The 115,343-nt window shown below is 39.2% G+C and carries 84 protein-coding genes, 4 pseudogenes and 1 riboswitch (2 of these 89 running past the window's edge); of the genes and pseudogenes, 67 read left to right on the forward strand and 21 right to left on the reverse strand.

Going from position 1 to position 115,343, the window contains the following annotated elements:
* On the reverse strand, positions 1–112 hold the 5' portion of the coding sequence (locus CZ382_RS18515) for a hypothetical protein (protein WP_088052645.1). The gene continues 161 nt to the left of window position 1, outside the view; only the first 112 of its 273 coding nucleotides appear in the window; the start codon lies at positions 110–112; the stop codon falls past the left edge of the window.
* A 638-nt stretch (positions 113–750) separates the two neighbouring features.
* Between CZ382_RS18515 and ggt the strand changes: the two genes are divergently transcribed.
* From ggt to CZ382_RS24685, 6 genes are all read left to right on the forward strand, one after another.
* Positions 751–2,787: a gamma-glutamyltransferase gene (gene ggt, locus CZ382_RS18520; protein ID WP_088052646.1), complete on the forward strand. Its 2,037-nt coding sequence runs from the start codon at positions 751–753 to the stop codon at positions 2,785–2,787.
* A 187-nt stretch (positions 2,788–2,974) separates the two neighbouring features.
* The gene (locus CZ382_RS18525; protein WP_088052647.1) at positions 2,975–4,459 is read left to right on the forward strand and encodes a serine hydrolase domain-containing protein; all 1,485 of its coding nucleotides are present in this window, start codon (positions 2,975–2,977) and stop codon (positions 4,457–4,459) included.
* A 1,592-nt stretch (positions 4,460–6,051) separates the two neighbouring features.
* Positions 6,052–7,677: a peptide ABC transporter substrate-binding protein gene (locus tag CZ382_RS18540; protein WP_230856140.1), complete on the forward strand. Its 1,626-nt coding sequence runs from the start codon at positions 6,052–6,054 to the stop codon at positions 7,675–7,677.
* Between the two features lie 61 nt (positions 7,678–7,738).
* Positions 7,739–8,671 carry an ABC transporter permease gene (locus CZ382_RS18545; protein WP_088052649.1) on the forward strand — a complete coding sequence of 311 codons (933 nt, stop codon included), beginning with the start codon at positions 7,739–7,741 and terminating at the stop codon, positions 8,669–8,671.
* Positions 8,672–8,679: 8 nt separating this feature from the next.
* Positions 8,680–9,624 carry an ABC transporter permease gene (locus tag CZ382_RS18550; RefSeq protein ID WP_088052650.1) on the forward strand — a complete coding sequence of 315 codons (945 nt, stop codon included), beginning with the start codon at positions 8,680–8,682 and terminating at the stop codon, positions 9,622–9,624.
* A 44-nt stretch (positions 9,625–9,668) separates the two neighbouring features.
* The gene (locus tag CZ382_RS24685) at positions 9,669–11,654 is read left to right on the forward strand and encodes an ABC transporter ATP-binding protein (RefSeq protein WP_088052651.1); all 1,986 of its coding nucleotides are present in this window, start codon (positions 9,669–9,671) and stop codon (positions 11,652–11,654) included.
* 256 nt (positions 11,655–11,910) lie between these two features.
* Here the strand turns inward: CZ382_RS24685 and CZ382_RS18560 are convergent, their stop codons facing one another.
* The gene (locus CZ382_RS18560) at positions 11,911–12,300 is read right to left on the reverse strand and encodes a ribonuclease HI family protein (RefSeq protein ID WP_088052652.1); all 390 of its coding nucleotides are present in this window, start codon (positions 12,298–12,300) and stop codon (positions 11,911–11,913) included.
* Positions 12,301–13,352: 1,052 nt separating this feature from the next.
* Here CZ382_RS18560 and CZ382_RS18565 point away from each other — a divergent pair.
* A complete protein-coding gene (locus tag CZ382_RS18565) occupies positions 13,353–14,300 on the forward strand; it encodes an LCP family glycopolymer transferase (protein ID WP_088052653.1) in 948 nt (315 codons plus the stop codon).
* A 210-nt stretch (positions 14,301–14,510) separates the two neighbouring features.
* Positions 14,511–15,545 carry a tetratricopeptide repeat protein gene (locus tag CZ382_RS18570; protein ID WP_088052654.1) on the forward strand — a complete coding sequence of 345 codons (1,035 nt, stop codon included), beginning with the start codon at positions 14,511–14,513 and terminating at the stop codon, positions 15,543–15,545.
* A 112-nt stretch (positions 15,546–15,657) separates the two neighbouring features.
* On the opposite strand, the gene CZ382_RS18575 is transcribed toward CZ382_RS18570, so the two are convergent.
* Positions 15,658–16,542, reverse strand: a complete 885-nt coding sequence (locus CZ382_RS18575; RefSeq protein WP_088052655.1) for a LysR family transcriptional regulator — start codon at positions 16,540–16,542, stop codon at positions 15,658–15,660.
* 154 nt (positions 16,543–16,696) lie between these two features.
* Between CZ382_RS18575 and CZ382_RS18580 the strand changes: the two genes are divergently transcribed.
* The 7 genes from CZ382_RS18580 (at position 16,697) to CZ382_RS18610 (ending at position 26,253) form a co-directional block, all read left to right on the forward strand.
* Positions 16,697–18,871 (forward strand): malate synthase G, encoded by a 2,175-nt coding sequence (locus tag CZ382_RS18580; protein ID WP_088052656.1) that lies wholly within the window; start codon positions 16,697–16,699, stop codon positions 18,869–18,871.
* Between the two features lie 347 nt (positions 18,872–19,218).
* Positions 19,219–19,938 (forward strand): FadR/GntR family transcriptional regulator, encoded by a 720-nt coding sequence (locus CZ382_RS18590; RefSeq protein WP_088052658.1) that lies wholly within the window; start codon positions 19,219–19,221, stop codon positions 19,936–19,938.
* Positions 19,935–21,251, forward strand: a complete 1,317-nt coding sequence (locus tag CZ382_RS18595; protein WP_088052659.1) for an FAD-binding oxidoreductase — start codon at positions 19,935–19,937, stop codon at positions 21,249–21,251. The genes CZ382_RS18590 and CZ382_RS18595 overlap by 4 nt, the downstream gene beginning before the upstream one ends.
* 1 nt (position 21,252) lies before the next feature.
* On the forward strand, positions 21,253–22,629 hold the full coding sequence (locus tag CZ382_RS18600; RefSeq protein WP_088052660.1) for a (Fe-S)-binding protein: 1,377 nt from the start codon (positions 21,253–21,255) through the stop codon (positions 22,627–22,629).
* A gap of 16 nt (positions 22,630–22,645) precedes the next feature.
* On the forward strand, positions 22,646–24,097 hold the full coding sequence (locus CZ382_RS18605; protein ID WP_088052661.1) for an FAD-linked oxidase C-terminal domain-containing protein: 1,452 nt from the start codon (positions 22,646–22,648) through the stop codon (positions 24,095–24,097).
* 55 nt (positions 24,098–24,152) lie between these two features.
* The gene (locus CZ382_RS24395) at positions 24,153–24,377 is read left to right on the forward strand and encodes a hypothetical protein (RefSeq protein WP_140392753.1); all 225 of its coding nucleotides are present in this window, start codon (positions 24,153–24,155) and stop codon (positions 24,375–24,377) included.
* A 112-nt stretch (positions 24,378–24,489) separates the two neighbouring features.
* The gene (locus CZ382_RS18610) at positions 24,490–26,253 is read left to right on the forward strand and encodes an L-lactate permease (RefSeq protein WP_088052662.1); all 1,764 of its coding nucleotides are present in this window, start codon (positions 24,490–24,492) and stop codon (positions 26,251–26,253) included.
* A 119-nt stretch (positions 26,254–26,372) separates the two neighbouring features.
* Here CZ382_RS18610 and CZ382_RS18615 read toward each other — a convergent pair whose 3' ends face one another.
* The gene (locus tag CZ382_RS18615; protein WP_088052663.1) at positions 26,373–27,863 is read right to left on the reverse strand and encodes a glycine betaine uptake BCCT transporter; all 1,491 of its coding nucleotides are present in this window, start codon (positions 27,861–27,863) and stop codon (positions 26,373–26,375) included.
* A gap of 559 nt (positions 27,864–28,422) precedes the next feature.
* Here CZ382_RS18615 and CZ382_RS18620 point away from each other — a divergent pair.
* The 7 genes and pseudogenes from CZ382_RS18620 (at position 28,423) to CZ382_RS18650 (ending at position 33,188) form a co-directional block, all read left to right on the forward strand.
* On the forward strand, positions 28,423–29,124 hold the full coding sequence (locus CZ382_RS18620) for a DUF4176 domain-containing protein (RefSeq protein ID WP_159457835.1): 702 nt from the start codon (positions 28,423–28,425) through the stop codon (positions 29,122–29,124).
* Positions 29,124–29,348, forward strand: coding sequence for a hypothetical protein (locus CZ382_RS18625; RefSeq protein WP_088052665.1), 225 nt, complete (start codon positions 29,124–29,126; stop codon positions 29,346–29,348). Before CZ382_RS18620 ends, CZ382_RS18625 begins: the two co-directional genes overlap by 1 nt.
* 27 nt (positions 29,349–29,375) lie before the next feature.
* Entirely contained in the window at positions 29,376–29,684 is a 309-nt protein-coding gene (locus tag CZ382_RS18630; protein ID WP_088052666.1) for a hypothetical protein, read from the forward strand.
* The gene (locus CZ382_RS24400) at positions 29,681–31,510 is read left to right on the forward strand and encodes an HNH endonuclease (RefSeq protein WP_235000474.1); all 1,830 of its coding nucleotides are present in this window, start codon (positions 29,681–29,683) and stop codon (positions 31,508–31,510) included. Before CZ382_RS18630 ends, CZ382_RS24400 begins: the two co-directional genes overlap by 4 nt.
* Entirely contained in the window at positions 31,507–31,995 is a 489-nt protein-coding gene (locus CZ382_RS18640) for an SMI1/KNR4 family protein (protein WP_088052667.1), read from the forward strand. The genes CZ382_RS24400 and CZ382_RS18640 overlap by 4 nt, the downstream gene beginning before the upstream one ends.
* A 239-nt stretch (positions 31,996–32,234) precedes the next feature.
* Positions 32,235–32,724 (forward strand): annotated as a pseudogene (locus CZ382_RS18645) (HNH endonuclease); the annotation flags it as partial.
* On the forward strand, positions 32,721–33,188 hold the full coding sequence (locus CZ382_RS18650; RefSeq protein WP_088052668.1) for a DUF6985 domain-containing protein: 468 nt from the start codon (positions 32,721–32,723) through the stop codon (positions 33,186–33,188). The pseudogene CZ382_RS18645 and the gene CZ382_RS18650, both read left to right, overlap by 4 nt.
* Before the next feature lie 424 nt (positions 33,189–33,612).
* Here CZ382_RS18650 and CZ382_RS24995 read toward each other — a convergent pair.
* Positions 33,613–33,749, reverse strand: a pseudogene (locus tag CZ382_RS24995) (ISAzo13 family transposase); the annotation flags it as partial.
* A 14-nt stretch (positions 33,750–33,763) separates the two neighbouring features.
* On the opposite strand from CZ382_RS24995, the gene CZ382_RS24905 reads away from it, so the two are divergent.
* Both CZ382_RS24905 and CZ382_RS18660 read left to right on the forward strand, forming a co-directional pair.
* Positions 33,764–35,410 (forward strand): DNA/RNA non-specific endonuclease, encoded by a 1,647-nt coding sequence (locus CZ382_RS24905; RefSeq protein ID WP_407701308.1) that lies wholly within the window; start codon positions 33,764–33,766, stop codon positions 35,408–35,410.
* 11 nt (positions 35,411–35,421) lie between these two features.
* Positions 35,422–35,910, forward strand: coding sequence for an antitoxin YezG family protein (locus tag CZ382_RS18660; RefSeq protein WP_088053543.1), 489 nt, complete (start codon positions 35,422–35,424; stop codon positions 35,908–35,910).
* A gap of 530 nt (positions 35,911–36,440) precedes the next feature.
* On the opposite strand, the pseudogene CZ382_RS18665 reads toward CZ382_RS18660, so the two are convergent.
* A pseudogene (locus CZ382_RS18665) lies at positions 36,441–37,117 on the reverse strand (IS4 family transposase); the annotation flags it as partial.
* A 441-nt stretch (positions 37,118–37,558) separates the two neighbouring features.
* On the opposite strand from CZ382_RS18665, the gene CZ382_RS18670 reads away from it, so the two are divergent.
* Positions 37,559–37,738 (forward strand): DNA/RNA non-specific endonuclease, encoded by a 180-nt coding sequence (locus CZ382_RS18670; RefSeq protein WP_200809547.1) that lies wholly within the window; start codon positions 37,559–37,561, stop codon positions 37,736–37,738.
* Positions 37,738–38,229 (forward strand): immunity protein YezG family protein, encoded by a 492-nt coding sequence (locus tag CZ382_RS18675; protein WP_088052669.1) that lies wholly within the window; start codon positions 37,738–37,740, stop codon positions 38,227–38,229. The genes CZ382_RS18670 and CZ382_RS18675 overlap by 1 nt, the downstream gene beginning before the upstream one ends.
* A gap of 541 nt (positions 38,230–38,770) precedes the next feature.
* On the opposite strand, the gene CZ382_RS18680 is transcribed toward CZ382_RS18675, so the two are convergent.
* Positions 38,771–39,664, reverse strand: a complete 894-nt coding sequence (locus CZ382_RS18680) for a LysR family transcriptional regulator (RefSeq protein WP_088052670.1) — start codon at positions 39,662–39,664, stop codon at positions 38,771–38,773.
* Positions 39,665–39,786: 122 nt separating this feature from the next.
* Between CZ382_RS18680 and CZ382_RS18685 the strand changes: the two genes are divergently transcribed.
* Positions 39,787–40,806, forward strand: a complete 1,020-nt coding sequence (locus CZ382_RS18685; RefSeq protein WP_088052671.1) for an alpha/beta fold hydrolase — start codon at positions 39,787–39,789, stop codon at positions 40,804–40,806.
* 322 nt (positions 40,807–41,128) lie between these two features.
* On the opposite strand, the gene CZ382_RS24910 is transcribed toward CZ382_RS18685, so the two are convergent.
* The 3 genes from CZ382_RS24910 to CZ382_RS18700 form a co-directional block, all read right to left on the reverse strand.
* The gene (locus CZ382_RS24910; protein ID WP_407701309.1) at positions 41,129–43,516 is read right to left on the reverse strand and encodes a M28 family peptidase; all 2,388 of its coding nucleotides are present in this window, start codon (positions 43,514–43,516) and stop codon (positions 41,129–41,131) included.
* An 81-nt stretch (positions 43,517–43,597) separates the two neighbouring features.
* Complete coding sequence (locus tag CZ382_RS18695; protein WP_327366163.1) at positions 43,598–45,193, reverse strand: M4 family metallopeptidase; 1,596 nt, start codon at positions 45,191–45,193, stop codon at positions 43,598–43,600.
* A gap of 65 nt (positions 45,194–45,258) precedes the next feature.
* Entirely contained in the window at positions 45,259–45,849 is a 591-nt protein-coding gene (locus tag CZ382_RS18700) for a CalY family protein (protein ID WP_088052673.1), read from the reverse strand.
* A gap of 868 nt (positions 45,850–46,717) precedes the next feature.
* On the opposite strand from CZ382_RS18700, the gene CZ382_RS18705 reads away from it, so the two are divergent.
* The 9 genes from CZ382_RS18705 (at position 46,718) to CZ382_RS18745 (ending at position 63,204) form a co-directional block, all read left to right on the forward strand.
* The gene (locus CZ382_RS18705; protein WP_088052674.1) at positions 46,718–48,289 is read left to right on the forward strand and encodes a response regulator transcription factor; all 1,572 of its coding nucleotides are present in this window, start codon (positions 46,718–46,720) and stop codon (positions 48,287–48,289) included.
* Complete coding sequence (locus CZ382_RS18710; RefSeq protein WP_088052675.1) at positions 48,289–50,043, forward strand: sensor histidine kinase; 1,755 nt, start codon at positions 48,289–48,291, stop codon at positions 50,041–50,043. The genes CZ382_RS18705 and CZ382_RS18710 overlap by 1 nt, the downstream gene beginning before the upstream one ends.
* Before the next feature lie 230 nt (positions 50,044–50,273).
* Positions 50,274–51,563 (forward strand): ABC transporter substrate-binding protein, encoded by a 1,290-nt coding sequence (locus CZ382_RS18715; RefSeq protein WP_088052676.1) that lies wholly within the window; start codon positions 50,274–50,276, stop codon positions 51,561–51,563.
* A 179-nt stretch (positions 51,564–51,742) separates the two neighbouring features.
* Entirely contained in the window at positions 51,743–52,600 is an 858-nt protein-coding gene (locus CZ382_RS18720) for a carbohydrate ABC transporter permease (protein ID WP_407701333.1), read from the forward strand.
* Positions 52,587–53,411, forward strand: a complete 825-nt coding sequence (locus tag CZ382_RS18725) for a carbohydrate ABC transporter permease (protein ID WP_088052678.1) — start codon at positions 52,587–52,589, stop codon at positions 53,409–53,411. Before CZ382_RS18720 ends, CZ382_RS18725 begins: the two co-directional genes overlap by 14 nt.
* Before the next feature lie 35 nt (positions 53,412–53,446).
* Positions 53,447–56,485 carry a glycoside hydrolase family 2 TIM barrel-domain containing protein gene (locus CZ382_RS18730; RefSeq protein WP_088052679.1) on the forward strand — a complete coding sequence of 1,013 codons (3,039 nt, stop codon included), beginning with the start codon at positions 53,447–53,449 and terminating at the stop codon, positions 56,483–56,485.
* A gap of 44 nt (positions 56,486–56,529) precedes the next feature.
* Complete coding sequence (locus tag CZ382_RS18735) at positions 56,530–58,755, forward strand: alpha-galactosidase (RefSeq protein WP_088052680.1); 2,226 nt, start codon at positions 56,530–56,532, stop codon at positions 58,753–58,755.
* A 275-nt stretch (positions 58,756–59,030) separates the two neighbouring features.
* On the forward strand, positions 59,031–61,331 hold the full coding sequence (locus CZ382_RS18740) for a glycoside hydrolase (protein WP_159457836.1): 2,301 nt from the start codon (positions 59,031–59,033) through the stop codon (positions 61,329–61,331).
* A 469-nt stretch (positions 61,332–61,800) separates the two neighbouring features.
* Complete coding sequence (locus tag CZ382_RS18745) at positions 61,801–63,204, forward strand: IS4 family transposase (protein WP_230856030.1); 1,404 nt, start codon at positions 61,801–61,803, stop codon at positions 63,202–63,204.
* Positions 63,205–63,270: 66 nt separating this feature from the next.
* Here CZ382_RS18745 and CZ382_RS18750 read toward each other — a convergent pair whose 3' ends face one another.
* Positions 63,271–64,458, reverse strand: a complete 1,188-nt coding sequence (locus CZ382_RS18750; protein WP_088052682.1) for an LL-diaminopimelate aminotransferase — start codon at positions 64,456–64,458, stop codon at positions 63,271–63,273.
* A 373-nt stretch (positions 64,459–64,831) separates the two neighbouring features.
* Between CZ382_RS18750 and CZ382_RS18755 the strand changes: the two genes are divergently transcribed.
* From CZ382_RS18755 to CZ382_RS18790, 8 genes are all read left to right on the forward strand, one after another.
* Complete coding sequence (locus CZ382_RS18755) at positions 64,832–66,937, forward strand: BglG family transcription antiterminator (RefSeq protein WP_088052683.1); 2,106 nt, start codon at positions 64,832–64,834, stop codon at positions 66,935–66,937.
* Between the two features lie 30 nt (positions 66,938–66,967).
* Complete coding sequence (locus CZ382_RS18760) at positions 66,968–67,408, forward strand: PTS sugar transporter subunit IIA (RefSeq protein ID WP_088052684.1); 441 nt, start codon at positions 66,968–66,970, stop codon at positions 67,406–67,408.
* A gap of 6 nt (positions 67,409–67,414) precedes the next feature.
* A complete protein-coding gene (locus tag CZ382_RS18765) occupies positions 67,415–67,684 on the forward strand; it encodes a PTS sugar transporter subunit IIB (protein WP_088053545.1) in 270 nt (89 codons plus the stop codon).
* 27 nt (positions 67,685–67,711) lie between these two features.
* A complete protein-coding gene (locus tag CZ382_RS18770; RefSeq protein ID WP_088052685.1) occupies positions 67,712–69,007 on the forward strand; it encodes a PTS ascorbate transporter subunit IIC in 1,296 nt (431 codons plus the stop codon).
* A gap of 75 nt (positions 69,008–69,082) precedes the next feature.
* Complete coding sequence (locus CZ382_RS18775) at positions 69,083–70,075, forward strand: phosphotriesterase family protein (protein WP_088052686.1); 993 nt, start codon at positions 69,083–69,085, stop codon at positions 70,073–70,075.
* A gap of 35 nt (positions 70,076–70,110) precedes the next feature.
* Positions 70,111–70,824: a creatininase family protein gene (locus CZ382_RS18780; protein ID WP_088052687.1), complete on the forward strand. Its 714-nt coding sequence runs from the start codon at positions 70,111–70,113 to the stop codon at positions 70,822–70,824.
* A 50-nt stretch (positions 70,825–70,874) separates the two neighbouring features.
* Positions 70,875–71,594 (forward strand): KDGP aldolase, encoded by a 720-nt coding sequence (locus tag CZ382_RS18785; RefSeq protein WP_088052688.1) that lies wholly within the window; start codon positions 70,875–70,877, stop codon positions 71,592–71,594.
* Positions 71,591–72,319 (forward strand): SIS domain-containing protein, encoded by a 729-nt coding sequence (locus CZ382_RS18790; protein ID WP_088052689.1) that lies wholly within the window; start codon positions 71,591–71,593, stop codon positions 72,317–72,319. The genes CZ382_RS18785 and CZ382_RS18790 overlap by 4 nt, the downstream gene beginning before the upstream one ends.
* A 133-nt stretch (positions 72,320–72,452) precedes the next feature.
* Here the strand turns inward: CZ382_RS18790 and CZ382_RS18795 are convergent, their stop codons facing one another.
* On the reverse strand, positions 72,453–73,358 hold the full coding sequence (locus tag CZ382_RS18795) for a LysR family transcriptional regulator (RefSeq protein ID WP_088052690.1): 906 nt from the start codon (positions 73,356–73,358) through the stop codon (positions 72,453–72,455).
* A 129-nt stretch (positions 73,359–73,487) separates the two neighbouring features.
* On the opposite strand from CZ382_RS18795, the gene hutG reads away from it, so the two are divergent.
* The 6 genes from hutG (at position 73,488) to CZ382_RS18825 (ending at position 82,267) form a co-directional block, all read left to right on the forward strand.
* Positions 73,488–74,453, forward strand: a complete 966-nt coding sequence (gene hutG / locus CZ382_RS18800) for a formimidoylglutamase (protein ID WP_088052691.1) — start codon at positions 73,488–73,490, stop codon at positions 74,451–74,453.
* A 24-nt stretch (positions 74,454–74,477) separates the two neighbouring features.
* Positions 74,478–76,151: a urocanate hydratase gene (hutU, locus tag CZ382_RS18805; protein WP_088052692.1), complete on the forward strand. Its 1,674-nt coding sequence runs from the start codon at positions 74,478–74,480 to the stop codon at positions 76,149–76,151.
* Between the two features lie 5 nt (positions 76,152–76,156).
* A complete protein-coding gene (gene hutI, locus CZ382_RS18810) occupies positions 76,157–77,431 on the forward strand; it encodes an imidazolonepropionase (RefSeq protein ID WP_088052693.1) in 1,275 nt (424 codons plus the stop codon).
* Positions 77,432–77,462: 31 nt separating this feature from the next.
* On the forward strand, positions 77,463–79,052 hold the full coding sequence (locus CZ382_RS18815) for a BCCT family transporter (protein ID WP_088052694.1): 1,590 nt from the start codon (positions 77,463–77,465) through the stop codon (positions 79,050–79,052).
* 60 nt (positions 79,053–79,112) lie between these two features.
* The gene (gene hutH / locus CZ382_RS18820; protein WP_159457837.1) at positions 79,113–80,645 is read left to right on the forward strand and encodes a histidine ammonia-lyase; all 1,533 of its coding nucleotides are present in this window, start codon (positions 79,113–79,115) and stop codon (positions 80,643–80,645) included.
* A gap of 296 nt (positions 80,646–80,941) precedes the next feature.
* Positions 80,942–82,267 carry a YjiH family protein gene (locus CZ382_RS18825; RefSeq protein WP_088052696.1) on the forward strand — a complete coding sequence of 442 codons (1,326 nt, stop codon included), beginning with the start codon at positions 80,942–80,944 and terminating at the stop codon, positions 82,265–82,267.
* Between the two features lie 193 nt (positions 82,268–82,460).
* Here CZ382_RS18825 and CZ382_RS18830 read toward each other — a convergent pair whose 3' ends face one another.
* Entirely contained in the window at positions 82,461–84,257 is a 1,797-nt protein-coding gene (locus CZ382_RS18830; RefSeq protein ID WP_088052697.1) for a cation:proton antiporter, read from the reverse strand.
* A 240-nt stretch (positions 84,258–84,497) separates the two neighbouring features.
* Between CZ382_RS18830 and CZ382_RS18835 the strand changes: the two genes are divergently transcribed.
* The 11 genes from CZ382_RS18835 (at position 84,498) to CZ382_RS18885 (ending at position 98,866) form a co-directional block, all read left to right on the forward strand.
* On the forward strand, positions 84,498–85,172 hold the full coding sequence (locus CZ382_RS18835) for a uracil-DNA glycosylase (protein WP_088052698.1): 675 nt from the start codon (positions 84,498–84,500) through the stop codon (positions 85,170–85,172).
* Positions 85,173–85,246: 74 nt separating this feature from the next.
* Positions 85,247–85,447: riboswitch (cobalamin riboswitch) on the forward strand.
* A gap of 170 nt (positions 85,448–85,617) precedes the next feature.
* Complete coding sequence (locus CZ382_RS18840) at positions 85,618–87,801, forward strand: fibronectin type III domain-containing protein (protein WP_088052699.1); 2,184 nt, start codon at positions 85,618–85,620, stop codon at positions 87,799–87,801.
* A 37-nt stretch (positions 87,802–87,838) separates the two neighbouring features.
* The gene (locus CZ382_RS18845; protein WP_088052700.1) at positions 87,839–88,741 is read left to right on the forward strand and encodes a DUF4430 domain-containing protein; all 903 of its coding nucleotides are present in this window, start codon (positions 87,839–87,841) and stop codon (positions 88,739–88,741) included.
* A 92-nt stretch (positions 88,742–88,833) separates the two neighbouring features.
* Positions 88,834–89,712: an energy-coupling factor transporter transmembrane component T gene (locus CZ382_RS18850; RefSeq protein WP_088052701.1), complete on the forward strand. Its 879-nt coding sequence runs from the start codon at positions 88,834–88,836 to the stop codon at positions 89,710–89,712.
* A complete protein-coding gene (locus CZ382_RS18855) occupies positions 89,694–91,358 on the forward strand; it encodes an ABC transporter ATP-binding protein (protein ID WP_088052702.1) in 1,665 nt (554 codons plus the stop codon). The genes CZ382_RS18850 and CZ382_RS18855 overlap by 19 nt, the downstream gene beginning before the upstream one ends.
* Positions 91,334–92,050 carry an ECF transporter S component gene (locus tag CZ382_RS18860; RefSeq protein ID WP_088052703.1) on the forward strand — a complete coding sequence of 239 codons (717 nt, stop codon included), beginning with the start codon at positions 91,334–91,336 and terminating at the stop codon, positions 92,048–92,050. The genes CZ382_RS18855 and CZ382_RS18860 overlap by 25 nt, the downstream gene beginning before the upstream one ends.
* A gap of 410 nt (positions 92,051–92,460) precedes the next feature.
* Positions 92,461–93,783 (forward strand): ABC transporter substrate-binding protein, encoded by a 1,323-nt coding sequence (locus tag CZ382_RS18865; RefSeq protein WP_088052704.1) that lies wholly within the window; start codon positions 92,461–92,463, stop codon positions 93,781–93,783.
* Positions 93,784–93,853: 70 nt separating this feature from the next.
* Positions 93,854–94,762: a carbohydrate ABC transporter permease gene (locus CZ382_RS18870; protein WP_235000476.1), complete on the forward strand. Its 909-nt coding sequence runs from the start codon at positions 93,854–93,856 to the stop codon at positions 94,760–94,762.
* Between the two features lie 19 nt (positions 94,763–94,781).
* Entirely contained in the window at positions 94,782–95,606 is an 825-nt protein-coding gene (locus tag CZ382_RS18875; protein WP_088052705.1) for a carbohydrate ABC transporter permease, read from the forward strand.
* A 43-nt stretch (positions 95,607–95,649) separates the two neighbouring features.
* Positions 95,650–97,311 carry an ROK family protein gene (locus CZ382_RS18880; protein WP_088052706.1) on the forward strand — a complete coding sequence of 554 codons (1,662 nt, stop codon included), beginning with the start codon at positions 95,650–95,652 and terminating at the stop codon, positions 97,309–97,311.
* 37 nt (positions 97,312–97,348) lie between these two features.
* Positions 97,349–98,866 (forward strand): DUF4127 family protein, encoded by a 1,518-nt coding sequence (locus tag CZ382_RS18885; RefSeq protein WP_088052707.1) that lies wholly within the window; start codon positions 97,349–97,351, stop codon positions 98,864–98,866.
* Between the two features lie 202 nt (positions 98,867–99,068).
* Here the strand turns inward: CZ382_RS18885 and CZ382_RS18890 are convergent, their stop codons facing one another.
* The 4 genes from CZ382_RS18890 to CZ382_RS18905 form a co-directional block, all read right to left on the reverse strand.
* Entirely contained in the window at positions 99,069–99,953 is an 885-nt protein-coding gene (locus CZ382_RS18890) for an acetamidase/formamidase family protein (protein ID WP_088052708.1), read from the reverse strand.
* Between the two features lie 11 nt (positions 99,954–99,964).
* Entirely contained in the window at positions 99,965–101,212 is a 1,248-nt protein-coding gene (locus CZ382_RS18895; protein WP_088052709.1) for an aromatic amino acid transport family protein, read from the reverse strand.
* Positions 101,213–101,388: 176 nt separating this feature from the next.
* Entirely contained in the window at positions 101,389–102,879 is a 1,491-nt protein-coding gene (locus tag CZ382_RS18900; RefSeq protein WP_088052710.1) for a sodium:solute symporter family protein, read from the reverse strand.
* Between the two features lie 45 nt (positions 102,880–102,924).
* The gene (locus tag CZ382_RS18905) at positions 102,925–103,722 is read right to left on the reverse strand and encodes a carbon-nitrogen hydrolase family protein (RefSeq protein WP_088052711.1); all 798 of its coding nucleotides are present in this window, start codon (positions 103,720–103,722) and stop codon (positions 102,925–102,927) included.
* Between the two features lie 243 nt (positions 103,723–103,965).
* On the opposite strand from CZ382_RS18905, the gene CZ382_RS18910 reads away from it, so the two are divergent.
* From CZ382_RS18910 to CZ382_RS18920, 3 genes are all read left to right on the forward strand, one after another.
* Positions 103,966–104,667 (forward strand): FadR/GntR family transcriptional regulator, encoded by a 702-nt coding sequence (locus tag CZ382_RS18910; RefSeq protein WP_088052712.1) that lies wholly within the window; start codon positions 103,966–103,968, stop codon positions 104,665–104,667.
* Between the two features lie 74 nt (positions 104,668–104,741).
* Positions 104,742–105,950 carry an L-2-hydroxyglutarate oxidase gene (gene lhgO, locus CZ382_RS18915; protein ID WP_268811349.1) on the forward strand — a complete coding sequence of 403 codons (1,209 nt, stop codon included), beginning with the start codon at positions 104,742–104,744 and terminating at the stop codon, positions 105,948–105,950.
* A gap of 24 nt (positions 105,951–105,974) precedes the next feature.
* A complete protein-coding gene (locus CZ382_RS18920) occupies positions 105,975–107,387 on the forward strand; it encodes an amidase (protein ID WP_088052713.1) in 1,413 nt (470 codons plus the stop codon).
* A 571-nt stretch (positions 107,388–107,958) separates the two neighbouring features.
* On the opposite strand, the gene CZ382_RS18925 is transcribed toward CZ382_RS18920, so the two are convergent.
* Both CZ382_RS18925 and CZ382_RS18930 read right to left on the reverse strand, forming a co-directional pair.
* Positions 107,959–109,086: a M20 peptidase aminoacylase family protein gene (locus CZ382_RS18925; RefSeq protein ID WP_088052714.1), complete on the reverse strand. Its 1,128-nt coding sequence runs from the start codon at positions 109,084–109,086 to the stop codon at positions 107,959–107,961.
* Positions 109,086–109,913, reverse strand: coding sequence for a MurR/RpiR family transcriptional regulator (locus CZ382_RS18930; protein WP_088052715.1), 828 nt, complete (start codon positions 109,911–109,913; stop codon positions 109,086–109,088). The genes CZ382_RS18925 and CZ382_RS18930 overlap by 1 nt, the downstream gene beginning before the upstream one ends.
* A gap of 114 nt (positions 109,914–110,027) precedes the next feature.
* Between CZ382_RS18930 and CZ382_RS18935 the strand changes: the two genes are divergently transcribed.
* Together CZ382_RS18935 and menC are read left to right on the forward strand one after the other, a co-directional pair.
* Positions 110,028–111,446, forward strand: a complete 1,419-nt coding sequence (locus CZ382_RS18935; RefSeq protein ID WP_088052716.1) for a YfcC family protein — start codon at positions 110,028–110,030, stop codon at positions 111,444–111,446.
* Positions 111,447–111,464: 18 nt separating this feature from the next.
* Positions 111,465–112,571 (forward strand): o-succinylbenzoate synthase, encoded by a 1,107-nt coding sequence (menC, locus tag CZ382_RS18940; protein WP_088052717.1) that lies wholly within the window; start codon positions 111,465–111,467, stop codon positions 112,569–112,571.
* Positions 112,572–112,808: 237 nt separating this feature from the next.
* Here the strand turns inward: menC and CZ382_RS18945 are convergent.
* Together CZ382_RS18945 and CZ382_RS18950 are read right to left on the reverse strand one after the other, a co-directional pair.
* A pseudogene (locus CZ382_RS18945) lies at positions 112,809–113,153 on the reverse strand (SDR family oxidoreductase); the annotation flags it as partial.
* A gap of 37 nt (positions 113,154–113,190) precedes the next feature.
* Positions 113,191–113,964, reverse strand: coding sequence for a DeoR/GlpR family DNA-binding transcription regulator (locus CZ382_RS18950; RefSeq protein ID WP_088052718.1), 774 nt, complete (start codon positions 113,962–113,964; stop codon positions 113,191–113,193).
* A 323-nt stretch (positions 113,965–114,287) separates the two neighbouring features.
* Between CZ382_RS18950 and CZ382_RS18955 the strand changes: the two genes are divergently transcribed.
* Positions 114,288–115,343, forward strand: the 5' portion of a protein-coding gene (locus CZ382_RS18955; RefSeq protein ID WP_088053548.1) for an MDR/zinc-dependent alcohol dehydrogenase-like family protein. 27 nt of this gene lie beyond the right edge of the window; the window shows 1,056 of its 1,083 coding nt (coding positions 1–1,056); its start codon is at positions 114,288–114,290; its stop codon lies beyond the right edge, outside the window.

A 115,343-nucleotide genomic window follows, 5' to 3' on the forward strand; every position in this document is an offset into this window, starting at 1 on the left:
CCTCTTCTTCAAAATGGATGATCGGCTCATCTTTTTCGAGGTTGTTGAACAACTCAATAAATTCATCTAATGCTTTATCAAATCTTTTTGTTTCCAATTCATTTGCTTTCATTTTGAATCACCCAATTATAGGGTACCCAAAAATAGAGGAATGACACGGATTAAATGGACCCCTAGAGAAAAGTGACAAAGATGGTGACCAAGACATAATACTAAAAAAACTTAATGATATACCGATCAATTCAATTTACAGTAAATTTTTAAATCAATTTTACCTTATCCTATATTCAATCGAAGTTATGAACACATTTATACTCCGAATGTCCTTTCTATAGTACATTCTTCGTATTATCAACGAAATACCTATAAAAATTATATGCATCTCCTGGTTCAAACGAATCATTTTAACAATATTTAAAATAATGTGACATAAATCGACACTATTTATTATGTTAATCTATTATAATTGGATTAAATTTTCTAGAACTAATGAGTGATTTACGGCAGAGCGACGTTGATACTGCACTGGTCCGCGATATTGCGCAGTTTAATGTTGATACATCACAATTCATGTCGATATTCCGCGTTTTTACGTTGATATTTCACAAATTCACGTTGATATCCCGAAGTTATATGTTGATACTGCACAATTCACGTCGATATTATTCAATTTTACGTCGATACATGCGGTTATTTGCATCGGAATTCTGCCGTTTGATCCACACATTAAAACAATGGAGGGATGAACAGATGCACCGAAACAAAAAATGGCTGTCAATCGTTGTGGGACTGTTACTGTTTTTCAGTACGATCATGCAAGGTGGAACCGTGTATGGGGACAATACTGGGTATGAACCGGATAATCCCGGAATAAAAGATGAACAGACAGCTGAAGGCGATCTTGGAATGGTCGTTACGGCACATCCGCTGGCCTCGAAGGTTGGGACAGATGTGCTGAGAAATGGGGGTACTGCAATTGACGCAGCAGTTGCCATTCAATTTGCATTAAACGTGGCAGAGCCAATGATGTCTGGAATCGGTGGTGGCGGCTTTTTGATGTACTATGATGCGGAAACTGAGGATATATCAGTAATCAACAGCAGAGAGCGTGCACCTGCTGGGGCAACACCAGATATGTTCATAGATGAAGATACCGGTGAGGTCATGCCGTTTCAGGAACGAGTTAGAAGCGGAAAATCCGTTGGTGTTCCGGGCACATTAAAAGGTCTGGAAACGGCACTCGACAATTGGGGAACGATGCCGATGGATGAGCTTATCCAGCCTGCAATTGAAATGGCTGAAGGAGGAATCGAAGTAAACTGGGTTCTGGCCGACGCAATTGCCAGCAATGCAGCTAAACTGTCCCGCAGTGCAGCTGGTGACGTGTTTCTTCCGGAGGGCGAGCCGCTTGAAGAGGGCGATCTTCTTGTACAAAAAGACCTTGCCAAAACATTTAAATTGATCGCAGAAGAAGGATCAGACGCCTTTTACCAGGGTGAAATCGGTGAGGCACTTGCAGATGTTGTCCAGGATTTTGACGGTAGTATGACTGCTGCGGATTTAAGCAAGTACGATGTGACGGAAGATGAGCCGGTCTGGGGGGATTACTTGGGATATGATATTGCATCGATGCCGCCTCCAAGCTCTGGTGGATTGACGATGCTGCAGATGCTGGAGATGTTTGAAGAAATGGATTTAACCCAATATGATGTAAGGTCCCCGGAAAAATACCATCATATGGCGGAAGCGATGCATCTTGCCTATGCTGACAGGGCCGCCTATATGGGGGATCCGGAATATGTGGATGTACCGCGAGAAGGATTGTTGCACCCGGATTATATTAAGCAGCGTGTTGATTTAATTGACCCGGATAAGGCGAATCCGGATGTTCAGCCAGGCAACCCATGGGATTTTCAAGATGGCGAGTCGGGAGCCGTTGTGGAACAAGTGGACGACAAAGTAAATGGCGAAACAACGCATTTTACCGTTGCAGATCGTTGGGGAAATCTGGTTTCCTATACGACGACAATTGAACAGGTCTTTGGCTCAGGTATCATGGTGCCAGGCTATGGTGTTATGTTAAACAATGAATTGACCGATTTTGATGCCATTCCAGGTGGGGCGAACGAAATCCAGCCAAACAAACGGCCGTTGAGCAGCATGACGCCAACGATTGTTTTAAAGGATAACAAGCCGTTTATGACAGTAGGCTCACCTGGTGGAACAACGATTATTACATCGGTAACCCAAACGATTGTCAATACGATTGGCTATGGGATGGATTTGAAGGAGGCCATTGAAGAACCGCGAATTTACAGCAACCAATATCCGACGATTCGCTGGGAGTATGGCATTCAAGATGATGTGCGAAATCGACTAGAGCAAATGGGACATGCCTGGGAAACGAGTCCAACAGAAATCGGAAATGTAAACAGCCTGATGTTCGATATGGAAAAGGGTGTTTACGTTGGAGCGGCGGATTCGACAAGAGAAGGTATGGCGATTGGCGTGTCAACACCGAGTATCGATTATATGAAAGCGTTAATCGAACAGTTTAAACGGTTTGGAGATATTGACGATGCCAATGTTAGCCGCTTGCTGCTAACCCATTTGACTGCGGTTTCCCATTATAAAGATGCTGGAAAAATCAAAAAAGCGGTCAAACATATGGAAGGTTTTAACCAATTAGTGGAACAGCTGCATGAACAAAAACAGATTTCTGACCAGGCCTATCACGACCTGACAGCGAATGCTAATTATTTGCTTTATGAGTGGAGAGAAGGGTAAATTTCCTTTTTGGAATCAAGAGTACAGGTTAGAAAATAGCATCGAGGTAATGAATGTCAATATCTTTACTACCTGCTAATTTGTATATTTTCCAACTAAAATATTTGGGCAGTCCCTCAATGCTTTCTTGTGTAATAGCACTTGGGGACTGATCCCGCTTAAGACTATAGGGAAAGGGGAAACGAACATGAAAAAAAGAATGATACTAGTCCTTTATGCGTTTACACTATGGTTTAGCGTGCTAATGATTCAGCCGCAAGCGGGTTATGCAGCTGCGAACGAATTACCACCGGGAACGGCCGGCAGTGTGGAAATGCTGGAGCAGCCGCTTGCGGATTTGGATGAGGGAATCAATGATGCAATATCCGAACAGGTCATGCCAGGTGCTGTTGTTCTGATTGCCCGTAATGGTAAGGTCGTGAAACATGATGCATACGGTTATGCCGCCCGTTATACAGATGCTGATTTTACCGAAATGGACGAGCCGGTAAAAATGCAAGCGGACACGATTTTTGACATGGCATCGATTTCCAAGTTATTTACGGCTGTCGGGGTTATGCAGTTATGGGATCAGGGATTGTTCAAACTGGATGATCCAGTATCCGACTATCTTCCGGAGTACGACACCGATGAAAAAGGGGATATAACGATCAAACAATTGTTAACGCATACATCTGGTGAAAAACCAGGTCCTTCCGGGAATATATATGACATGGATGGTACTCGGGAGGAATTGCTGGAATATGTCATGCGTGAACCATTACAGTATGAACCAGGCGAAGAATACGTATACAGTGATATTAATTATATTACATTAGGTGTACTAATTGAGCGTTTAAGCGGAAATCGGCAGGATGTTTTTATACGGGAGAACATTTTGGAGCCGCTGCAGATGTCGGATACCATGTATAATCCGCCAGAAGAATTAAAACCGCGGATTGCAGCGACTGAATTTCAGCCATGGACAGATCGCGGTTTGGTGTGGGGCAGTGTGCACGATGAAAAAGCGTGGGCACTTGATGGTGTAGCTGGGCATGCTGGTGTATTCAGTTCAGCTGAAGATATGGCCATATTTGCACAAATGCTGCTTAACGAAGGCAGCTATCAAGGACAACAAATTGTTTCCGAAGGGACATTTGAACTGATGAATAAAAACTGGAATGAAGCGTATCCAGGGCAAAATCATGGACTTGGCTGGGATTTAAATCAGGATTGGTATATGGATGTATTGGCCGAGGAAAATACGCTTGGGCATACGGGATATACTGGAACGTCAATGGTTGTCAGTCCAAAGCTTAAGACAATTGCCATTCTGTTAACAAACCGGGTTCATCCGACACGTGATACCGTATCGACAAATCCGATCCGGAAAACGGTGGCAGAGAAGACAGCTAGCTCTATCTATGCATGGAATGCAGCCACAATGAAAGAACAGGTTGCAAGCCTAAAGGAAAAAGGAGATGTTTCAACGGATGCTGCAAGATCCTTGCGTCTTCACTTGACTGCGGTGAGCCATTATGAAGAAACGGGACAAGTGGAAAAGGTCCTAAAGCATTTGGAAGGCATGAAAACAATGCTGGAATTTCAAAGGATTAGTCAGCTGATTTCTGAGGAAGCTTATCATACTTTAACAAGTGATACGAAATATTTGATGGGGAAATGGCGTGAATAGGTAAAGGTGCGATGGATTAAAAAAGGAGACACCGTTCTTGGGTGAGCGGTGTTTTAACTATTTTTTATTTATTGACACTATCTCCTTATTGAACTAATAGCTCACCTGGCTAATTTATATGCAGATAGTGGTTGGATAAAGCGATAAAAGAGTTGTTGGAAACATGTTACGAATCTGTTTGTTGTTATCTTATGGGACGGACAAAGCTAAATCTGTGAACGGAAATGAGGGTTTTAACTATTACAAATTAATAGTCAAAATATCTCAACAAATGCCCATATCACTTTGGTGTAGCACGTGGTTTATTTTAAAAGATAAGAAACCAACATGGCTCCGCATTCGCGCAGCCACCATCTATGATGAAAAAGAATTTCTAGCCTGGATAGGAGGTATATCACATTCATTTATTGCCAATACAGTTTAATAACAATACAACAAGGCCGAAAATACTCTGGTGGATCCTGAAAGGGGATACCCTGTATAAGAAACGGGTTGTGACAGTATAGAAGTACCATCTATTGTGACTAGAACACGTATACAAAAGTTTTTCAATAATACTACTGTCATTTGTATTGTTATATTGGTAATGTGGTCATCCTCCATTAACTATAATATAAAGGAGACCCTAACCAAAATTGCTAAATTTGTTCAAAGAAAGGACATAGTATTTTATCTTTAGATCACAAATAAAGCCCGTAGATAATTTAACCCCTTCAAAAAATTGAATGATGAAGGGTCTAGCTTTGTATTGGCTTTTCTCGATAAGTGTTTTCATACAAAAGTATATAAATTTAGGCTCTATTCTGCTCTCAGCAGGGTAAGCCACGTCCGGCTCCAGCGCCCAGCGACTAGTGGACTTCCCTCACCTCCGTACGATAAGTCAACATCGGTTCGCTTTCAGCTCACCGTGTTTCCTTTATCTCCTACGGCTCAGTCCAGTCCATACGTCGCTAAACGGGCGCTTACGCCTTTGTTCTTGCATTTATTAAATGCCCCCTATTTGTATTAATTAAAAAGCAAGATATAAAGCTTCAAAAATATAAAGTAGGAATAGTATCACATTCTCGGAGCCCAATTCTCCTTATGTATTCAAAATACTATCATCAAATTGCTGTATTAACCAGAGATTACAGGAGGGACATAAATGGTAGAACCGCCCAACATCCCTATAGAAAAACTGATTTTGATATTGACATTTACTATTTTTAAGAATAAAATACAGAATAATATAATAATGAAAAAGATTATTATAATTTTTATTTACGATTTTCCTTCTATATTTATTTATAACTAGTTTTAATAAGCCTACACCATACGTAAACACTTCTAGATTAATTACTACATTACAATTACAGACATAATCTATAAAAATATTCTTCTTTACTTTTGTACATTATTTCCTATCCAATAAATTTCGTATATTCCGCTTGTGTACAGATTCTCATTACTTACTGAATTAGCCGAAATAGTTCCAAAAAAACATGAATTTTAGATTGAGAGGAGGCACGTATCCTTTAAGACAACAGTAACTGGGAATATACAGCGTTATTCATCTGAAATGGTACAAATTTAAATCTGGGGAGGAAAAGAAATTGAAAAAGAAACATCTATTTATTTTGATTACAATGGTTTTTGGACTCGTGTTCCTTTTAGCTGGTTGTGGTTTTTCAAAGGACAGTACTGGTAAAAGTGAGGAGAAGAAGATTGTTCATCTTAGCCTCGACAATGATATCCCCGACTTAAATCAGGTGTTGACAACGGATGGGATATCCTTTTCTATTTTAAACAATATTATGGAAGGTCTTTATCGTTTGGATGCGGATAACAATCCACAACCTGCAATGGCGGAAAGTGCTGATATTTCCGAGGATAAATTGACATACACGTTCCATTTACGGGATGGGATAAAATGGAGCAATGGTGATCCTGTAACGGCACAGGATTTTAAATATTCATGGCTGCGGGCGATGCACCCCGACACTTCGGGCTCCTATGCCAACATCCTTTATGATTATATAGTTGGTGGAGAGGAATTTAATGCAGGAGAAGCCGATGCGTCCGAGGTTGCTATTAAAGCAATAGATGATAAAACACTAGAAGTAAAATTGGTGACGCCCACTCCTTTCTTTCTCGGCTTAACCGCTTTTGCTACTTATTTTCCACTCAACGAGAAATTTATTAATGAAGTGGGCGAGGATGAATTTGCTTTAACCGCCGATACAATTCTGTATAATGGGCCGTTCGTTATGACGGAGTACGACCAAGCTGAAGGAGTAACATTGGAAAAAAATAAAGAATATTGGGATAAGGGAAATGTCAAAATTGATGGGGCTACCATGAAAGTAATTAAAGAACAAAGTACGGCACTGAATTTATATGAATCGGGAGAATTGGATCGGGTATATTTATCTTCATCAGATGTCAATTCGTATCGTGATAGTGATGAATTTGGCACAGAAACGCAATTTATATCTTGGTATTTACAATTCAATTTTCAGGAGAAACCATTTGATAATGTCAATATTCGTAAAGCGTTCCAGCTTGCATATGATCCACAAACACTCGCTGATACAGTTTTAAATAATGGATCTGCACCTGCATATGGCCTAGTTGCTTTAGGTGTTAACGGAAACAAAGATAAAACATTCCGAGAATTGGCAGGTGATGTCGTCAAGCCAGATTATGATAAGGCGAAGGAATATCTGGAAAAAGGATTGGACGAAATCGGGGATTTGCCAAAGCTAGAACTATTAACAGCTGATGACACGATCGCAAAGGATACAGCTACCTTCTTGCAAAGTGAATTCAAAAAGAACCTTGGTGTTGATGTCGATATAATTACAAAACCTTATAGTGGACGGCTGGACACAATGCGGGAAAGTGACTACCAAATGGGTATCTCCAAATGGGGTGCCGATTATAATGATCCCATGGATATATTAAGTCTGTGGAATGGTGATCCTTTAAGCGGATTAAGAGGGAATTTTTCCAATCCCAAATATAAGAAACTTATTGATAGCGCGCTGAAGGAGCCGGATGAAGATAAACGGCTTGATATGTTGATTGAGGCCGAAAGAATAGCACTAAAAGATGATGGAACATTGGGACCGCTTTACTTTGAGGGAAGGGCATTTTTGCAGAAGCCATACATGAAAAATCTGATTATCCACCCTTATGGCGCAAAGATTGAACTAAAAAACATCACAATTAAAAAATAAAAACGAAAGAGAGGTACTAGCCACACCTCTCTTTCCCATCATCAAGGAAAGAGGTGTACGCATGAAAAAGTTTATTTTATCCAGGATAGTTAATATTCTCATTACATTATTTATTATTGCCTCGATCACATTTTTTTTAATGAAAATGTTGCCGGGCTCCCCTTTTGATGAGGAAAAACTCGCAAAACTATCTGACGAAGATAGAATGGAGTTTTTATCTAAATATGGACTTGATCAGCCCGTAACGGTTCAATACATAAAATACTTGGGTAACCTTGTTCAAGGTGATTTGGGGATATCGTACTATTATAAGGGACAAACTGTAAATTCATTGATTATGGATCGTATTGGTCCTTCTGCGTTACTTGGAATACAAGCTGTTGTGTTAGGATTGTCGATTGGTATTATTCTGGGAATCATTGCTGCATATAGACAGAATACGATTTGGGATTATTTTACGATGATTGTAGCTGTCTTGGGGATCTCGATACCGAATTTTGTATTGGCAGCAATCCTGCAATTCTATTTAGGTTTGGAATGGGGTCTGTTCCCTGTTGCGTATTGGGAAGGCTATCTGAATTCCATCCTGCCGACAATTTCCTTGGCAGTAACGGTTATTGCCCTTATTGCCAGATTTACAAGAAATGAAATGCTGGACGTATTACAACAGGATTATATCACCACTGCACATGCGAAGGGATTAGGTGATCTTACCGTGCTTATCAAGCATTCCATTCGAAATGCACTCATTCCGGTTGTAACCATTTTAGGCCCTGTTTTTGTAAGTTTATTAACTGGTTCGTTAGTAATTGAAAACATATTCAGTATACCCGGAATAGGAAGTTTATTTGTAGATTCTATTAAAACAAATGATTATACAACAATAATGGGCTTGACTCTCTTTTATAGTTCCTTCTTTATTTTGACTATTTTGGTAGTAGATTTATTATATGGCATTATTGATCCACGAATAAGGATCCGTGGAAAGGAGTAAACCGATTCATGAATGAGACAAAACAATATCCGACTCATGACAATTATTCAGTTGAGAGATTTGAAATAGTTGGACGTAAAGATGAAAAAATGGAAGCAATCCATCGACCAATGATAAGTGGTTTTCAAGAGGGCTGGCTGCGTTTTAAAAAAAATAAAGGCACGGTGGCCAGTTTGGTAATCTTAATGATTATCATAGTCATGGCTATTATTGGACCACATTTGAACGAATATAGCTATCAACAAACGGATTATGATAACGTTTTTGCCAAACCCAATAGCGACCATTGGATAGGAACGGATAAATTTGGCCGTGATCAGTGGACCCGCTTATGGGAAGGGACTCGTATATCTTTATATATTGCATTGTTAGCTGCCTTATTAGATATCTGCGTCGGAATTACTTATGGATCTATTTCTGCTTTAAAAGGTGGAAAAGTAGATAATTTCATGCAACGGATTATTGAAATATTAGTAGGGGTCCCAAATTTAATCATTATTATTCTATTAATTATGATTATGCAACCGGGCATATTAACTATCACGATTGCCATGGTGATAACGGGCTGGGTGAATATGGCCAGGCTTGTCCGTGGGCAAATTTTTAAACTGAAGACGCAGGAATTCATACTTGCGTCCAGAGCGCTGGGAGCAAAAAATAAACATATTATTACGAGTCATATGCTGCCAAATACATTGGGGCTCATTATCGTAAATATGATGTTTACCATACCAAGTGCCATTTTTACAGAAGCTTTTTTAAGTTTTATAGGTTTAGGGCTTCAGGAACCACTTGCTTCCCTTGGAGTGCTGATTAATGATGGATTTCAATCGATGCGTAGCCATTTCTACTTACTGGCTTTCCCTTCCATAGTTATCGTGGGTCTGATGGTTAGTTTTAATTTGTTGGCTGATGGTTTACGTGATGCTTTGGATCCAAGAATGCGAAAATAGCTGTATGGTAAATTTATAAAACGTATATTGAGGAGATTTTTAATATGGAACCATTATTATCGATTAAAAATTTACACGTATCTTTTCAAACGTATGCTGGAAAAGTTAAGGCAGTAAGAGGTGCTGATATTTCTGTGAAAAAAGGGGAAACACTTGCGATTGTCGGTGAGTCCGGCTCAGGTAAATCCGTTACTGCCAAGGCGATAATGGGTCTGCTTCCTGTCCAGAATGCTTCGATAGACGATGGGCAAATAGAATTCTCTGGCAAGGACTTGCTGACTTTGAAAAAAAGAGAAATGCAAAAGGTACGTGGTTCGGAAATAGCCATGATATTCCAAGACCCAATGACAGCTTTAAACCCAACGATGAAAGTCGGTAAACAAGTGATTGAAAGTGCTATCAAGCACCGAAAACTTGGCAAGAAGGAATCAATCGAATTAGCTCTCGACCTGTTTCGGTTAGTAGGCTTACCTAATCCGGAAGCAAGGATTAACCAGTACCCGCATGAATTTTCAGGTGGGATGAGGCAAAGGGTTGTCATAGCTATGGCGCTTGCGTGCAACCCGAAGCTGTTAATAGCTGATGAACCTACTACAGCATTAGATGTCACGATTCAAGCACAAATTTTGGATTTGCTGAAAAGAATCCAAAAGAAAACGGGAACATCTATCATTTTTATTACCCATGACTTAGGAGTGGTTGCAAATGTTGCTGATTCCGTAGCGGTTATGTATGCTGGTAAAATAGTAGAAAAAGGGACAGCGGAAGAAATTTTTCATCACCCCTCTCACCCCTATAATTGGGGATTGTTAAAATCGATGCCAACCTTGAATACGAAGGGGGAATTATATTCGATTCCGGGAAGTCCGCCTGATATGATGGATCCTCCCAAGGGCGATGCTTTCGCTCCACGTAATGAATTTGCCTTGGCAATTGACTATGATGAAGAACCGCCGATGTTCCAAATAAGTGATACGCATACAGCCGCTTCTTGGTTACTTCATCCGCAGGCACCTAAGATTGAATTTAACCAGCATATCAATGAAATAATTACGGGTCAGACTACGGATCAAAAGAATGCAGCAAACAGACAGATACTCGTAAAAGTAAGGAATTTAAAGAAACATTTCCCTTTAAAATCAAAACAAATTTTAAAGGCTGTTGATGGGATTGACTTAGAAATAAAAAAGGGAGAAACGCTTGGCTTGGTGGGAGAGTCCGGATGTGGAAAGTCTACTGCTGGCAGGACGTTACTGGGACTTTATGAACCGACTGAAGGGGAGATAATATACGATAATGTACGACTTACACAAAAGAATAAAAAAAATTTCACACAAAAGATCCAAATGATTTTCCAAGACCCGTATGCCTCGCTGGATCCGCGAAAAAAAGTGGAAGACATTATAGCTGAAGGTCTCGACATCCATCAATTGATGGAAAGTAAGCAGGTAAGAAGAAAACGAGTTGAGGAACTTTTAAAAATTGTTGGCTTACAAGCAGATCATGCATCCAGATACCCACATGAATTTTCAGGTGGACAGCGGCAACGCATCGGGATTGCGCGTGCTCTTGCAGTTGAACCGGAGTTGATTATTGCGGATGAGCCTATTTCTGCTTTGGATGTTTCGATTCAAGCGCAGGTAGTTAATTTGCTTATGCAGTTGCAGAAAGAAAGAGATCTTACTTTTTTATTTATTGCCCATGATTTATCAATGGTGAAGTATATAAGCGACCGGATTGGTGTGATGTATCTTGGGGGAATCGTGGAATTAGCGGAAGCAGATGAACTAAATAATAATCCGCTGCATCCATATACGCAATCCTTATTGTCGGCAATCCCAATGCCTGATCCGGCAATTGAGAAAAAACGGGAACGAATTATTCTACAGGGAGATTTGCCAAGTCCTATTTCTCCGCCAACAGGTTGTCGTTTTCGTACCAGATGTCCATTGGCAACAGAACTGTGCATAGAAATGCCGGAGTGGAGAGAAGTAGAAGAGGAACACTGGGTTGCATGTCATTATGCATGAGTTTATACTATCATGCTTTTGACAGTGAAAATTTATAGTTTTATTGTGGATATCCTGATAATTTCAGCAGGTATAGAGGAATTTATCAAGTAAAAGTTATTTTTTTGGGGACTAACCATTGCGAAGATATCTAAATAGTCTAATCGCCACCCATTATTCTTAGCCATATAATCTGCTTAATATCTTTAATGTCCAATGCATTTTTTCAATGTGTCCAGGTAGAGCGGGTACATACCAATAAAGTAGGAACCCGCCCCTACTGCATCCGAATCCCCTTCCTGGCCAAGTGATCCGCATGACCATTTTGCTTCTCCGGTATCCATTTAATAAAAAAATAAGGAAAATGGCTTGCTTCTTTATTAATTTCTTCCAGTAAAGGGCGAAAGGATTGGTTTTTCGTAAAATCTTTTTCGATAGCATCTACTACCAGCCGGGAGTCAGAATGTAACGACAGTATTTCACCTGGAAAATGCTCCTTGCATATTTCTAAAGCTTTGATAACAGCTGCGAATTCAGCTTCATGGTTGGAGTACATTCCTAATGGAAAAGAATACTCATATATTTTTCCGCCGGCTTTAATATAAACCCCGGCCCCGCTCATTCCCGGATTACCACTTGATGCCCCATCTGTGTATACTTCAATCAATGCTTTGTCTCCTTCATTTAAGATTTTAGGTATTTGAACATAATGATAATTCAAGTTTAAATATAACAGATGTTGTATCGGTGTCACACTTTTTTGGCGCAAGACAAGATAATAAACGATATGAACCAGATTTAGAGGGTTTAGGGCATTTAGGAAAAGCATTCACCTGTCGCTACACCGCCATACACAATTAAGATAATTAGAAAGATAACACAAAAAATTTGAATTCGTACGTATAAGAACAAAAGGAAAGTTTGATTTGATGGGTATATTAATTTGATTAGTCATGTCTTTATTGTACGAATACAACTTCCGCACGATTTGTCATTTATAAGTAGAATAGCAAGGGGGGACAGGAAACAATCGAACTGAGCCCTAGGATCCGATGGGTTTACTAGCTAAGAATAAAGTAAAAAAACAAATAGAACACAGGCTAGGTTTTGATAGACCGTGGTTTTAATCAGTACTATGATGGATAATATTGGAAGTGACGGTTTTTTAAATAATCCCAGTAAAAGAGGTAGGAAAAATGAAGGCATATCAGATTAAGATCGAATTAAAATGGGACAACCCTGCTTGTTGATGGAGGTTATACAGCATATTGGTTTAAGTGAAAGGATATCCGGTAATGATCTAGGACTTGAGGAGAAGATGAGTGATGATGAGATATTGAGATCGGTCGTTTTGATTTTTAATGAATGATACTTGTATATCTTCTATAATTGGCTTCAGATAAGTATTTTGCCTTTACAAAGGGGGTTAGCATCCGTTGCCCTAACTTCATTTTAAACACCTCTTTTACTAAAAATTATAACACGTATTTGAGCAGTAGAATGTATTTTGAGATGTACAATAATTTTCATTACTATTAATAAATTGCGAAGAGCAGGATTTTTACATCGTACAAATCAATAGTTTCCAATAATTCGCAAAATGTCCTGTACTACTAAACTACAATTAGACAAAATCCTGTCAAATTTGCTATTATCATTGAATACTCGAGGGCAAATGGTATAATAGTCATAGAAATTTTTAAGGATTGAGGAATAATAATGGTAGAAAAACGATCAGATAGACGAAAAAAACCAAGACGTCGTTGGCTGAAAATTAGCTTGGCTGTGATTTTAATACTAGTGCTTGGTGTCGGTGCTTATGCATATTCGATTTATCATAATGCAAAGGAAACGGTCAATGAAAAAATGCACAAGCAGGTAACTTCGATTGACCCGGGTGCAAGCAAGAAAAAGATTGGCAAGCAGAAGCCGCTTAACATATTATTGCTTGGTGTCGATAAACGTAAGGGTGACAATGGCCGATCCGATGCGTTAATGGTTCTTTCGCTTGATCCAAAGGCGAATAAAATGCAATTAATTAGTATACCTAGGGACACGCGAACAGAAATCGTTGGCAAGGGATCAATGGATAAAATTAATCATGCCTATGCTTTTGGCGGTACCGATATGTCCGTCGCAACGGTTGAGAATTTCCTTGGTGTCGAATTGGACTATTATGTCGAAATGAACATGAAAGGTTTATCAGAAATGGTCGATGCTGTCGGCGGTATTACGTTAAATAACGAGCTGGATTGGTACGATGAAGGCTATTATAAAAAAGGATATCACTTTAGTAAAGGTGAGATTTCCCTAAACGGTCCACAGACAATGGGATACGTACGTATGCGTCATTTGGATCCGAATGGTGATTTTGGCCGCACAAAACGGCAGCGCAAGGTTATTGAAGCTATTGTTGATAAAGGTGCGAGTGTCGCATCCGTTACGAAGATTGATGACATGATCGATGTACTGGGCAACAACATGGAAACAAACCTGGATTTTGATGATATGAAAAGTTTACTGCTCCACTATAAAGATGTTAGACAAAATACCGTTAGTTACATGATGCAAGGTACTGGGCAGAAAATCGGTGGTGTTTACTACTTGATTGTTCCGGATGAAGAGGTTGCGAAGGTTCATGGGATGATTGCGGAGATTAAGTCATAGCGCAGATTATGCCAACGAAAGCCTGCACGAAACCGGGAAGGAAAGTGTGGGGTTTGTTTGTGAAATATTGGAAATAGGATTCCCTCACTTCAAAATCTTGTTTCTGGGGAGAAGGAGAGGAAATCCCTAGTAAGAAGCACGGGACAATTTTTTAAACAAACTTTGGATAGAATTTTAGCATATAAGAATTAAAACGAGGGGGTGGTTGGATTGCCTGGTGCACAAATTAATCCATTGTTGATTCAGCAGCTGACCGATAAAGAAATAACAGAAATCCAAAAGTTCCCAACCCTGTCATCGTTACCAGGAAAATATGCCAGACTGATCAATAGACAAAAAGAAAATATCCCAAAGCATTTTGAAGAAAATTCCTTCATGTTAACGTGTAAAAGCTGTGGGCGGAAAGGAAAGTACGATGTTGGGCTGATGGTTGTTAATGTTGATCGCGAAGAAGATGGGGAAGGTACTGAATATCCCATTCAAACAACGGGATATTTTCGCTGCAAGCATTGCAACGATGCGGGTAACTGGGAGATGCCAAGTCAATTTATAATAGCATCCATGGCTGGAATACTGGCTAAAGGATCTTTTGGAATGGAAAATCGATGTACAGTAGGGAAAAACTTGTTGTATGATGGGAGCTGGCATTTATTTAGTTCAGATGCCGAACTGCACCTCTTGCATCAATTGAAGGAGGATCCAGACAATTCGTTTGTTTGGAATCGGCTTGGTAATTTGTATGATAAGGGAAACCGTCCGGAGATTGCGGCATGTGTTTATGAATATTCTGTAGTTATTGATCCCGGTCAGATAGAATCTCACTATACATTGGGGCAATATTTTTTCCAAATAAAAGACTTGGAAAGAGCCGCCCATCATTATAAACAAATGCTGCTCGGTGCCAGTGAATATCAATTATTGGCTGCGGAAGACTTGCGACAAATGGTTGCTAGTGGATTAGCTAATTTATTTGATGTTTTTCAGGAATCGAATGGGAATATCCCGTTTTTGCCTACGAAAGAAGAGTTGGAGAGTGCTGGAAAATTAAAGGAAATGGAAAAGTACGTAGTCGATATGAAAGTTGATATTGTTGAGGGCGAACTGGAATCGTTTTATCCATTTGCGGAAATCTATATGGGGGCGCAAAGCAAGAAACTGCCAAATAGATTACGCACATTGAAAGTCCCGAAACCTGCAACCAAAAAGAAGAAAAAGTGGAAGAAGCGGAAGAAGAAACAGAGATAGGAATAAAGGAAGAAGGTTCAATTTTTAACATGACCTGAATAGGGTTGGCTTTGTTTTTTTAAAAAATTCGGGTGATGGGATTCCGCAAGCCTGGCAGGTAGTCTCACATGAACTAAACTGTAAACTCCCTGGCCATCGCAATAAACCGACGGACAGCATATGGCACGTATCGATCCTTTTTCCAGATCATGCCTAATTCCAAATTAACAATCGGTTTGGAAAAAGGAATGGCGACAATTTGTTTGTTATTAATCTGGTCGCAAATTTTGCTCGGTAATAAGGCGACACCCAATTTTGCTTCAACCATTTCAATCATAAAATCTTTCTGTGAGCTTTCACAGACGACATTTGGGTAGAAGCCATGTATACCGCAAGCTTCCATAATTCTGTCATGCAGGGAGAAATCGCGCCGATACATGATAAATGGTTCCTTTCTTATACCCGAAAATTCAATTATCTTCTTTTGCGCTAGAGGATTGTCTTTTTGCACAATCAGCATTAACGGATCTTTTAATAGTTTAATTGTTTCAAAGTTTTCTCTTTGAATGGGCAGGTTACATACTAAGCCAATGTCAATCTCACCTTCCGCAACACCCTGTTTAATTTTGTTGCTGCCAACCTCGGTTAATAGTATATCGATCGAAGGATAAGCTTCTTTGTATCTGCTTATTAACTTTGAAAAAAAAGCCGCACCGATAATCGGGGGAATTCCAATTTTAATTTCACCCTTTTTTAAATCAATCACTTCATCCAGTTCCGATGTTAAGTTTGCAAAAGCATCAAGCACATTTTGGGCATTAACCAGGAATGCCTTTCCTACATCGGTTAATTCCAGTTGTTTAGCCCCTCGATAGAAAAGCGGAATACCGAGCTCGGTCTCCAGATTTTTAATTGTCTTGCTTAATGACGGCTGGGAAATATGAAGCGTTGAAGCTGCTCTTGTAAAATTCAACTGTTTCGCAACTTCTGTAAAATATTCGATCTGCCTGACGTCCATTATCCACACCCCTTTCCAAACCGTAATAACCCAATTTTAGCCTATTATACTATAAGGTATAGCTTAAAGGAATAGTATTCATGCAAAACAGATATTTCTGTTTACGCCCTGATCATTTTAGAATAGTAGGTAAGATGAAAGGGAGGAATCATGAATGACATACATAAAAACTGGCAATTTGCTGGTTGCAAAAGAGCTATTCGATTTTGTTAATGCTGAAGCACTTCCGGGAACAGGTCTTGACAAGGAAAGTTTTTGGAGTGATTTCGGGCAACTTGTTGCTGATTTGGCTCCCAAGAATAAAACATTGTTGGAGGAACGTGATGAGCTTCAAAAACAAATTGATACGTGGCATGAAGAAAACGACGAATTTGATGGTAAAGCGTATAAAGCATTTTTGCAAGAAATTGGTTATCTGGAGCCTGAGGTCGCGGATTTTGCTATTTCAACGGCCAATGTTGATGATGTGATTACGCTTCAGGCAGGACCACAGCTCGTCGTACCGGTTGACAATGCACGCTATGCCATAAATGCTGCTAATGCACGCTGGGGATCACTATATGATGCATTATACGGAACAGACGTGATAAGTGAAGAGGGCGGCGCTGAGAAACAAGGTGCCTACAATCCTGTTCGCGGTAAAAAAGTCATTGCTTTCGCTAAAAACTTCCTTGATCAAAACGTACCGCTTGCGTCAGCATCACATACAGACGCGGTCAAATATGCCATTCATAATGGTAATTTAAAGGTAACGCTTAAAAACGATACAACTGCAGGACTGAAAGATACGGATAAACTTGTGGGCTACCGGGGACAAGCGGAAGAGCCAACAGCTATTTTGTTAAAAAACAACGGGTTACATGTTGAGATTCAAATCGATCGCCATCACCCAATTGGAAAAACGGATGCAGCGGGCGTGAAAGACGTTTATCTAGAGTCGGCAACCTCTACCATTATGGATTGTGAAGATTCAGTTGCCGCGGTAGATGCTGAGGATAAAACGCACGTTTACCGCAATTGGCTTGGCCTGATTAAAGGAGATTTAACATCGACATTCAGAAAAGATGGAAAGGAAATAACACGTACATTAAACCCTGACCGTATGTATACAGGCTTGAATGGGGAGAGAATTTCCCTTTCCGGCCGTGTGTTGATGTTTATCCGCAACGTTGGCCATTTAATGACTAACAACGCGATTCTTGATCAATCTGGACAAGAAATCCCTGAAGGTATCATGGATGGTGTGTTTACAAGCCTGATCGCTAAGCATGATCTCCTGGGAAATGGCCAATATCAAAATTCCGAGAAGGGTTCTGTTTATATTGTAAAACCGAAAATGCACGGTTCAAAGGAAGCTGCATTTGCGAATGAATTGTTTAACCGGATAGAAGATATGCTTGATATGAGACGTAATACGCTCAAGATCGGCTTAATGGACGAAGAACGCCGAACAAGTCTGAACTTAAAAAATTGTATTCATGCAGTAAAAGAGCGAATCGTTTTCATTAATACAGGCTTTCTGGACCGTACTGGTGATGAAATTCATACATCAATGGAAGCTGGCGCCATGATTCGCAAAAATGAAATGAAAACATCGATCTGGCTTGATGGCTATGAGAAAAATAATGTACGTGTTGGTTTAGATAGTGGTTTGAAAGGAAAAGCACAAATCGGTAAAGGAATGTGGGCCATGCCGGATTTAATGGCCGCTATGCTTGATCAAAAAATAGGCCATGTAAAAGCAGGCGGGAATACGGCTTGGGTCCCGTCACCGACAGCTGCAACGTTGCATGTACTTCATTACCATGAAGTTGATGTTAATCAGGTTCAAGAAGAGCTTGCGAAAAAAACCGATGATTATCGTGATGCGATTTTGCAAATCCCGCTTGCAATAAATATGAATTGGTCTGCCGAGGAAATGGAGGATGAGCTCAATAATAGTGCCCAATCATTGCTTGGTTATGTTGTCCGCTGGGTAGAGCAAGGTATCGGTTGTTCGAAGGTTCCAGACATTAATAATATTGGGCTGATGGAAGACCGTGCTACTTTGCGTATTTCCAGTCAAATGCTGGCTAACTGGCTGCATCACGGTATTTGTACAGAAGCGCAAATGCTTGATTCCCTGAGGCGCATGGCAGAGGTTGTTGACGAGCAAAATGCGGGTGATCCGCAATACCGTCCAATGGCATCTAATTTTGATGAGTCTGTTGCATTCCAGGCAGCTTGTGACCTTGTCTTCAAAGGAAAAGAGCAGCCAAGCGGCTACACCGAACCAATTCTGCATCGTCGTCGTCTGGAGGTAAAGGAAAAATATCATGTGAAGAATTAATTTATTGGCTGGAGTTCGTTGCGCGAGCGCGGGTGGTGAACGCGCAAAATGTGGATCGAGCGCGCAACCCCGGGCAGCGAACGCGCAATTCCGATAACTTGATCACCATCTGCTATTAAAAGAGGAGTTATACGTATTTGCATTTAGCTCCTCTTTCTATCTCCAAAACATTGCCTCGAAACATCACCTCTTTTGTCAAAAAAGGCAAATGGAAATCGTATTTAATGAATTTTTGTACTTTTGTAAAAATAGCCTTGACTTTGTTATAGTACACTGTTTTAATATTAATAAAGTGTTCAGATATGTGATAAGTGGAAGCCATTATGGAATAGACAGGGGGTGTCCACATGCTCCAAACGGAGAAGATACCAAGGAAAAAAGTATCGGAGATTGTTGTGGAACAAATCGAGGAATGGATCCGTACGGGCAAGGTTGCACCTGCAGAGAAGCTGCCTTCTGTTCGGGAATTATGTGATCTGTTTGGCGTTGGCCGCTCTTCCGTACGTGATGCTTTAACCACCCTAAAAGGGAAGGGAATTGTTCATGTAAAGCATGGCGAGGGGACGTTTGTCTGTCATACAGACACTACTACATTAATCCCGGATGTGCTGCTCTTAAGAGAGAATGATATTAACAAACTTTATCAGGTTCGTAAAATTTTGGAGGTCGGGATTGTTGAAATGGCTGCATTGAATAGGTCAGCAAGTCAACTTAAGGCAATGAAACTGGTGTTAGATAAATTAGTGAAGGCCACTACTGTAAAGGGATGGGAAGCGGATTACCAATTTCATCAGAAAATTGCGGATGCATGTGGTAATACAATACTAATCGATTTAATGAAAACGGTTTCAACATTAATGAAAAAAGGGATGATGGATTGCCATCGAATTATTTTGGCAGATCGAAAATTAGCGTCCGCTATTATCGAACAGCATGTTGCAATCTATCGTGCTGTAGAAGCAGGTGATGCAACGAAAGCGAGTGAAGCGATGTTTTGTCATCTTACATCTGTTGAAGAACTGCTTCATCGTCATGTAGAAGGGCAAAAAGGGGGTACGGCAACATGAATTCATTAGGGCTGGAAGGGATTTTGACGAGTGTTCAATTAATACATAACAATGAAGAAGGACATTTGCTTGGAAATGGCGGCGATACGATCGTTGAAGCTCATACTGAGGAGGATATTTCAAGCGTTCTTGCTTATGCAAATGAACATGACAAAACGGTTACTATTGTTTCCGGTGGAACGAAGCGAGGTTACGGCGGTCTGATGGAACAGGCAGACATTTTATTATCGCTTGCCAGTTTTAAGGGGATTGTGGAGCATTCTGTTGGTGATTTAACAATGACGGTGAGGCCTGGAACGACATTACAGGAAATTACCGATGAATTACATAAACATGGACAGCGGATTGCACTTGATACACCGTGGCCGGAAATGGCAACAATTGGCGGTATTGTTTCGGCAAATGACAGTGGTGCGAAAAGGCTGCTGTATGGATCAGCGAGGGATTTGGTCATTGGTATGAGAATCGGATATCCAGATGGAAGGGTCATCCGTACAGGCGGGAAAGTAGTGAAAAACGTAGCAGGTTATGATATGAATAAGCTTTTTATCGGGGCAATGGGAACACTTGGAGTGATCTCTGAAATCACGATTAAATTACGCCCACTCCCGAAATACGAAGGGCTGTCTCTTTTACATTTCCCAAAAGGCAGTAAGCCGGATATTCGTGCATTTTCGGTTCAACTTCTCGATTCGATGATGGAGCCAGTTTCCCTGGAAATGTTGAACGCTAAGCTTGCAGAAAAATTGACCGGCGAAAGAAACAATACGTTGGTAATTGCTTTTGAGGATCGGAAAAAGGCGGTTTTGGAACAAGAAAAATGGATAAGCAAGCATTTGCCGACCGGGGTCAAGCATACAGTGCTGCATGAGGGTAAAGCAAGCGAGTGGTGGGATAAGTTCCGACACCTCGGTCCGAATGGCTACAATGACAGCGAGATTGATGCAGACACTCTAGCAGCATTGAAAATTGGCAGCAATAATTTGGATGTTCTCATTAGCCTGGAAGCTGCTGATCAGCTAGCTGAAGCACATCATGTTGTGGTTGAAGCTCATGGTGGCTTAGGTCACGGTATTTCAAAAGTTTATGTAAAAGGCTTTCCCGAAGATATTGTTTCTTATATTAAAGCATTAAGGGCAAAGGTAGAAGAAAAACGCGGGGTTGTCATATGTACCCATTTACCGTTTAAATTAAGAAAGGCAGTTAGTGTGTGGGGGAAAAAGCCAAGTTATTTTTCATTACTAGAAGGAATAAAACAAACCAACGACCCGAAGAAAATCCTAAATCGCCAACGTTTTGTAGGAGGTATATAACATGAGCGTGGAAGAGAACAGATTGGCTAACATGCTGGACCCGGAAAAAAGTGAACCGCCTTGTCAAACAAAGACGCTAGGAAACTATCTTTGGGACGATCTTCCGGATGAAACAAAATGGGCGGACTGTGTTCACTGTGGCATGTGTCTGGAAGCTTGTCCAACGTATCAGGAAACTGGGGAAGAACAGAATTCGCCAAGGGGGCGTGTATATTTAATAAAAGCCGTTGCGGAAGGCAAAATTGACGTGAATGAAGCTTTTGCGAAACCGATTTTTGATTGCCTTGATTGCCGGGCCTGTGAAACGGCATGTCCGGCTGATGTGCAAGTTGGGGCTCTGATTGAGGAAGCACGCGGGCAAATTCGCCAGGCGATGCCATTAACCGGTTTTGCTGGTGCTTTAAATAAAACAGCATTGAAAGGCTTTTTTCCGCACCAAACACGTTTGAATAAACTTGGTGGCCTAATGCGGTTTTACCAAAAGAGCGGTTTACAATCTGTCACAAGAAAAACAGGTCTGCTCAATGTTATACCTAAACACTTAAAAGAGATGGAGTCGATTCTGCCGGAAGTTGGAAAACCTGTTCTTGGCCGGTATCCGGAAGTTATTCCACCTGAAGGGGAGACGAAGCAGCGGGTCGGAATGCTGACGGGATGCATTATGGATGTCATGTTTAGTGATGTAAATGAAGCGACTATTCGTGTTCTGACACATAATGGATTTGAAGTTGGACTTCCGAAAAATCAGGGCTGCTGCGGTGCACTCCATGTTCATGCTGGGGAAAGAGAGACAGGGAAGGAACTGGCGAAACGTAATGTTGAAGCGTTTAAAGATTACGATAAAGTGCTTGTCAATGCTGCCGGGTGCGGATGTGCACTGCAGGAATATCATGAACTTTTCCGGAACGATCCGGAAATGCTGCCCTTAGCAGAGGAATTTTCCGCTAAGGTGGAGGATGTTTCCAAGTTTTTGTACGATCATGACTTCGAACGTCCGAAAGCAGAAGTAAGGACAAAAGTTACATACCATGATGCGTGTCATTTAGCCCATGGGCAAGGTGTACGTTTTGAGCCTCGTCAGCTGTTAAAGGAAATCCCAGGGGTGGAAATGGTTGATATGCCAGATGCAGACAGATGCTGTGGCAGTGCCGGGATCTATAATCTTACACATCCCGAGATGGCGGGAGCACTTCTGGAACGCAAAATAGCGGATGTTCCCGACAACGTAGAAATGATTTCCATGGGGAATCCTGGCTGCATGCTGCAAATGGCCATGGGTGTAAAAAAATACGGGAGAAGTGAAAAAGTTGTCCATACGGTTCAATTGCTTGACTTGGCCTATGAGAAGGAAAAGGAAGAACTGGGAGTGAAATCGTAAGGGCGGTGAAGAGCTGATGGGAAAGCGTAAAAAACAACATCTCGATCGTGTTGTTCAACAATTAATAAACATTGTTGGTGAAAGGGAAGTTCTTTATCTAAAAGAGGATCTCATTGCGTATGAATGTGACGGCTATACGATGGCCAAAGGGATGCCAAGGGCAGTCGTTTTTGTAAAAAGTAAGGAACATGTCGTAGAGGTTGTAAAATGTCTAAACAAGGAAAAGATCCCTTATATCGCACGTGGGGCAGGAACAGGCTTAAGCGGCGGAGCGACTCCACTTGGAGGAGAAGTTATTATTAGTCTGGTTCGGATGAAAAGAATGCTGCATCTCGATTTGGAAAATCGAAAAGCGGTCGTGGAACCTGGCTATATTAATTTAAAGCTAACACAATCTATTTCCGATAAAGGTTATTATTATGCACCGGACCCTTCTAGTCAATATGCATGCACGATCGGTGGAAATGTTGCGGAAAATTCCGGTGGGGCACACTGTTTGAAATACGGGGTTACGACAAACCATATTTTAGGACTGGAGATTGTCCTGCCGAATGGAGAAATCATGGAAATCGGGGCAGATGGTATTCCGGATCAACCGGGCTATGATTTGCTTGGCCTTTTGACCGGTTCAGAGGGAACGCTTGGCATTGTCACGAAAATTACCGTGAAAATATTAAAAAATCCTCAAGGAAAGAAAACCGTGCTTGCTTATTATGATGATATAACGGACGCGAGCCAGGCAGTTTCCGATATTATTTCGGCTGGTATCATTCCAGCGGCACTAGAAATGATGGATGCAATCGCTATTGAAGGGGTGGAAGCGGCTGCCTATCCAGTTGGTCATCCACAAGACATTGCTGCATTCTTACTTATTGAGGTGGACGGAATCGCAGCTGGGATTGATGATCAAATCGATGAAATTCTTACCGTATGTAAACGGAACAATGTGCGTGAAGTAAAAGTGGCGAGAGATGAAGCGGAGCGTGCCCTTTGGTGGGCCAACCGGAAAATGGGCTTTGGCGCAATGGGGGCAATTTCTCCGGATTACCTTGTACAGGACGGCGTTATACCAAGAACACGCTTACCTGAAGTACTTGATCAAATTGCTGCGATTAGTAAAAGGTATGAACTAAGGATTGCAAATATTTTTCATGCGGGTGACGGAAATCTTCATCCACTTATATTATATGATGCAAGTGTTCCTGGTGAAAGTGAGCGTGCTGCCAAAGCGGGCTCTGAATGCTTAAAGGTTTGCGCGGACGTTGGTGGTTCCATTACGGGTGAGCATGGGGTTGGGATTGAAAAATCTGCTGAAATGCGCTTTATTTTCAGTGATGAAGAAATGGCTGCACAAACAGATATACGTACAGTATTTAACCCGGCAGACATATTGAATCCCGGAAAACTGTTCCCGCAGCCGGGGCGTTGTGTCGAGGTTAAGCAGGAGATGAAAAAGGTGGAAGTATAGTTTTTTTAGAAATTGGGTGCGTCTATATTTTGGTAGATTACGATTGAAATGGTGAATGAGACTCGATTGGAAATATAGGCATCTCGATCGAAAAAGTGCTTGCCTCGACCGGAAAAGTTTGGACATGATCGAAAAAGTTCATACCTTGATCGAAAACATAGGCACCACGAACGAAATTGTACATATCTCGATCGATAAAGCAGATATCTCGATCGAAACCAAACGCACCGCGATGATTTTTCATTTTCGGAGGCGGGGCGATCAGATTTACGACGACTAGGATCGCGCAGCAACGTTGATTTTTATTAAAAAATAATACATTTCCGTCACGCTAAGAGGTGCCGTTGCGGAAATATATTTTAATAAATCAAGTATTAAAGGAGGAACTACAAATGGGTACTGGTACATTAGCAATTCTGGCCTTACTTCCGATTATAGTTGTTGCTGTATTCCTAGTCGGACTAAAATGGCCAGCGAGTAAGGCAATGCCACTCTCGTATATCGTCGCAGTTTTGTTGGCACTTTTTGTTTGGGATGTGGCGTTTCCTAAAGTTGCAGCTGCATCTGTTCATGGGCTGATTGTCGCTATTACGCTCTTATTTATTATTTTTGGTGCTATTTTACTATTGAACACCCTTCAGGAAAGCGGTGGGCTGCACACGATACGCCGTGGTTTTACCGATATTACTCCAGACCGCCGAGTTCAAGTCATTATTATCGCATGGCTTTTCGGTTCCTTTATTGAAGGTTCGGCAGGGTTTGGTACACCGGCGGCTGTTGCCGTGCCGCTAATGGTCGGCCTTGGGTTTCCCGCGATGGCCGCGGTTGTCTCCGGGATGGTGATTCAAAGTACACCTGTCTCATTCGGTGCGGTCGGAACACCAATGGTAGTCGGGGTTGGTACAGGTGTTGAGCCGCTTACGCAAATTTCAAATGTTTCGGATTTCGTATTTGCTGTCGCTGGTAAAGTTGCTATACTGCATGCTATTGCCGGGCTGTTAATCCCATTATTTTTGGTAGGAATTTTAACCCGATTTTTCGGAAAAAACAAGTCGTTCAGTGAAGGCTTAAAGATTTGGAAGTTTGCTCTATTTGCCTCTTTAGCGATGACAATTCCATACTTGATTATTGCCAACACGCTAGGGCCTGAATTTCCTTCCTTGATTGGTGGTTTAATTGGGTTGGCGATTGTGATTTTTGCAGCTAAAAAAGGTTTCCTGATGCCAAAAGAAGACGAAATTTGGGATTTTGAATCAAAAGACCGCTGGGACCCAACTTGGACCGGGCGTGTGGAACTGACACCAAGTGAGATTTATGCTGGTAAAATTAGCATGGTGCGAGCATGGGTGCCATATGTGCTGGTTGCTATCTTCCTGCTTATTTCAAGATTAACTGTTGTTGGAGATTGGCTTAAATCGGCCACAATCACAGTTCCAAATATTTTTGGCACGGAGATTTCCTCCAGCTGGGAAATCCTTTTTTCACCAGGCTTTATTTTTATCGTCGTTTCCGTCATTACATTTTATATGCATGGAATGAAAGGATCGGAATATGCGCGGGCTTGGAAAGACTCAGGAAAAACAATGATCGCTGCAGGTTCAGCTCTTGTTTTCACAGTGCCAATGGTGCAAGTGTTTCTTAACTCAGGCGGTGGGGCAGCGGGTTATGAACAAATGCCAATCGTTTTGGCAGAAGGAGTTGCCGATCTTGCTGGTTCATTATATCCATTCTTTGCAACGTTCATCGGCGGACTCGGTGCATTTGTAGCAGGCAGTAACACAGTCAGCAACATGATGTTCTCTCTTTTCCAATTTGGAGTAGGTGAAAATATCGGTGCCAGCCCGACATGGATGGTTGCACTTCAAGCGGTCGGTGGTGCAGCTGGGAACATGATTTGCGTGCATAACGTTGTTGCCGCATCTGCCGTTGTAGGACTCATCGGGAAAGAAGGACATGTTATCCGAAAAACGCTCCTTCCGTTTTTCTATTACGCACTGTTGTTAGGTTCGATTGGTTATTCGATTATGTGGACAGCGGAAAAAGGAATCTTCAACATTGGATCGATTATCGCAGTTGTTATTTGGGGGATTGTTATTTACTTTATCGCGACGAATAATAAGCGGTTAAGTGCTATTGAACGTGAAATAGCCTCTTAGATGAAGGTTAGAGATTGCTGAAAAAGTTCCTTAATAAAAAGATATAATTCCCGATAATATTTTTGCGGGGATTATATCTTTTTTGGGTTGCCTGTCGATGAGAGTGTATTCTAATCCTTTTACTTCAATCTGTTATCCTTTTTCAATGCCTTATAAAAGGAGACAATCATTAATAACATGATTAACGAAAACGGAAACGCTGCTGAAATTAGAGCATTTTGCAGGGCCTGCAGTCCACCGGTATACAAAAGCACGGCAGCGATTGCTGATTGAGCAATGCCCCAAACGAACTTAACAATTGTAGACGGTGATAAGGATCCATTAGTAGTTTGCATGCCCAAAACGAATGTAGCCGAATCCGCAGAAGTTATAAAGAAAGTACCGATTAGCAAAATACCAAGGATGGATAAGATCGTACTGAACGGAAATTGTTCAAACATCCCGAACAGTACTTGTTCATCTGGTAGGCTGGCAAGATCTAAACCATTATTTTGTGCATGTATACCTGACATTCCAAATGCCGAAAACCACAGAAAGCTAACAACAGAAGGGACAATCAAAACCCCCGATAAGAATTCCCGAATGGTACGACCTTTTGAAATTCGAGCAATAAAGATTCCGACAAATGGAGCCCAGGCAATCCACCATGCCCAGAAGAAGACAGTCCAGTCCATCACCCACTGTCTCTCTCCTTCATTATTAGGAGATATACGCAAACTTTCACTAGGAAGACTTTGAACATATGCCCCTAATGTATCCGTGAACGAATTCACGATGTACATCGTTGGTCCAAGGATTAATGTAGCAATGAATAAAAGCCCCGCAATCGTCATATTGGCATTACTTAGATATTTGATTCCTTTACCGAGTCCGGAGTAAGCAGAGATCATAAATAAAACCGTTACGACCAAAATGATAACAAGTTGAACCCAGAATTCATCAGCAACCCCAAACAGAAAGGTAAAACCCCCATTAATCTGGGTCGCACCAAACCCAAGGGTAGTTGCTACACCGACAATCGTCGCAAATACAGCGATAATATCTATAGCCTTCCCCCAAGTCCCGTGTATTTTGTCTCCAAAAAGAGGTTCAAGGGTAGCGCTAACTAATGCAGGTTTCCCGCAGCGAAATGTAAAATATGCAAGCACTAAAGCAATAATGGCATAGATCGCCCATGCATGAACACCATAGTGAAAAAACGTAATACGTAACGAATCCTCCAAGGCCGCGCGCGTACCTGGGTCGGCCGTTGGCGGCGTTTTTATATAATGTGAGACAGGTGAAGCAACACCATAAAACACAAGCCCTATCCCCATACCAGCACTAAATAGCATGGCAAACCATGAGGGGTAACTAAATTCAGGCTTATCCCCTGGCTTACCTAGCTTGATCTTGCCATAACGACTGAAAATCAAGTACAAACAGAACACGACAAACAATGATACCATTAATAAATAATACCAGCCAAAATGAACAGAAATATACACCATAATCATGTTTGAAAAATTTTCAAGTGCCTTAGGAGCAACTGATCCCCAAATAGACATGGCTACTGTTATTGTTAATGTAACCCAAAAAACTGCTGTTACCTCCGAAGTTACTCGTTTCATTTCGTTCCCCTTTCTAAATTTCCCTTCACATTTTCACTTTCGTAAAGGGTCATTTCTTAGGATTACAGATAATACTTTCTTTAAGATGTTAGTATTTCTGTAATGGGTTGTTCTATACGGAAAGGAGTCTATATACTGCTTAGAATAGTTTGTTATGTCCTTATTATTGGATCATTTCGGTCTTATCCGTTTCAGCCATCATTTTTTTCAGCGCTTGTTCCTTGTATTCTTTCAGGCGGAGATACCGGTAGCATCCCGGAATTACTCGTAATATGGGCAGAGAGGGCTATATTTACGATATTGATCGTTACTCCTATTTCGTATTTGTGTTAGGAGGAAAAAATCAGGGGCTTCCTTTGAAAAAAAGCCACTTCCGGTTTAGGGCCGGGTGGCTTTCTTTCACTTTTTGCAGGTCATGTTAAGAAATGGTGCAGCAACAATAATTAAAACTTTGGACCCGGGTAAATCGGCGCATTGTAATTGCTTGAATTTCGAATTATTATTTTAATAAGAGAAAAGGTCTTTTTTACCAAGTTTGGGAAAGGGGGAGTGGATGTTCATGACAGATGATTTAAACCAACAGCTAAAGCAGCTTGCTTTTAGGAAGATAGATCAAATTATCCAGTCGTTCGCAGGTGAAATTCAAGCGGAATCTGTCCCTGTTATACATGAATTTTTTCACTTGTACCTGGAAGATAACCGGTTATTGCAGCATCTTTATCAGGCATATAAAGAAAACCTTCCATCCTTAAATCTGCATCATCAACAAGACATCATCACCTATAAGCATGAAGGTGCCGCCCATACCATTTTGTTTTCCAATAAACAATTTACGCTGGATGAAGATTCTTATGTACGGTTATTAGCTTATACGATTGAAATCATGCGGGAAGTCTTGCCACTGGGTTCGATTGTTGAGTTGAATCCAGCCTATTTTAAACCTGACAGTCAATTGGAATCTCCTTCAAAGGTAGTCATCACCGGACGATTTATCGGTCCAAAGGGTTATAACAGCTATTTTCCGTATGTGGGGGTTATCTATCCGGTCGGCGAGATGAAAGCCGGCACACAAATTCATTTTACCGCTCCGTTGATCAAGCGGGTCGTGCAAAAAGGATTCAGTGATGGGATGGAAGAAGCCTTTGTGTATTTGATGAAACAAGAATTTATTGTGGAAAAAGATTTGAACTCCATTGAATTTTCCAACCATGATATGAAAGAACTCCAACAAGAAATGGAACAAAAAGCGGGTGACGTGTAATGGGATTATATGATTATGATTTTTGCCATAATCTGTTATATGGCGGATGGGATTCGGGGATTATCAATAATTTAAAGGATGCCCGCGATGAAATAAAGCAAAACTTTAAGGATATGGACCTGGAAAATGCATCGGTAGGAGAAGATATGGGCGCCATTGTAGATGAAATGGTTGCCGAGCTGGACCGATTAATTGGCGAAATCGAATCGGTGCATTTTCGTTAATGTTGTGTGGACAGGAGGTGTGCCAATGTGGCAGGACAAGCGATTAAAATAGATTTTGTGGAGCTGCAAAACATCTTGAGTCAATTACGGACCGGTATTGATGATTTTACCGGCTACACGACGACGTTTCGCTCCAATACAAGCGACCGGCTGGAGGCGTTCAACTCGGACTTCATTGCAAAAGTGGATGCACTCTTGGATAACATGAATAATGATGTGAATCAGGATTTAGTCAACCAGATGGAGACAATCTATCAAGCTGGCAAAGCCGTACTTGATGGCATGAAACAGGTAGATGAAGAGGCAGCTAAGGCAATTGGGGGTGACGGGTCGTGAAGCGTGACCTGAAAATCAATTACGGCGTATTGGATGAGATTATTGCCGAGCTCCAAACATATAAAAAGGCGCTTGAGGGGATGAAGGAGTCACTTACGAAAGTTCAGACCTTCATGCAAACCAATGAGGGGAGAAGTATTGGTGCCTGGAATCAGCGGATCGATGGGTCCACGGACGAAATAAAGAAGTACAAAACACAAGTGAATGACCTTCTTTCGTTATTCGAAAATTATGTAACCGATACAACCGCCTACATTTCTCCTATCGCAAGGAACACGATGATGCGTGTGGACCGGAATGATATTTGGGCCAATTTGAACCAGATCGAAAGTGGCGTCACGAGCAATGTCACCAAGGCATTAAACATAAGCTACCAGTCACCCGCTTCTCTCTTTGGTTTGTTCGAGGATCCGACCGATGCTCAAAAAGAAGCAAGCGCGTTCAATAAGCGACAATTGGAAAGCATCCAGTCAAGTATCCAATCGACGCAAACGAAACTGCAAAACAAAATGGATGACCTGTGGGACCTGTATAATACGAAAGTAAAACCGTTCGAAAATGCCGATGATGCGTATAACGACTTGGCTGCAAACATTAAGAGCAAATATACCAGCTTTTTCGAAGGGTTATGGGATGTCGCAGAAACTATTGGCAAGGGTGCCTGGGATCTTGTGAACGGGCTGATTGACGGAGTTATCGGCATGATTACCGGTCTATTAACCGTTGCAGGGGATTTGGGCATTATCGTTCTATCAGGAGCAATACCGGATCCAATCGAACCAGCTTTTTTAAGAGATAAAGCAGAGGAAACGGCCGATTCCTATAAACAAGCTGTGATACAATTTGTAAAAGACCCGATGCGTGCAGTGGAATCTGTCGCTCAATCGGTTACCGATACTGTGGAAGAAAAGGGTATCATGTATGTCACCGGAACTGCCTTACCGGCTGTAATCCCAAGTACCTGGGGTTTAAAAGGCGTAAAAGCTGTTTCTAAATTTAAGGGTGCAGGTAAGAAATCACCGAATGTGGCCAGCAGTAAATTTCCTTATAGCAAGGAATTTATTCAGAACAAGATAGATGCAGCAAAAGAAAAGCTTGGCAAGGTGCCTTGGCTTCATCGTGAAGTGGTTTCGACAGGCTTCTCTAATCACTCGGTCTATGGAGTGAAGCCACTTAGTGAGGTGAAACCGCAGTGGTTTTCGGTGAAGGGTGAAGGTAAGGGTAGAGGTAATGTTCACCATTCTGAAATTGATGAGGTAATTAAAAATGATTATGACATAAATGGAAATGTAATTAATAGATCCATTGTTCCGAAAGGTTATGAAAGTGTTGATGACTTTTTGAAGGTTATAGATGATACAACTATCAAGGAACACGGTTATGATAGTATTGAAGAATTTAAAACCGTAGTGGGGCATGTGGATGATTATTTGAATGCTTCACCAAAAAACAATATAATTAATAAAGGATTAGCAGGAGGAAAACATGTGAAAGGCGTAGATTATGATGTTTTAGGTTTCCCGATCTTTAAAGGTGATGATGTTAAGTTTTCGTTGAAACTGAAAGAGAGTTTATTTAAAGCAACCGATGATACACAATTTAAAGAATGTACTATAATGTTAAAAAGAGCGATCGAAAAAGGGGAAGTATCTAAGGATTTATTTACAGCCAAGCAACTTAGAGATATTGAAAATGGTGAAGCCAGAATTAAAGGGCTGACATGGCATCATCATCAGGTACCTGGTAAGATGCAACTTGTAGTAAGTAAGACTCACAAAGTAAATCATTTAGGTGGAAATAAATTATGGGGAGATGGTATTAGATGAGTACTGTAGAATGGAGATCATGGGATGAACAAGTGACTAGAAAAGAAGTAGAGAGTGTAGGAGAAAAATTAGGGGTGAAGTTTCCCTTAGATTACATAGAAGTTGCTATGGAATATAATGGTGCGCATGTAAGTCCTGAACTTTTTCAAGTTGAAGGAAAAGAAAAGGTGTTCGGAACATTACTGACATATGATAATGAAGATGATGAGCATATACTGGAAGTTTTCAAAGACTATAGGGATACACTTCCAGAAAAAATAGTTCCTTTTGCCTTTGATCCCTCCGGAAATCTAATATGTTTTGACTACAAAAATCATGAAGATAATCCAATTGTAGTATTTTGGGAACATGAGAATGCTGGAGAAAAGGAAATGCTAATGCGAGAAGAGGGGTTAACAGAAGAGGAAGTGGAAGACCGAGCTAGAGAAAATGTATACTTTATTGCAGAAACATTTACAGATTTTCTAAATAAGTTACATGATTAATTTCAGAAAAAGAACATTAGAATCAAAAAACACGATGGTTTTTCCATTATGTGCATTTGGTACAATAATAGAAAGAAAACGAAGAAAGAGCTTAGGTGAGAAGACATTTTGTATAAAGTTGTTACAGGGTACAAATTAAAAACTATTAGATATAAATATGATTGTTGGTTAAGATAGGATTAGTATTATATTACACGAGCACTTGGTTGTCTTTATGGCAACAGGTGCTATTTTTTCTAAAGGTTGAGTTTGAAGGGATAAGGGGTGAATCTAAAACCACAACCAGACCATCTGTTAAAACAAAATTTAGATGAAGTTGAGATTGATGGCATCCAGTATAAAAATGCTGTTCCTGATTTTTCACCAGTAGCAAAAGCAAAGGTAGAAATTAACTATATGCTAGGTTGAAAAGGGGGTTTTGGAGGGAAAGCCCTGCGAGCCAATTTTGTTCAATCAGATCAAAAATTGGCTGATCAACTTAATAATTCACCTAAATTTGCAAGACAATTTGGGATGGAATCTGGTGAAATCAGTGCAAAAGATATAAAGGTATACCGTGAAAAAAACAAATTAACATGGCATGAATTGAATGATGTTAAAACAATGCAACTTTTGCCAACAAAAATAAATATTGAATTCGGACACCTAGGTGGTGTAGGAGAAATAAACGCGGGTGCTTTTGAACCTGGAGGATTTGCAAATAAACAAAAAGAGGAGATATTAAAATGACTATAGGGGATCCGATCTTTGGTGAACTTGAGTATGACTTTGGCTGGGCAAAAGATACCACTATTCATTTTTTTGGAAAAGAAACTGAGATAGCCTTGATGGTAGATGGTGAAGAAGATGGCAAGTTTGATGAAGATCAATATACATCATATCAATCATTAATGAAAAATTGGGAAGACATACAACCAAGGTTATTGAAACCTATTCTGGATTATTACAACCAAAACCGCCATGAACTAGGTTACGATATTGAATGTAACCAGAATTATCCTTTAATAGAAACAAAGGAACAATTACTTGAAAATATAAAATTAGTTGGGATTGTTGTTCCGCATGCAGATATTAATGAAGGTCGTGATATTGGGATAATCTTTGATTGTACGTGGGATATAGAGAACGGCTTGGGGGTTCGTCTTATACATGAAAAAGTAATTGAAGTTGGCTACCAGGATGTCGTAATTTGAATACGAATATTTGTAAACAGATTTCATATTTAACCGGAAGTTTTAACAATATTTTTACTGCTCACCTTTGTTCATAATTATATAGAGTTAGAGGAAATTTGTGTCAACATTTTAAAAGTTGTTGTAGGAGCATCTTAATTGTTAATTGCAGTTTTATAGAAGAAAATATCTAAACCTTACGAGGAATTAATTAATAATATTAATCGATTGAAAGAAATTATGGGTGAATTGCGAGATTACGATAATAATTTAGGCATGATAAAAAATAAGTCAATATGTAGACAAACGTAAATATTCCATACATTAATGGAGTCATTTTGACCTTTATTCTCATAAAGGTTCACAAAAGGGAATGAAAATGCGATTTTATTTTGGACACAGTGCCCCTACCCCATGCATAATTTTTATACGTTCATTCCCATTTTCACACCCTTTTACATTTTTGCGGATCTATTTCCACAAACCATTTTTCAATGCTTTTGCTCGATCTATAATGTTTTCGAGTTCCATCATGGTTTTCTTTTCCACTTTTTTACCTGTTTCATAGATTTCTTCCACCAAATACTTCAACCTTCATGCAAACCAATGATGGGAAAAGTATTGATGCCTGGAATCAGCGGATCGATGGTTCCACGGACGAAATAAAGAAGTACAAAACACAAGTGGATGACCTGCTTTCCCTATTCGAGAATTATGTAACCGATACAACCGCCTACATTTCTCCTATCGCTAGGAACACGATAATGCGTGTGGACCGGAATGATATTTGGGCCAATTTGAACCAGGTCGAAAGTGGCGTCACATCAAATGTCACCAAGGCATTAAACATAAGCTACCAGTCACCCGCTTCTCTCTTTGGTTTGTTCGAGGATCCGACCGATGCTCAAAAAGAAGCAAGCGCGTTCAATAAGCGACAATTGGAAAGCATCCAGTCAAGTATCCAATCGACGCAAACGAAACTGCAAAACAAAATGGATGACCTGTGGGACCTGTATAATACGAAAGTAAAACCGTTCGAAAATGCCGATGATGCGTATAACGACTTGGCTGCAAACATTAAGAGCAAATATACCAGCTTTTTCGAAGGGTTATGGGATGTCGCAGAAACTATTGGCAAGGGTGCCTGGGATCTTGTGAACGGGCTGATTGACGGCGTCCTTGGCATGATTACCGGACTATTAACTGTCGCAGGGGACCTGGGCATTATCGTTCTATCGGGAGTAATACCGAATCCAATCGAACCAGCTTTTTTAAGAGATAAAGCAGAGGAAACGGCTGATTCCTACCAAGAAGCTGTGGTACAATTTGTAAAAGACCCCATGCGTGCCGTGGAATCTGTCGCTCAATCTTTTACCGATTCCGTAGAAGAAAAAGGAATCATGTATGTCACTGGTTCTGCTCTGCCAGCCGTAATCCCAAGTACTTGGGCACTAAAGGGCGTAAAAGCTGTTTCTAAATTAAAAGGTGCAGGTAAATCGCCGAATGTGGCCGGTAGTAAATTCCCTTACAGTAAGGAATTTATTCAGAACAAGATAAATGCAGCAAAAGAGAAGCTTGGCAAGGTGCCATGGCTTCATCGGGAAGTGGTTTCGACAGGCTTCTCTCGTCACTCGGTCTATGGAGTGAAGCCACTTAGTGAGGTTCACCCGCAGTTGTTTGCGGTGAAGGGTGAAGGTAACGGTAGAGGTAATTCTTCAAATACCAACATATTAGACAAAAAAATAAAAGAAGTGGAATATGGTAAGCACTACAAAAGAGGTAAGTATGGTAGAAGAGAGTTAGCTCCGAATGTAAAATATGTAACAGAAGACGGTTATAAATACCGGACTGATGAGCTAGGAAGAATAGTAGATGTAAATGCAGACAATTTGATACTTAAAGAAGCAAAAAGGAATAAAAGGATGCAAAGGGTAGTCGGTAGACAAGATAGATTACCAGATGATGACGGTGGTCATTTAATAGGAAGTCAGTTTCATGGGTCAGGGGATATTGATAACCTCGTTGCTCAGAATAGTCAAATCAATCGCTCTGGTGGTGAGTGGTATAAGATGGAGACTGAATGGGCAAATGCTTTAAAAGAGATACCACCTAAAAAAGTATTTGTAAAAATTAAACCAATTTACTCCGGGCATTCACTAAGACCTGATTCTTTTAAAGTGGTTTATGAAATTGAAGGTAAGGGCTTGATTAAGAAAACTATTGAGAATCAATCAGGAGGTTGATTGTATTGAGTATGGAAAAGGAAATGAATGAAAAATATAGAGCAATAGCTGAAACAGTTAATGAAATGATTCCAGAAGAATGGGAGAAGTTTTACTTTTATGGTCAAGTATCAGAAACGGGAGGTGGAACTTACTTTTTCTATAATACGCCTGAGAATGAAGAAAACTATATATATAGTTTAGAAATTCCTTACAAATTTGATATTGACGAAGATCAATTTGAGGAAAAAGATGATGCTCTATACAAATTAAGCAAGGAACTAAGGGATATATTTAAGAATAATCAACAAGAGCCTTGGTATTCTTTTACAATGTCTCTTGAGAGTAACGGAAAATTTAATATGCATTACGATTATACAAATTGGTTCGATACAGATTACAGTTTTAGTGACCAATTGATTATTTGGAAACATAAGTATTTAGGCGAAGTACCAAATGATGAAAATTTTAAGGCTTTAATCGATAAATATTATAGTGAATTTCCGGAAAACCCGATTTAACAAAACCAGTTTTGTAAGTTTATCGTGACATGGAAAAGAAAGAACAAACTCAAATCAATGGTACTATAGTCAACTGAGCTTCCAATCAAGACGGGATGAGTAACTCCTATCAATGGAAAAATATGTAGAAATATAATTTTAGCAAATTCTAGTTGCTTAAAGTCATATACCCAGTAAAAAAGTAAAGCACTTGATTGTCCAAAGGCAACTGGTGCTTTTCTGTGTGTCTGGCGTTCTGTAGAAGAAAGGAATCATGTATGTCACCGGGTCGGCGTTGCAGCCTTGAACCCAAGTACATGGGCTTTAAAAGGGGTAAAAGCTGTTTCCAAATTAAAGGGTGCGGGTAAATCACCGAATGTGGCCAGCAGTAAATTTCCTTATAGCAAGGAATTTATTCAGAACAAGATTGATGCAGCAAAAGAAAAGCTCGGCAAGGTGCCATGGCTTCATCGTGAAGTGGTTTCGACAGGCTTCTCTAGTCACGCGGTCTATGGAGTGAAACCACTTAGTAAAGTTAAACCGCAGTGGTTTTCGGTGAACCATGTATCCATCAACACATAAGAGGCATCAATTCCGGCGTTCATGGCACGCTTAAGCATATCTGGGATTTGCTCCGGTGCTGCCTGTAACGCTTCCAGACGACGTTTGTATCCCGAGGTACGTTTGTCAATTGTTTCGGACATACCGTTTATTTGGCTCTTTTTCGAACTCAGCAAAGAAAAATCTATCGGCATGAAAGTTGCACCATCTGACCAACCAAGGGTAAGCATACGAAACCCTTTATAAAAACGCATTTTTTGTGATGCATGATCAAAGCAACGAGCCAAAAGTTCGACATGTTTACTTCGATTCCGGTCATATGATGAATCATCTAAAATAAGTACTTTTGGGCGGTTATGATGCGTAAGTTTTGACACCTTTGCAATGTATAAGCAGCTAGTGAAAGCAGAAAACGTCGCCAGTTGAACGTGGGTTGATTCAAAAAACGATAAACGGTATCTTTGGCCGGAACATCCGAAGATTTCTTGCTTTCAAGCATGCGAAACCAGTTTTTGTTTTCAAAGATTAAACAAAAGATCAACTTGAAAATATAGGCACAAGAAAATCCAAAAGACTTTGTAATAAAGTGTGTTAACACGTTCAATTCTTTAAAAGTTAGTTTAATTTCGTTTGGCAGTTGCTTGTTTTGGTCGTTTTCCGCTATCATAGTAGGAGCACCTCTTCTATTTTGGTAGTGATTCTCGTCAAATCAACTATACCAAATGTTGAGGTGTTTTTTCATGTTTAAACGTAATGTCAAGGATCATATTTCAACGACTACAAGCACTTGCATGTCTTGAACTAACTATGTTTTTGACGGTGCGAAAGTTGAGTTAATTAAATTATCGTTTTCGATCTCAAGAGTTATTAAAAGTTTGTTAGTTTACGTAAAATTCATTGTGGATAGAAAGTCTACTTTATAACATTGACCATTTTCAAAAAGCACTTGATTGTCTATAAGGCACATGTGCTTTTGTGATTAAAGGGTGTGTTTTAACTAATGAAATGCCTAATTTTTTATAGTACAGCAATTCAATGGACCAGCAGATATTGATAATCTTGTACCACAAAATAGCCAGAAAATAGACAAGGTGGTAAGTGGTATGAAATGGAGACAGAATGGGCAAGTGCCTTGAAGGAAATCCCACCAAGGAAAGTTACAGTTAATATTGAGCCTAAGTATATTGGGAATTCTATAAGGCCGGACAAATTTAAAGTAACATATCAAATTGAGGGTGAATTACCAGTAACGAAAAGAATTGCAAATAAGGCTGGAGGTCGATGTTAATGGCATTTGAAACAGAATTAAATAAGATGTATCAAAAGATAGCACAAACAATAAGCGATGCAATTCCTGTAGATTGGAAAGAATTCTATTTTCAAGGGGAAATTAAAGCTGGAGAGGGAGGAGTCTTTTTTTTCTTCAATACTTTTGAAAGTGATGAATATAAATATTGTTATTATATTCCAGATATTTATAATGTAGACAGAAGTGTTTATAATGAGTATGAAGATCAAATATTCGATCTGACAGTTGAATTGCAAGAAATTTTTATAAAAAATGATCAGGAGCAGTGGTTCTCTGTAACTTTAATAGTTGATGAAGAACGGAAGCTAAAAGTTCATTATGATTATATAAATTGGTCAAAAACTGAATTTGGACCTACTGCAAGGTTAAATTATTTTCAATACAAATATTTAAATAAACTACCGAATGATCAAAAGGAAAAAGAAATATTTGAGAAAATGAATGAATACGAGCAAAATAAACATTCGTAAAAATTGATGGGGTTATAGAAAATAGGCTTTAATAAAGGAATTATTTACTTAAAATTGGTGAAATCAATGAGTTGACACTTTAAGAAGGCATAATTAGTGGATTTTAACTACTATTTATGCCTTTTTCTATTCATATAAAAGATTCCATGTGCGTATCTAAGTCTGTCCCGTAATCATTTAGATGTTGGGTGTTTTGCCCAACCTCCCCACCGAAAAGGTCCATTTAAGAGTATATCGACATCATTTCAAGAACTTAATCACTAATTACAACATTTTAAATGGTTTTTTATTAAAAATGTTTATTGTAGCCATTCGTTTGGACTTTTCTTCATTTGATGTAGAGTTGAAATAAAGTCTCGAGTTTATAAAAAGATGCGAAGCTTACCCCTTTGGTTATGCTTTGTCTAAAGGGTTCTTGTGGCAAGGGTTTTATAAGGTTATACCACAAACGGGCACTTAGTTTGTGGTATAAGAACGATTATTCGTTCTTGATTCGAAATCGATTAACGGGCAGCAAATCTTGATCCATTCCCCAACTATTTTACTTTAAGGCAAAAACGTTCCGTGTTATTTCTATGAAAGCCTTGATAGCAGGCGAAAGCCATTTATCTTTATGATATAGCATCTGGGTAGCAACCTGAAGATTGGGCATTTCCCACGGGAGAGATACCAGTTCGCCCCGTTCCTGCTCGGCTTTTACTGCTATTTCGGGCAGGAAGGCAATGCCAATACCAGCAATTGCACACTGTTTAATCGCTTCCGCGCTCGTAAATTCCAAGTTAGTAATACCTTCATGAACCCCCTGTTGCTCTAATGATCGATCAAAGAGTGTGCGATAGGTACACCCTTTCTCTGTAAGCAAAAACGATTCCCCTTGGAAATCTTCAGGACGAAGGTTTGTCCGTTTTGCGAGTGGGTGGTCTGGCGCAACGAGAAGGAGAAAGGGTTCTTCAATTAAAGGTTCAATAATAAAATTAGTTGATCTAGCTGGCTCCTCCAACATAAAAACAATGTCCGTTCTTCCTTCATAAAGACTCTGTTTAAGGTGTTGGTTAGCAAAAGGGCGAAAGATCAGCCGCATGCCAGGGTAACGAGAACGAAAAGACCGAAAAACGGCAGGTAGGCGGTAAGAACAAAGGACTTCATTGGCACTAATAGTGAGGGTACCCGTTAACTCTTCATTTTCTTTCATGGCTAAATGTGCTTCATCTAAACTGTTTAACACTTTTTCGGCATGTAATAAGAATCGTTTTCCGGCGTCAGTGAGAACAATTTGCTTCCCTAAACGGTCAATAAGTTGAGTATCCAGTTCTTCCTCTAAGGCTTGTATTTGCATCGTGACATTCGATGGAACATAGTTGAGTGCTTCAGCAGCCCGAGTGAAATTTAGTGTTGAGGCAACCGTTCTGAAGGTAATAAGCTGGCGTATTTCCATAGTGGTTCATCCTTTTGTTCAATTTTTTTGAATGGTGAATTCAATAATGTTTACTTCCATTAACAATAACACCACTTTATAATAAAGACAAAGAAATGAATCAATGAAAGGGGTCAGTTATTATGGATTATGAAATCTTTGAACTTGGGAGTGTTACATTACAATCTGGTGTGACGTTACCTAACGCATTTCTCGCATTTAAGACCTACGGGACATTAAATCAAGACAAAAGTAATGTAGTTGTTTATCCTACTGCATTTGGAGATACACATAAAAACAACGAGTGGTTAATTGGTAATGGAAAGGCACTAGATCCTGAAAAATACTTTATCATCGTACCAAATCTGCTGGGCAACGGATTATCTTCGTCTCCCAGTAACACGCCTCCCCCATTCGACAGGGCTAATTTTCCACAGGTAACCATCTATGACAACGTTAAATTGCAGCATCGGCTGATGACTGAAAAATTCGGCATTCAAAAGATCGCTCTCGTAGTTGGATGGTCAATGGGAGGCATTCAATCATTCCAATGGGGGGCAAGTTATCCAGACATGGTGGAACGAATTGCACCTTTCGCCGGAGCTGCCAAGACCTGGCCCCAAACGTTTGTGGTCCTGGACGGAATGAAAGCTGCGCTCATGGCTGCAGTTGGTTTCGATTCAAGTAAACTAAACCAGTTGACTTCTGCAGACATGCGCGCCGTTGGCCATGTCTATGCAGGATGGGGCTTATCGCAGGCGTTTTACAGGGAGGAACTTTATCGCGAGCTAGGATATGAATCATTGGCAGATTTTGTGGCTGGCGTCTGGGAGGATAGCTTTATGAAGATGGATCCGCACAATGTCCTAGCTATGTTATGGACAGGCCAATTTACAGATATTAGTGCAAACCCCGTCTATAAAGGAGATTTCGATGAGGCGCTCAAAAGCATTAAAGCGCTTGCCTGCATCATGCCAGGGTCCACGGATCTCTTCTGCACAGCGGACGAAAACGAATATGAGGCTAAGCTTATACCTAATGCTGTTTTTAATCCTATCGAGTCGATCTGGGGTCATTTTGCCGGTCGCGGGATCAACAGTGCCGATAATACATTTATTGATGACAACCTAAAACGCCTGTTGGCGATTAGTACGAACGGATAGATCATCATTAGCATTGGAGTGTTCTTTCAGGCATAGCAAGTTTTAAATAAAGTCGTACCGTTTGTAAAAAAGATGTACCATTTAAAACTTAAAAAGATTAAACTAATAAGAGGTTATTATGTTCAGTATATGAGCATATATCCTCTTTTTTCAATTAATTGATGATAGATACTGGAGGAGAAATATATGAGAGTATTGAGAGATAATGGGCTGCGATTAAGACTTTTACAACTACTAGTTAATAAGTTGAAGAAGAACTGATTTATTCTTATTTTTTACATTCCCTGTGATTATATATCTATCACAGGGAATGCCCATAAAACTACGACGCTTTCTCTAGCAAATCCTCTTGGCTGTTATCATTGGAAGCTGGCTGACTAGCGAGATCCGATACAGCGGAGTGAATCAAGTCGCCTACCACTTGAATTTTTTCCGGACTGACATGCTCTATTGTGTCTTGAGGAGAATGATAATATGGTTCAAAATTACCTGTTCCTGGTTCTCTCCAGATAAACAGCGCAGAATCTATTCCCGCTTCATAAAACGGCACATGATCAGATCTCCCAAATGGATAAAGGAATAGCTTATCATCATCTAGACCTAATTTTTCAGCAGCTGCTTTTGAGGATTCCCATACTTGATTAGGTTCCCCGTCAACAGGGCTAATATAAAGCTGAGAAGCTGGTTCCCAATCCGTTCCAACCATATCCAAATTGAAATTTGCGACACTGCGATCTTTTTCAGCCTGAGACAACTGGCTGACATAATACCTTGAACCAACCAGACCAATTTCTTCAGCACCAAAGGCAACAAACCTGATCTCTTTGTTAGTAGGTACATCCTTCATAACTCTGGCTAATTCGAGTAAAGTAGAGGTGCCGGAACCATTATCATTTGCCCCTGGTGAACCTGGAACACTATCGTAATGTGCTGTAACATAGACGATTTCGGTGTTTTCTGCGTCTTTAGGTTTTTTTACTGCGATAACGTTTTGTGATTCTTGATCACCGCGAATTGCAAATGCTTGTGTGGAGACGTCATATCCGAGACTTGCAAATTCATCTTTGATATACGTCGCAGCCTGTTCTTCTGCATCGGTACCCGTTACTCTTGGGCCTATATCTTCACTTAAGTAACTGAGGTGATCCATTGCGTTATTAGAATCGAAAGCAGCAACTTCCCACTTGTTAATCAAATAGTCAGCGTAAGTCTTGAGCGCATTATATGCAGGTTCAGCTATTAAATCATTATCCTTCTGATGATCCAGCAACATATTAAAACTGTTCATGTGTTTGACAACTTTGTCGGCTGCTTCCTTCTTCTCGAAACGATCCACAGCGGTTAGATGCATTAACAGGGTTCGGACATCGCTGTCATTGGTGAATGCATTTTCATCTTGGTAATGCTCAACTAATGACTTCATATTGGCTGCCGTACCCACTTCTGAATCGTCATACAAAGCTAGCCCATTCACTTCATTGTATGTTGCCCGCTCATCTAGTAAAAACGGTACAACAGTCATCATTGGCTGGTTCATGGTGATAAATACCCCGTCTCCATCGACCGCTTCGGTTTCCAGCGAGAATAATTCAACGTACTTACTAATTTCAACAGATTGCGCTTCTGTTAATAAATACCCGCTTGGCTGCTTTTCCAGCACAACAGTTGGATCCCAGTTATCAGCACCATCCAAATAAAATGGATTGGATGTATCCGCACCAGCTACGGCCTTACGTTCCGGTGCTCCAGCTACTACTGTTCCTACATCGTCAAATCGTTCGTGGTAAAACCGCAATGCCGACTCGACCGTTTCTAAGTGCATTGCAACCCGAGAGGTTGGTTCTGCCTTCCCAGGAGTTTCGATCAACAACCCTAATCCATGGCGTAAACCGACCATGTTGCGGGCAATCCGTTCATCACCACCGCCAGCACCACCAGGAGAGCCATACAAATCAGTTGTGTACCCTGCCTCCCTAACATCGGGCATCAAGTAATCTTCAACCATTTCCACGTTCAATTCTTGAAGCTGCTCGTCCACGTTAAGATTGCGAGCCCACAGCATTTCTATATCCGGATCCCCGGTATCTCTAGGGCGTTCATGTGCATCAATCGTGATATCCGGGTGGAACTTATTTTGTACCTTGGCGATTGCTTGTATCTCCGGCTGTTCTAAATTAAGGTGATCACGATTAATGTCAACCCCCGCAGCATTTTGGCGAGTATTTGCCACCCGCCCATCCGGATTCGCCGTTGGAACAAACAATACTGTCGCGTCCTCAAGCTGTTCCAATAATTCAGGATCATCCGTGAATGCTAAGTTCCGTAACAACTTCAAGGCCATCTCCCGGCCAGCGGGCTCGTTACCATGCTGTGAGCCGATAATCAATATATTACGGCCATCAGCAATTTCCTCATCGGAAGGCGGCTCTGGAAACCCAACTCTAACCAAATGCAACGGTCTGCCTTCAACGGTCTCACCTATTTGAGAATAACTAACTCTCTCAGACATTTCCGCTACTTCCTCTAAAAATGCCAATTCCTCTTCATGAGTCGTCCATTGTTCCCCATTGCTATCCTCAAATCCTGTTGTCGGCGGCTCTAAATTGCTATTGTTACTTGGTTTTGCCAGGGTTGTTAACGGGCCGGTGGTCATCAACATCAACAAAATGGTGAACAGGGCAACATACTTTTTCAAAATCTTTTTTCGCATAAATATCCTCCTAACGTTATGAATCTAGTTTGAATTAACCGAGCAGGTGAGGGGGGAAAAGGTTTCCCCACTGCCTCTTGATCAATAAACTCCAACAGCATTATAGGCTTGTGTAACAGCTTGTACCTCAGCAGAATTACTTCCATACAAATCTGTTGCTGCTTGAATGGCAGCTTGTCGCATCATGCTGAAGTCCGAATTTCTAGTTAAATAGAATGATAGAGCACGATAATAGATTTGTTCGGTTGCTTCACGCCCCACACCATTTACTGCTATCCCGTAATGTTCTCCGCCTTCTGATACCAAATAGGCAGCTTTGTTGTTGATGCTGCTATTGATATGGACCCCACCGTTATCTAAATTTCCAATATATCGTTTACTCCAGTGATCAGGAGAATAGCCACTTTCCGTTCTTTCATCTACAATAACCGACGGATCTTCCAAGGAACGGAGAGCAATAGAGCCATCTGCCATAATATCCTCCCCAATTAGCCAGTCATCACGATCGACCATTGCCCCAAAAATATCAGCGTATGATTCATTCAAGGCACCAGATTCATTTCGGTAGATTAAGCCTGCAGTATGCTGAACGACCCCATGACTCATTTCATGGGCACCAACATCTAATCCACCAGCAAGCGGATAGAAACGTTCCCCGTCTCCATCTCCATAAGACATTTGCCTGCCATTCCATGATGCATTATTCCAATTCTCCCCGACGTGAACCGCAGAAATTAATTGTTGTCCATTATCATCAACAGAATCCCGTCCAAATGTCTCTTTGAAATAATCATAGGTTTTCTCGGCGTTTACATGAGCATCTACAGCGGCTCCATCTTTGAACATTTTATTGATACTTAATACATCAACATTTGTACCTGTTGTGTTATCATATGTTACTACGCCATCACCGCGGGTCGCATCAAACAGTCTGAATTTCCCTTCATATGCCTGTGCTTCAAATTTTCGTTTATCCCCAAAAACCCCTTTTCCAAATGCCGTTACATCATGGGCAGCATTAAAATGATCAATAACGTTTCCATTTGTCGTATCAATAAAATAATGCCAATACCCAACGGTTGGATTCGTGGTGGAGGCGGTCACAAGATAGGTGGAGTAAAAAGCATCATTATATTCATATATATACCTCTCCACTTGAATATCACCGTCAAACTGTTCTATCGTACCAATTTCAGCAGCCAATTTATTTTTAAAAATAGTAATTGCCTTTTCTTTTGAAACAGTAACATCTGTAGCGATATCTTTGTTACTTAAATCAGGAATAACTTGTCCAAAGTAAGATGTAACGTTGTCGCCTTCATCTAAGGTTACGGTCTGATCAGCCCCATACACGGGAATGCCTTTATATTGTTGATCAAGCCGGTAATGGGAGGTTTTTGTGTCCACATCTGATGCTTCTTCTTTAATCGAAAAAGTCACATCTGTATCGCTCTTTGACAGGCTGAACTTCGGATAATGGTTCTCTATATAGGCAAGAACAATTTCTTCCTTTGTCAATCCTTCAGGTGCTTTCCAATTTTCGATCATGTAGGAAGGAGTATCGTAATCCTCATTCATCTGGATCTTGTATTTTTCCGCATGTGCGGTTGAATCCTGTGTGAATATGCCGATGGAAGTTAATAGTGCTAACGTAGAATAAAGAATTTTTCGGTTGATATGCAATTTCCTCATCCTCCTCGTGATTTCGTTATCGTTAACGTGTCCTGTGTCCCTGTTCAACCTTACTTTTCCAGGCCAGCTGACTGTGTAGCATTAAAGGTCCACTCTAATTGAAGTCCATCTCCTTGAAATATGTTTTGGTCTTCGGCATTATCCGTAAATTCAAATTCCACCCAGAATTCATGTGTCTCATCGGAAGCAAGTCCGCCTTTTTTCTCCCATAAAGGATCCCAGATATCCCGTTTAACAACATCCGGATCCATCTCTTTTAAATCATATAAAGTAGTTTGATAGATTGGTTCGCTTTCTTGATCCCAATTCCATAAAAAGTTAACTTTAATATGTTTGCCGAAATCATCATTATTGTCGCCATTTTTATCTGTGATGGAATAATTCGTATCTAAATAGACATTCTCGATTTTCAGGCTGCCGTCATTGGATAATGCAAATTCACGTAACATAGAATCACCAGGCTTCAGATTATCAATGTCAATAAGAGCTGTTTCGTTAACGGATAATTCTAATGTTCCTGCCGCAAACGTATTATTCGTTGTTTCCTGATCACTAAAATAAGCAAAAGTACCGCCACCAATTAAAGCCAGTCCTAACGTTGCAGAAGCTACACTTAACCCTAATTTTTTCTTCACACTCATTCTGCTTCCTCCTTTAATTTTTTGTCGTCGGGCAGTAACAATTAATGTATTACTACCAGCTCAGGTCGAACAGTCCCGCTTAATCGTTTTTAAATTCACCTCCAATTGAGACGGAAATGGATGCCAGTTTGGTGACTATTAAACGACATTTTTCCGCTTAATTATTAAAATAGTACAGAGTTCTTGCTGGTTCAGTCGCACATTGGATGTTAATGCTATTGTAATCGAGTCATGTTAAAAAAGGTGTCGATCTTTGTCGAAATAATGCATAGTTGACGAAATTGATAAAAAATTACTACTTTTGTGTATTCTTATTCTAGGGAGGAAGTACGTTACTATACGAAGAGAAGGGGGATTAACCTTGCTACAATCATTTTTTTTAGTGGTAGGGCTTTTCGTCTAATTAATAACTTTTTCTGCAATCAATAAAAAAAGACATCCATACACCTAGGTGAAAACTATTTCAAATTTAGTTGAATTGATAGATGGTTCTTTTTAATTACTTTCCTGGCGAGTATGAGGACTTATTAATCAAGGAGTATGAAACGATACACCGAATACTTTTCGAATCTTACTATTCGTAAGCAGATTTTCTCCATAATTATGAGTGTAAGAGGATGTTCAAAAAGTCACCAAATGATATGCGGCGAATCGTATCGCCCGCTTGCTTTTCCGCTCCTCATGTACCTTTTTATGTACACTCCGGTGCTCAAGGCTACGCCGCCTCGACCTTCAAGACCCAATTCGGCGACTTTTTGAACACGTACTATAAATAAATTGATTTTTAGTATGGGTAATTTTATTTCATTAGGAATGGTGATCCAAAAGGATTATAATAATGTAAACGGTTAATTCGAGGGGGATCGAATTGAAATCCAGAGAACTTTGCAGAGCGATTATCGTCGATGATGAATTGTTAATCAGACAGGGTATTAAACATTATATTGACTGGGAGGCAGAAGGCTTTCAAATTGCAGGGGAAGCGTCCAATGGGCAGGAAGCGCTTGAACTAATAGAGGTAACGAATCCCCATATTATTCTTACGGATATTGTTATGCCAATTATGGACGGTGAAGAATTAACGAGTATAGTAAAATCGAAGTACCCTCATATTGAAATCATTATACTTAGTAGTTTTGACGAATTTGATTATGTACGGTCTGCCTTTCAAAGTGGTGTTATAGACTATATTTTAAAACCAAACCTTAATGCCGATGACTTACTACAAGTACTGAAAAAAGCGGCTAATAGAATACCGTCCTTTTCATTTAGTGGCCAAGTGTTCGATACAAATATTTCCCTTGAACATGTTATCGATAAACTAATTTCCGGTTATGAAGATGACTATGATGAAAGTGTTCCAGCAAAAATTTTCCCTCATGATAATTACTATTTATTAGGACTTGATCTCGGAAATCACCCCTTGAAAAGGGAAAATGATTTTCTTCAAACCATGAAGGAAAGGTTCTCGATGCTTATTAACGCACAAATTGGTAATGCAGCATATCATCCTTTTAACGTTGAACAGGACATTATCTTATTTATTATTAACACAGAAGTGAAACAAAGGGCCGACATAATGAAAATGGCTAACATAATGGTAGAATCTGATCCTGGCGTTAGCATTGTGCTTACCAAGGAATTCAGCAACTTTTCCGAAGTAGGATACCAGTATAAAGAAAATATCGTAAAACTATTGCAATATAGATTTTATTTTCCGGATCAGTCTGTACTGTTAGCAGACGACCTTCCTAATGAAGCAGCAAATTACGAATCCTTCAATCTGGATAAGTTTACCGATGATTTTACACATGAGCGGTTTGAAACGGCAATAAAAGATTTAAAAGACCATGCAAAGATGCTAAGCAGTTGTTATACAATGGAAATTGTTGAATTTAAATATTTCTTTGAGAATATCATTTTTAACATTATCATTCTTTTAGGGAATATGAAGTATGATGTAAAAGTATTGGAAGCAAAAAAATATTCCTATTTTCAATCCATTGACGAAGCAATATGTGCTGCAGAGGTAATGGAACAGTTAAATCTGTTTATTAAAGACGTATGCAACTCTATTGCTTTACGGTCCAATGCTCCTATTGGAAATTCAAACATGAAGAAGCTTTTACAATATATTCAGGAACATTATGCAGAAGCCCTTACCCTTACAAGTGTTGCGAACCATTTTCACTTTAGTCCTTCCTATCTCTCAAGCTACTTTAGAGCCAATAATAAGGAAGGATTTATTGAATATTTAAATAGGATCCGTATTGAAGAAGCGACCAAACTTCTTGAACAGAACACGTCAACCATATCAGAAATAAGTGCAATGGTTGGTTATTCCGATCATAGTTATTTTTGCAAGGTTTTTAAAAAGATAATCGGAGTGTCTCCTAGTAAATATCGAAAAAAATCAATTAAAGTAAAGACGGGATTATAATGAAATTCCTGCAACAGCATTTAAAACATAATAGCATCTTTATTATCATGTTCCTCATCACCGTTATAAGCATTGTTAGTGTTACTATCATTATTACATGGGCAACTATTCGTATGTCAGAGCGATTTTTTATCGATAAGTTTAGTATTACAAATGCAAAGGTAGTGAATCAGGTAAAGGATAGCTTTGAATCATTTAATTATTCAATTGTACTCGCTTCCAATGGGCTCCTGCAGAGTGGCACGCTCAGATCAATTTTCTTTAAGGACCAAACCGATTTAGACAAAATGAAATCCTATTACATGTTAAGCCAAATCATGAAACGTGCAAAATCGAACCTGGATGCTTATGAAGTAGGGATTATGGTTACTGGTATAAACGGGATTAGTTATGCAACTGATCGCAGCTATTGGCCAGGCTACGATGTAAAGATGCAGGAAAATCAAATTTATAACCCTAGTAATAGGGATTCTATGAAGATAAACTATAACTATGATAATTCAACAGGTAGCGATACGTATGTTGTCGCCTCTAAACTGATGAAAGAACGTATTTCTGGGATCAATTATGGTATGATGTATTTTGCCATAAAAGAAAATGAATTTCGCAAGTTTTACTCAAACTATACAAATGAAGGTAATGATATTTTTGTTTTAGATACATCAGGGGTTATCGTATCTAGTAATCGTGATGATCACATTGGGAAAACGCAAATGAATTTCTTAGACTATACGGAGCAAATCGAGAATAGCTCTAAAAACTACGTGATTGGTAATTTTATGGGAAAGGAAAAGATTTTCCTTTCCGAATATCTGCCTTCTTTTGATATGCATTTGGTAAATGTAATTGATAAAGACATGGCAATTGGCGGGTTAATAGATAAGAAGACACTTGCTTACATCTTATTGAGTATCATTGTTGCTGCTTTAGTTATTGTCTTCACGGTATCTCGAGGACTTACGAATTCGTTGTCAAGATTAGTTAAGCAAATCTCGAACGTAGCCAAACATGATTTTAACCAATATGTGTCGGTAAAGGGAACGTATGAGACAAGGAGAATTGGTAATGCCTTCAACGCTATGCTTGAAGAACTTCATGAATATGTTGATAAACTTTTAGATTACCAAAAGCAAAAACGCAATGCGGAACTTGCTGCCCTGCAGCAGCAAATTAATCCACATTTTTTATATAATACACTTACATCGATAAAATTCATGGTTCAGCAAGGAAGTAAGAAGGCATCAGAGGAAACGATTAATGCTTTTATATCCCTCTTGCAAAATACGATTGGTAATGTGAACGAAACCATTTCAGTTAAACAGGAAGTCGATAATTTAAAAAATTACGTTTTAATTAATCAAAATCGCTACGGTAATCGGATTAAAGTTAACTATTTTATAGCACCAGATTGTCTGGAATTCCAAATTCCCAAACTGATCTTGCAGCCATTTATTGAAAATGCGTTCTTCCATGGATTTAACCAGAAGCCAAAGGGTTATATCAATGTTCTGGTGTGGAAGGAAGAAAAGGATTTGGTATGTGAGGTCTTCGATAATGGAGACGGAATGGACTTGCCTGATGATTGCCAGCTGCCGGATAAAAAACGCAAACAAGAGCGTTTCACCGGGATTGGTGTTCGTAACGTACATGAACGTATCCAATTGATTTACGGGGAATCTTACGGTGTTGAAATAACAAGTGAATTAGGTGAAGGGACAAAAGTACGGATCAAAATCCCGATTAGCCTTGATTGACAAGGGCTTCACCCTATTAGAGGGTGGGGCCTTTGTTATACATATGGATGTTAAAATATTCATAAATCTAAAGATAGTACAAATCCCTCATCTCGAAAGCGAATTCAGCTAATAAAAATAAACCAAGAATAGAAAAATATTGTCCTAACGAATATGTCGGGATTCATGCTACCATGAAATAGCAATGTAAAACGCTTACATTAAAACAATAATTTTAGGGGGCTATATCGTTGAAGAAAGTACTTTCATTGTTCTTATTCAGTATTTTATTGTTAACTGCATGTTCTTCTGGCTCAGATGATAACGATCAAGCGGAAGCATCAAAAGATACAAACGAAATAACAGTCTGGGCATGGGATCCAAATTTCAATATTAAAGCAATGGAAATGGCTAAAGAGGCTTATGAAGCAGAAAATGAGGATGTCAACATAAATATAATTGAGAATGCACAGGATGACATTATTCAAAAGCTGAATACCAGTTTGAGCTCAGGCACTACGAAAGGGTTGCCAAACATTGTTTTGATTGAGGATTATCGAGCGCAAAGCTTTTTACAGGCCTATCCAGATGCGTTCCATAAATTAACTGGTTCATTCAATGTGGATGACTTTGCGCCATACAAAATTGCTCCAACCAGTTTAGACAGCGAAAATTATGGGGTGCCATTTGATACAGGAGTAGTTGGTCTGTATGTACGAACAGATTATTTAGAAGAAGCTGGTTACTCCGTAGAAGACCTTAAAGATGCGGATTGGGATAAGTACATTGAAATAGGTAAAGCAATTAAAGACACAACGGGGAAACGAATGTTAACACTTGATCCGAATGATCTTGGACAAATTCGGATGATGATCCAATCGGTAGGTTCATGGTACACGAAAGAAGATGGGGTTACACCGAATATAGCTGGTAACGAAGCGCTTAAGAAAGCATTTGAAGTATATAAAGACCTTCTGGATGCAGATATTGTGAAGCCTGTTTCCGACTGGAGTCAGTTCTTAGCCGGATTCAACAGTGGAGATGTTGCTTCTGTTCCAACGGGAAATTGGATTACCCCTTCTATAAAGGCGGAAGCATCACAGTCCGGAAAGTGGGCGGTTGTACCATTTCCTAAACTTCCAGATGTTGAAGGTTCAGTTGCTGCAACAAACTTGGGTGGAAGTTCCTGGTATGTGCTTGATATTCCAGGAAAAGATAAAGCTGTTAATTTCCTAACGGATACATTTGGGTCGAATGTAGACTTTTATCAGGATTTGGTAACGGAGATTGGGGCAATTGGTACTTATGCTCCTGCTGCTAAGGGTGAAGCATATAAGACTGAAGATGAATACTTTGGCGGGCAAAAAATTATAGCAGATTTCTCTGAGTGGACGGAACAAATTCCGCAGGTAAACTATGGTATGCATACATACGCCATTGAGGATATTATGGTTGTGGCAATGCAAGATTATCTGAATGGGAAGGACTTGGATAAAGTGCTGGAAGATGCTCAAAAAGAAGCGGAGGCTCAACTTCAATAGATATGTTAAAGCCTCGGTAACTTGTGAACTCTCCTTTTGGATAAAGGAGTTTTAAACGAGTAATACCGGGGTCTTTTTGTACCACACCGGATAAGGAGTCGAAATCTATGAAAGCACACGAGAACAATGCGATAAATCAATTAGGAAATCAAAACGTGGGATTACGTGTAAAAAATACAATGATTGGCTGGTCGTTTATTATCATTGCTGCATTTATGATTTGTTTGTTCTATTTTTACCCAATGATCCAGGCTTTTATTCTTTCATTTAAAAGTGGTTCAGGAAATAACCTGGAATTTTCCGGTTTTGATAATTATATACGTCTTTTTCAGGACCCAACTTTTTGGTCATCTGTAACAAACACGTTATTATATCTCGTTATTCAAGTGCCTGTGATGATTATACTGGCACTGTTATTATCTGTATTGTTGAATGATAAATCGCTTAAGTTTAGAGGATTTTTCCGAACTGCCATATTCCTACCGTGCGTTACGTCACTTGTAGCATATTCGGTGATTTTTAAATATTTATTTAGTCTGGATGGCATTCTCAACAAACTGCTGTTGAATTTATCAATTATATCAGAACCAATTCAATGGCTTGCAGATCCCTTTTGGGCAAAAGTAACGATCATTATCGCGATTACGTGGCGGTGGACAGGGTATAACATGATTTTCTACCTTTCATCCCTGCAAAATGTTGATAAATCAATATATGAAGCGGCTAAAATAGATGGAGCATCGTCCTTTCAACAATTCTTTAAAATAACGATTCCAATGTTAAAACCAATTATTTTATTTACATCGGTCATGTCTACGATTGGTACGATTCAGTTGTTTGACGAAGTAATGAATATTACACAGGGTGGGCCTGGAAACGCTACTCTTACCATTTCACAGTATATTTATAATTTGTCATTCAAATATACACCAGATTTTGGCTATGCAGCGACTGTTTCCTATGCAATTGTTATTTTAATCGTTTTCTTTTCCATTATTCAGTTTAAAGTGGCAGGTGACAAAAATGAGCGGCCTTAAACGTGTTTTTACGTATCTATTCTTAATTATTGCAACAATTGTATCGATCTTTCCATTTTTATGGATGATTGTAAGTGCGACAAATAAATCTGTAGATGTAACCAAAGGTAGATTATTGCCGGGTAGTCACCTTTTTGATAACGTTTCAAAGCTTCTGGATTCGGTCGATATTGTACCGGCATTAATGAATTCAGCAAAAATTTCTATTGCAACCACCATTTTTTCGCTATTAATTGCGTCCTTGGCCGGTTATGGATTTGAAATCTTTAGAAGCAAGTCAAAAGATGTTGTTTTTAATATTTTGTTGCTTTCAATGATGATTCCTTTTGCAGCATTGATGGTACCATTGTTTCGGATGTTTGGAACCATTTCGCAAGAGGTACCTTATATCGGGATTGATACATTGGCTGCTGCAGCGTTACCAACCATTACAACGGCGTTTCTCATTTTCTTCTTCCGGCAAAGTACCAAAATGTTTTCAAGAGATATCCTGGAAGCTGGCCGAATGGATGGATTAAGCGAATTAGGGGTTTTCTTCAGAATCTATGTACCAACAATGAAAACAACCTATGCAGCTGCGGCGATTATTACCTTTATGAATAGCTGGAATAATTATTTATGGCCGTTAGTCGTACTGCAATCGCCGGAGAAGCAGACAATTCCATTGCTCATCTCTACGCTTGGTTCGAGCTATGCCCCCGACTATGGAGTGATTATGACTGTAATTGTTATTGCAACATTACCTGTTACACTTATTTTCTTTATTATGCAACGGCATTTTGTTGCCGGAATGATGGGTTCCATAAAATAATTTTTACCGACTAGTTTAAAAAGGAGAGGCTATGTATGACGATTAAACCTTCAATTGATTGGTTGTCGGATCCAAATGTATTTGCAGTAAACCGTTTACCTGCACATTCGGATCATTTGTATTATGAAACATTGGAAGGGGCAAAAAATGCTGAGTCCATGAGAATGCGGTTCAGTTTAAATGGAAACTGGAAATTTAATTATGCGGTAAACCCGATGAGCCGGCCAAAAGACTTTTATAAAAAAGATTTCGAATGTAAGGGTTGGGGGGATATATTTGTCCCTGGCCATATGCAGCTTCAGGAGTATGGCAAACCGCAATATGTAAATACCATGTACCCGTGGGATGGTTTAAATGATATAAGGCCACCGGAAATACCTGCCGACCATAATCCTGTCGGGAGTTACGTAAAGTATTTCCATATACCAGAGAATATGGTTAATAGACCTGTGTATATTTCCTTTCAAGGTGTGGAAACAGCTTTCTATGTTTGGTTAAATGGAGAGTTTATCGGATATAGTGAAGATTCCTTTACGCCGTCAGCTTTTGAACTAACCCCTTATGTAACAAACGGAGAGAACAAATTAGCAGTTGAAGTTTACCAAAGAAGTACAGGCGGATGGCTTGAAGATCAGGATTTTTGGAGGTTTTCCGGTATTTTCCGGGATGTGTACCTTTATACTGTTCCTGAAATCCATCTAAATGACCTGTACATTCAGACAGATTTGGATTCTTCCTATACAAGTGGCACGCTACAGGCTAATCTGGCCTTTCTGTCGGTTATTCCCGATGGTTCTAAAATAGTGGCTGAGCTTTATGATGGGGAAGGCAATTCAGTCGTTTCAACTGAGGGAAAGTATCAGGGCACAAACTGTACACTTTCGCTCCACGTTGACAAACCGGAGCTATGGAGCGCGGAACTTCCTTATTTATATCAATTATTTATTCAAGTCTATAATTCTTCGGGTACTTTAGTTGAAGTTATACCGCAGAAAATCGGGTTTAGAAAGTTTGAGCTTATCGATCAAGTAATGTGTTTAAACGGGAAGCGTATTGTTTTTAAAGGTGTTAATCGCCACGAGTTCAATTGCCGAACGGGACGTGCGATTACGAAGGAGGATATGTTGTGGGACATTAAAACATTAAAACGGCACAATATTAATGCGGTTAGGACGTCCCATTATCCGAATCAAAGTTATTGGTATCAATTATGTGATGAATATGGAATTTACGTGATCGATGAAATGAATCTGGAAACGCATGGGTCATGGCAAAAGATGGGGGAAGTCGAGCCATCCTGGAATATACCTGGAAATAGAGAAGAATGGCAAAGCATTGTCGTGGACCGAGCGAAATCTATGTTTGAACGGGACAAGAACCATCCATCGATTCTTATTTGGTCCTGTGGGAATGAATCCTATGCTGGCGAAGTTATTTTAAATGTTTCCAAATACTTTAAACAGGTTGATTCATCCCGTCTTGTTCATTATGAAGGAGTTTTTCATAATCGTGACTATAATGAAACAAGTGATATGGAAAGCCGGATGTACGCGAAGCCAGCAGATATTGAGAAATATTTGCAGGAAGACCCAGCTAAACCTTACATTAGCTGCGAATATATGCATGCGATGGGAAATTCACTCGGCGGTATGAGAAAATACACGGATCTGGAACAAAAATATCCTATGTATCAAGGCGGATTCATCTGGGACTATATTGATCAATCCATTGTAAAGAAAGATCGGTATGGGAAGGAATTTTTAGCATATGGTGGTGATTTTGCAGATCGTCCGACCGATTATGGCTTTTGTACGAATGGTATTGTGTATGCGGATCGAAAATGCTCGCCAAAAATCCAGGAGGTAAAATATCTTTACCAGAATATCGATCTTGTTCCTGATCAATCTGGGGTAACAATTAGAAATAATAACCTGTTTACGAATACAGATATGTATAATTTTGAATATGTACTTTATCTGGAGGGGGAGGAATTATACCGAAACGACCTTGAAATAGACGTGAAACCACAGAGTGAAGGTTATGTTGAATTGGAGTGGCCAGCAGGGATTTTTAATGATTCTGGTGAATTTTGTATCGAGATCTTATGCCAGTTGAAGCAAGGTACACAGTGGGCAGAGGCTGGATATGAAGTTGCGTTCGGTCAATATATATTTAAGCTGGGCGAAAATGCAGCTAATGTCACGTTATCTAAAGGGAATTTAAGAGTAGTACATGGGGATGTAAATATTGGTGTTCACGGAAATGATTTCACTGCACTGTTCTCGAGACAGGATGGTACGCTAACATCTTTACAATACGGTGGAAAAGAGATGATTGGATCACCCCCATTTCCACTATTCTGGAGAGCAACGACAGATAATGATAAGGGTTATACCCAAAATTTTTATTCAGGATGCTGGTTAACGGCTAGTATGACAAGACGTTGTGAAGGAATTGAAACGGTGGAAGAAACAGATAACGTACGTGTGCGTTTTACCTATAAATTATCGATTAGTGAGGAAGTTCAAGTTGAAACGTGTTACTCTGTTTATCCAGATGGCACGATCAAGGTAAATACTGTTTACAATGGTGCTCGGAATCTTCCCCAGATGCCGACATTTGCGGTTTGCTTTAAAACTTCAGCTGACTACAATCGATTGGAATGGTATGCCATGGGACCTGAAGAAAATTATGCTGATCGTGCAAGTGGGGCACGGCTTGGCAAATTTAGAAACACCGTAACAGACAATGTAGCGGATTATGTTGTGCCACAAGAATCGGGCAATAGAACTGGGGTACGTTGGGTAAGACTTACAAACAGTAATGGAAAGGGAATTCGAATTTCTGCTACTGCTGAACCAGTTGAATGTAGCTTTTCACCATACACGGCATTTGAGCTGGAGAACGCACAACACCATTATGAGCTTCCGGATGTGCATTATACGGTGGTTACGGTTGCAGGAAAACAAATGGGTGTTGGTGGTGATGACAGTTGGGGTGCACCCGTTCACGATGAATATCTGATTCAAGCAGATGAAGATATGGAATTCGAATTTATGATTGAGCCAATTTGAGCTTGAATCCTCAGGCTCTATATTCCTAACTAAGGTGATAAAAAATGGATATATTTGTGGACGAAAAGAGGAAGCTATTTCATCTGACAAATGGGAAGGTAAGCTATATCTTTCATGTATTAAAAAATGGCAGTCTTGGTCAATTATATTTTGGAAAAGCGATTCACCATCGTGAAGATTTCTCGCATTTCCAGACAAATAATATTCCGACTCCGGCAAGCTGCCATTACTATCAGGATGATCCTGCTTTTTCCTTAGAGACTACTAGACAAGAGTACCCGGTATATGGAAAAGGGGATTTTCGTGATGCTGCCATTGAGCTTAAAAGCCTGGAGGGGGATATTGGCAATCAGTTTAGATTTCAAGGGTACGAGATTTCCAAAGGTAAGCCAAAATTAGCTGAACTTCCCGCAACATATGCTAGCGAGAATGAGGCAACTACAATAACAATCAAGTTAATAGATGAAACGATTGGTGTGGTTTTATTTTTAACCTATACAATATTTCATTGCTATCCGGTTATTACGAGAAGTGCAAGAATTAAAAATAACAATAGCGATATTCTTTTTGTAAAAAAGCTGATGAGTGCATCTATTGACCTTCCCGATGATAAATATAAGATGATTCAGTTATCGGGAACTTGGTCAAGGGAAAGGCATATAAAGGAACGTGACCTTGTTCAAGGGATACATACTGTTTCGAGTATACGTGGGGCAAGCTCCCATCACCATAACCCTTTTCTTGCACTAAAAAGAAAGAAAACAACTGAACATGCAAATGACGTATATGGTTTTAATTTTGTCTACAGCGGTAATTTTCTGGCACAGACGGAAGTGGACCACTATCACGTAACGAGAGTCATGATGGGAATTCATCCCCACCAATTTAAATGGAAATTAAAAAAAGGCCAGAGCTTTCAATCTCCTGAGGCCGTATTGGTATACTCTGACGAGGGAATCAATGGGATGAGTCAAGCCTTTCATGATCTTTACCGTAATCACTTAATTCGTGATACATGGAAGACGAAAGAAAGACCGATCTTAATCAATAATTGGGAAGCTACCTATTTTGAATTTAATGAAGAGAAACTTATTGGAATTGCTAAAAGCGCTAAAGAACTGGGGATGGAATTATTTGTTTTGGATGATGGGTGGTTTGGTAAAAGAGATGATGATACGGCTTCTCTTGGAGACTGGTTTGCAAATGAGCGGAAACTTCCCAATGGATTGACCATATTGGCTCAAAAGGTAAATGGCTTAGGGTTGCAGTTCGGGCTGTGGTTTGAACCGGAAATGGTGAGTCCGGACAGTCAATTATATAAAAGGCATCCTGAGTGGATTGTTGGCAAACAGGATAGATATCTAACGTTTGGGCGAAATCAGCTTGTATTGGATTTTTCGATGGATGAAGTCGTTCAATATATGTACCAAAAAATGTCTGCCATTATTCAGGATACAAAATTATCTTACATCAAATGGGATATGAATCGTAATATTACAGATGCTTATTCGCAAGCCCTGCCCTTTGACCGGCAAGGAGAGTTTTTCCACCGATATATTCTAGGTGTTTATCATTTATATGAAAAGTTAATAAGTAAGTTTCCGGGGGTTTTATTTGAATCATGTGCCGGGGGAGGTGGTCGTTTTGACCCTGGCATGCTTTATTATGCGCCACAGGCATGGACAAGTGATAATACAGATGCAATTGAAAGATTAAAGATTCAATATGGCACGTCATTAGTCTATCCAATTTATAGTATGGGTTCACATGTTTCGGTGACACCAAATCACCAAACAAGAAGAAATACTTCAATGGAGACAAGAGCAAATACAGCCTATTTTGGAACATTTGGTTATGAACTCAATCCACTGGAATTAAGTAGTAGCGAAAAGGCTGAGGTCAAGGAACAAATTCAATTTTACAAAAACCACCGTAACTTAATTAGGGATGGTGATTTTTATAGACTAAAAAATCCGTTTGAAGGCAATGAAACTGCATGGATGATTGTTTCTAAAGATAAAAGGGAGGCAGTGGTCGGGTGGTATAAAGCTTTAGCCACACCTAATCCGGAAAAACAACAGGTCTTGTTATTAAAAGGGCTTAATGAAGATGGTTTATATAGGTGTGATGCCCAAGGGAAAACATATTATGGTGATGAGTTAATGTATCGAGGATTAAACTTACCTATTGAATATAATGGTGCAAATGCTGACCAAGCGGAGCGCAGCGGAGATTTTCAATCAGCTGTTTTCCATTTGAAATTAGAGTAATTATTTGTATTGAAGTTATGCCTTGTCACACCCTATGGTTAGCCAGATTGTAATATGGATTTCAAACTTGGGCACACCGGAAAATTTGCCAACAGATGCTTTTGCTAGCGCTTACTTTAGGAGGTGATGGGTTTTCTTTTTGTTTAATAGAATGATATGGCAGTAGTTTAGGTGATGATTTGCCAATCCGAAGATAAGCTGGCACCTTTTTAAAGCAACTCAAGTCAGTCATAAATTAAAAGAAATTAATGAATGTTGAGAAGGAGTTGCTATTTATGCTGCAAAAAAAGTTAATGAAGAGGTTAACCGTCTATTGTTTCGTTCTATTCCTTGTAACAGGAAGCGTTATACCTGTTTTACCCAGATTGACCGTTGCGGAGGAAGATCCTATTAAAGCGATCTCTGAATCAGAGTCTATCAAACTTGATCCCAGCTATCAACATAAGCCGTTTGATGGATGGGGAACTGCTCTAGTATGGTTTGCAAATGTTACAGGTGGCTGGCCAGACGATATTAGAAATAAACTTGCCGATGATTTGTTCGGTGAGGATGGGTTAAATTTTAATATTGCCCGTTATAATATTGGTGGCGGGGATGCGCCTGAAACAGAACCATACATGCGGATAGGAGGGGCTGTACCGGGATATTGGAACCGACCTGAAGAATATGGCCCGCCTGAAGATAATAAAGATAATTGGACGGAGCAAGAGGATTGGTGGGACCCTGAAAATCCTGATCATTGGAATTGGGATGCAGATGCTAATCAGCGCTGGTGGCTTAAGGCTGCAAAAGCGCGAGGTGCTGATACATTTGAGGCATTTTCAAATTCACCACCTTACTTTATGACCCGAAGTGGGTATGTATCAGGTAACTGGAACCCATCGGAAGACAATATAAAACCAGATCAATTTGAGAATTTTGCTACCTATTTAACTACAGTAGTTGACCATTTACAACAGGATATGGGCATTGAATTTAAAACCCTTTCCCCGGTTAACGAGCCTAACACTAATTATTGGGGAGCGAAAGGCAGACAGGAAGGATCACATTGGGATCCCGCTTCACAGGCCAAAATAATCAACAAGGTTAAAAAGCAATTGGATGCAAAAGGGCTTCATACAGTTGTATCAGCTATGGACGAGACAAACCCACAAAAATTTAGAGAAAACTGGGAGCAGTACAATAGTACAACGAGAAATAACATTAGACAGTTAAACGTGCATACTTATTGGCCTGGACAGCGAACGGGTGCAAGGGATATTGCGAAAGGTACTGGAACAAGACTATGGATGTCTGAGGTTGACCTTAGCCCTGGCGGAATAGGGCAGAATCATGAAGATATCAGAACGGGTCTTGCATTATCAGAGCGAATTACATCTGATGTCCAAAAATTGGAACCGGAGGCATGGGTGCTCTGGCAAGCAATTGAGGATGAAGTTAATATGAATCCCGAGCATGAAAACGGTAACTGGGGGCTTATACAAGTTGAATTTGATCCTGATGATTTCGGAAATGTAAAGATTTACAAAAATAAAAAGTATTATGCAATGGGAAATTACAGTAAGTTTATCCGACCAGGCTACCAAGTGATTAATGCAAATAGCGAAAACACATTAGCCGCCATAAACAAAGAAGATAAATCTATTGTCATGGTCTATACAAATTCATCGTCAGAAGCGAAGGAAATTAATTTTGATTTATCAGGCTTTGATATAATAAAAGAAGGCGCAAAGGCAACACCTTATGTAACGTCAGCAACAGAAAACTTGGAAAAGAAAACGAATATTGGAATAGCTAATCAGAAGTTATCGACAGTTGTTCAGCCACAATCGATTACGACCTTTGTTGTATCAGGGGTATCTGGTGTAAACGAGGAAAAAGTTACTATCAATCCGGACAAAAAATATAAATTGATCAACAAAAATAGTGATAAAGTGCTCGACACAGAGAAAAATGAAAAATCAGTTGTCCAAAATACGAATAATCATAATAAAAAGAGCCAAAATTGGAGTATCCAAAAACTCACAGATGGATATAGCGCAAACGAAATTTATAAGATAGTCAACACAAAAACAGAAAAGGTTCTCAGTGTGGAAAATGGTTCTGTAGAGCTCCAAACATTTGCCAATACTGCCAATCAAAAATGGAAGTTATCCAGCTCAGGAAATGGGGAATATACATTCCTTAACATGCAAAACGGTGATTTACTAGACGTGGTTGGAGAATCAATAGAAGAGGGAGCAGAAGTCGGGGTATGGAAACCAACGACAGGAAACAATCAGGTTTGGGAAATCGTTGAAGCTAGAGTTGAAACAAGTGCAGCGAAAATGCTGAAACTTGTCGAGCGACTTGAGGAAGAGGATGCTTTTTCAGATGAGAATGTAATCCATCAGCTAAAACTTCAGTTGACAACCGTAGATATTTTTGAGAAAAAAGGTCTGAACAAAAAAGTTGTAAAACACGTAAAAGGTCTAAACGTGTTACTAGAGTATCAGAAGGAAAATGAATTAATTTCGGAAAAGGCCTATCAAACACTTAAAGCTAACGCGGAGTATCTAATTGAAAAGTACCAATAACTAATAAAGAATAACGAATAAAGTTAAGTGAGATAGAAGAGGCTGATGCTTCTATCTCGTTTTTTTTAAAACTTTTTTCGGAATTCCGCAATCCCGAAATGACTGAATTTAAGTTGAAAAGTTTCAGTGCTGGGGAAGCATATTTATATTGCTCATTTGGGTAAGTGCTCAGCACTGAATAGCAAGGAAGCAAGAAAAGGAAGTTGGAATGGAATGGATCTGATTACCTAAACTAGTTGTCCTTGATTTATAAACTACATTGGCAATCACTTAAATAGTGAAAGCATAAAAGACAGAGCCATGATTCTGTCTTTTATGCTTTTATAATTTATTTACTCAAGTTTCGGAGTAAAAAAATCCGTTCAAACCCATATCAAATCAGGGTTTACTATCAAAAACAAATCAAAAAAATACAAAAAACACCCTATTCTTTGGTAAAATATAGGTAACGACACCAACCAAAGAAAGGATGTTTTCCTTGTCTACTATTTTACCAAATTCTAATGAAAATGAAAAATCAAATTCACGTATGCTGCGTTTTTTCACCCAAGCAAAAATTGGAACTTTCCTGCATCAGTCCAATATTCATAAGGAAAAGGGAGTTTCTGCTCGTATTATTGTTCAATTCATTTTTGCACTCGTTCTTCATGGCATGGGCTTTTCCCGGGCACTCGAATCCGAACGAATTCCAAAGCATTTTCAAAAGGATACTGTATACGACCTTTTGAAAAACCCTACGTATAACTGGCGTAAGTTTCTTGCATGTGTTGGATCATACCTCGTTATAAAGTACATTCTCCCATTAACGTCCAAGGACCGGGATCGTGTGCTGATCTTTGATGATTCTCTATTTAGTCGCAATCGGAGTAAGGTCGTTGAATTGCTTGCACGTGTTAAAGATCACACAACCGGGAGATATTTCAAAGGCTTCCGTATGCTTACACTCGGTTGGTCTGATGGAGCTACGTTTATGCCACTTGCTTTTTCGCTTTTAAGCTCCAAAAATGTTGCCTCTCGTTATCGAGAGATGGACTCGAAAATAGACAAGCGAACAGTCGGTTATCATAGACGCCAAGAGGCAACACAAAAGAGCACCGAAACAATGTTCAATCTTTTGGACTCCATTCATCCAAAAAAGCTTGGCGCGAAAACCGTTCTTTTTGATAGCTGGTTTGCTTATCCGGCAATCATATCGAAAATCGTGAAAAACTACCCTCTCCATGTTGTTTGTATGATTAAACGTTCTCCAAAGATTCACTATACATATGAAGGAGAGTCTTACACATTGAACCAACTTTACAAAAAGGTTCGCAAAAAGCGTGGTCGCGCCAAAATTCTTGCAAGCATCGTAGTTGGACTTGGTCACGATGACGAAAATGGCAATGAAATTCAGGCGCGGATTGTTTTCGTACGTGATCGAAACCGTTCCAAAAAGTGGCTTGCACTTTTAACAACCAACCTCGCCCATACGGAAGAAGATGCCATCCGAATTTATGGAAAGCGCTGGGAAATTGAGTGCTTTTTCAAGGTGGTCAAATCTCATTTGCGACTGGCCAAGGAGTTTCAATGTCAAAGCTACGATTCCATGACTGCACATACAACGATTGTCTTTCTGCGTTACATGATGTTGTCATTGAGCGCCCGTGAGGAAGAAGATCCCAAAACTCTTGGACAGCTGTTCTATATGTGCTGTGATGAGCTTGATGATCTTCGCTTTGCCGAAGCATTAATGACCATACTGGAAGTATTAGGATCCATGCTTGCGGAAGAATGTCTTCTAACGGATGAACAAATTAATGAATTTCTGGATCGCTTTTTTAACAAATTACCTGGATTCTTACGTAACCCGTTACTTAATCCAGGTGCAGCATGATATAAAATCACCTCTGTTCTATTTATACCATAGGTTGAGGTTTATTTATCATGTCCGATACTTGAGTTATTTATATAATTTTGTAGGGGAAAACAAATCACTCGTGGCCAGCTTCTCAACAACCTTTTTAAGAACCTCATCGGGTTGGACGAGGCCAGTCCGAACATAACCTTCGCCAGCTTCGCCAAATGCGTTTCCCGGTACAACTACAATACCTGCTTCATCAATTAATCGGTAAGTAAACTGTGTTGACGTAAAAGGCTCTGGTACTTTTGCCCAGATGAACATGGATGCTTTTGGCGCTTCGACTTTCCAGCCCAAATCATTTAGCCCAGCTACCAAGATGTCTCGCCGCTTTTTATAAACCGTTCTTAACATTTCACTGAAGTCAACTGAATTCTCCAGGGCGCGGATTGCTGTTTTTTGAATCGGGTGAAATACACCGTAGTCAAGATTCGATTTTAATCGGCTTAATCCATTTACAATTGTGGTATTTCCAACGATATAACCAATTCGGCAACCGGCCAGATTAAAGCTTTTGGAAAATGAATTAAATTCCACCCCAACATCTTTTGCCCCTTCGATGGATAAGAAACTAATCGGCTTTTCATCTTCATAATATAGCTCGGAATAAGCGAAATCGTGAAGCACAGCAATCTGATACTTTTTGGCAAATGCGACTACCTGCTGGAAAAATTCCTCTGTTGCTAAAGCTGGAACTGGATTTCCCGGGAAATTTAATACCATTAGTTTTGCTTTATGTCTTATTTCTTCAGGGATGGCTTCCAGGTCAGGTAAAAAATTATTTTCCTCTTTTAAAGGCATTCTATATGGTGTGGCACCAGCTAAGGAAACACCAGTATTATACGCTGTATATCCAGGATCGGGTAACAGGATGATATCTTCGGGATTTGTTAATACCATCGGCAAATGAACAAGCCCGTCCTGAGATCCCATAACCATCAAGGTTTCAGATGTTGCGCTGACCGTAACATCATATTGCCTTCCATAATAGTCTGCAATTGCCTGATGAAGTGCATCTATACCTGTCAATGTATAGCCGTATTGGCCAGGATCCTGAACATTTTTGGTCATTTCATCGATGACAAACTGGGCTGGTGGCAAATCCGGGCTCCCTACACTCAAATCGATGATTTCTTTTCCTTCCTTGAGTTTTTGTTTTTTGTAGTTGGATAGTTCGTTATAAATCGACGTTTGAAAATGGTTCATTTTATCGGATAAGCTTATATTCATGATGTTCACCTCTGTGGATAGTGTTTTTTATGTAACAACTTAATACGATTATAACATCCCTCAGGATATGGATGTATGATTTTGAAAAATGATAAAACCACTGATTGCTAATCAAGGGATTTGAATGGAGCCTATATATTTAAAAAAGCTAAAAAATAACGTTGTAAAATGGACTGGGTAATTAGGTGAACTCCTAATTATCCATTTTTTTATGTTGTAAGATAGAGCTTCTTCCATCAATAGAGTGTTTTTTAAATTCAGTACAATTTTGCACAATGAGGTGTGGTTCATTTGGTCTTATCACGAACCTTTGCCTCGTCTATAATACGAATATAGGGCATACTACTCCAGAACTATAATTAGGAGGGGTAATATGGATCAACGTAGTATGACAGTTTTAAATCAGCTTGTTCAGCAGGATTCCTATATTTCCGTACAAAAACTGGCTGCAATCTTAAATGTATCGCGTCGTACTATTTACAATGATCTAGAAAAAATCAACAATTGGCTGACGGAACACCATTTACCTGAGATCCAGCAGGTTCGAGCACAAGGCTTATATATAGATGAGGCGACGAAAAAGGAAATTGTGAAGAATTACGCTTTTTCGAAAGCTGCACATTATGCCTTTTCTCCGCTAGAGAGAAGGGCATGGATTTATCTTCATGTTGTTGGGCAGGATGAGTCGTGCTTTTTAGATGACATGAAAGAGCTTTTTCAAGTAAGCAGAAATACAGTGCTTGACGATATAAAAAAACTAAAAGAAGAATTGCAGGAATACCAGCTACGTATTTTTGCAGAGCGAAAAATTGGTTATACGATTGAAGGAAATGAGAACGATATCAGGCGCCTGCTCATTTATTACCTATCATTGGTTATCCCAGAAGAAGGCTGGTATGGACGTTTATCGGGTTTAGAATCTTCGTCAACTAGTCCTGGTCAAACATTACGGCCTTACCAACTTTTTAATGCGCAAACCTTAAAACGGTTACGCCAATTGTTGAATGATTATGAACGGCAATACAAGATTGAGTTTACAGATGATGTCCTGAATAATCTTGTTGTTTGGTTTTATTTTTTTATAAAGCGAATCATGCAAGGGAAAATAGTTGAAGTTGATCCAATTGAAAAAGAGGTAATTAAAACGACGGACGAATACAAAGGTGCCATTACATTATGCAACCAAGCGTTCCGTACGTTTGATATAGCCCCCCCAAATGATGAGGTATTTTACGTTGCGAAGTATTTGCTTAGTGCCAAGGTTAATTATAACTTGGGTTCGCAATTAGAAAGTCAGGAAATGAAGGCGTTGCTTCAGGTAGTAGAGAAAATGGCTGCAGATTTTCAATTATATGCAGCAATTGAGTTTCGGGAACCTGAGCAGATGATTCAGAATCTGCTTTTGCATTTAAAACCTGCCTACTATCGCATTAAATATGGGATTCAAGTTGAAAATGCTTTGCAGGATTTAGTGAAACAAAATTATCCTGAGGTTTTCCATATTACCAAGAAGGTAATGCACCATTTTGAAGATTTACTTCAGCAACCAATCCACGAAAATGAAGTTGCCTTTATTGCCATGCATTTTGGTGGGTGGCTGCGCAAGGAAGGTGTCATACTTGAAAAGTCTCGTAAAAGGTTATTAATCGTTTGTACGAATGGGCTAGGCACGTCACGACTCTTGGAAAGTCAATTGGAAGGTTTATTTTCCAATATTGAAATCTCAGGGGTAACTTCATTGAGAGACTATAAGGGAATGGATTTGGATGTCGATTTTATTGTGTCGACAATCTTGCTTCCTGACCGAGGTGTTCCGGTCTTTGTTGTCAATCCCGTTTTAAATAATGAAGACAAAGAGCAATTGTTGAAAAAAGTGAACAGTTTATTCGAATATTCATCTGAGCACCAAGTATATTCTGTTGATACGGTGATGGATATGATTAATCGATATGCAAGCATTGAAGATGATGAAGCATTGCGTCAGGAGCTGAGGAGGTATTTGCATGCCCCGCTTAAAGTGGAGAGTGAAGCAAGGAAACCAAACCTGTATGAGCTTTTACCGGCAAATAGGATTGTACTGAAAAAACAGATGGAAAACTGGCAGGATGCAATTAAAGCAGCTGCTGAACCACTGTTGAAGCAAGGTTATATTCTGGACAATTATATAACGAAAATGATCAGAAACGTTTCAAAGGATGGACCTTATATTGTCATATCTGAGCTTTTTGCTTTACCCCATGCCAGTCCAGAAGATGGGGTAAATAAAACGGGGATGAGTATGTTGCATTTAGAAGAACCAGTCGACATTTTAGGAAAAGCCGCCAGTGTCATTATTGTCTTGGCTTCATGGGATAATGAACAGCATTTAAAAGCTTTGTCACAGTTAACCAAGCTGTTCACTGACAAAGCCCGTAAACAGAAAATGATCGAGACAACAGATAAGAGGCAAATTATAAAATTATTACACGCACAGGCATAGGCTAACAACATAAAGATAGGTGTGAGTATGATGAGGTTTTTAGAACGAAGTATTGTAAAGGTTGGGGTTGAAGTATCGGACGCGAAAGAGGCAATTGAAGCTGCGGGGAGTCTTCTTTTTCAGGAGGGGCTGGTCGAACAGACATATATTGAAGCAATGAAACAAGCGTATCAAGAAAATGGCCCCTATTTTGTACTGGCCCCACATATTGCTATTCCGCATGCTCGGCCGGAAGATGGGGTAAAGGAAGCTTCTGTTTCATTTGTACAATTAAAAAAACCGGTCGTGTTTGGACATGCATCGAACGATCCGGTACGTCTTGTGTTTGGTCTAGGTGCGTCCTCAAGTGATGAACATTTAACGTTATTGAAAGAACTGACAGGTCTGTTAAATGATCGTCATAACGTTGATAAATTAACTGCTGCTGCAAGTTATGAAGATATAAAAAACATCTTAGAAATGGAGCGATAAACAATGATAAAAGTTTTGACAGTTTGTGGATTAGGACAAGGAACGAGTTTAATTTTGCGAATGAATGTGGAGCAAGCACTTGGAGAAAAAGGAATTCAAGCGGATATTGAACATACCGATGTTTCGACAGCTTCAAGTATGCAAGCGGATTATATCATTACAAGTAATGAGCTTGCGGAAAGCTTACAACAGCACAGTGCGAAAGTAATCATCGTTAATAATTACTTTGATATGGATGAAATCAACCAAGCTATCGATGAAAACATGGTAAGTTAATAGATGTTTTAGGGGAGGGAATCGGGAATGGATGCAATTTTTTGGATCGCCACAAATATTTTTGGCCAAGCTGCCATCTTGCTGGGATTTATCGTTCTTTTAGGATTGTTGCTACAGAAGAAAAATGCCAGCCAGGTTATTAGCGGAACGTTTAAAGCCGTTATTGGATTCTTAATTATTAGTGCAGGTTCAGGTGTGATCACGGATGCGTTAACAATATTTGAACCACTATGGAAAGAAGTATTCAATCTTTCAGCGGAACCGCTTGGAGATTTCATGGGACAGGAAGGGTTCAACGCAAAATACGGCAGTGCTGTTGCATTGGCAATGACACTTGGATTTGTTATTAACGTATTATTGGCACGTTTTACCAAATTAAAATTCATTTATTTAACGGGTCATATGATGTTTTGGACAACAACCATTTTTGCAGGTGTTACCATTCAGGCAGCGGGTGATGTGTCATTTGGTAAGCTTGTCATCTTTCTGGCAGTAATCATGGGGATCTATTGGACAATCCAGCCTGCGTTAACACAACCATTTATGCGTAAGATTACCGGGAATGACAACGTTGCACTCGGACATACATCGGCGTCTGTTGCATTGTTAAGTGCTTTTGCAGGTAAATGGCTGGGAAACAAAGAAAATGATTCCGAAAAAATCAAGCTGCCAAAGGGCTTGGACTTTCTGAGGGATTCAAACGTTATTACGGCTTTAACGATGGGATTATTGTTTTTAGTCGGTGCAATCATTATCTCCTTTAAAGATACACCAGGCGCAGAAGAATTAGTTGCAGCAGCTGGGGATCAGAACTTTATTGTGTATGCAATCATTCAATCGTTTACATTCGCTGCCGGTATTGCAGTCGTTTTACTAGGGGTCCGGATGTTTATTGGTGAAATGGTACCTGCATTTAAAGGGATTGCAACAAAGATCGTGCCAGGTGCAAAACCGGCACTGGATGGCCCAATTGTTTTTCCGTATGCACCAAATGCGGTTATTTTAGGTTTCTTAGGTTCATTTGTTGGTGCTTTAATCTGGCTCGTTGTGTTAGGAAATACAGTTGGATATGTCTTCGTTCCAACGATGATTGTCTTGTTCTTCCACTCCGCAACAGCTGGTGTATTTGGGAATGCGACGGGTGGTGTAAGAGGAGCATTAATGGGAGGATTCATTACTGCTACGGTTGTTGCATGGGGGCAATTCGTTATGGTTAAAATGCTTCTGCCTGATACAGTACCAGACACGGCAATGTGGGCCGCGGATTCCGATATGTTTATCTTAGGACCAATCATTCGATTCTTAGCACAATTATTTTTCTAATTAAGTGGGGAAAGAAATATTCCCCTTTTTCCCATTTAATAAAAAAAGTGATATTTTTATTAGGAGTGATAACAAATGAGTTTTATTCGGACATTTCATGGTGACATTGAACCTTCCAAGTTGGGCTTCACGTATTCACATGAACATATTGTATGCAGACCGCCGTATTGGGTGGAGCAAAAGGCTGACGATCTGCTGCTTGATGATAAAGAGAAATCCAAGCTTGATGTACAGGATTTCAAAAACCTTGGTGGACAAGCAATTGTTGATGCAACCGCTGTTGATTACGGTCGTGATGTAATGGCGGTAAAAGAAATTGCTGAGGAAACTGGCGTTACGATAATTGGAACAGCAGGTTTTAATAAAAGTTTTTTGTGGGATGCGCCCATACCTGAACATGTAAAAAAAGTAACAGGCGATTTTAACACGTATTATCAATGGATTGATGCAAAATCAATCAATGAGCTTGCTGATTTTGTCATTCGGGAAATTGAAGACGGACTGGAAGGAACCAATATCCGCGGCGGCCAAGTGAAATTTGGTACGGGCTACAACAGAATAACACCATTAGAAGAAAAGACATTACGCGCAGTAGCAAGAGCGCATCATGAAACGAAGGCACCGTTACATTCTCATACGGAAGCCGGTACAATGGGGCTTGAACAAGTTGAACTTTTAAAGAGTGAAGGGGTTAATCTGGAATATATCAGCTTTGGTCATATGGACCGCAATCCGGATCCTTTTTACCATGAAAAGATAGCGCAAACGGGGGCATTGCTTTCCTTTGATGGCATCTCCAAAATCAAATATGCTCCAGAAAGTACGCGAATTCAATGTATATTAGAGCTAGTTAAAAAAGGCTATGAAGATCAAATCCTGGTTAGTGGTGATACAGCCCGCAAATCTTATTACAAGCACTATGATTATGGGTTGGGGTTAGAAAATATTATTGGAAAATGGGTTCCACGTTTTATTGAGGAAGCAGATCGAAATGGATTTGATGGCAGGAAATTAATTGATAAATTTTTCGTCCAAAATCCTGCACGTTGCTTTACGTTTAAAAAATAATTATTTTCTTATACCGGATTGGATGGTGAAGCAAGATGGAATTTCAATATCAAAATTCGTATGAAGTAAAGGATAAGATCGATCAATCCAAAATAGCTATTTTACCAATCGGGGCAGTGGAAGCACACGGACCCCATTTACCATTAGGGACAGACAATTTACTAGCGGAGCGATTATCAGCAAAGTTGGCTGAACGTGTAAATGGCTTGCAATTACCAACATTACCATATGGTCAAGTATGGAGTTTACGTAACTTTCCAGGTAGTATCAATATAAGTAATGATGCACTCATTCATATGCTTGTCGATATTGGGGAGAGCCTTTATAAACAAGGATTCGCAACATTTGCAATGGTAAATGGACATTTGGGAAATGGCACCGCGCTAAAAGAAGCGGCCCGTGCCTTATACGAAACATGTCCAGAAATGCGTGTATTTTATTTCTTTTATCCTGGTATGAATCAGGCTGCGGCGGAGGTTCGGGAAACGGATTCAGCTCATAGTACGTATTTTCATGCTTGTGAGATTGAAACCTCTTATATGCTCTATTTAGCGCCTGAATATGTTGAGATGGATAAAGCAATTACGGATATACCGGATATACCAATGCATGCTGATGTTACGCCTACACCGTGGGAGGAATTTACCAAAACAGCAGTGTTAGGTGATGCAAAACTCGCTACGAAGGAAAAAGGAAAATACATTGTTGACATTTCCTTAGAGAATATGGTCAAGCTTATTAACATGTAAGAATCCTTTGCAGTGAAAAAGATGCTATGTTGGAAAAGGTGGAGTATAGGATGGAAGAAAAACTTTTTGATAAATTTTTATTTAATTTTTTGGCAAGCGATGCTGCAAATGCAGCGGACATTATGGAAGCTGGATCTGGATATGTAGTGCCAGGAATTGTTTCTGATAAGTTTAATTCGGTTGCTGAAGCAGCAAAAAAGGTAAAAGAGCTTAAATCGGTTGCGAAAGTGGTAAGCATTGGTCTTGGTGGCGGAGGGAATACAGCTAATTGGAAGAAAGTATTGGATATTGCATCAGCTTCGCTGCCCGGGCATTTAAACCAACCATTTGAAACAGCTGCCTATGCAAAAGGTTTTTTAGATGGAAAAAATAACTCAAAGCAATTGGTAAATGCACTTGTTCAACCAACTGGCGAGGTTGGAAAAGTTCGTTTAGCCAATTCAGGTAATGTATTACAAGTCGATGAGTTCATTGATATTGTAGTAAGTCTAGGAATAGAAAGTATTAAGATGATGCCTGTAAAAGGAACACAGCATATAGATGAACTCATTTATTTAACGAAACTAGCAGCGAAAAAAGGGATTCGTGGTGTTGAGCCTGCTGGTGGAATCGATGCAGGTAATATTAAAGCTATCATCGAGGGTGTAAAGGATATGAATATTGAATTCTTTATGCCACATATTTTCGGTTCAACAATTGACAAGGAAACAGGGAAAACAATCCCGGCTAAAGTAAGGGAAATTATCGGAATAGTGGAGGAATTATCATGATTGATTGTTACTTCAGTAAAATTACGGATTTATTAGCGGTTGTTGAAAAAGACGAACATGATGTTATGCATAAAGCAGCACAAAAGGTTGCAGACGCCATTCAAGCTGGTGGCGTGATCCATCTGTTTGGATGCGGTCATTCCCATATTTTAACGGAAGAAGTTTACTATCGTGCAGGTGGTCTTGTACCAATTCACCCTATCTTGCATGAACCGTTAATGCTTCACGAAGGTGCAGTGCGTTCCTCTTCATTCGAACGAAAAAATGATTATGCTAAGCTATTTATGGAAGAACAGGATATTCGAGAAGGGGATGTCATGATTGTTATTTCGACATCAGGAAGAAACCCTGTTCCAGTAGATGTTGCACGTATGGCCAAAAAGCAAGGTGCTTATGTGATTGGGATTACATCGATTGCCTATTCATCAAGCCAAGCCTCACGCCATAGCAGTGGTGACCATTTATATGACGCTGTGGACCTGGTTATTAACAATCATGCACCAGTCGGCGATGCACTTTTATCACATGACAAGGTGGATGTAAACTTTTCACCAACCTCCACGGTAATAGGCGCAGCAATCCTAAATGCCATTTTTGCGGAATCGATTAAATTGATGGCTGAAAATGGCTTTACACCACCAGTATTTTTAAGTGGAAACATTGAGGGAGCAGATGAGCATAATCAGCGGTTGATTGATAGGTATAGGGAGCGGATTAAGCTGTAATGAACGGAAGCCTGTTGCCGGGAGATTTTGGTGGCGGGCTTTTATCATTTGTTTTTTAATTTTAGTTTACTCGAAACAAACTCTGAAAATAGCTAAACACAAATGGTATCTTTAAAAAGCTTTCAAAAATCTGTTAAAGTTTTTCCCGATTAATCTCATTTTCAAAAAAACTCCTGATTAATAATATAAAACGCATAACTAATGGTGATAGATATCGGTTTTTATCATATGCAATATAAACCGTTCTTGAGATATTAGAATTGTCAATTGGTTTAATACTACATTCATGTTTTTTAGCATATCGAACATAATTTTCCGGAACGATGGTGATTCCCAAATTGTTTTCCACTAAACTGCAACCCGTTTCAAATCGTTCAATCTCAAATTGAATATTCGGATTAATACCAGATTTCTTGAACGCATTCAAAATGTCTTTTCTTGTTTGGAAACCCTCCTTGCTGACGATAAAAACTTCTCCTTCCAAATCTTTTATTTGCAGATAATCCTTGTTTTCTAAGTAATGACCAAGAGGAAGAAGTGCAACTAAATTTTCCTTATAAATTGGTATTGTTTCGATATCCTCATTTTGAATATATTGGTTTGTAATGGCTAAGTGAATATTGAAATTATTCAATGCCTTTTCCACATCACTCAGACTTAATGTTTCAAGTAAACTAATACGAACATTTGAAAATTCTCGTTTAAAAACAGTTAAGATTTTTGGTACAAAAAACATGGAGGATTCAATAAGCCCGATTGACAGTTCCAGCGGGCCTTCTTCTCTTAAGCGAAGCATTTCATCGGATACAGTTTCATAATGTCTCAGTAGTTTCTTTGCTTCCTGATATAATATTTTTCCCTCTTTTGTAATTCCTATATTTCTGGAAGCCCTATCAAACAAAGGAAAGCCAGCTTCCATTTCCAGCTTTTTGATTGCAGCACTTAATGAGGGCTGTGAAATATGAAGTGTATTAGCAGCCTTCGTAAAGGTTGACTGATCCACGATAGCAACAAAATATTGCAATTGTTTTATATCCATACTTTTCCTCCTATAGTCAAAAACTATCGAAATATAATAAATATGTATTTGTATTTATAGTATAGACTAACTATAATTTTAAATAAAGAGAATAAATTCTGAATTTACGGTGGGCGAGGGTGATTAACTATTTATAGATTAGCAAACGGAGATCTTTGGAGTGGAAGAATTGATAGTGATAATGCGTCCGATTATCGTTTTCACCAAGTGATTAAACTCCAAAATATTGATAAGTTAAAACAAAGTGAATCCGCGTTCGGATTTATAGGTTTTGCAAGTGATGAAGGTGTAAGAAGAAATAAAGGAAGGGCTGGGGCAAGCTTAGCACCGGATGAGATAAGAAAACATCTGGCAAAGTTACCGTACAATCTCAACCGAAATATGGAAACAATTGATTATGGAAACGTTATTTGTGAAGACGACCAATTGGAAAAGGCTCAGGAGGAACTCGGTAAAAAGGTTTATAGTCTATTGCTCCATCATAAAACACCAATCATTCTAGGTGGAGGGCATGAAACATTTTACGGGCATTATTTGGGGGTGAGGGAATATTTTTCAGCTGATAAAACAATAGGTATTGTGAATATTGATGCACATTTCGATTTACGGAGTGATAAATTGCCCTCATCGGGAACAATGTTCAGACAAATATTAGAGCAAGATGTTAAGGCAGGGTATTTGTGCCTGGGTATTCAAGAATTTGGCAACACCAGATCACTGTTTCAAGCTGCGAAGGATTTTGGCTGTCAATACGTCCTTGAAGAAGATATCAATCTGAATAACATTCAAAATACGTACGAGAAAATCGATGAATTCATAAAAAAATATGATTCCATTATCATGACCTTATGTACTGATTCCATCATATCTTCAGCAGCACCAGGTGTAAGTGCTCCATCACCACTAGGATTAGACCCGAAGATTGTAAAGCGTTTATTAAAGTACATTGCAGCAAAAAAAAATACCATCAGTTTTGATATATCTGAGGTTAATCCGAATGTAGATGAGAATGATAAGACAGTACGTCTTGCTGCTTATTTGGTAGCGGAAACTATGAAAAGTTTTAGTCTTAAGGAAAAGCTGGCAATGATATAACGACTAAGAAAGGGAGATGTTTGGATGACTATAAAAGAAAAAAACAAGGTTAAACAATATCGCGGAACTGAGCTTCATACAAAAGGGTGGTTGCAGGAAGCAGCTTTACGTATGCTGAATAATAATCTTCATGCAGACGTTGCAGAAAATCCTGATGAATTAGTGGTGTATGGCGGAATTGGAAAAGCCGCCAGAAATTGGGGTTGTTACGATGCGATTGTTAGAGAGTTAAAAGTACTTGAAGATAATGAAACACTATTAGTTCAATCAGGAAAACCGGTTGCCGTCTTTCGTACTCATAAAGATGCGCCAAAGGTTTTGATTGCTAATTCCAACCTCGTACCTGCATGGGCAAATTGGGAACATTTTAATGAATTGGATAAGAAAGGTTTAATGATGTACGGACAGATGACGGCTGGGAGCTGGATTTACATTGGAAGTCAAGGGATATTGCAAGGAACATACGAAACATTTGCGGAATGTGCACGACAGCATTTTGACGGTAGTTTGCAAGGCACCATTACGGTAACTGCCGGACTTGGTGGTATGGGTGGAGCGCAGCCATTAGCAGTTACCTTGAATGAAGGCGTTTGTATTGCGATTGAAGCAGATCAGCATCGAATTAACCGCCGGCTGGAAACAAAATACCTTGATACCCAGACAGATAATTTAGATGAAGCTATTAAACTGGCAGAACAAGCTCGGGATCGAGGTAAGGCACTTTCAATTGGATTATTAGGAAATGCAGCAGAATTACTTTCAAAAATGATTGAAAAAGGATTTATTCCAGATGTATTAACCGATCAGACATCATCACATGATCCGCTTAATGGCTATGTACCAACAGGCCTGACAGTAGAAGAATCTGCAGACTTACGTAAAAATGATCCGGATAAGTATCTGAAACGATCGAAACAAAGTATCGCCCGGCATGTCGAGGCTATGCTGGAAATGCAACAAAAGAATGCGGTTACGTTTGATTATGGCAACAACATACGCCAGGTTGCAAAAGATGAAGGTGTCGAAAATGCATTTGATTTTCCAGGTTTTGTACCCGCATATATCCGACCACAGTTTTGTGAAGGAAAAGGTCCGTTTCGTTGGGTAGCATTATCCGGTGATCCAGAAGATATCTATAAAACAGATGAAGTGATATTAAAAGAATTTAGCTACAACGAATCTTTATGCAAATGGATTCGTATGGCAAGGGAAAAAGTCAGTTTTCAAGGCTTGCCATCCCGAATTTGCTGGCTTGGATATGGGGAGCGTGCCCGTTTCGGCAAAATTATTAACGATATGGTAGCGAGCGGAGAATTAAAAGCACCAATTGTAATTGGCCGGGACCATTTGGACTCTGGTTCTGTTGCATCCCCGAATCGGGAGACAGAAGCAATGAAGGACGGTAGTGATGCTGTTGCTGATTGGCCAATATTAAATGCTCTTATTAATAGTGTTGGCGGTGCCAGCTGGGTTAGTGTCCATCATGGCGGTGGTGTCGGAATGGGATATTCCCTTCATGCTGGGATGGTAATTGTTGCGGATGGAACAAAGGAAGCGGAGGAACGTTTGGAAAGAGTTCTCACAACAGATCCCGGAATGGGTGTAGCAAGGCACGTTGATGCAGGATACGAACTTGCGGAAAAAACAGCACGTGAAAAAGGGGTTCATATCCCAATGTTACGTAATAAAGGAGAGTAAGATGAATGTCACAACTCGTATTTGTAAAAAATGCTGCACAATTAATTACGATGAAAGGCCATACAGATAAACCGGCGAAAAAAGACAATATGAGTCAACTGAATGTCATTGAAAATGGAAGTCTGCTTGCAAAAGATGGGAAAATTTTAGCGGTAGCGAAACACGAGGCTATTGCGCAAGATTATCAAGAATTAATCGCAGAAGCTGAACATATTGATGCAATTAATAAAATTGTAACACCAGGTCTTATTGATCCACATACACACCTTGTTCATGCAGGAACCAGAGAAAGCGAATATGCCATGCGCCTTAAAGGCAAGTCGTACATGGAAATTATGAATGCCGGGGGCGGTATTCATGCGACAACAAAAGCAACAAAACAAGCCAGCTTTGATCAGTTGTATGAAGAATCGAAGCAGCGTTTAGACACCTTTTTAGAATATGGTGTCACAACGGTAGAAGCAAAAAGCGGTTACGGGCTGTCATTGGAGCATGAATTAAAACAGCTGGAGGTTGCAAAAAAGCTAAATGCAGATCATCCAGTTGATATCGTTTCTACTTTCATGGGTGCCCATGCAGTTCCAGTTGATGAGAGAGATAATCCGGATACTTTTGTTGACCGGGTTGTAAATGAAATGATTCCAGAAGTTGCGAGAAAAGGGCTTGCGACATTTAATGATGTGTTTTGTGAACGTGGTGTGTTTACACCGGAGCAATCACGCAGAATATTAAATGCCGGTAAGGCACACGGTCTGATACCTAAAATACATGCTGATGAAATTGAGCCTTATGGAGGTGCTGAATTAGCAACAGAAGTTGGGGCGATTTCAGCTGATCATTTGCTTAAGGCGTCTGATGAAGGAATTAAACAGATGGCAGAAAGTGGCGTGATAGGCGTCCTGCTACCAGGTACAGCATTTTTTCTAATGGCAGAGTTTGCGCAGGCAAGAAAAATGATAGATAACGGCGTCCCTGTTGCATTATCGACAGATGCAAATCCTGGTTCATCACCAACGTTATCGCTGCAATTTATTATGAATTTGGGCTGTTTGAAAATGGGCATGACACCTGAGGAAGTTCTTACAGCAACGACGATTAATGCCGCTCATGCAATTGGGTGTGCTGATAGTGTTGGAAGTCTGGAGGCAGGTAAAAAAGCAGATATCGCCATTTTTAACGTGCCAAACTATTTAATGCTGTCGTACAAATATGGAATGAACCACATTGATACTGTGGTTAAAGGAGGGAAGTCAGTAGTTTTGGGTAAACAGTTACAGTAAAAATTTTTGAAATAGAAGGGGGAGTAATGAAATGAATGGTAAGAAAATACGCTGGGGAGTTTTTTTGCCAATGGCAATTTTGCTGGTTGGAACAGTACTTGTTGGGATCATTGCTCCCACTAGTTTTTACAACATACAAACTAATATTGTCAACTTTGCATTTAATAATTTTGGCTGGTTATTTAGTTTAATTACTTTTTTATTAATCTTTATTTGCTTATTCTTGGGTTTTTCGAAATATGGAAAGATAAAGATTGGTGGGAAAGAGGCGAAACCAACTATAAAAAAATGGGAGTGGTTTGCTATTTCCCTAACGGGTGGAATTGGTACGGGGCTATTATTCTGGGGAACGGCAGAGCCTCTTACACATTTTATGAGTCCACCAGAGGCACTGGGAATATTACCAGGTACAGAGGAGGCAGCTACCTTTTCAATTGCTGCAGTAATGATGCAATGGACACTTGGTCCTTATTCTCTTTATGTCATTTGTGGTATTGCAGTAGCCTATGCACATTATAATCTAAAGCTTCCCTATAATGTAAGTTCTACTCTTTATCCGATTATTGGTAAAAGGGCTTTTGGGATAACAGGTACTATTGTTGATAATTTGTGTATGTTTGCGATTGCTGGCGCTATGTCGGCGATACTTGGGGAAGGGGTATTGCAAATCAGTAGTGGAATAGCTCATTATACATCAATAAGTAATGGGCCGATATTATGGGGAATTATGGTTATTGCAATAACCATTACTTATATTATTTCTAGCTATACAGGAATTGAAAAGGGCATTAGATTTTTAGCCGATAACAATACAAAAATTTTTATGTTTTTATTAGCCTTTGTATTCATAATGGGGCCAACTGCTTATATGTTAAATATTGGTGTACAAGGAACGGGGAAATATTTAGGTTCTATGGCAGAGATGCATTTATGGTTGAGTCCTATGGAAGGGGCTAGTTGGCCAAAGGACTGGCCAATTTTTGAATGGGCACTATGGGGGGCAAATGCTCCTCTAATCGGAATGTTTCTGGCAAGGTTGTCCTATGGTAGAACTCTGAGGCAATTTGTATCCTTAAATTTGTTATTACCAGCAGCATTTGGTGCATTGTGGTTTTGGGTTTTTGGTGGGGCTGCAATGTATTTTGACTGGAAGGGTGATGGCCAGTTGTGGAATATTATTAGTAACGAAGAAGGTGGTATACCATTGTCGCTTTTTGCCTTCTTGGAGGAGTTTCCCTTTTCGGTATTTATTGGTTGGGTGGTACTAGTTGCAATTTACCTTTCTTTTACAACATTAGCCGATTCATTAACTACAACTATGTCATCGCTAACTACAACTGGAAATACGATTGAAGACCCTGAACCGCCTGCAAGAGTAAAAATCTTTTGGGGATCAATTATGGGTATAATGGCTCTATTAACAGTCACTTCCGGAACCGGTGGTGAAATAAGCGGCATTGATGCTGTGAAACAGATGGCAACAGTGGCTGGTTTTCCGGTTCTTTTCTTAATAATCCTTCAACTATTTGCTAGTACAAAGGCAATTTTGAAAAATGACAAGTCCGATTTCTTAAGCCACCAAATAGAACCCTCAAATGTAAAAGAGAAAAAAAGTAGTTGAATGATGATTTTTGATTAAATATTTCATAATACTATTAATCTATCTGTTGAGGTGAAGTTTGTGAGGACTGATAAAAAAATAATAAGTATATCTGCGGGAGATCTAAGTATTGAGGATTTAATTTCGATAGCAAGACATAATGTACCAATAGAATTGTCAAAAGAGGTCGAAGGTAAAATAATCCAGGCAAGAGATTTAATAGATAAGTTTGTTGATGAACAACGTGTAGTTTACGGTATTACAACTGGTGTTGGTGATAATAGCAAAGTAAGGGTGAGCAAAGCCGAATCCAGGAAATTGCAAAAAAATCTAATTCGTAGTCATGCCTGCGGGGTTGGTGCCCCCTTGGATATGGAATTAGTAAAAGCAGTAATGGTAATGATGATTAAAAACTTATCGTCAGGCTATTCAGGGATCAGATTGGAAACAGTTCAAGCCTTGGTTAAATTAGTGAATCATAATATAGTTCCAAAAGTTCCAAGAGATGGATCGCTAGGATACCTGAGCTATCAGGCACATATTAGTTTGGTTCTTTTAGGAGAGGGGGAAGCCTATTATAAGGGTGAATTATTAAAAGGAGATATAGCTTTAAAAAGAGCTGGATTAAAACCCATTTCCCTTTATGAAAAGGAGGGCTTAAGTTTAATTAATGGAACAGTAGATATGACTGCAATTGGTGCCATTGCAATATATGATGCAATTAATGTTCTTAAAATTGCTGATCTTGCTTCTATGGTGAGTTTTGAAGCATTAAAGGGAACAAACCTTGCTTTTGATGTAAGACTAGGTGATGTAAAACCTCACCCTGGTCTAAAATCAACTATTTACAATTTGAACAGGTTATTATCTGGCAGTGAAATAGCAGAGAAATTTAAGAATCATAGAACCCAAGATGCTCTTAGCATAAGGGCAATTCCACAAGTTCATGGAGCTTGTAAGGATGCACTTAATTATGCTAAGCAAGTTATTGAAAGAGAGATGAATTCAGCAACAGATAATCCACTAATCTTTGTCTCTGAGGGTGATTCGGTATCATCAGCAAACTGTCATGGTGAGTCGGTTGCTATGGCTTTAGATTTTCTTGCAATTTCTTTATCAGAGACAGCCAATATCTCAGAGAGAAGAATTTTTAGACTTGTATCATCTCAATACAGTGAATTACCTCCTTTTTTAGTTGAAAATAGTGGGGTTAATTCAGGTTATATGATTCCACAATATGTTGCTGCAGCTTTGGTTTCTGACAATAAACTTTATTCTCATCCAGCGGTTGTTGATTCTATTCCTACTGCGGCAGGACAAGAGGATCACGTCAGTATGGGTACTTCAGCTTCTTTAAAAGTTTTGAAAGTAATTGCTAATACACAAAGAGTAATGGGTATTGAGTTAATGTGTGCATGCCAAGGTTTAGAGTTTTTAAGACCATTAAGATCAAGCACGGGTATAGAAACAGTATACAATTTTTTAAGAAGCTATATACCAAAATTGGAGGAAGATAAGGTATTGTATGACGATATTAAAAAGGTAGAGACACTAATAAAAACAGAAAAAGTTTTAGATATATTGGAAAATAAAATTGGTCAATTAGTTATTTGACTTTTACGGTAAAATCTGATTGCATTAATTTTTACAATAAATGACTGGCTTGTGGTAGGTTTTTTACAGTGGGATGAAGCGCATTGTTTTGGAACTCTGCTAGAGACAAGCTTTGCACTCTCTCTTTTTATTAATGAAAACGGTTCGTATACTTGGATCAAGTATGTTTTTCCCTGCAGGGGTTTGAGCACGATTAAAATTATGGGCTAATTTATCTTGAAAATGTTTCAAGGAGGGAAGCCAGTAGATAGACAACTGCAAAATGAAAAACCAAATTTGAATCGGGAGGTTTTACAATGGAAAATCCTCAACGTGTTGCGCTCAAAAATGAGAGTACGAATGGGAAAAATATACTCAAATTTCTGATTTACAGTTTCATTGGTGCATTTACTTTTTTTATACCTATCACATTAAATGGGACTTCAACCATTCCGTTAGACCATATGGTAACATTTGTTGAAGAAACTGTCCCTTCAATCATTCCATATTACATCTTGCTTGTAATCATTTTTGGTGCAATATATCCGTTCATTAATAAAACATGGAACAAAGACGCTGTAAACATAGGTTTATCCATTTTTAAGATTATTGGTATGGGTGTAGCATTTATGCTTGTATTCGATTTTGGACCGAGTTGGTTGTTCGATCCGGACATGGGTCCATTCCTATTTGACAGTCTGGTTACTTCCGTGGGGATATTAGTTCCGATTGGTGCAGTATTCCTTGCACTATTGGTAGGGTATGGATTTCTTGAATTTATCGGGGTACTGGTGCAGCCTATTATGCGCCCGGTCTGGAAAACACCTGGACGCTCCGCAATTGACGCTGTTGCATCATTCGTTGGCAGTTATTCGATTGGGTTACTAATTACGAACAAAGTATTTAAAGAAGGAAAATATACAATAAAAGAAGCAACCATAATTGCAACAGGATTTTCGACTGTTTCCGCAACATTTATGATTGTCGTTGCAAAAACGTTGGGGTTAATGGATATATGGAACACTTATTTTTGGGTAACATTAGTAGTAACTTTTCTTGTAACCGCTATCACCGTTCGGATTTGGCCGCTAAATAAAATGAGCGATGAATACTATGATGGTGAAGGATTACCAGAACAAAAGGTGAAAGGAAATCGCTTCAAGGAGGCCTGGAAGCAAGGGATGGAGGCTTCTGAAAGTGCTTTACCGCTTTTGAAAAATGTACTGCTGAATTTGAAGGACGGAATCATTATGACAGCAGCGATATTGCCGTCTATATTATCAGTTGGGTTACTTGGGCTGGTTTTAGCAACGTATACACCTGTATTTGATATACTTGGGTACATTTTCCTTCCGTTTACATGGCTGGTTCAATTGCCGGAGCCATTACTCGCTGCAAAAGCATCAGCAATTGAGATAGCTGAAATGTTTTTACCGGCATTGCTAGTAACGAACGCTGCTCTTGTCACTAAATTTGTGGTCGCTGTCTTATCCGTTTCAGCCATCATATTTTTTTCCGCGCTGGTTCCTTGTATTTTATCGACGGAAATACCAGTTAGTATTCCGAAATTACTCGTTATTTGGGTGGAACGAACGATCCTGACAATAGTGATCGTAACGCCCATTGCATTTTTACTATTGTGACAATGAGTCTACTACCTGAAACAAAAAGTATTCTTGGATATGCAGTCATACTTTTTCGACATGATTGTGATGAGTCAACTATTCACGATAAAATAACCGTTTTGTACTAAGAGGGTTCAGGCATTGAAAAGGAAGCCATTCTTTTGTCCTAAAACAGCGAATGGCTTCCTTTTTCACTCAAATCATTTCCTGTTTAATCCTGAACTTTCTTCAAAACCACAAGCTTATCCCCCACATCAAGCACAAATTTTTTCCTTAATGTAATAACCTGAATGGTTTTGTTTTCTTTTACAATCAATAATGGTGTGACATCCTCTGGAATCGTGTCCTTTACTATTTTATTTTTTTCCTGGATGTTTATCGATTGTATCGAATAGTTGGTATTTATTTTTCGATTTAATTCTGTAAAAATGGCATCCTCCGCAAATAACAGATGTGCTCGCAGTGAAATCGTTATACCGTCCGGATCGTCCTTGTTTATGTTACCGCTTGGAAGCGAAAAGGTATTATTGTAACCGAACTCCGGTGCATAGGATTGACTGACCAGTGCGTTATAAGCATTATCACCTGTCATGGAAAGAATCGTTTCATATGGTGTGAGGTCAACCTCAAACTCGGCATGTTCAGCGAGAATCTGTCCGTGATAGGTTGGAATATCTTTATCAGCCGCACCACGTAATCTTCCTTCAGACGTATCACTGATTAAAACAGGGATATCAAGTTTTCGCAAGTAATCGGCAAGTGCAATAGAAAAGCTGCTTGATCCGATAATCAGAATCCCTGGTGGCGCATTGTTGGCAAGTCCGAGTTTTTTAGCGATTGGGCTCAAGGTGAAACCATGGGCGCATACGGTTATAAATACGAGTGCAAATGTTAATGTTGTAAGCATTTCGGCACCTTCATGACCATCATCAAGAAGAATTGCTGCAAAGTATCCAGAAACGGTCAGGGCAACAACCCCTCTTGGCGCCACCCAACTGACAAGCGTTTTTTCCGCCTTCGTGAGCTCGGTACCAATCGTTGCGATCCAGATAGATAACGGTCGCACAATAAAAAGCATGACAAGCACGAATCCGATAATTGGCAATGTGAAAATTTCGGCAATCGTCTCCCTTGAGAGGGAAGCCGTAAGCAAGATAAAGATAGTTGATGTAAGCATTACCGATATATTTTCAACAAAATGACTGACATTACCGATTGATGTTACATAGCGTTTCGTTCGGGCGAGTGTCAATCCCATTACTGTGACAGCGAGCATGCCTGTTTCATGCATGACAACCTCTGCCATGGTAAAACAAAGCAGCACAAATGCGAGTATAATGGGAGATTTTAAATATTCCGGGAAGACTCCCTTGCTGACCATAATGCTGACAATCATGCCGATCACATAACCAAAAATGACGGCAATGAATGCGTTGAAAAAGAAATGCAGCATATAATCGAAATGCAGTGTATCGGTCGTCAGGACTTTAATGACTTCATAGGCAAATAGTGCGAGTAATGGACCAAAGGGATCGACAATAATACCTTCCCATTTAAGAACAGCTGCTATCCTTGGTTTTAATTTTGCATTCCGCAATAATGGAATAATGACAGTTGGCCCTGTTACGACAAATAAACCGCCGATAATAAAGGAAATTTCCAAACTTAAGCCGGCGATGAAATGGGCGGCAAGTGCACCAGCAATCCAGGCAATGAATGCTCCGCCTGTTACAATACGGAAGACCGATTTGGATATTCCTTTTATCTCACGGATATCAAGACTGGAGCTGCCTTCAAATAAAACGATGGCAACGGCTAATGAAATTAATGGGCTGTATAGATCGCCCAACGCTTCCTGTGGGTTGAACAAACCAAAAATAGGTCCCAGCAGTAGGCCGGCAATGGACATGATAACAATGGAAGGCCATTGTATCCGCCAAGCAAGCCATTGCGAAAATATACCTACTACAAAAATAACTGCGATACTTACTAAAACAATCTCTTCCATCGAATCACCTTTCCAGCCCTTCCTTCATAATAAGAAGTTTACCAATTTTTATCGCGTTTGTCCTGTATTTCATCACCTAAGAATCACAGGTGCCTAGTCATCCCCCGAACTTTATAAAAAAGATAGCTCCCCTAAGAAGTTTGCTTCAATAAGTGCTACTATTCGGTACAAATCGGTTGCACCATCAAAATTTTCTAGTTTACTATTGGTATAACATCATTAATGAAAAGGATGATAGATATGGCTAAACAGATTTTGGAAAATGATTGGGCTGACTTTTTAAGTGAGGAATTTAGCAAGCCTTATTATCTCAAGCTGCGGGAATTTTTGAAGGAGGAGTATGCTACCCGGACGGTATATCCAAATATGCATGATATTTTTAACGCACTTCACTCGACCTCTTTTGAGCATGTAAAGGTAGTAATACTGGGGCAGGATCCGTACCATGGTCCGAATCAGGCGCATGGCCTAAGTTTTTCCGTGAAACCTGGGGTGCCGCAGCCACCTTCATTAAAAAATATTTTCATTGAATTACAGAATGATATAGGCTGCTCCATACCGAACCACGGCTATTTACACAGTTGGACAAAACAAGGCGTGCTCCTTTTGAATACGGTTCTAACAGTTAGAGCTGGACAAGCACATTCACATAAAGGAATGGGTTGGGAAATCTTCACGAATCGTGTGATTGAGACGTTAAATCAAAAAGAAAATCCTGTTGTTTACATTCTGTGGGGTGCTGCTGCACAAAGAAAACAGGAGCTTATTGATACGTCAAAGCATTACATCATTAAATCGCCGCACCCTAGTCCATTATCTGCACATCGGGGTTTTTTTGGGAGCAAGCCTTTTTCGAAGACCAATGAATTACTTAAACAGGCCGGGCTTGAAGAAGTGGATTGGGGAATTGAATAGGGAACTTTTCAGTTGTGTAATCTTGCTCATCCTCTGCTTGACTTCACGACATTGATTACATACAATGAAATTAATTGAATACGAAAAAATTAGGTTGATTTTGTCGATGGGAATCGAGGAAATCATTAAAAGGGAAGTCCGGTGCAAGTCCGGCACGGTCCCGCCACTGTAAATGCTAGTTTTCTAATTATAAACCACTGTCATTCGATTCGATGGGAAGGTAATAGAAAATGATGATCATAAGTCAGGAGACCTGCCTACTTTTTTACGCCATTCAACCTACGAGGATAGGGAGGTGTGCTCGCACATGATGAAAATCCGTTTAGCTGAACATGGCGATACATAGCATTTCTGTGCCAGATAACCACCATACACCACTTCGTAAAGGGGTGTATTTTTTATGGGGAATTTATTGAAAGCGGATTCATGGAGGGGGAAGGTTTAGTTGAGAAATTTTAAACGAATGATAAGTATTGCTCTAATTGTTTTACTATCACTATTGTTTACTTTGCCACAGTCAGTGATTGTGTCTGCATCTGCAGTCAATAGTACTGTGGGTAACCAGATAAGCTTGCAGACTATTAAGCAGGCGATTGATAAAGCTAGCCAAAATGTAATTAATGGCGGTGTTGATAGTGAGTGGGAAGCGATTGGGCTGGCTAAGGCGGGGAAAAAGGTTCCCGAATCCTATACTAATGATCTAAGTTTGCATATCGAAGACCAAGTAGTTGGTGGATTGGAAAACAAAAGAATAAAAATTACCGATATCGAGCGACTGGCGATGGCAGCAACTGCGATCGGCAAAGACCCACGCGCTATTGATGGCTTGAACTTGATAGAACATATTTATAACAGTCCGGAACGCCGCGGCGGGTTTGATACAATGACTTTTCAAGGAAACAACGGACCAATTTTTGCACTGATAGCATTGGACACAAAATATTTTGATGTTCCAGAAGATGCAAAATGGACAAGACAAAAATTAATTGATGAACTATTGCGCACACAAAATGATGATGGCAGCTGGAATTTGAATGAGAACTTTGATACACCAAGTATTGATATTACCGCGATGGCAATCATCGGTCTCAGCCCATATAAGGATCGGGCCGCAGTAAAAAAAGCATTGGACGGAGCGGTAAATTATTTATCTTCCGTCCAGACAAAGGAAGGCGGCTTTGATGGTGGTTCATTTGTAGGGGGTATAACAAGTGAGGCAGCCTCGCAGGTGATTATTGGACTAACAGCCTATGGAATTGACCCAACAGGCAAGAAATTTACAAAACAGCAAAATTTGATCGAGCATTTGTTTGGTTTTCAAAATAAAGATGGAGGTTTTAAACACACGGCTGATTATGCCGATTCCAACGAGATGGCGACAGAACAGGCACTTCAGGCTTTAGTCGCCTATAAATTGTTTTTAGAGGGAGGAGGTTCACTCTATCAATTTGGAAAAATAAACAACACGCCTGAACCACCAGTTGATACGGTTGCGCCGCAAATTGTCATTAACGGTATTTCGGACGGGAAAACAGTTTCAACATCCAACATAACATTTACCGTAAAAGCACATGATGATGCCGATGGGGAGGTTGAACTTGCTGTAAAAGTGAATGATAAATCGCTGACACCAAAAGATGGTACCTATCGCGCAGTGTTGAAAGAAGGGGAAAATAACATTACGGTATCGGCCACTGATCAGGCTGGAAACAAGGCTAACCTTTCTTACACGGTCTTTTATCAAATAGAGAAGAACATTGAAATTGGAAAAGAGTCGGCTGTCAAAAGTGGTGAAAGAATAAAAATTAACGGTACTAACACTACTGTCCTGCTACCTGATGATATACCAGTGGGAACAACTCTAATTGTAACGAAAGCAAATGAGAAACATGAGGGCTTGAAGCAATCTGGTGATCTATTACACTTTGATTTTCAGTACCCTAGTGACAAAAAAATCAAGGGAAGCTTTCTGCTAACAATGGGAGTCAATGATGGAATAGATGTTGAAAAAACAGGTATCTATTATTTTAATGAACAAACTGGCAAATGGAAATATACCGGCGGATGGGGAAAAGCTAAAAATGGTGTTATTTCTATTAAGGTTGATCACTTCTCGACATACGGTGTATTCACAGACACTGATGGACCGGTAAACATACAATTTACTGAGGAAGAAATAACTTCCAATAAAATTACTGTCGGGTTATCAGCAGACGACCCTTCAGGTATCAAGAAGTACATTCTTTACCGTAACGGGAAGGTAATTGCCGATGTTAAGGGAAAAGAAACGGAATTTACGGACAAAGATTTAAAGTCTGGACAGGATTATGAATATCGTGTCATAGCTGTCGATGGATTAGGAAATAAATCATCTGAAGAAAGCACTACTGTTACGACGCTTACAGAAGAAGCGATGAAATCAGGTAATGATGAAGATTCAAGCGGAGGCGACAAGGATCATCTGAATCACGATCAGAAGCAAACAGTAAATGGTAAAACGGCAACAACAGATAAAGGAGATAAATTACCACAAACAGCAACAAATATATATAATTTCCTAATTGCTGGAGCTGCATTGATTATTATTGGCTTTGTTATACTTTATATTCGAAAAAGAAGGTGGGTGTAAATAGCCTACTAGTTTTTCGGAGGGAGGATTCGGAGAGATGAGACAAGCTATAAAGATCTTTGCATCCGTCATGCTGACATTGCTCATTGTTTTCAGTTTAAGTGGCTGTGTTGAGTCTTTAAAGAAACCAACAGGCTTGGAAGATTCAGCAAGTCAGCAAGCTGGGGATGAGGATCAGGATGTAACAAAGGACCCTAGAGAAAAAGAACAATCACCGGATACGGGACAAGCGAAATCTGCCAAAGAAAAAAATGGAATAGCTGAACAATCCAGCGATTCCAATACCCATGCAATCGACAAAAAAGCTGAAAAAAAGTCATCTGCAACTAAAAAGGAAAATAATAAGAAGACAACACAATCGGCAGGCGCAAATCAACAAAAATCAAGTAAGGAGCCAAGTCAATCCAAAGGCAGTTCAACGGGATCGAGTAATACGGACAAATCGAATACAAATGCCATAAATAAACAGGAAGATTCCCATAAGGGTTCTGCAAAAGGTTCAACGAAGAAGTCAAAACATGATAAAGCGAATTCCAAGGAAAATAAACAGCCTGAAACAAATAAGGACACAATTGTTTATTCAATCGTTATATCCGGCAGCGAGGTTCCGTTACCACCAACCGAAATCGAAATAACCAATGAAGATACTGTACTAGAAGCGTTAATCCAAATTACCAAACAGAAAAAAATTCAGATGGATTATCGTGGTGGTCAAGGTGCAACCGCGTATGTCGAAGGAATAGACAATGTATATGAATTCGACCGCGGCCAGGGAAGCGGCTGGATGTACCGAATAAACGGTGTATTCCCTGATCGTGGTGCAGGTGTAGTACCTGTATGTGATGGAGATCGGGTTGAGTGGTTGTACACAACAAATCTTGGGAAAGATCTTGGCGCAGACTTAGCTCCTGTTCGGAGGGATGGGAAATGTCCGAAATAAGGGGGCAGAGGCTTGTCCACGTTCATGATTAGTGTTGTGGTCGGGACGGAATTGCTCCCGTCCTACAATTTTTTTAAAAGCAGGTGTGGAGTATGGAAAATGGTTTTCGCTCTTATCATCCTTTTGTTCAATTTTTCTATTACATATGTGTTGGAACGCTGGCTTTTTACTTTAAACATCCGTTATTTTTAGGTACGGCATGTTTATTGATGATTCTGGTCAACGTGTCACATGACCGGGGAAAAGCAGTTCGGCAATGGATTCCTGCGTTGTTGGTGATGAGTACGCTAATTATCGTGTTAAATCCTTTTTTGGTATCACGGGGGACAAACATTTTATTTTATTTCCGGGGGAAGCAAGTAACATTAGAAGCAACCATTTATGGCATTACAATGGCCTTGACAATCGTTATTATCCTGCTTCTGTTCATCTCCTTTAATCTTATTTTAAATGGAAACCGATTTCTGTATATTTTTGCAAGAATCCTGCCGCGAACGGCTTTTTTAACGATGCTTTCAATTCGATTTGTACCGTTATTAAAAAAAAGACTCCAGGAAATTAGTGCGGTGCAGCGAATCCGTGGATTAAGCATTACAGAAGGGTCGATCAGAAACAGGGCAAAAACGGGGCAGCTAAGAACACAAATTTTACTAACCTGGTCACTCGATGAATCTATGCAAACGGCTGACTCCATGAAGGCAAGAGGCTATGGAATTGGAAAGAAAAATCCCTATATTCCGTATCGGCTGAAGAAGCATGACTGGGGATGGATGATTGCGTTACTTGCACTTTTTAGTATTTGCATTGCTGGAGGCGCGTTGGGGTATGGGAAAATGATTATTTATCCAGAGCTTGGTACGCTTCATTTCTATCCACTTGATTGGCTGCTTTTCTACGCTATGTTATTGTTACATTCATTTCCATTAATCGTTGAAGGGAGAGAACAATTACGGTGGATATTTTCCAAATGAAAAACCTTTCTTTTCATTATCCAGAAGCGGAACCAACTTTAAACAACATTTCTATTACAATAAAGGAAGGCGATTTCACTGTGATTTGCGGGCCAAGCGGCTGTGGGAAAACAACACTGCTAAGCCTGCTGAAAAAGGAGATAGCCCCTGCAGGAGAACTGGAGGGAACACTTACATATTTGGGAAAAGCTTTGAGTGAATGGGACGATCGAACGTTGATCGAAGAAATTGGCTTCGTTTTTCAAGATCCAGATAATCAAATTATTATGGATGATGTCATGCAGGAAATGGTTTTTGGTATGGAAAACTTAGGGTATTCTAACTTGGAAATGCGTAAGCGAGTTGCCGAATTGGTTCATTTTTTTGGTATGGAGGGATTGTTAAAGGCCAAACCATCAGAATTGTCGGGAGGACAAAAGCAGCTGCTGAACTTGTTGAGTGTCCTTCTGTTAAAGCCAAAAGTTCTTTTACTTGACGAACCAACTTCCCAGCTTGATCCGGTTGCAGCAAAGAATCTTATCCTCATGCTGGAGCGGTTGAATAAGGAAATGGGCATGACCATTCTTTTAGTTGAACATCGACTTGAGGAATTGTTTGCTATTGCTGATCATGTGATAGTAATGGATAAGGGATTCGTGCGGTATGAAGGGGAGAGCAGAGACATAATTGAAGCGATTTTTCAAAACAACGATGAGCGTGCTATTCCCTATGTCCCCTCCATTTCACAGTTGTATATGAAAAAAGCGCAATACTTGGAGAAAACGAGTATTCCTCTGACTGTCAAAGAATGCAGGAGCTGGATAAGAACAGTGTCACCATTAATGTCTACTGATCAAAAAGCGGCAATCGATAGAAATGAGTCTATTCTGTCTTTACAGGAGGTCTATTTTCAGTACACTAAAAAGACGCCATACATTTTGAAAAATTTAGCTTTAGAGGTGAAACAAGGGGAGTTTTACACAATTGTTGGTGGAAATGGATCAGGTAAAAGTACATTGCTGAAGGCTTGCATTGGCAACATCAAGCCGCAACGTGGACGGGTTCTTTTTCGAGAAAAGGAAACAAGCAAACTAAAAGGGAAAGCACTGTATAACAACTTTGCTTATCTACCACAAAACCCGAAAACCTATTTTATTCATGACACGATCGATAAGGAAATGCAGGAAGTAGTGCAACAGAAACAGATAGATAATGGTGAGGAGAAAATCGTGGAAATGCTGTGTACATTTGAAATTGAGCATATCCGGCACCAGCACCCATATGATTGTTCTGGTGGTGAAATGCAAAAAGCAGCTCTGGCGTGCATGCTGCTGGGAAGTCCGACAATACTCTTCATTGATGAACCGACGAAAGGGCTTGATCCTTTATCCAAGCAACACTTTGCCAGATTATTGAAACAGTTGCATCAAAAGGGCTTGACGATCGTAATGGTTACACATGATATTGAATTTGCTGCTAAATATGCCGAACGATGTGCGATGATGTTTGATGGTGCAATCATGGCTGAGGGGACTCCAACTGAATTGTTTCAAGGAAATTATTTTTATACTACCTCTGTTAATCGTGCTACAAGCGGAAGTGGGCTAACAGGGACCTTGACACTGGAGGAGGCATTAGCATCATGGCCAAATCACGTACCTATTTGACCATTGTTTCCATCGCCATTTTGTTATTGCTGGTCGTATCTATTGTTTTTTTCCATTACCGTGCTTATTTACTGGTAAGTGTGATGATTATTGACTGTATGATGATTCCGTTCTTTGCCCGATTTGAAATAAGAAGCATCACAGGCAGGGAAGTCGTCATTCTTGCCATCCTGGCTGCCATTGCTGCTGTCGGGCGTGTTCCTTTTGCTGGTTTGCCAAGCGTTCAGCCGACCTCCTTCGTTATTATCATTACCGGGCTCGCTTTTGGAGCCGAATCAGGATTCATCGTTGGGGCTGTGGCGGCCATCGTGTCCAATATTTTTCTTGGACAAGGCCCCTGGACACCATGGCAAATGTATGCTTGGGGCATGATGGGGATGACAGCTGGACTCTTTCGCAATAAAGGTTGGATGAAAAAGGGCTGGGGGCGCTCAGTTTTTGGCTTTACATGGGGCTATTTATTTGGCTGGTTTATGAATCTTTGGATCATCGTTAGTTATCTTGATAACATGACCTGGGAAATTTTTACGGCAACATATATAGCAAGCATTTACCATGACCTTGCTCACGCTTTATCAAATGTATTTTTTCTGGCGGTATTCAGTGCCTCGTGGATAAAAATTTTAGAGAGGACGAAGCGGAAGTATGGGTTGTTTGAGGAGGTAACAGGGAAGGTTAAGAAAGGTGCTTGAGTTGTTTTATTCGCTGTTATTTTATTATGGAGATTTTATCTCCTACCGAGTACCATTTGTATTTATCTAGATTACCGGTAACTAAATAGTAATAGAGACTTTTTTTTACATCATGTATTGATTTCGTGGAAATTTTTAACTTGATAGTTAATTTGTGTTGAAGGGGTATTTCAATTTGAATTACCTCTTTTTGTGGATTGAAATTGAATATATCCTTTAGCTCGGAAATTTAGTAATTATTGGAGTCAGCCGAGAGAGATCTGTTACGACACCGCACTCAAACAGAAAATTATTTTCAAAATAAATTTATAAAGTAAAATAATTTTTAAAATTGCTTGAAACTATCAAACTACTATTGTATAGTATTTATTGAAAGCGCTTTTACTTAATCAAAGGGGGTATTGGAACTCATGAGCAGATTATTGGCAAAGCTTCTATTTAATTCGATTTTGCTATTGTCACTAATAAGTTTAGCAGCATGTGGGGAAAATTCCGATGAAACTAACACATCAGATTCTGGGGAAATATCGGGTAAGGTGACAATGTGGACCGCATCGCTTTCTGGGGAACCTTTTGATTCCTATTTCTCAGACATTGAAAAGGGTTTTGAAAAAAAGTATTCGGATGTAGACGTTATCATTGAAGATATTCCACAGGAACAAATGGAACAAAAAGTATTGACGTCACTAACGGGCAGTGAAGTACCAGATTTAGTTAATTTGAATCCACTTTATGTAGCCAATATAGCGGGACAAGGCGGTTTACTTGATTTAACTGATCTAATTGATGAAAAGACGAAAGATTCATTTGTGGAAGGCCCCTTTAAAGCAGGTATCAACGATGATAGTTTATACGCTCTGCCGTGGTATTTAACAACGACCGTGACATGGTATAATAATGAACATTTTGAGCAGGCCGGTATTGAAGAATTACCAACGACACTCGATGGGATATACGAAACAGCAAAAAAAATATCGGATAAAACAGGAAAGGCTTCTTATTATCCGGTTATAAATGATGGTAATGTGATTATGCAAAAAATGGTTTCACTAGCGAATGGAGATCCGATCGTTAAAGATGGAAAAGCAGTATTTGAAGATAATCAAGCGATATTGAAGTACTTTGAAACAATGCAGAAGATGTATGAAGAAGGTCTGATCCCTCAAGAAGCTGCAGAGGGTTCCATACAATCAGGTCAAGAATTATACATGGGTGGTAACATTTCCTTTTTAGAAGGTGGAGTGACGTTTCTTGGTCCGGTTGAATCTGGGGCACCGAATATTTATAAAACATCTAAGTCCGGCCCGCCACTTGTTTCAGAAGATGCACCAATTAATGTAGATGTAATGAACTTTGCTATACCTTCAAAAACTAAGAATCAAGAGGCGGCAGTAGAACTTCTTAAATATATCACAAATGCAGAAAATCAACTAGAATTTGCAAAGATTGCCGGTACAGTGCTGCCATCTACAAAAGATTCATTGGAAGATCCCTATTTTAAAGAAGCTGGAGATTCTCCTAAAGCCCAAGGTATGATGCAAGCTTCGAAGGCTTTGGAGCGGGCCGAAGTTTTAATACCACCTACCGAAAACAGTGCTGATGTGCGTGAAGCAACCAAAAATATATTTGTACAAAATCTGCAAGGCGAATTAAGTTCAGAAGAGGCGCTTAGTCAATTAGCTGAAGAGTGGACCAAGTCATTTGAAGAGACAGGGGAAGATGTAACATTTTAAAGACAAAACTACTATAAGAGACTAGCTCTTTACAAAAAGCTAGTCTCTATTTTTCGAAGGGGAGATTAAAGTGGCTAAAAGGTTAATCTCTAATAGAACAAATAAAAAGATGTTTAAGATGACACCGTGGCTGTTTTTATTGCCGTCTATCCTGATTTTAGGAACCTTTCTTATCTATCCGATTTTACAGGCCTTTCATTGGAGTGTTTTAGATTATAAATTGATCTCGGGAACGGGAGAATTTGTCGGTCTGGAAAATTTTAAAGAATTATTTACTGATAAAGCCTTTTGGAATGCATTGCTAAATACACTATTATTTCTATTGATTGTTCTTCCCTTAAATATTTTTTTGCCGATGGTTTTGGCTGTCCTGGTGAATCAGAAACTTCGTGGCGTTACCACGTTTCGGGTGTTATATTATTTGCCATTTGTTACCCCAATGGTAGTCGGGGCACTAATGTGGAAAATGCTGTATTCACAGAACGGAATGATATCTGATTTCCTGGTGAAGATTGGAATCTTTGACTCACCTACGAATCTATTAGTACAACAGGGTACTGCACTCGCAGCTGTAGCAGTAATCACTGTCTGGAAAGGACTTGGCTATTATATGATTATCTATTTGGCAGGTCTGCAATCTTTGCCAAAAGGAGTTTATGAATCAGCTGAAATTGATGGCGCATCAACACTCCAGCAATTTCGGAAAATCACGGTGCCAATGCTGGTACCCTCTATTACCCTTGTCTCTATATTAACAATAATAGCCGGGATGAAGGTGTTTGATGAAATTGCCATTGCTACAGGCGGGGGGCCAGCAGGCGCTACGACTACGTTAGTTATTTATATTTATAATAAATTCATGAGTCTCGATGTCAGTATCGCATCGGCAGCTGGTTTGGTTTTATTAATTCTAGCTATTGCTGCTTCACTATTACAAATGAAACTAACAAGTAAGCGGGAAGATGATTTAAGGGCATAATAAGAGAGGAGAGTACCGAATGCAGGTAAATCAACTCGGTAAAAGGATATGGATATATGCTTTGATGTTGCTAGTTGCTGTAATTACGGTTGGGCCATTTTTACTGACGCTTTTTATTTCATTAAAGTCACCAGGTGAAGGAATTTATGATGGCTTTTTGCCTGCAAATCCTTCATTGATAAATTTTGTGGAAGCTTTCGAGAGGGCTAATTTCGGTTCATATTTTATTAACACAATTATTGTATCTGCAATTGCAATCCCGTTAAATTTGTTCTTTTGCAGTTTAGCGGCATATCCATTGGCAAGAATGGAGTTCAAAGGCAGAAGTGTCGCACTCGTTTTGATTATTTCAACGATGATGGTCCCTTTTCAATTATTTATGGCTCCATTATTTCAATTAGCTGGTGAATTAGGTTTGCATAATACACATGTTGGTTTAGTTATTATGCAAGTATCAACAGCATTTGGAATCTTTTTGATGCGGCAAGCATTTCTTCGCATACCGAAGGAACTTGAGGAATCAGCATATTTAGACGGTGCGAACAAATTTCAGGTCTGGTATAAAGTAGCACTGCCGTTAGTGAAACCGACCTTAATTACCTTAGCTATATTCACATTTATGGAAACCTGGGGTGATTATTTATGGCCACTGATCAACACAACGGATAGCAGCATGTATACGTTATCTATAGGTCTTGCACAGCTTTCCCAAAACTTTGACGGTGCCAATTTGAAATTAGTTAGTGCAGGATCCATTTTAACCGTAATCCCAACGCTTCTTATATTTATTTGGCTCCAGAAATACTTTATTTCCGGTGTTACAGAGGGTTCAGTTAAAGGTTAAACACAACAGAGGATAGTCTTAACAGAAATTGAAGGTGAAAACGATGAGGCAATTTTTGGCTTTTGATATAGGTGGGACATTGTTAAAGTACGGCGTGTTAAAAGAAGATGGATCAATTATTGAAAAACGTGAATGCCCATCTGAGGCACATTTGGGTGGGCCATCCATGATAGAAAAAGTGAAAAAATTAGGTAGACCATTACTTGATCATTATAACATAGAGGGAATTTGCGTTAGCACAGCGGGTCAGGTTGACTCAGTAAAGGGAAATATCATATATGCTTCCCCGTTGATCCCCGATTATACAGGTTTCCCACTAAAAAAGGAATTGGAAAGTTTTTTTAGCTTGCCAGTTGAAATAGAAAATGATGTAAACTGTGCCGGTTTGGCGGAATCCTGGATAGGAACAGGAAAAAACGTGAAAAGTCTTTTTTGCCTAACAATCGGGACAGGTATTGGTGGAAGTTTTATACTGGATAATAAATTGCATAGTGGACACAATTTTAGCGCTGGAGAAATTGGTTATATCCCAATTGAAAGTGGCCAATTTGAAGACCTGGCATCAACGAAAACACTAATTCAAAATGTCGCATATGAGAAAGGAATTTCTAAACATGATATAACCGGCAAGGAAATCTTTGAACTGGCCAAAAAAGGTGACAGCATTTGTATTCAGGAAATATCCAAGCAGGTTAGTCATTTATCGAAGGGTATTGCCACAATTGCTTATATGATGAACCCTGAAATGATTGTAATTGGTGGCGGAATCACAGCGCAAAAGGATTATTTATACCCCTTATTAATGGATCAATTAAAAAGGGATATTATTCCTGCTGTACTCGATAACACCAAGATTGAAATTGCCCAAAACTTGAACAATGCTGGGATGATAGGAGCGTTAAGGCATTTTTTATTACAAGAATCTATTCAGCCATTAAAGAGTATTACAGCAATCATTGAATCAAACAATCACAAACTGACAAAACGGGAGCAGCTGGTGGCTGACTATGTGATTCATAATTTGGCATCTGTTTCCAATACAACAATCTCCCAACTCGCAGAAAACATTAACGTTTCCGATGCAACAATTACGAGGTTTTGTAAGAAATTAGAATTTGGATCCTATAATAAATTACGGTTAATGGCAAAGGAAGCGTTTGTTAGTACACGTTTATACGAACATACAGAAACATCGAGTATTACAAAGGTAAAACAAAATTATAATAAACTTTTGAATAAGTTTGATGCGTTAATCCAAGCAAATGAAATCCAAAAATTTAAGGACAAAATAACAAGGGCAAAAAATGTTTATTTGTATGGCTCCAATAATTTGTCAACAGTGGTAGACGCTTTAAAGTATAAATTTCTAAATAAAGGTATAAGAGCGGAGGCTTTCTCCAATCAATATCACATGAATATGTCTGCAAATTTCATAAACGAAGATTCGTGTGTTATCGGGATTAGTTTATCTGGATATTCAAGGAAAATTGTAGATATTTTGGAAAAGGCAAAAAGCAATGGAGCAAAAACAATTGGAGTTACTAGTCAGCAGGATTCTCCGGTATCAGATATATCCGAATTACTTTTTGTTGTTCCATCAAATGAAAATGAATATTCAGGGATAAACAATGTGAATGAAGTTTCTGTGTTATATTTATTTGATATTATTTTTGAAGAATTAGAGAAGCAGGTAATGAATGTATAATGTTATTATATTTGGAGATTCAAAAGAGGTGTAATCAATGATAATTGCCTATCTGCCGATAGATGAACGTCCTTGCAATGTAGATGTAGTTAAACGGATTGCCGATTCGGCAAACGATATTTCCCTTGTTTTGCCTGAACTCTCCTTGCTGGGGAAAAAGAAGGTTCCAGGAAATACAGAAAGATTGTGGGAATGGTTAAACGAGATAGTCTATGATGTGGATGCAATTATATTAAGTATTGATATGCTGATGTTTGGCGGATTGTTGCCGTCCCGCCTGCACTGCATGTCATACAAACAAGGGGAACAATGGTTAGAACGATTAAATAAATTCGGGGCCGCTCATCCAGAGACACCAATCTATGCTTCAAACATGATTATGCGTACACCTAAGTACAATTCCAGTGATGAAGAACCCGATTACTATGAAAAATGGGGGAGCGATTTATTCTCTCGATCATATTTATTGGACAAGCAAAAACGGAATACTCTATCAGATACAGAACATGAGCAGTTGCTTGAAATTGAATCCAGGTTACCAGTTAAATGGATAGAGGATTATGAGGCGCGGCGAAAATTTAATTTATATATCAATAAAGGAATTCTGCGGTTGGTTTCAGAAGGTGTTATAACATTTTTATCGATTCCTTTGGATGACAGTGCAGAATATGGCTATTCAGCGATAGATCAAGCCCAGATAGTGAATGAACGGAATAAGAAGGGCTTATATGAAAAAGTGCAAATTTATCCCGGGGCTGACGAGGCAGGTGCAACACTTTTAACTCGTGCATACAACAAGTTCAAAGGAGTACACCCAACCATTTATCCGTTCTGGAGCAGCACATTAGGACCACAATTAATTCCAATGTATGAAGACCGTCCTTTTGCAGAAAGTTTAAAAGCTCATGTCCTTGCGTCAGGATGTCAATTAACCAGTTCGCTTGAAAAAGCAGACCTTGTACTTGCATATAATACCCCTGGTCGGGTAATGCAGGAGTCATGGGAGCAGGTATCTAAAGATATTACTTATTCCAGTTTTCGAAATATCCAGTTTTTTGTGGAACAGATACATTCCTGCGTATTAAATGGAAAAAATGTTATCATAGCGGATTCCGCTTTTGCTAATGGTGGAGATTATGAGCTGATTAAACTTTTAGATGAAAAGCATATTCTCGACCGGGTTATTTCTTATAAAGGGTGGAATACGAATTGCAATACACTTGGAAGCACCATTTGCCAAGGTGTAATTAGTTTAAACAGTAAAGTAAATAAAATTCAGGAAAATTTACTTTATCATTTAATTGATGACTATTTTTACCAGGCGGAAGTTAGGATGGAAATGACTTCTGACTTTCTGCCAAATTATAATTTAACATATTTTGATTTAAAAGAACTGGAGGAAATTGTTAATAAAGAACGCAACAATCGGTTACTGAATCGTTATCATGAAGTTATCAATAACTCTTTTAGAGATAAGAAACTTAAGCATATTCAAACATTTTCACCGTGGAATCGTATGTTTGAGTGTGGATTGAATCTTGAGTTTGAGGAGTGAGGTGCGAGGAAGCTGAAATAAATGAAGTCCGGATGATAGTTTCGTGTCGGGCATTGGAAGATGAGGCTGGGCCGGATGGTTCGATCGCTTTGTGGCAAGGGATGGAACATACAGAATGTTAAGCGAAAAAGCCATGCTGTAGATTACCATTTAGGTCAAATAAACTCTTACGGCAGTAAAAGTTTATTTGACCTTTTTAGCATTAGGAAATTGTATTTAAAATTGTTTTTGGCAATGCAATTCTTATAGTGATTTTTGGATTAACCAGCTGACTAATTTTGAGCTCACCAACAGCACTTACTAGACGGTAGGCATCGGGAAACTCGAGATTATGTTGCCGCTGTAATAAAGCGACTGCCTCCAGCATTCCTTTTCTAACCGCATCTTTAAATTCTTTTGCACTAGAAATGATCATGAAATGGTCAGCTGTTTCAACAATTGGCGTACGGAGTTTTGTATTTTGGTTCTTTCTTACCTTTAGTGTAACTTCTCCTCCGATTTCAACACCGGTTCCATCCAGTTCACCGTCACCCATTGCTGCGTGTAAATCTCCCAAGGCGAGCAATCCTCCATCATGAAAAATAGGTAAATGTAATTTATTTCCTTCTGTTATATCTTTCGTATCCATGTTTCCGCCGTGTTCCCCAGGTGTTGAACAGGGTACAGGGTTGTTTTCGGGTGCAACCCCTATCACACCAATCATTTTATTAATTGGAATTTTTATGCTGTTATTTAATATTGCTTTGTTTCCTTCTATCGGTAAGATGCGAGTCTGTGATTCGGAAATATAGTCCCCCAACATTCCGATATTTGGGCCAGTTACCATAACACCGTAAGAGTTCAGCTTTATATCAATTATTTCAATAGAAATAGTATCCCCTTTATTAATACCATTGATGTATATTGGGCCTGTTGCAGGGTTTATCTTGAGATTTGGAATATCAGATCTTAGCGTTTTTTCATTGCTAATCTCTCCGCTGTAACAATCCAGTGTCTCAACTATAAAACTTTCATTTAGGTTAACAGATCCAACAATATCATTTGATTTTGAAAAAGCATAAATGTAATTACCTTCAATCTTTTGCATAACCTTTCCCCCTACCATCCGCTTGGAAGTATTGAAAAAATTTCAAGGAACGTATATACTGCAGCACCAACAAAAAGAATCATAATTAAAGCCTGTATGACAGGGTGAGATATCCATCCACAGGTCCACTCCGGGTCTCGATCTCCGTATTTTCTGGCCCGATTTAACATCATAATTGGTAATACCCCCATTATAACTCCAGCAAAAGCACCAGCAAAGGATAGAACATCGACAAACCCAATTACATCTGTGTAAGCAATAATAAACGGTGGCAGTGCAACGATAGCAATGCTTATTAGTCGATATTTGATATCCCATTCAGATGGAAACCGTAATTTGTCCACAATATTTGTTAATAGGCTCTCCCCGATAGCCCAAAAAGAAGTTATAAAAGCGCATAGTGTAAAAATGTTAGCTATAAAAAAGGCCCATTGACCTAATGCTTGCGCCCACGAAATGGTTACGATTTCCGTAACATTATCTGGTCCAGATAACCCTAATGCTGACATAGGAACTAATATCAATAGGATACCAATGATAATCATACCGGTGATAATGGCCCGAGGTAAACGTTTTACATCTCCTTGTACGTAACCCCTTGCAAGTTCGGGAACCGTATACTGTGAAATAAAACAGAAAATAGTCAGACTAAAAATAGGGATTGCAAAGCCAATATTCATATAGGATAAATGGTCTGCTTTAACCCCAGGCCCAATTAATGTAGCTAGAATAAGAATAAGTACCATAATTGTCATAGCAGCAACAATTACTTTTTCCGTTACCCCCGTTACCTTTAACCCTAACCATACAACAAGTAAAGATGGTATAAAGAAAAGGAGACTTCCGACAATATTTGGAACATCGAGCATAGTTGCCAGTATATCCCCACTACCCGTTGTGTAAGCAATCAATGCACCTAATGAGTTTATAAAAACAGATGCAAACATTAACCATGACCCTATGTTACCGATGTATTTTTCAGCTAAGCCACTAAGCTGTAATGGTTTTTTGGTTCTTAGCGTCGTCTCTGCTAGATATAGCATGGATATGGTAGTAAAGATACCTGCAACAATTATCCAAAATACCAGAACAGGAAACCCGGCTTGCCTGGCCCCAAAGGCTAAACTTAAAATCCCGGCACCAATACTGGATCCTACAATAATGCTTACACCGTCCCAAAAGCTTATGTTTTCCACTTTTAATGAGGATTCTCCTATGCTATTTTCCTTTTCCGTTAATTGGCGATCTGCTTTAGCCATTCTAACACTCCTTGCGTTTTGAATTAACAGTATGTTTAGTATCCAGATCAACTATTCTTTTTTGGAGTACGCAATTCCTAATATCACTCCACATACAACTATGAAGCCAATAACTCCATAAAACCATATGGATAACATTGAATTAACCCACATAAAATTTTCTCCTCCAATCCAAATTAAAATATTTTACTAACATCCTGATCTTTTTCCATCACGGGCTTTTTTAATATAGTAGCTAATATCCACATGATTGCAATACCGACTAAGGTTGCCCAGGCTCCTGCCGCCATTAGACTCCGTTCAAATCCGCCAAAATATATGATTAGGTAGGAAAGTAACCCTAAAACCATTGAAATTTCCGCTGCCCGTGGTGATGCTTTTTTTCGCGTAAATACGGCGTACAGGAGCGGCCCCATTGTACCTGATGAAACACCAGCAATACCTATCCACATAAGATCGGCCATAAATTTTGGTGGATTCAGGACGATTAAATAAGCAATTAGTCCAACTACGATTACGCTCCAACGGCTGATTTTTAGTGCTACGCGGTTAGATTTTTCCTCATCTGCTTTAACGATTCCTCTTTTAACCAAAACCTTTCTGTAAATGTCATTGGAGAAAACAGTAGAGATAACGACAAATATTCCATCTGTTGTAGAGAGTGCTGCTGCTAATATAACAACTCCTACTACTGCTGCCAGAATTGCTGGCATCCCCCAGGTTACATATTCAAGCAGTGCAAGGTCAGCTAATTCAATTGATGGTAACGCTGCACGAGCATAAAAGCCACCAAATAGTACTACCAGGCATAATAATGCTGTTAACATATAGGTAGTAATCATTTTCCTTAAGTCGTTAGGATTCTTGAGAGATAAAACTTTATTAAATAATTGTGGCTGGGAAGAAAAAGCAAATTGAATAATAAATATTGCAATAATGACTGATACTGCATAGTAGTTTCCTGATTCAGTGTTAATTACCTTTACTAGGTTCAGATCCTGAGAGGCTAATTTCGCTGTAATATTAGTAAACGCCTTTGTGATACTTCCATCTCCAAATATCATAATTCCTGACACAAAAACAACGATGCCTGTAATGGCCATAATGATTGCCTGGACAGCGTCTGTATAAACATCAGCATATGAACCACCAACAAATACATAAGTCATTACAATTAAAGCTATAAATATTAACCCCGTATGATAACTGAGGTCAAGCATGGTTGAAAATATCTGAGCACCGGCCGTAAATTGAGCTGCAATGTAGAAAATATTGAAGAGCATAATAATGCCGGTTCCGATTCGGAGGAAATCACTATTATAATAATCCCCTAACCAATCAGGAAGCGATAATGATTTCTGTGACTTGTTTAATTCTCTAACGACCTTCCCTACAACTATAATCCCAAGTGCACCGCCGCCGAACTGACCTAAAAACATCCAAAGGTTACTATATCCCCAGGCATACGAATATCCGGGGTATCCCATAAAAGTTGCAGCACTAAAAAAAGTAGCTGCAAAGGATAGGCCAAGAACGTATGGACCTAAATTTGCACCGCTAATCGCAAAATCCTCAATTGTTTTAGTTTTCTTTGCAGAGATATAGCTTAGATAACCCATAGCTAATAGAAAGATGATTAACAGTACCCATAAATAGGTGGAAACCATAATTAATACACTCCAATCTTAACTAAAATAATGATATTTGTAATATTAATGCTTATATAATTCTGGTCTTCTATTCTCTACACTTGGTACTTTTTTTTTGATACGTTTCCTTCTGTTAAGGTCAATTTCTGTGATTAGTAAACATTCTTCTTCAGCGGCGCTTGTCAAAATGGCACCCATTGGGTCTATTATCATACTGTGGCCGGTAAACCCATTATTTGTTTGATTTGAAGCACACACAAAAATAACGTTTTCAATGGCTCTTGCTCTTAAAAGTACTTCCCATTGGTCTTCCTTTAAAATACCTTGGTACCAGGCGGCAGGAACAAACAAAATATCAATATTTTGAAGCGCCAATTGTCTACTTATTTCTGGAAATCTAAGTTCGTAACATATCATTAATCCAATCTTCCCAAATGGTGTTTTGACTACTTCAAAAGGCTTATTTCCTGGGACAAACGTATCCGATTCCTTAACATTCCACGCATCACATAAGTGTGTTTTTCGATAGGAACCTATTATTTCGCCTGTGTTTGAAATTATAACAACAGTATTGTAAGCGCGTTCAAATTCGTTTGTAAAAAACTCATATATACCGCAAATGATATAAATATGGTTCTTCTTTGCAGCTACTGCTAATGCGCTTACAAATGGGCCGTTGATTGTCTCGGCAATTTCAGCGGGCCGAATTTCTGAATCATTTGGTATGTAACTCATATACATTTCCGGAAACAAAATAATCTCGGCTCCAGCATCTTTTGCCATCTCCACATAATCACAGGCCTTTTTGAGATTCGCCATTTTATCAGAAGAAGCAGTTAATTGAGCACTCGCAAGTTTCAATTTGTATCACCTACCTTTAAGCTAATTTTTTCTTTCGTTAATTAAAAGAAATAAGATCGCGTGTCGAGATTCAAAGTGGACCAACCAATTTAAATAAAAATAACAAATTTTATTATTAAAGTCAATGATTATTTTGAATTTTATAATTAGGATATATAGAATAATAAATTTGATTATTGAATAATTTATTGCATTATTATATACTTGACTGGACCATCCAATTTTAAAAATGAAGGGATAGGGATGAGCGTGACTGTACCATCCAATAGGAAAAGACGTGTCTACCAAATGGTTGTAGAACATATCAAAAGTGAGATCGAAAACAAGGAAATACTCCCTGGAGATAAGTTACCTTCGGAGCGGGTTTTGGCTGCAAGATTATCTGTTTCTAGAACATCCGTTAAAGAGGCATTTAGTGTATTAGAATCAAATGGATTGATTGAGATCAAGCATGGTAGTGGCGTTACATTACGTGAAGATAATGTAGAAGACATTATTATGAAAATGAATCTAGCAGTTCATGGTGAAACGGTAAATATCGTCGAACTTATGGAACTGAGACAGGCAATTGAAGGAGAGACATCCCATCTCGCTGCTATACGGTGTAATGATGAAGATATTAAGAAGTTACATCAGTCGTATGTAAATTTAGAAAAGGCAGTTAAAGCTGGTGAACTCGCTGCTAAAGAGGATTTAGCTTTTCATATGAGTATAGCAAAGATCGCCAGAAATTTGTTGATATCTGAGGTCATGTATATGGTGTCTGACCGACTTTTGGAAGGGTTGAAAGAAAGTAGAGCTAAAACGTTTCAGATCCCAGGAAAGCCTGAGACAATATTAGAAGAGCATAAAAAAATAATGATCGCCATTAGAGATAGGAACCCAAAACAAGCGAGGGCTGCAATGTATAGCCACCTACAGAAAGTTAAGCAGAGATACTTGTAGTATTTTGGGATATAAATCCATATAGTAGCAAACATTCAACTATATAAAATTTGGAGGAAGGAGAGGTGGTACAAGTGAAATTCGATTTTGCGATTGTAGGTGCTGGTATAGTTGGTCTTTCTGTCGGAATGGCTCTATCTCAACAGTATAAAAATGCCTCCATTTTAATTCTTGACAAGGAAGCAGAAATCTCCCTTCATCAAACGGGAAGAAATAGTGGTGTCATTCATTCTGGAATTTATTATAAACCAGGAAGCTTGAAAGCAAAACTTGCCAAAACGGGAAATAAACAAATGGTAGAATTCTGTAAAACTTATGGCGTCAAACATGAAGTTTGCGGAAAGGTTATTGTCGCAACAGAAGAAAAGGAATTATCTCTTTTAGAGAATCTATATAAAAGAGGTGTTGAAAATGGACTAAGGGTTGAGAGAATTACCGCTGATGAAGTGAAGGAAATTGAGCCACATGTAAATGGAATAGCTGGGATACGAGTTCCGTCTACAGGAATTGTGGATTATCGGGAAGTAGCAGCTTCCTTTGCAAGAATAATAGAAAAAGGAAACGGAATAATTGCATTAAATACGGAAGTCCAATCGATTGATGAAGAGGATGAAGCTGTTACACTTCACACAAATAAAGGTGACTTCCAAACTCGCTTTTTAATTAATTGTGCCGGATTACTAAGTGATCGTGTTGCTGAAATGTCCCATGTAAAAACAGATTTACGAATCGTTCCATTTCGGGGAGAATATTATGAATTAAAGAAAGATCGCAGACATCTTGTGAAAAATATGATTTATCCAGTCCCTAACCCAGACTTTCCATTTTTGGGTGTGCACTTCACCAGAATGAATGATGGCAGGGTATTAATCGGTCCCAATGCAGTGTTAAGTTTTAAACGAGAAGGGTATCAAAAAACGAGTTTTCTCTGGAAAGATTTTATGGAAACCATCGCATACCCCGGATTTCAAAAACTGGCCATGGAAAATGCTTCAGAAGGATTAAGGGAAATGTATCGTTCGTTCAGTAAAAAACAATTTATCAAGGATGTGCAAAAGTTCATTCCTGAAATTAAGAGAGAGGATCTTGTACCCGCTAAGGCTGGTGTACGTGCCCAAGCGTTAGATAGCGATGGGGCGTTACTGGATGATTTTGTCATTATTCAAAACAAACAAATGATTCATGTTTGTAATGCTCCATCCCCGGCTGCCACTGCATCCATTGAAATCGGGAGGGAGATAGTGAAATATTTGACTAAATCAATTAGTATCTTTGGTCAGTAGGTTCTTTTTAGAAGGGGGATCAGAATGGATAAACATAGGGGTTTGTATGCGAATAGTATAGCCGGTCTTTCCGTTAAAATGAAAGACGGCGGGGTATCACCAACTGAGTTAGTCAAAGACTTGATAGCAAGGATAGAGAGAATTGATAAAGATTTAAATTCTTTTATAACATTTAATCGTAATGCTTTGGTGATAGCAGAGGAGCGGGAACAAGAATTACAGTTTGGCAAATATAGAGGTCCACTTCATGGAATACCAATTGGATTAAAGGATGTTATATTTACAAAGGGCATTCGAACTACGATGGGATCGGAAATTTTCAAGGATTATATTCCTGCCAAAGATGCCTTCGTGGTTGAACAATTAAAAAAGGCTGGTGCGATAATAGTCGGAAAGCTAAACACGCATCAATTTGCCTATGGACCTACCGGAGATCGTTCCTATTATGGGGTTGTGGCTAATCCACATGACAAATCGAAAATGTCCGGTGGTTCAAGTAGTGGATCAGCCGCAGCTGTAGCGGCCTGTTTATGCTACGGCGCACTAGGAACAGATACCGGCGGGTCAATTCGTATCCCGTCATCATTTTGCGGAATAGTAGGAATGAAGCCAACTTATGGGAGTATTAGTAAGCGAGGGGTGTACCCGCTGTCTTGGGTTCTTGATCATGTTGGTCCCATGACACGAACTATTACAGACAATGCTATTATGCTGAATGCTATCATAGCCTATGATAAAGAGGACCCCGATGCAATATATCGGAAGCCTGAAGATTATACACGTCTAATTGGAAAAGATGTGAAGGATATTAAAATTGGTATACCTGAAGAATTTTATTATGAAGATTTAGATGCAGAAGTTGACACATGTATTCAAGATGCTATTAAATGTTTGGAACGTTTAGGTGTTAAAATGACTACCGTTAATATTCCCAGTATGCACGAATTTTCTGAGGCGCATAAGGTGATTCTTCGGAGTGATGCATATGCAATTCATGCGCAAAATTTGCTTGATTATCCAACTAAATGGGATGACGAAGTGAAGCAGCGTTTAATAACCGCCTTAGATACAAAGGGTTACGACTATGCAAAAGCAATGAGAACACAGAAATTGGCGAAACAGGAATATAGAGAGGTATTAGACACTGTCGATGCATTGATTACGCCAACTATGTCTATACTACCGCCAAATATTAATGAGCGACACACGGGAAAAGATAAAAGCGATGAACATCATATTCGATGGACCATTACCAAATTAACCGCCCCAACTAATCTAAGTGGCTTTCCAAGTCTGACATTGCCTTGTGGCTTTTCGGCTGATCGAATGCCGATCGGGGTACAATTAATAGGGAAGGAATTTGATGAAGCTAAGCTTTATCAGATAGGGTATGCGCTTGAACAGGCGTTATTGGTGGAGATGCCTGTGTTTGATTGAGCTTAAAAAAGTCACTTTCATTCGTAACTCCTTTCAGAACATATAATAATAGAGTATAGGGAAATCATTTGCTGTTTGTGTTACATTTTTACTATTATAGATTATTTAATCAGCATCTTGTGTTGCATAAAAAATTAATAGTCGGTCATGTATAATATTCGGGTTGAAATAACTTATTCATTCAGGTGTAAAAATTACTTCAAGGTACCACTTATAAACCTGCAGTATTTAAAAAACGATTGATATGATGGCTGCCGGCGATTTCAATGCCAAAGAAATTATTACAAGCCGTATTAAATTGAATAATGTTGTGGAGGCGGATTTTGAATCATTAACTAATGATTGAAGTGAAAATTTTGGTTGAGTTGAGTGGGGAAAAAAATGGGCTTGGCGGATAATCAGTACCAAATATGATGCTGATATAAATAAACGTGCAGAGTTGAGTTCGTCCGCTCTGCACGTTTAGAGTATCATAGGAAACTAAAATTGAATTAACTTGGTTAACTTCTGTTATAAAAGATATTTTATAATATTTTTATAGGAAAATGTGAAAATAAACGTTTCTTAACCACTACTGTGAAGCCCCATAGGTATTCATAATAGCTCTAAACAAAATATTCACGCCATCCATTAAGGCATCTTCATTGAATGTCATATTCGGGTGGTGTAAACCAGGTCTTAAATCACACCCTAAGCCAAGCATTGTGGCTTTAAGGTCAGGTTTTTTAATTGTATAGAAATGAAAGTCGTCCCCTCCTGGTGTTACCAAGGGTTGATCAACTTTGTCAATTCCAAGTGTATCCTCAATTGCTTTTTCCATAACGTCTATGGCTTCCCTATTGGTTTTGGCAGCAGCAATTCCATGGGCAGCAGCATGTAAGTCAACATTATATAAATCTCTGATGGATGCAAAAATATCATAAATTGCCTCTTCTAATTCGTCCATTAATTTATTATTCTGGGCTCTGAGATCTAATGAGAAGGTAGCATTTCCCGGAATAATGTTTGCGCTTTTTCCTCCTGCCTGAATATTTGTCATTTTTACAGAGTAAGGTATACGTGGGTCTAGGTGGATCTTACTAAGCATATTTACAATTTCTGCTGCTATTTCAATCGCATTATGATTCAAGTGTGGCCTGGCCCCATGTGCATCTTCGCCTTTAATTTCTACATTCAATGTCTTGGTAGCACCGTGTATAATTACAGGTGTTGCTCGTCCCATTTTGGTTTCTTGTTTAGGCCTCAAATGAACGCCAAATAGATAATCGACATCATCAATAACATTTTTTTCAACCATCTTTAATGCACCTGTGCCCTTTTCTTCCGCGGGTTGAAATATTAATTTAATCGCGACATTATTCTTTAATTCGGGACTCTGCTCTAAAGTCCAAAGAATACCTAATACCATAGACATATGTGCGTCATGTCCGCAAGAATGATTAGCTTGGAATTTACCATCAACCTCTTGCCATAATGCATCAATATCAGCACGAACCCCAATTACTGGAATATTGCTATGAAAATTGCCATATTCTCCAATAACTCCGGTACAATCATCAAATGTGACGACCCTGCATCCATTTGCTTCTAAAATTCTTTCTATATATTTTGTTGTTTCGTTTTCTTCCCAACTGATTTCGGCATGTTCATGCAAGTAATGAAAAGTATCTTTTACCTTTTGTTCAATTGTATTTTTCATTAATCTTCACCATCTTTTATAAAATATTTGTAAGTTTCCTGGATTTTTTCTCTATCCTCAACTCGTTGAATAATTTCATATAAAATAGCATTAATTATGGACAATGTTACTGGCCCTTTACTGAATAAATCTTTCCTTTTCATATTTATAGGAATAACAATGTCCGCGAATTCGGTTACGGGCGCCACACGGGAATCTGTTATGGTAATTACCTTAATTCCTTTATTTTTTGCTTCTTCTGCGAGGCGCAACGTATCGAGTGCATATCTATAAAAAGAGAAAACGATAATGCATGATTTCTCCGGTAGTAAATCCAGTAAGCCCGCATCAGTTTCTGGGCGATATAAGGAAGCATTTCCTAAGATATAACTTAAGTTAAAGTAAAGCCAATGTGCAAATGTAAACGAATGATAATATCCTGCAATAACTAATTTTTGGCTGTCAATGATTGTTTCTACAAAGGCATCGATGTTTTCTAACTCAATTTCATTAATATTGCTGTTTAAGTTGTTTATATCTGCTACCATGCTGCGAGTGTAGTTATTGGCCGGATAGTTATTTGTATTTAACTCTTCCAACGAACTTTGATTAAGATCTAGAAGGTGTTTTCTTATCTCTTTTTGAAGAGGCTTATAACCACTATAACCAATTGTTGTGCAGAATCGTATTACCATTGTTTCACTAACTCCGATGATTTTTCCGACCTTTTTGGCGGGGTGAATTGCAAATATCATTGGTTCAGATATCAAATGATCTGCAACTTTTTTTAATCCTTTAGTTAATTTTGGGAAGCATTGTTTTGTTCTATTCAAATAATCTTGAGCCATTGTCTCACCTTTTTTGAAGTATTTACAATATTTAACCTTGAAATAAATTATATACTTTATTATAATTAAACGCAACTTGTTAATGTTTAGAATTCTTTTACAGGAGGGGAAACCATGAGTGAGGATCAAGGAACGCCAAAAAAGAGAAAGAGGAAACTAGGTTTGCCGGATGCATATGTTATATTATTTGCTATTTTAATTCTTGCTGCAGCTGCTACTTACTTTATTCCGGCAGGTAGTTTTGAAAGAGAAACAACCGATGGCATCACAACCGTGATACCTGACAGCTATCACAATATTGACCAGCAACCTTCAAGTTTTATTGAAATCTTTCGGGCGATTCAACAAGGTATGATCGATTCAGCAGGCTTAATTTTCCTTGTTTTAATAATTGGAGGAGCATTTGCTGTAATTGAACATACTGGTGCCATAGATGCTTTGATTATGAAGACGATTAATAAAACGAAGAACAAAGAATATTTATTGATAATTATTGTATGTACACTATTCTCTATATTCGGCGCATTAGGGATTATCGTTAATGCGGTTATAGCATTTATTCCAATTGGCATCATTTTGGCTCGCTCCATGAAGCTTGATGCTGTAGTAGGTGTGTCCATTATTTATTTAGGAGCATATGCAGGTTTTAATACAGCTTTTCTTGATCCTTTGACAACTGGAATGGCGCAACAAATAGCTCAAGTTCCATTGTTTTCGGGAATTGGGTTTCGGATCCTAATTTATATCACAGTACTTGTCGCGACAATTTTATATATTTGGTGGTATGCAAATAAAGTAAAGAAAAATCCGGAAAAAAGTGTGTTAGGTAACAATAGATTCCCAAAGTATGATGAAAAAAGCGTTGAAAATGCAACTAATGAATTAACTGGTATCCATAAACTTGTAATTACCTGGTTAGCAGTTGGGATTGGTATTTATATATTTGGTGTTTTCCTATTTGAATGGTCTTTGAACGAAATGGCTGCCATGTTTATTGTTATTGCAATTGGAACAGCCGTTATCGCTAAAATAACACCAAATAAATTAGTTGAGGTATTTTTCAACGGTTGTAAAGGGCTTGTATATGGTGCATTAATTATAGGTATGGCAAGATCCATAGTTGTTGTCTTAGAGAATGGACAAATTCTAGATACTGTTGTTCAAGGCATGGCAGCGGTAATGGAACCATTTTCAAGTGTGTTGGGTGCGATCGTAATGTTAATAGCAAATGGGATCTTTAATTTGATCGTTTCTTCAGGTAGTGGACAGGCAGTTATTGTTATGCCAATTATGACGCCACTTGCTGATATTATGGAAATCACTCGTCAAGTAGCAGTTCAAGCATATAAAATGGGGGATGGGTTTACCAACGTAATCACCCCAATCTCTGGTATTTTGATGGCAAACTTAGCGATAGCAGGTATACCTTGGACGAAATGGATTAAGTATATTTTTCCATTGGTGCTGATTTGGTTTGCAATCGGTGCGGTGTATCTAACAATTGCTGTTTTGATTGGATGGGGACCGATTTAAAGAAAGGAGTTAAGTCAAATGAAAGTTAACGAGATTATATTGTATAAAGTTCAAATGAAAATGAGAAACCCTTTTACAACGAGTTTTGGAACGGAACAAGATCGATTGTTCTTATTAGTAGAGGCCAAAAATGAAGAAGGTATCTCTGGCTGGGGAGAATGTGTAACTTCAGAGCGCCCTTTATATAGTGAAGAATTTACACAATCCAGTTGGCATATGTTAGAAGAATTCCTTATTCCTATGGTTCTTAAAAAGGAAATTCAACATCCAGATGAATTACAAGAAAAATTTAATATGTATAAACGCAATAATATGGCTAAGTCAACACTAGAGGCCGCAATCTGGGACTTATACGCTAAGTCGAAAGGAGAACCCCTTTCTAAAGCACTGGGTGGAGTAAAGTCAACGGTTGAAGTCGGGATCAGCCTTGGAATTGAAGACAATGTGGATGACCTTCTGAAATCGATTCAACAAAAAACGGATGAAGGTTACAGGCGAATCAAGGTGAAAATAAAGCCAGGTAAGGACATAAATGTACTGCAGCAGATACGTAATAATTTTCCTGACATCCCATTAATGGCAGACGCAAACTCTGCCTATACATTAAAAGATATCGATACATTAAAAGCAATGGATCAATTTAATTTAATGATGATTGAACAGCCTCTGACAGCGGGGGACTTAATTGATCATGCTAAATTGCAAAAACAAATCAAAACGCCAATTTGCCTTGACGAAAGTATTCATTCTTATGAAGATGCCAGACAAGCAATTGAATTAGGAAGCTGTAAAATCATTAATATGAAGGTAGGCAGGGTAGGGGGCCTTACGCAGGCAAAAAAAATTCATGACCTTTGCGAGAAGGAGAATATACCGCTTTGGTGTGGAGGAATGCTTGAATCCGGAATAGGCCGCGCACATAATATGGCCATTACAACTTTATCAAACTTTAAGCTTCCAGGGGATACAGCCTCTTCTTCACGATATTGGGATAAGGATATCATTGAACCGGAAGTGGTAGTCGAAAATGGTCAATTACACGTTCCTGATAGACCTGGTATTGGCTTTGATGTTAATCGGGAAGAAATTAAAAAGAATACGATAGAGATGAAAGTATTTCGTTAATTTGAAAGTATATTAAATTAAAAACGCATGAACCAGAAATTGTTCCTTAATACAAGAAGTAATGAGTTTTACATCTCCATCTAGCTGGAATATAGATGGAGATTTTTACTGTGGATTATAAATATGGAGGATGGTTAAAAATATTTAAGTTTATTTCATATAAATAAACGTTAGCTCCAAAAATATTGAAGCTAACGTTCTGTTTCCATCTACTTTAAACGAGGCAGGAAAAAATCGTTATTTAATTGTATTCCCACCATCCATCACCATGTTTTCACCTGTAATTAAATTTGTTGCATCACTTGCAAGGAATAAAGCAATGGCTGCCACCTCTTCTGGAAACCCAAATCGTTTCAGCGGGATTTCCTGCTTTGCTTTTTCCCCTTTTTCGCCTGTCCAAGCCTTTTTTCCTAACTCAGTCAGAACAACGGTGGGGGAGATTTCATTTACTTTTATCTTATATTCGGCCCATTCGTAAGCAAGTACTCTAGTCATGCCGATTATTCCTGCCTTACTAGCACCATAGGCAACATGGTGATGACAAATGAAAATAAATAACAAAGAGGTGTTGTTTCTAATCTGGTTCTTCTGCTAAGACCTAAATTGATGTAGGGAACATCTAACTGCTAACAACAATCTCAATATCATTGATTAAAATTTTTTCGGACAAGTTATGATCGATTGGCTTATCGGTAATCAACTTATCAATTTGATCTAAAGTAGCAAAAACAGCGCTGGAGTTTTTTTCAATTTTTGATGAATCAATTAGAGCAACTACTTTTTTTGCTTTTTTAACAATTTCCTTTTTTAGTTGAACCTCATATAAATTAAAATCGGTTAGCCCGCTTTCGATTGAAAATCCATTTGACGATGTAAACATCATATCAATTGTTAAGTAATCCAGAATACTTAATCCAAGTGTACCCTCGATTGAAGAGGATCCTTTTGTAAGCATTCCCCCAATCAGAATTACTGTGATATCCGGATTGTTATTGAGTTCTAAAGCTGATTGCAATCCACTTGTTACAACGGTTAAACGCATTGGCTTACTTTTTATATAACGTGCTAATTCCAATGCTGTTGAACTGGCATCCAGTAAGATACATTGTTTTTCTTCAATCATTTCGTAGGCTTTTTTTGCAATTTGTATCTTTTCTTGTTTATTTTTCTTTTCACGGACGGAGAAGCTCGTGTCGTTTTCTTCCTCCGTATTTAAAACTGCTCCGCCGTGTGTTCTTGTTAAAAGACCATCCGTTTCCATTCTGTTCAGATCTGTACGCAAGGTAGCCTCGGAAACTCCTATTTGTGATGCCAATTCCTTTACAGTGGCCCGTTTCTGCTTCTGTAAAAACTGGATAATGTTATCTCGCCTTTCACTGGCAAACATTTTCATGATTCTTCACCCTTATTATTTTCTGTACTATAGATAATAGTATTTCATCTGATGGTATTTATCAATATTTTTACTAATTTATTTATATAATCAATTGAAAACTGCATCAAATTAATAAGTTATAAAAGAAATAAAAAATAATATTGACAAAATGAAAACAAATGATAAAATGTTAACAAGAATTGATAGCGATTTCAAAAACACCCTAGTTAAGTCGAAATGTTATCGCTTACGATTATGTTTTGCAGGTGAAGGTCCGTAGGTAAGATTAAAATTACAGAAGGGGAGATTAAAAATTGAAACAGACACTGGGAGAAAAGGAAATGCAAACACGGGAAATTCCCGAAACAATGCAAGCTGTTGTTGCATACGCACCAGGTGATTACAGATATGAGGAAGTAAATACACCAGAACTGAAGAATGATCAGGAAATTATCATAAAAGTGGAAGGCTGCGGTATATGTGCCGGAGATCTCAAAGCATACGGTGGTGCCCCGAGTTTCTGGGGAGATGAGAAACAGCCTCCTTATATTAAAGCACCGATGATACCGGGCCACGAATTTATTGGCAGGATTGTTCAAAAAGGGGACGCGGTAAAGGATTTTGAAATTGGCGATCGGGTTATTTCAGAACAAATTGTACCATGTGAGAATTGTCGTTTTTGCAACAGAGGCGAATACTGGATGTGTGAAAAACATGATCTGTACGGGTTCCAAAATAATGTAAATGGTGGAATGGCCGAATACATGAAATTTACAAAAGAAGGGATTAACTATAAAGTTCCGGAAGAGCTTCCATTAGAGAAAGCTATTTTAATAGAACCTTATGCCTGCAGTATGCACGCTGTTGAGCGAGCAGATGCCAAGCTTGATGATGTCGTTGTATTATCCGGCGCAGGCACACTTGGCTTGGGGATGGTAGCCGCATTGAGAAGAAAGAATCCGAAGAAGATAGTTGTCCTGGATATGAAAGACGATCGATTGGAATTGGCTAAGAAATTCGGGGCGGATCTCGTTTTAAACCCTGGTAAGGTGGATGTGGAAAAAGAAATTAAAGAAATGACAGATGGATATGGCTGTGATGTTTATATTGAAGCGACCGGCAATCCAAAATCAGTTGAACAAGGTTTGTCGATGATTCGTAAGTTAGGGCGTTTTGTCGAATTCAGTGTGTTTGGAGATCCGGTAACGGTTGACTGGAGTATTATCAGTGATCGGAAAGAATTGGACCTTTTAGGATCACACTTGGGGCCGTATTGCTATCCAACTGTAATAGATGGTATTACAGATGGAACCTTACCAACGGAAGGTGTTGTCACTCACAAACTTCCCCTTGAGGAATTTGAAAATGGTTTTGAGTTAATGAAAAAGGGTGATAAG

Origin of the sequence: Virgibacillus dakarensis (genome assembly GCF_900155625.1) — a bacterium.
Taxonomy (GTDB): Bacteria; Bacillota; Bacilli; order Bacillales; family Amphibacillaceae; genus Lentibacillus_C; species Lentibacillus_C populi.

Coding starts and splice junctions, on each gene's coding strand:
- CZ382_RS18745 (WP_230856030.1), top strand. CDS start 61,801: ATGTTTTCCTTGTCTACTATTTTACCAAATTCTAATGAAAATGAAAAA.
- hutU (WP_088052692.1), top strand. CDS start 74,478: ATGACTATAAAAGAAAAAAACAAGGTTAAACAATATCGCGGAACTGAG.
- CZ382_RS18895 (WP_088052709.1), bottom strand. CDS start 101,212: ATGGCTAAAGCAGATCGCCAATTAACGGAAAAGGAAAATAGCATAGGA.
- CZ382_RS18910 (WP_088052712.1), top strand. CDS start 103,966: ATGAGCGTGACTGTACCATCCAATAGGAAAAGACGTGTCTACCAAATG.
- CZ382_RS18850 (WP_088052701.1), top strand. CDS start 88,834: ATGGAAAATGGTTTTCGCTCTTATCATCCTTTTGTTCAATTTTTCTAT.
- CZ382_RS18725 (WP_088052678.1), top strand. CDS start 52,587: ATGAGCGGCCTTAAACGTGTTTTTACGTATCTATTCTTAATTATTGCA.
- CZ382_RS18885 (WP_088052707.1), top strand. CDS start 97,349: ATGATAATTGCCTATCTGCCGATAGATGAACGTCCTTGCAATGTAGAT.
- hutI (WP_088052693.1), top strand. CDS start 76,157: ATGTCACAACTCGTATTTGTAAAAAATGCTGCACAATTAATTACGATG.
- CZ382_RS18735 (WP_088052680.1), top strand. CDS start 56,530: ATGGATATATTTGTGGACGAAAAGAGGAAGCTATTTCATCTGACAAAT.
- CZ382_RS18950 (WP_088052718.1), bottom strand. CDS start 113,964: ATGAAAATGTTTGCCAGTGAAAGGCGAGATAACATTATCCAGTTTTTA.
- CZ382_RS18825 (WP_088052696.1), top strand. CDS start 80,942: ATGGAAAATCCTCAACGTGTTGCGCTCAAAAATGAGAGTACGAATGGG.
- CZ382_RS18590 (WP_088052658.1), top strand. CDS start 19,219: ATGCTCCAAACGGAGAAGATACCAAGGAAAAAAGTATCGGAGATTGTT.
- ggt (WP_088052646.1), top strand. CDS start 751: ATGCACCGAAACAAAAAATGGCTGTCAATCGTTGTGGGACTGTTACTG.
- CZ382_RS18880 (WP_088052706.1), top strand. CDS start 95,650: ATGAGGCAATTTTTGGCTTTTGATATAGGTGGGACATTGTTAAAGTAC.
- CZ382_RS18845 (WP_088052700.1), top strand. CDS start 87,839: ATGAGACAAGCTATAAAGATCTTTGCATCCGTCATGCTGACATTGCTC.
- CZ382_RS18605 (WP_088052661.1), top strand. CDS start 22,646: ATGGGAAAGCGTAAAAAACAACATCTCGATCGTGTTGTTCAACAATTA.
- CZ382_RS18780 (WP_088052687.1), top strand. CDS start 70,111: ATGGAATTTCAATATCAAAATTCGTATGAAGTAAAGGATAAGATCGAT.
- CZ382_RS24905 (WP_407701308.1), top strand. CDS start 33,764: ATGCAAACCAATGATGGGAAAAGTATTGATGCCTGGAATCAGCGGATC.
- CZ382_RS18565 (WP_088052653.1), top strand. CDS start 13,353: ATGGTAGAAAAACGATCAGATAGACGAAAAAAACCAAGACGTCGTTGG.
- CZ382_RS18720 (WP_407701333.1), top strand. CDS start 51,743: ATGATTGGCTGGTCGTTTATTATCATTGCTGCATTTATGATTTGTTTG.
- CZ382_RS18680 (WP_088052670.1), bottom strand. CDS start 39,664: ATGGAAATACGCCAGCTTATTACCTTCAGAACGGTTGCCTCAACACTA.
- CZ382_RS18615 (WP_088052663.1), bottom strand. CDS start 27,863: ATGAAACGAGTAACTTCGGAGGTAACAGCAGTTTTTTGGGTTACATTA.
- CZ382_RS18660 (WP_088053543.1), top strand. CDS start 35,422: ATGGAAAAGGAAATGAATGAAAAATATAGAGCAATAGCTGAAACAGTT.
- CZ382_RS18795 (WP_088052690.1), bottom strand. CDS start 73,358: ATGGATATAAAACAATTGCAATATTTTGTTGCTATCGTGGATCAGTCA.
- CZ382_RS18580 (WP_088052656.1), top strand. CDS start 16,697: ATGACATACATAAAAACTGGCAATTTGCTGGTTGCAAAAGAGCTATTC.
- CZ382_RS18835 (WP_088052698.1), top strand. CDS start 84,498: ATGGCTAAACAGATTTTGGAAAATGATTGGGCTGACTTTTTAAGTGAG.
- CZ382_RS18900 (WP_088052710.1), bottom strand. CDS start 102,879: ATGGTTTCCACCTATTTATGGGTACTGTTAATCATCTTTCTATTAGCT.
- CZ382_RS18815 (WP_088052694.1), top strand. CDS start 77,463: ATGAATGGTAAGAAAATACGCTGGGGAGTTTTTTTGCCAATGGCAATT.
- CZ382_RS18640 (WP_088052667.1), top strand. CDS start 31,507: ATGAGTACTGTAGAATGGAGATCATGGGATGAACAAGTGACTAGAAAA.
- CZ382_RS18925 (WP_088052714.1), bottom strand. CDS start 109,086: ATGAAAAATACAATTGAACAAAAGGTAAAAGATACTTTTCATTACTTG.
- CZ382_RS18890 (WP_088052708.1), bottom strand. CDS start 99,953: ATGCAAAAGATTGAAGGTAATTACATTTATGCTTTTTCAAAATCAAAT.
- CZ382_RS18775 (WP_088052686.1), top strand. CDS start 69,083: ATGAGTTTTATTCGGACATTTCATGGTGACATTGAACCTTCCAAGTTG.
- CZ382_RS24395 (WP_140392753.1), top strand. CDS start 24,153: ATGAGACTCGATTGGAAATATAGGCATCTCGATCGAAAAAGTGCTTGC.
- CZ382_RS18600 (WP_088052660.1), top strand. CDS start 21,253: ATGAGCGTGGAAGAGAACAGATTGGCTAACATGCTGGACCCGGAAAAA.
- CZ382_RS18675 (WP_088052669.1), top strand. CDS start 37,738: ATGGCATTTGAAACAGAATTAAATAAGATGTATCAAAAGATAGCACAA.
- CZ382_RS18750 (WP_088052682.1), bottom strand. CDS start 64,458: ATGAATATAAGCTTATCCGATAAAATGAACCATTTTCAAACGTCGATT.
- CZ382_RS18595 (WP_088052659.1), top strand. CDS start 19,935: ATGAATTCATTAGGGCTGGAAGGGATTTTGACGAGTGTTCAATTAATA.
- CZ382_RS18865 (WP_088052704.1), top strand. CDS start 92,461: ATGAGCAGATTATTGGCAAAGCTTCTATTTAATTCGATTTTGCTATTG.
- CZ382_RS18545 (WP_088052649.1), top strand. CDS start 7,739: ATGAAAAAGTTTATTTTATCCAGGATAGTTAATATTCTCATTACATTA.
- CZ382_RS18785 (WP_088052688.1), top strand. CDS start 70,875: ATGGAAGAAAAACTTTTTGATAAATTTTTATTTAATTTTTTGGCAAGC.
- CZ382_RS24685 (WP_088052651.1), top strand. CDS start 9,669: ATGGAACCATTATTATCGATTAAAAATTTACACGTATCTTTTCAAACG.
- CZ382_RS18760 (WP_088052684.1), top strand. CDS start 66,968: ATGAGGTTTTTAGAACGAAGTATTGTAAAGGTTGGGGTTGAAGTATCG.
- CZ382_RS18610 (WP_088052662.1), top strand. CDS start 24,490: ATGGGTACTGGTACATTAGCAATTCTGGCCTTACTTCCGATTATAGTT.
- CZ382_RS18935 (WP_088052716.1), top strand. CDS start 110,028: ATGAGTGAGGATCAAGGAACGCCAAAAAAGAGAAAGAGGAAACTAGGT.
- CZ382_RS18875 (WP_088052705.1), top strand. CDS start 94,782: ATGCAGGTAAATCAACTCGGTAAAAGGATATGGATATATGCTTTGATG.
- CZ382_RS18685 (WP_088052671.1), top strand. CDS start 39,787: ATGGATTATGAAATCTTTGAACTTGGGAGTGTTACATTACAATCTGGT.
- CZ382_RS18730 (WP_088052679.1), top strand. CDS start 53,447: ATGACGATTAAACCTTCAATTGATTGGTTGTCGGATCCAAATGTATTT.
- CZ382_RS18740 (WP_159457836.1), top strand. CDS start 59,031: ATGCTGCAAAAAAAGTTAATGAAGAGGTTAACCGTCTATTGTTTCGTT.
- CZ382_RS18650 (WP_088052668.1), top strand. CDS start 32,721: ATGACTATAGGGGATCCGATCTTTGGTGAACTTGAGTATGACTTTGGC.
- CZ382_RS18830 (WP_088052697.1), bottom strand. CDS start 84,257: ATGGAAGAGATTGTTTTAGTAAGTATCGCAGTTATTTTTGTAGTAGGT.
- CZ382_RS18860 (WP_088052703.1), top strand. CDS start 91,334: ATGGCCAAATCACGTACCTATTTGACCATTGTTTCCATCGCCATTTTG.
- menC (WP_088052717.1), top strand. CDS start 111,465: ATGAAAGTTAACGAGATTATATTGTATAAAGTTCAAATGAAAATGAGA.
- CZ382_RS18620 (WP_159457835.1), top strand. CDS start 28,423: ATGACAGATGATTTAAACCAACAGCTAAAGCAGCTTGCTTTTAGGAAG.
- CZ382_RS18710 (WP_088052675.1), top strand. CDS start 48,289: ATGAAATTCCTGCAACAGCATTTAAAACATAATAGCATCTTTATTATC.
- CZ382_RS18790 (WP_088052689.1), top strand. CDS start 71,591: ATGATTGATTGTTACTTCAGTAAAATTACGGATTTATTAGCGGTTGTT.
- CZ382_RS18575 (WP_088052655.1), bottom strand. CDS start 16,542: ATGGACGTCAGGCAGATCGAATATTTTACAGAAGTTGCGAAACAGTTG.
- CZ382_RS18550 (WP_088052650.1), top strand. CDS start 8,680: ATGAATGAGACAAAACAATATCCGACTCATGACAATTATTCAGTTGAG.
- CZ382_RS18755 (WP_088052683.1), top strand. CDS start 64,832: ATGGATCAACGTAGTATGACAGTTTTAAATCAGCTTGTTCAGCAGGAT.
- CZ382_RS18625 (WP_088052665.1), top strand. CDS start 29,124: ATGGGATTATATGATTATGATTTTTGCCATAATCTGTTATATGGCGGA.
- CZ382_RS18670 (WP_200809547.1), top strand. CDS start 37,559: ATGGAGACAGAATGGGCAAGTGCCTTGAAGGAAATCCCACCAAGGAAA.
- CZ382_RS18920 (WP_088052713.1), top strand. CDS start 105,975: ATGGATAAACATAGGGGTTTGTATGCGAATAGTATAGCCGGTCTTTCC.
- CZ382_RS18930 (WP_088052715.1), bottom strand. CDS start 109,913: ATGGCTCAAGATTATTTGAATAGAACAAAACAATGCTTCCCAAAATTA.
- CZ382_RS18525 (WP_088052647.1), top strand. CDS start 2,975: ATGAAAAAAAGAATGATACTAGTCCTTTATGCGTTTACACTATGGTTT.
- CZ382_RS18700 (WP_088052673.1), bottom strand. CDS start 45,849: ATGAGTGTGAAGAAAAAATTAGGGTTAAGTGTAGCTTCTGCAACGTTA.
- CZ382_RS18770 (WP_088052685.1), top strand. CDS start 67,712: ATGGATGCAATTTTTTGGATCGCCACAAATATTTTTGGCCAAGCTGCC.
- CZ382_RS24910 (WP_407701309.1), bottom strand. CDS start 43,516: ATGCGAAAAAAGATTTTGAAAAAGTATGTTGCCCTGTTCACCATTTTG.